Source organism: Bacillus sp. FSL W8-0920 (assembly GCF_038593215.1).
GTDB lineage: Bacteria > Bacillota > Bacilli > Bacillales > Bacillaceae > Bacillus > Bacillus pumilus.
Genome location: NZ_CP151974.1, coordinates 3,334,894 through 3,450,236, shown reverse-complemented (window position 1 = coordinate 3,450,236; position 115,343 = coordinate 3,334,894). Strand labels below are relative to the sequence as shown.

The following is a 115,343-nucleotide window of genomic DNA, read 5'->3' as shown; positions in this document are numbered from 1 at the left end:
GACATGCCCGCGGAGCAGCTGTAGGTGATTCTCTTTGCAACATCCTTGATAAAGCAGGGTTCGAGGTGAGCCGTGAATACTATATCAACGATGCAGGCAATCAGATCAATAACCTCGCTTTATCTGTAGAGGTACGTTACTTTGAGGCGCTCGGTCTTGAAAAAGAGATGCCTGAAGACGGCTATAGAGGAGAAGACATCAAAGGCATCGGGCAAAAGCTGGCAGATGAATTTGGTGACCGTTTCGTGCATGAGCCAGAAGAAGAGCGTATGATGTTCTTCCGTGAATACGGCTTAAAATATGAGTTAGAGAAATTACGTGTAGACCTTGAGAATTTCCGTGTCCCATTTGATGTATGGTATTCAGAAACCTCTTTATATGAAAACGGTAAAATCGAACCAGCGCTGGAAACACTTCGCGCTAAAGGCTATGTCTTTGAAGAAGACGGCGCAACGTGGCTGCGTTCAACTGATTTTGGCGATGACAAGGACCGCGTGCTCATTAAAAAAGACGGCAGCTTCACTTACTTGCTTCCAGATATCGCATATCATAAAGACAAATTAGACAGAGGCTTTGATCAGCTCATTAACATTTGGGGAGCGGACCATCACGGCTATATCCCTCGAATGAAAGCGGCGATTCAAGCACTTGGATATCCTGCTGGCAAGCTTGAAGTAGAAATCATTCAGCTCGTTCACCTATACAAAAACGGTGAAAAGATGAAGATGAGTAAACGTACAGGAAAAGCCGTCACCATGCGTGATCTGATTGAAGAAGTAGGCCTAGATGCCACTCGTTATTTCTTCGCGATGAGAAGTGCGGCGACACATATGGACTTTGACCTAGACTTAGCGATTTCTACGTCTAACGAAAACCCTGTGTACTACGCACAATATGCCCATGCGAGAATTTGCAGCATGCTGCGTCAAGGGGAAGAAAAAGGCTACGAGCCAAACCTTGAAAAAGCAGATTTCTCTCACATTCAATCGGAAAAAGAATACGATCTTCTCAAAATCATTGGTAGCTTCCCAGAAGTTGTAGCAGAAGCAGCTGAAAAGCGTATTCCGCACCGCGTGACGAACTATATTTATGACCTTGCATCAGCCCTTCACAGCTTCTACAATGCCGAGAAGGTCATTGATGTAGAAAACGAAACAAAAACAACAGCACGTCTTTCACTCATGAAAGCAACACAAATTACGCTGGCGAATGCATTAAAACTCATTGGCGTATCGGCACCGGAAAAGATGTAAGAACACGAAGAAACCCGCTCGGAACGAGAGTGGGTTTCTTCGTGTTTTTCATCAATCAGCTTTTAGATCACTTTTATTTCTCTGAAAAATCTCAATTTCATAATCCTCTAATGCTTGTTTAGGAAGTTTCTTTTCTAAGACAGATTGCAAACTTGCCATATCTTTTGAAGTATCGATGCCGATGGAAATTGTGGGATCTGTCTTGATAATTTGATAGTTAAACAATGCATGCTCTTCCCATAATGAGTCCAATACGTGGATGACCTTTTCATCTAATTCCTCTTCAGAAAGGGTGAGAGTTTTTGAAGTGAAGCTTAATCCAACAATACAAAGGGTAATAAAAAGCAAACCAATCAAACGTTTTATCATTATATCTCCTTCATATAGTTAATATATTCCTTTAATAGATCATAACATCCAATTGGATTTGTAGAAACAAGTTCATAAAAGGTCTTTTGAATTGATGATAATCAAACAAGGTTCCTTATAGTTATTTAAATTGATTCCATTCAGAATCTGTTAAATAAAAACATCCGCTATCTACTAGAGACAGCGGATGTTGAACATTACCCAAGCGTATTAATAATGTTAGAAATAGAATCGAATAATTGACTAAGTACATCAGAAAACATAGAGTGCATCCTCCCTTCGGTAAGCATGTAGTATGTGTGCGTTAATTAGAATTATCCAAGTGTATTAATAATGTTAGAGATAGAATCGAATAATTGGTTAAGTACATCAGAGAACATGTTTTTGCCTCCTCTCTTTTCTTTTTACATCTACTTAACGAAGGGGATGGAGGGTTGGATCACTTTTTCTAAAAAATTTTTAAAAAAGTTGGTGGCATAGAAAAAAGCACCACATATTCGGGTGCTTTTTGGCTTTTATTAGTTATGAATGAATACGCAGCTTCACGTCTCCATTTTCACACGCTAGCTGAACGTTTCCGCCAATCGGTAAGGTGAAGACCGGCTGTGTATGTCCGATATCGACATCGTAGAACACTGGAATGTGTTTGAGCATTGGGTGCTTATCTAGGATAAATCTCAAATGTTCCTCTGTCATCTTGGATTTCTTCTGAAAGCGTCCGATGATCAGCCCTTTAATGGATTCTGCATGCTGTAAGAGGGATGTGAGGTCTCTGGCGAACATTTCAGGGAAAACCAAATCATCATCCTCCACAAATAAGATGGCATCCTTAATATGAGGCATAAACGATGTCCCTTGCAGTAAGTTCAGTGTACAAAGGTTACCGCCATACAAGGTACCTTCGGCTGTTCCCTTTTGATATATTCCCCATTTCGTCGGATGAAACTGTCTGTTCGCTTGATCAAGATACCACGCATCATCACTCCACTTTGTCGAAGGATTCACATTAAAAGACTCACTACCATTCATCAAGCAGGCTTGAAACATAGCGGTCTGCTCCTCTTGTCCCTGTTCCATTTGAAAGCTGGAGAAATGGGGTCCAGAGTATGTCACCATCTCACATTTGGCAGTAATAGCACTTGCGAGTGCGGTAATATCACTGTAGCCGCAAAGAACTTTTGGGTGCTGACGAATCAAGTCGTAATCAATATAAGGCAAGAGCTCATTGCAATTGAAGCCTCCGATTGCTGTCAAAATACCGTCAACTTCATCATCCATGAACGCCTCATGCAGATCAGACAAGCGGTGCTCAATAGATGAAGAGGAGTGAAGGTCACATTCAAACGTGTGCTGTCCAAAGGAAACAGTGAAACCTAACATCTCTAAACGCTTTTTTGCCTGAGCGATTCCTTCTTTTGATAAAATGCTGGCACTTCGGCTTGGGGCAATGACACGAAGATGACTGTCTTTTTTTAAAGGAGGTGGTGTATGCATAAACAAATCTTCCTTTCCATCACATATTTATCCATTATATCGGATCAAATGGTCCAAGTCTGTAAAAGCTAGAAGAAAGAAGTGGACCGTGCGTTTCATACAAGCTGTGCAAAGGGTATGGAAAAGAAAAAGACAGAATGAGGGCGAAGAATGTGAAAAAGAGGAGACTGGAATTTTTATTTTTATATTTTATGATATTCGGGGCATATGTGGTGTATTGGTGGCCGGTGCCGGCGTGGAGTGTCCAGTTGTACGCAGCAGTTTATATCGCCATTATTTTATTTAGTATCATCTCGCTCATGCTAGAGAACCGTACATCACAGCACACACTCTTATGGATGTATGTGCTAATCTTTTTCCCAATCATTGGCTATATGTTTTATTTGTTCTCGGGACAGCTCTATGTGAAAGGTCATTTATTCAAATCAAAAAGAATGTACAACCGTGAAAAACTACGCAGAATATCTGAGCTTGAGAGCAAGCCGGATGAATCAAGTCTAACCGAAAATCAGCGGACTTTTTTTCATTACACAGAAAAAGCAACAGGCATGCATGTGAACACAAATAGTGATATGGACATTTTAAAAAATGGGGAGGAGACGTTTCCCCGTATTTTTGAAGAATTAAAAAAGGCAAAATCGTTCATCCATATAGAATACTACATGTTCAAATCGGATTTCCTCGGGCACCGGATGATGGAGATTTTGATAGAAAAAGTGAAAGAAGGGGTAGAGGTTCGCTTCATCTATGATGCGGCTGGCAGCATTCGCTTCTCCCGAAAAGATATTAAACGCTTGAAGCAGGCAGGGGTCAAGGTCGCTCCTTTTCTGCCTTTAAAATATGGTTTCTTTAATCAAAAAATCAATTTCCGCAATCACCGAAAAATCGTGATCATTGATGGGAAGACAGGATTTGTTGGCGGGTTAAATGTCGGAAAAGAATATGTCGGACGTGATGAAAATATCGGTTTTTGGCGTGATACGCATACGATGTTAAAGGGTGAGGCTGTCCAAACCCTTCACTCTGTGTTTATGCTCGACTGGGAGTATGTTTCAGATGAAGTATTAATTGATGATCCGAAATATCATACGCCGCATCCTGTGACGGGAGAGGATGTCATTCAGGTTGTACCAACTGGACCCGATATGAAAGAAAGTATGAGTGATTTATATGATGCACTCATCTCAAATGCGAAACAATTTGTCTGGATTGCGACACCTTATTTTGTCCCAAATGAATCCCTTCGTACGGCATTGAAAATTGCTGCGACAAGAGGGGTGGATGTCCGGGTGATGGTTCCGGAGATCAATGATGGCTTTCTCACACAATACGCCACACGGTCCTATTTTTCTGAGCTCCTAAAAGAGGGCATCAAGGTGTATCACTACCAAAAGGGCTTCATGCATCAAAAAGTGATGATTGCAGATGGAGAACTTGCCTCTGTCGGTACCGCAAATGTGGATATGAGAAGCTTTCAGCTCAATTTTGAGGTCAATGTCTTTACGGCCGCGAAAAAGCCCATTGAGCAGCTGATGGCACATTATGAAGAAGATATGAAAGAATGTGAGCAAATGGGACCTGTTCATTTTTATAAAAGAGGCTTAAAAGAGCGATTAAAGGAATCATTTGCTCGGTTGTTTTCTGGCGTTCTATGAGGATTTCTAGTCAAAGAAATCATTTCCTAATCTAGTATTTTGAAGAGGATTCCTCTATAATTGAAAATGATTATCAATTATAGAGGAAATGAGGTTCTTTTACATATGTTAAAACGCTTTTTCGCCTATTACAGGCCCTATCGAGGTCTGTTCTTTTTAGATTTCTTTTGCGCTGTCGCCGTTGGATTGATGGAACTGGGTTTCCCGCTTATCGTGAACTACTTCATTGATACATTGTTGCCAACAGGGAACTGGACAGTCATTGTCTGGACGGCACTTGCGCTGTTTGTCATTTATGCCCTCAGCTCGGTTATGCAATTTATTGTGTCGTATTGGGGGCATATGCTTGGCATCAATATTGAAACAGATATGAGGAAAAAGCTGTTTGATCACTTTCAGCGACTATCCTTTAAATTCTTTGACAACAACAAAACGGGGAAGCTCATGTCACGGATGACAAACGACCTCATGTACATTGGAGAAGTGGCGCATCACGGTCCTGAAGATTTGTTTATAGCGATTATGACGATTCTTGGTGCCTTTGCAGTCATGCTGATGATTAACTGGCAGCTGGCCATTTTAACCTTCCTCATCATGCCTGTCATTATTTGGCTCGCCCTACATTTTAATAAAAAGATGACGAAGGCGATTACACAGCTCAACAATGACATTGGAGACTTTCATGCGAGGGTTGAAAACAATATCGGGGGCATTCGTCTTGTTCAAGCCTTTGCCAATGAACATTTCGAGAAAAAGCGTTTTGCGGAAAACAACAACCGTTTTCGTAAGGCGAAGCTTCTTTCTTATAAAATTATGTCGGTCAATGGATCGATTAGCTATATTCTCACACGTCTTGTGACACTGTTTGTCCTTCTCGCAGGTACATGGTTTGTCCTGCAAGGTCAATTAACGGCAGGTGGCTTTATCGCATTTGTTCTGATCACAAATGTTTTATTTAGACCGATTGATAAAATCAACACGGTCATTGAAATGTATCCGAAAGGCATTGCGGGCTTTAAAAGCTATGTCGATTTGCTAGACACAGAGCCGGATGTGAAGGATACAGAGGGAGCACGTGATGTACACGGATTGAAAGGTGAAATTGAATATCGAAACGTAACATTTGGCTACGATGAACACAGTCATGTGTTAAAGAATATCGATTTAAAGATCAAACAAGGAGAGACGGTTGCGTTTGTCGGCCCTTCAGGAGCGGGGAAATCAACAATTTGCAGTCTGCTGCCTCGTTTTTATGATGTGGATGAAGGGGAGATCACGATTGATGGTATAAGCACAAAGTCGATGACATTGTCTTCTTTAAGGCAGCAGATCGGTATTGTGCAGCAGGATGTCTTTTTATTCTCAGGCACCATTCGTGAAAACATTGCGTACGGGAACTTAGAAGCCAGCGATGCAGAGATTTGGGAGGCTGTAAGAAGTGCGCATTTAGAGGAACTCGTTCAGCGTTTCCCAGAAGGGTTAAATACCGTGATAGGTGAGCGCGGCGTCAAACTGTCAGGCGGTCAAAAGCAGCGTCTATCAATTGCACGGATGTTCCTGAAAAACCCGTCCATTCTCATTCTAGATGAAGCCACATCAGCACTTGATACAGAAACAGAAAAAGCCATACAGGATGCACTGAGCGAACTAGCTGTCGGCAGGACGACACTCGTCATTGCCCACCGCCTTGCAACAATTAAACACACCGATCGTATCATTGTCGTGACAGAGGAAGGTATTGAAGAACAAGGCCGCCACCAAGATTTAATTCAAATGGGCGGCGTATATAGCAGACTGCACGAAGCGCAGTTTGGTCATTAAAAAGAAAGATAAAGCCCTTTTGATAAGGGTCTTTTTTTGTTAGGATAGAAAAAACTCGTGTAGGAAGGATCTGATGGAATGAAGGGGCTTCGGCGATTACAAAAAGGCGATAAGATCGGTATTTTTTCACCTTCAAGTCCTGCATCAGCGACCTCGCCTCTTAGGTATGAGCGGGCGAAGAAGTGGCTTGAGCAAAAAGGATTCTTTGTGGTACCAGGATCATTAACAGGGAAAGAGGATCACTACCGTTCAGGTACAATTCAAGAACGAGCCAATGAGTTGAATGAGCTAATGGCTCGAGAGGACTTGGCGTGCGTCATGTCAATGATTGGCGGGACAAATTCAAATAGTTTGCTGCCTTATCTTGATTTTGAGCTGCTGAAACAACATCCGAAAATCATGATCGGTTATTCAGATGCGACAGCGATTCTTTTAGCCGCTTACGAAAAAACGGGACTGCCTGTATTCTACGGACCGGCGCTTGTTCCATCTTTTGGGGAGTTTGAACCGTTCGTTGCTTATACATATCAGTCGTTCGAAGACATCCTGATGCAGCCTCAATCCATTCCTTATCAGATCAAAAAACCACCCTTTTGGACGGATGAACGAATCAATTGGGAAGAAAAGACACGTGATAAAGGGCAGCGTCCGAACGATTGGCTGTGCGTCATAGAAGGACAGGTAGAAGGCAGGTTGATCGGCGGAAACCTGAATGCAATGTACGGCATATGGGGCAGTGAATTCATGCCAGCGATCCAAACAGGAGACATTCTCCTCATTGAAGATTGCATGAAAACCGCTTCAGTTGTAGAAAAAAACTTCTCTTTATTGAAAGTAAATGGAGTGTTTGAGCGGGTATCAGGGATTCTTTTGGGGAAACATGAGCTGTTTGATGATGAGGGAACGGGCAAAGAACCTTACGAGATTTTACTTGAGGTGCTTGGAGAGACAAAGAAACCGCTCATCGCAGATTTTGACTGTGCCCATACACACCCGATGCTTACGATGCCAATTGGGGCACAAGTGAAAATGGATGCAGCTTCAAAACAAGTGTGGTTAACGAAAGAGTGGATATAACAAAAGAGCGGCCTGATGGCTGCTCTTTTTTATGAAACCTTCTCTTTTTCAAATGGCTGCAAGAGATCTTGCGCTTTTTTTCCCTCTACGACAATTAAGTAGTCAGATTCTAAGTGAGTGAGCCTGAAGGTTTCAAGCTCTACGATGTTCTTGATGTTACACATTGTTTTTTTAGAATACACATATAGACGATGTTGAGCCTGGTGGCATTTTTCATAAAGAGAAATAAGCTTATGTAAATTCAATGCTTTCGCAGCGATTTGGATTGAATAGATCTGAGACATCTTCATATCCTCCTGTTGATTACTTTCTCACAATAGCTTTGTTACCCCTGTTTACACAGAGATAAACCTTTCTCTATGATTTCCACTCAATGGTTCCTCCGCCGGTTCGCTTGTTGCCTCTTATCGCAGACAGTTCTTCGACGAGTCTAAGAAGGGCCTGATCCTTTGACTTCGCCTCAATCATAAAATCTACATCACGCCCATACGGTTTTAATGCATGAAAAAGCGGTAAGACAAAGGACATATCTACACCATCTGCATGACTGCGTATGGCTTTTTCTGATTTCGGTGAGGATAAATGAATTTTAGGCGGAATACCAGTGCTCGTCCAAGTGCCGAACATTCTTGGCAGGATGTCTTCAAGCGCGGCATCGTCATCTTTATTGGCCACGTGATGATGGTAATCAAAAACAAAGGGAATACCGTGCTTTTCACATACACCAAGCGTTTCTAACGACGTATACGTTTTGTCATCATTCTCAAGCGTCATCCTCGCCTTGATATGCGCTGGTAGCTGTTTGATATTTTCATCAAAACGTTGAAGCGCCGAATCTTTATCACCGTACGCACCGCCCACATGAATGTTCATATAGCCTTCCTTTTCAAGCTTCATCGCCTCAAGCATTTGATAATGGTACGCCATGTCGATCACGGCATTTTCTGTGATTGAAGGCTTGGGGCTAGTAAACAAGGTGAACTGATTGGGGTGAAAGCTCACACGAAGCCCATGCCGTTTCACCAACTCGCCAATTTCAAGAAACTCCTTTTGAAAAGGTGTCACAAAGTCCCATCGTACCTCGGGATGGGTCGCAAGCGGGACGATCGAACTCGAAAAACGGTAAAGCGGGATATCATGAGCAATGGCAAAGTAAAGCGTTCTTAATGTATTCACGAGATTGGCCTTTGTTGTTCGTAATAACGCCTCTTTTCCTTCTTCCTTTGAGAGCTTGCTGTATCTTGCAAAGGTCAGCGACTTGGCAGGAGAAGCCTCCCACAAGGTGACGGCATTGGATACATAACCGAATCGATAACGCATAGGTCATCTCCTTTATAAAAAATAAGAGAACATGGCGGCAACCCATTCCAGCGGATGTGACAGAAGCGGACGCTGTGCCAATTTCTCTTCTGTCATAAGCTCAGACACTTCTATGTGCTCGCGAATCCTTTCCTCTACGTGGGCAGTAAAGTCGGTATCATCAATGGCGACGTCTACTTCCTCGTTTAAAAACAAGCTGCGTTTATCAAAATTTGCCGTACTGATCATACAGCGTCTCTGGTCAATTAGAATGGCTTTCGCATGATAAAATCCTTTATAAAAACGATAAACAAGGCAGCCGGAGGCAATGAGGTCCTTCAAATAATGAAATCCAGCCTCTTTGACGAGTGGATGATCTGCTTTCATTGGGATGATGATTTCAACCGTAACGCCTCGCTTGCGTGCATCAAGCAGTGCACTCAGAAGAGGAGCAGATGGAATAAAGTAAGGCGTACAGATGATGATCTGTTTCCTCGCCTGCTGAATATCTTTGAGGAACAAAGCTTCTAAAGAAAAACCAGCAGTCGCGCGTGTTGTGCATTGTAGTGTTCCCGGTTCCAAAGCAGGAAAAACCTCATATTGCAGCTGATGAATACCAGATGTCCGATATAAATCATTCAAAAACACATGCTGGAGATCTGCGACAACTTGCCCCGTCATGCGCAAATGATAATCCTTCCAAATGCCAAACCGACCCTTTTTCCCAACATATTCATCGCCAATATTAAACCCGCCAATATAGCCAATCTTTCCATCAATCACCGTGATTTTACGATGATTTCTCATGTTTAACCGATAAATCAAAAAAGGGAAACGAGGCTTATTTAAAAAGTAAAATTGGATGCCACTTTTCTCTAGCATGTCGATGGACTTTTGATCAAACGGATAGGACCCTAGTCGATCGGTCAGCAAAAAGACTGAAACCCCTTGTTTCGCTTTTGTTTTCAAAGCTTGTAACACCCTTTGACCAATCTTGTCGTTCTTTACAATAAAGAACATCATATGAATAGAAGAAGAGGCGTGCTGAATATCGGTGAGCAACTGATCAAAGAGTGGTTCGCCATCATGATAAAATGCGGCATCACCGCTTGTTTGATCAAAAGATCGTTCAAAAGCGCGGGTAGAAAAATATTTCTTTCCCATATAAAGGTCTAACAATATGAGGCAAACGATGACAATGAGTACGAGTAGGATGATCAATGCGATCATGTTGCTTCCTCCTTTTTTGCATATTTCAATAGTGTACCCAAACGTGTAAAAAATATTGACTGAATACTCATTCATTATTTATGATAGAGGTACAACATAGAAACGGAACAAAGTGGGTTTTGGGGAATGAAAGGGGGAGCAAGATGAATAGCCTTTTAATCATGAACATGATCGCATTTGCGGCGGTGACCGCTTACGCTGTGTATTTGTTTATTTATCTCATTCGAACACGAGCAGCGTACATTCGTCTTGGCAAAAAAGAAGAGTTCCAACAAGACATGAAAAAACGCTTAGAGCGTGTTTGGGTCAATGTATTTGGGCAAAAGAAGCTGTTAAAGGACAAGAAGAGCGGCATCATTCATGTGCTGTTTTTCTACGGATTTATCCTTGTACAGTTCGGAGCCCTTGATTTTATTATGAAGGGACTCGTTCCAGATAGTGGACTCCCTTTAGGTCCGCTTTACGGTGTCTTTACCTTTTTCCAAGAGGTAGTCACACTTCTCATTTTAGTAGCTGTTGTTTGGGCGTTCCATAGAAGGTATGTGGAGAAGCTTGTCCGTTTAAAGCGTGGCTTTAAATCCGGTCTAGTGCTTTTATTTATTGGCGGCTTGATGCTGACCGTTTTACTTGGGAACGGGATGAATATCATCTGGCATGGACACCCTTTATCACCAACTGAGCCAATCGCATCCAGTGTTGCTTTCTTGCTGGGCGGTATTTCACCTCTTGCGGCAACGGTCGTTTTTTATGTCGCATGGTGGGTGCATCTCCTGATTTTGCTGACATTCTTAGTGTATGTCCCGCAGTCAAAGCATGCTCACCTCATTGCAGGACCGGTGAATGTATTTGCCAGTAGATTAGACCCGCCAGGCAAGCTGCAAAAAATTGATTTTGAAGATGAGACACAAGAGACCTTCGGTGTGGGAAAAATTGAAGACTTCCGTCAGTCACAGCTGATCGACCTTTACGCCTGTGTGGAATGCGGGCGCTGCACAAATATGTGCCCAGCAACAGGTACAGGGAAAATGCTGTCTCCTATGGATTTGATTTTAAGGCTAAGAGATCATTTAACCAATAAAGGGGCCGCCATTACATCGAAGACGCCTTGGGTTCCGCAGCTTGCCTTCAGGCAGACAACAGGAAATCAGCTGGCGCTGCAGGCGAGAGGAGCAGGTGCAGAGGAATCGGCTGCCAGCTCGATGTATCATCCTTCTCTTATTGGTGAAGTCATTACAGAGGAAGAAATTTGGGCATGTACGACGTGCCGAAACTGTGAAGACCAATGCCCTGTCATGAATGAACACGTCGACAAGATTATTGATATGCGCAGATATCTTGTGCTGACCGAAGGGAAAATGGATGCAGATGCACAGCGTGCCATGACAAGTATAGAGCGCCAAGGGAACCCGTGGGGATTGAACCGGAAAGAAAGAGAAAATTGGCGTGAACTGAGAGAAGATGTGCATGTGCCGACAGTAAAAGAGTTGAATAAAGCAGATCAAACCTTCGATTATTTATTCTGGGTTGGTTCAATGGGGGCATATGACAATCGAAGCCAAAAGATTGCGCTTGCCTTTGCAAAGCTTCTCAACGAAGCAGGAGTCTCCTTTGCCATCCTAGGCAATAAGGAGAAAAACTCTGGTGATACACCAAGAAGGCTTGGAAACGAATTTTTATTCCAAGAGCTTGCTGCGAAAAACATTGAAGAATTCCAGAAAAACGGTGTCACAAAGATCGTTACGATTGATCCGCACGCCTATAATTTATTTAAAAATGAGTATCCAGACTTCGGGCTTGAGGCAGAAGTGTACCATCATACAGAATTACTGGCAGAGCTAGTGAAAGAAGGGAAGCTAACGCCTGTACATGAAGTGAATGAGGTCATCACCTTCCACGACTCTTGCTACCTAGGCAGATATAACGAAGTGTATGATCCGCCGAGAGACATTTTAAAAGCCATCCCTGGTGTGACGCTGAGAGAAATGGAACGTCATCGTGAAACTGGTATGTGCTGCGGTGCAGGCGGGGGCTTAATGTGGATGGAAGAAGAGACAGGTACCCGAATTAACACTGCCCGAACGGAGCAGGCGTTACAGGTGCAGCCGTCCATCATTAGCTCAGGGTGTCCTTATTGCTTAACGATGCTGGGAGATGGCACGAAGGCAAAGGAAGTAGAGGATCAGGTAGGTACATTTGATGTCGCAGAGCTTCTTGAAAAATCAGTGTTTGGCGAGGCTGGAAAGCAGGTTTCGTAAACAAAGCAGGCCGATGAATAGAATGTTCATCGGCTTATACATGGCGCTGTACATCTGCTGTTTAGATAATATGTAAGCGGTAACAAACGGGAGGGAACATACATGAGTCAGACGGTCATTGTATCTGGAGCAAGAACACCATTTGGAAAACTAGGCGGTGCTTTCAGTGGGTTGACTGCCGCAAAACTAGGCGGAAGGGCCATCAAGGCTGCGCTGGAAAGAGTGCAGGGATCACATCATGTGGATGAGGTCATCATGGGAAGTGTTTTGCAGGGAGGACAAGGTCAGATTCCTTCAAGGCAAGCAGCAAGATATGCTGATCTTCCGTGGTCCGTTCCGACGCAAACCATCAATAAAGTCTGTGCATCAGGAATGCGCAGTGTGAGCACAGCAGATCAAATCATCCGAGCTGGAGATGCGGAGGTCATCGTAGCGGGCGGTATGGAATCCATGTCACACGCCCCTTATTTGCTAAAAAAAGCGCGATGGGGCTACAAAATGGGAGATGGTGCGGTACAAGATGCGATGATTTTAGATGGATTAACCTGTTCGTTTACAGGCGTTCATATGGGTGAGTATGGGAGCATGGCTGCGAAGGAGCTCGGTATCACGCGGGAAGAGCAAGACCTTTGGGCATTAAGAAGTCATGAACGGGCGATCGAAGCGCAGAGAAACGGCTTTTTCCAGCATGAAATCACCCCCGTCACCGTCAAGACGAAAACGGGAGAGCGGCTGATCACAGAAGATGAATCCCCGCGGCGTGATACGTCATATGAACGGCTGTCAAAGCTCATGCCTGTTTTTGATCAAACGGGTACCATTACCGCTGGAAATGCACCAGGTGTCAATGATGGAGCAAGTGCGCTTCTTTTAATGAAAGACACATATGCAAAGCAGCATGACGTTAAGCCAATGGCAGTCGTGCTTGGTCATACGCAGGTAGCTGTAGAGGCAAAGGATTTTCCGAAAACACCAGCCTTTGCTATCGAGAAAATTTTACAGAAAACAGGCAAGCGTCTAGAGGATATTGATCTATTTGAAATCAATGAGGCCTTCTCAGCTGTGGCGCTGGCATGTGAAAAAATAATCGGGCTGGACCGGCGGAAAATGAATATCAACGGTGGTGCAGTTGCGCTTGGTCATCCCATTGGAGCAAGCGGAACACGGATCATATTGACCTTGATTCATGCATTAAAACAAAGAGGCGGCGGTATTGGCATTGCGGCGATTTGCAGTGGAGGCGGTCAAGGAGATGCCATCATGATAAAGGTAGATTAAAAGGGAGGCGTTCATCGTCATGAGTACAGAAGAAACCGTCATGGTCGTTGGAGCTGGTCAAATGGGATCAGGCATTGCCCAAGTTTTTGCTCAGTCTGGCTACACAGTCCTGCTGCATGATGCATCTGAAAAGCAGATTCATCGAGCCATTTCCTCCATGACCAAACAACTGACGAAACGAGCAGAAAAAGGAAAGCTAGCCCATCAGGCAGTTCGAGATATTACGCAGCGGCTTGCCGTATCTACAGATTTAAAGGACGTGCAGCAGGCACGTTTAGTGATTGAAGCTGCATCTGAACAAATGAGTGTGAAAAAACAAATCTTTGAGACACTCGATCAATTTGCAGAGGCGAAGACGATATTTGCAACAAACACATCCTCCTTGTCGATCACAGAATTAGCAGCTGTTACGAGTAGACCGGAGCAAGTGATTGGCATGCATTTTATGAATCCGGTGCCTGTCATGAAACTCGTTGAGGTCATTCGAGCGCTGCAAACGAGTGACGACACGTATCAACTCGTTTGTGAAACAGCAAAGACATTAAACAAAACCCCAATTGAAGTGGAAGACTTCCCAGGGTTTGTATCAAACCGCATATTGATGCCAATGATTAATGAAGCCATTTACACCCTTTATGAAGGCGTGGCAGATGCAGAAAGCATTGACGGTGTCATGACGCTTGGAATGAATCACCCAATGGGGCCACTTCGTCTCGCTGATTTCATCGGACTAGATACATGTTTATTTATTATGAATACCCTTCATGAGGGACTTGGGGATAGCAAATATCGACCTTGTCCTCTTTTGAAAAAATACGTGAATGCAGGCTGGCTGGGCAAAAAGACAAAGAAAGGTTTTTACACATACCACGACCACTCATAGGGGGAGTCAAAATGGATGTTTTGCTTACGGATCAACAGCGACTCTGGAGAGAACAGGCAGCAGAATTTGCAAGACAGCGTATATTCCCTGAAGTGGAAGCCATGGAACAAGGTCAGTTCCCAAGAACACTTTTAGCAGAAATGGGACGACAAGGCTTTCTGGGGATTCCAATACCAGCTTCGTATCAAGGCTTAGGAGCAGATTTTACAACGTATATCATCGCCATTCATGAATTATCCAAAGTGAGTGCGACCATCGGTGTCATTGTGTCCGTTCATACATCTGTTGTGACGATGCCTATTTTGGCTTTTGGAACGAATGAGCAAAAAGAATCCTATGTTCCGCTGCTTGCATCTGGGCAGAAACTGGGAGCATTTTGTCTGACTGAACCGAAGGCAGGCTCAGATGCCTCCAATATTCAGTTAAGAGCAGAGCGGGCGGGCGACCATTATGTGTTAAATGGTACAAAAATGTTTATCACAAGCGGCGGGGAAGCAGAACTGTATCTTGTCTTTGCCGTGACAGATCCTGCTTCTGCGAAAAAAAATATATCGGCATTCATTGTCGAGAAAGATACACCAGGATTTACGATCGGAAAAGATGAGAAAAAGATGGGACTGCACGGGTCAAAAACCGTTACGCTTCATTTTGATGCTGTGCGGATTCCAAAACAGCAGCTGCTCGGTGCAGAAGGAGAGGGCTTTCACATAGCCATGTCTAGTTTAAATGCGGGGAGAATCGGTATCGCGGCTCAAAGCCTCGGCATTGCAGAAGCCGCATTAACTGAGGCAGTGACTTATTTAAAACAGCACCCGGCAGGTCTAGAAACGACCATTCGGCTGGGTGATTTGGCAGCGAAGCTTGAAGCAGCCAAACTATTAGTCTATCAAGCGGCTTCTTATAAAGAGGCGAATCGTCCGGTCACAAAGGAAGCATCCATGGCAAAGCTATTTGCCTCAAGAACGGCAGTTGAGATCAGTACAGAAGTGATCCATTTGCTCGGCATGGATGGTTATACGAATCGCTATCAAGCACAACGTTACTTTCGTGATGCGAAAGTTTGTGAAATCTATGAAGGAACAAGTGAAATTCAAAGGCTGGTCATTTGTAAACAGCTAATATGAAACGAGGTGGCTCATGATGCAGTTTCAATTAAGTGATGAACATGAAATGATTCAAAAAATGGTGAGGGATTTTGCGAAAAATGAAGTAGAGCCAACAGCAGCAGAGCGGGACGAGGCAGAAACGTATGATCCAGCTATTTTTCGCCAAATGGCGGAGCTCGGTTTAACGGGCATTCCTTGGCCGGAAGAGGTAGGCGGGATCGGTAGTGATTATTTAGCCTACGTCATCGCAGTGGAGGAGCTTTCAAGAGTGTGCGCCTCTACAGGCGTCACCCTCTCCGCCCACACCTCTCTCGCCTCGTGGCCCATCTATACTTTCGGAACAGATGAACAAAAAGAGACCTATTTAAAGCCGCTTGCAGAAGGACAGAAGGTAGGGGCATATGCACTCACTGAGAGCGGTTCGGGTTCAGATGCCGGCGGAATGAAGACAACGGCAGTAAAGGCAGGCAATGAATACGTCCTGAACGGTGCGAAAATCTTTATTACAAATGGAGGCATTGCGGATTATTATATTGTGTTTGCTGTGACTGACCAAGAAGCTACATCTCGAAATACGACCGCCTTTATTGTAGAAAAAGAGACACCGGGCTTCTCGGTCGGTAAAAAGGAAAGCAAACTGGGCATTCGTTCATCGCCAACGACTGAAATTCGATTTGAAGATTGCCGGATTCATGAAAGGAATCGGCTCGGACAAGAAGGAGAAGGCTTTAAAATAGCGATGATGACCCTCGATGGCGGCAGAAACGGCATTGCTGCACAGGCAGTTGGGATTGCACAAGGCGCTCTTGATGCGGCAGTCGATTATGCGAAGGAGCGCAAGCAATTCGGCAAACCAATCATTCAGCAGCAAGGAATTGCTTTTAAGCTAGCAGATATGGCAACCGCAATTGAAGCCTCCAGGCTGCTCACTTATCAGGCAGCATGGCTCGAAACGAAAGGGCTCCCGTATGGAAAGGAATCAGCAATGTCCAAGCTCTTTGCTGGAGATACAGCCATGAAGGTAACAACAGAAGCCGTCCAAATCTTCGGCGGCTACGGCTATACAAAGGATTACCCAGTCGAACGATACATGCGTGATGCGAAAATCACCCAAATTTATGAAGGCACACAGGAAATCCAGCGCCTAGTCATCTCGCGCAAACTGCTAGATATGTAGAAACCAAGCAAAGACCACCTGGTGTGAGGTGGTCTGTTTTGGTGCGACAATTAGTCCTCAAATGTTAAATCATTTCCAAAATTGTCCCATGCCTCCTTATCATTATGATAAAATTGGCAAAAGTATCAATATGGAGGTTTTCATGATGAACACAACATTTATGGGTATTTTAGGATTAGTCACAATGATCATTTGGATTATGGTCTCCACAGAGCTTTCAAAGTCTCCAAAAAAGAAGGAAGAAAAAGAAAACAGCCGCAGAAAACTATTTGTCCTCATGCCTGCGGGAATGGTATGTACGATTGCTATCGTGATCTTATTCATTCAGAGAATCCCGTTTTAAAATAGAGATGAACAAACTAAAAGACAAAAAGCATACCATACACAAAAGCCAGACTCATTTCATGCAGATGATGAGCCCCTTGAGAAAAAATCAAAAATTAACATGATTAAAGGTGGCATAAACTCCCCTAATTTGTTTATAATGAGAGGTATGGTTTGTCGTAAAAATAAGGGATAAACACTTATTATTTCACTGATAAATGGATACATACATGTAATAGAAAGGGAGTGTCTGACCTTGAGTTTGAAAGAATACTCACAGGAACAGCTCAAGCACATGTCTTTAGTTGAACTTGCTTATGAAATTTTCAGAGACAGCAAAACACCGATTACGTTTTCCGAGTTAATAGATGAAATGGTCCGTTTACAAGGAATACAAAAATCTGATCTTGATGATCGCCTTGCTCAATTTTATACAGACTTAAATATAGATGGCCGCTTTATTTCGTTAGGTGATCAGAGATGGGGACTTCGCAGCTGGTATCCAGTTGATCAAATCGAAGAAGAAGTTCAGCCAGCTGTGAAAACAAAAGCGAAAAAGAAAAAAACAAAAGCAGCTGTCGTTGAAGAAGACTTCGATGAAATTGAAGAGGAAGAGGAAATCGAAGAGCTTGAAGAAGACCTTGATCTTGTTGAAGACGACGATGATCTCGACCTAGACGATGATGAGGAAATTGAGGAAGATATAGAAGAATTCGACGAAGATGATGACGAAGATGATGACGGCTTAACAGAAATTGACGAAGACGATTTAGACGATAAAGAGGAAGAGAAATAACCCTCATAAACCGGTCCTCAAAACAGGACAAAACCGTCTTGACTTTCGAGAGCGAACTATGTAGTATGTATTTTGGGCTCTCTAAAAAGAGTACGTAAAGATACGTTCATTTACGCTCCCTTTCATTTATTTGAAAGGGAGCTTTCTTATTTTTCAAGAGATTTAGGGATACACTCTAAAAAGGATGAAGCTGTGCATGTCTAGTCATGCAAGGGTAAAAAAGAGAGGAGCATACGAAATGACAAAGTATATTTTTGTAACAGGAGGAGTTGTTTCCTCACTTGGAAAAGGGATCACGGCTGCCTCGTTAGGCCGCCTTCTGAAAAATAGAGGGATGGATGTCACCATTCAAAAATTCGATCCATATATCAACGTAGACCCAGGGACGATGAGTCCATATCAACACGGTGAGGTTTTCGTCACAGATGACGGTGCTGAAACAGACCTTGATTTAGGTCACTATGAGCGCTTCATTGATATTAACTTAAATAAGTACAGCAACGTCACAACAGGTAAAATCTACTCTACTGTTCTGAAGAAAGAGCGCCGCGGTGACTATTTAGGCGGAACTGTACAGGTTATTCCCCATATTACAAATGAAATTAAAGATCGCGTGTACCGTGCCGGAAAAGAAACAGGTGCAGATGTGGTCATCACAGAAATCGGCGGAACAGTAGGAGACATCGAATCCCTTCCATTCCTAGAAGCGATTCGTCAAATGAAGAGTGACATTGGCCGTGAAAACGTCATGTACATTCATTGTACCCTTGTTCCTTACATTCGGGCAGCAGGTGAACTGAAAACAAAACCGACACAGCATAGTGTAAAAGAACTTCGCAGCCTTGGTATTCAGCCAAACGTTATTGTGGTCAGAACTGAAATGCCAATGACCCAGGACATGAAGGACAAAATTGCGTTATTCTGTGATATTGATACAAAAGCTGTTATCGAATGTCAGGATGCAGACACGCTGTACTCTATTCCGCTTGATTTACAAAAACAAGGACTAGACAAGCTTGTATGTGAACATATGAAACTTGATTGCCAAGATGCAGACATGACGGAGTGGACAGCGCTAGTCGATAAAGTGCAAAACCTCTCAAAACAAGTCACAATTGGTCTAGTAGGAAAATATGTTGAATTGCAAGATGCATACATTTCTGTCGTTGAATCACTTCGCCATGCTGGTTATGCATTTGATGCAGACGTTCAAATCAAATGGATCAATGCAGAAGAAGTGACAGCAGAAAATATGGCTGATTTCGCACAAGATGTCGATGGCATCATCGTTCCTGGAGGCTTCGGAGACCGCGGAGTGGAAGGGAAAATCATTGCTACACAATATGCCCGTGAAAACAAAGTGCCATTCTTCGGAATTTGCTTAGGAATGCAAGTTGCGTCAATCGAATATGCACGAAACGTACTAGGCCTTGAAGGAGCTCATTCAGCGGAAATTGATCCTGAAACAGCATTCCCAATTATTGACCTTCTTCCAGAACAGAAGGATGTAGATGATCTAGGCGGAACACTTCGTCTTGGTCTGTATCCATGTAAATTAAATGAAGACTCCAAAGCATTTGCTGCATACAACGATGAAGTGGTCTACGAACGCCACCGCCATCGCTATGAGTTTAATAATGAATTCAGACAGCAAATGGAAGCTGCAGGATTTGTCTTCTCTGGTACAAGCCCAGACGGACGTCTTGTTGAAATTATCGAGCTGAAGGACCATCCTTGGTTCCTTGCTTCTCAGTTCCACCCGGAATTCGTCTCAAGACCGACAAGACCTCAGCCATTATTTAGAGATTTCGTTGGTGCTTCACTGCAAGCATCTGAATCAAAATAAAACAAAAAACTGCCGAGAATATCATCTTCTCGGCAGTTTTTTTATTCATATTCCTCAACGATTTCTTTCACAGTAAACGATAGAGCGTGGTAGACGTATAAGCATGTCATTAAAGCAGGATAACCGAACCTTGTTCCGTCATCAGCAGGCACAAGCGGTTTCTTGAGCTGAAAATCAATATGGACATCACAATGCTCTTCAATCATGGACGACTCCTTTTGTGCCGGCCCGACACCAACAACGGGCGTCCCTTGCGCGTGCAGTTCTTTTACAAGAGATTGAATCTCCTCTTCTTCTGGGTCTGAATAAAATAGCAGCACTCTATCGCTTGGATGAAGCAAGCTGCGCTCCATTTGATCAAGCGGCAGCACTTTCGCACCTGGAAATGGCTCCTTGCTTTCAGTTGCCTCTAGGGCTACAGCAGCCAGTTCATTCTTCCCGTGAAAATAAACAGCATGTCCACTGACAATGGCTTGTGCAAGAAGGCGTGCACCATCCTCGATCGCTTCAGCCTGCTTTTCTCCAATACGTGAAAAAATACCTGATAACTGGGTCGTGAAAATTTTTAACAAGACTGATTTCCTCCTTCGGTCAGATCATTTTATAATAGAATATAAAGAGAATATTAGGAAAAATGCTCAGAAAATGTCGTAAAGTAAACTATTATAAATAAAGGAAATGTGAAAATCAAACAGAATTATTTAACAACAGCTCTTTTTATGGCGAAAAATGAAAGCAATGGGGTGTAACTGATGAATGAGAAAATTTTAATTGTCGATGATCAATATGGTATTAGAATATTATTGAATGAAGTGTTTCATAAAGAAGGCTATCAAACCTTCCAAGCAGCGAATGGACTTCAGGCGTTAGATATTGTGAAAAATCATAGACCAAACCTTGTGCTACTTGATATGAAGATTCCCGGAATGGATGGAATTGAAATTTTAAAACGCATGAAATTAATTGATGAAGACATCCGTGTCATCATTATGACAGCCTATGGCGAATTAGACATGATCCAAGAATCCAAAGAACTCGGTGCTTTGACGCATTTTGCGAAACCTTTTGATATTGATGAGATCCGAGATGCTGTCAAAGAATACTTACCGCTCGAAACAAACGGTTAGATGGAAATGATTGAATCGAGTCATTCTGTTGCCGATTTGTCGAATAATTGGTATCCTAGATAAGAAGAAGAAAGCGATCTGACTTTGAAAGTTTACATATGGCGAGAAATTCTGGTCATGCTAGGGTGGAGAGCTTTTTTTAGTAAGCAAATTAGCTACATAGGGAGGATTTTTCATCATGCCTTTAGTTTCAATGACAGAAATGTTGAAAGACGCAAAGGAAAAAGGTTACGCTGTTGGACAGTTTAACTTAAATAATTTAGAATTCACGCAAGCGATTTTACAAGCTGCTGAAGAAGAGAAATCTCCAGTTATCTTAGGAGTATCTGAAGGAGCAGGACGCTACATGGGCGGCTTCAAAACAGTTGTCGCAATGGTTAAAGCGTTAATCGAAGAATATAATGTAACAGTTCCTGTTGCGATTCATTTAGATCACGGTTCAAGCTTTGAATCTTGTGCAAAAGCAATCCATGCAGGATTTACTTCTGTCATGATCGACGCTTCTCACCATCCATTCGATGAGAACGTAGCAACAACTGCGAAAGTAGTTGAGCTTGCTCATTTCCACGGTGTATCTGTAGAAGCTGAGCTTGGAACTGTTGGCGGACAAGAAGACGACGTCATCGCTGAGGGCGTTATTTATGCTGATCCAAAAGAGTGCCAAGAGCTTGTAGAACGCACTGGCATTGACTGCCTTGCACCTGCGCTAGGTTCAGTACATGGTCCATACAAAGGTGAACCAAACCTTGGTTTCACTGAAATGGAAGAAATTGGTAAAATGACAGGTCTTCCACTTGTTCTTCATGGCGGAACAGGTATCCCAACTGCTGACATCAAGCGCTCAATTTCACTTGGTACAGCTAAAATCAATGTAAACACTGAAAACCAAATTGCTTCTGCGAAAGCAGTACGCGAAACACTTGCTGCAAAAACAGAAGAGTATGATCCACGTAAATATCTTGGACCAGCTCGTGACGCAATTAAAGCGACTGTTATCGGCAAAATGCGTGAATTTGGTTCTTCTAACCAAGCATAATTTGATGAGAACCGAAAGCCGCCTGAGTCACAGGCGGTTTTCTCCATATCTTGAGAAAGCGCAATCAAAATTTACATTTCAGACAATTTATTGATAGGAGAGTGGCACGGTTATGTTATTTTTCGTAGATACAGCGAATATCGCAGACATCAAAGAGGCGCACGAGCTTGGCATTTTAGCAGGCGTCACAACAAACCCTAGTTTAGTAGCGAAAGAAAAGGACGTATCATTCCACGACCGTCTTCGCGAAATCACTGACGTGGTATCAGGTTCTGTCAGTGCGGAAGTCATTTCCCTCAAAGCAGAAGAAATGATTGAAGAAGGAAAAGAGCTTGCTGCCATCGCACCAAATATCACGGTTAAAATTCCAATGACAACAGATGGTCTTAAAGCTGTCAAAGCGTTAACAGACCTTGGAATTAAAACAAACGTTACTTTGATTTTTAGTGCAAACCAGGCACTTCTTGCAGCTAGAGCTGGTGCGACGTATGTCTCTCCATTCCTCGGCCGCTTAGATGACATTGGCCAAAATGGTCTCGATCTCATCAGCGAAGTGAAAACCATTTTTGATGTTCATGGCTTAGATACACAAATCATTGCTGCATCCATTCGTCATCCGCAGCACGTGACAGAAGCTGCACTTAGAGGTGCTCATATCGGCACAATGCCGCTGAAAGTCATCAAGCAGCTGACGAAACACCCATTAACGGATGCGGGCATTGAGCAATTTTTAGCAGATTGGAATAAATAAGTGATTGTGGCAGGCGGGATTGTCTCCTGTTTGCCGCAGTTTTCCTTAAAAACGCTAAGAAATGTTTTGTGCAAAGAAGAGAACATCACAGCCTCGCAAAGCTTCGATTATTTTTCTTCCGACAAATTTCGTTTAACCTGTATTCTTTCTCTTGATATTGGCTAAATTTTGGACAAGACCTTTTAAAGCGCGACATCCACAAACAGTATAACTCCAACAGTGATCTTCTTTAAGAAGGGAGACAAATATGGAAAAGTTAAACATTGCCGGCGGTGACCCCTTACGCGGGACCGTACATATTAGTGGTGCGAAAAATAGTGCAGTGGCACTGATTCCTGCCACGATTCTCGCTGATTCTCCAGTAACGATTGAGGGCCTTCCGCATATTTCAGATATTGACACATTACGAGATCTGTTAGAAGAGATTGGCGGAAAGGTCACGTTTGAAAAAGGTGAAATGGTTGTCAATCCTGCTTCCATGATCAGTATGCCTCTTCCTAATGGGAAAGTGAAGAAACTGCGTGCGTCTTATTATTTAATGGGCGCTATGCTGGGAAGATTCAAGCAGGCTGTCATTGGGCTGCCAGGAGGGTGCCACTTAGGACCTAGGCCGATCGATCAGCATATCAAAGGCTTTGAAGCACTCGGAGCCGAGGTGACAAACGAGCAGGGTGCCATTTATTTGCGCGCTGAAAAATTAGTCGGAGCCCGTATTTACCTTGATGTGGTCAGTGTAGGTGCGACCATCAATATCATGCTGGCAGCCGTACTGGCTGAAGGAAAAACGGTCATTGAAAATGCCGCAAAAGAACCCGAAATTATTGATGTAGCGACACTGCTTGCAAGCATGGGAGCCAAAATCAAAGGTGCGGGTACTGATGTGATTCGAATCGAAGGTGTAGAATCTCTTCATGGCTGTAAGCATTCCATCATCCCTGACCGTATAGAAGCAGGCACATTTTTAATTGCTGGTGCTGCGATGGGAGATGAAGTTGTACTTGATAATGTGATCCCAACTCATTTAGAATCAATTACGGCGAAACTTAGAGAAATGGGGTTCACCATTGAAACGAGCAACGATCAGATGCTGATCGTTGGCAGAAACGAAGGACTCAAGCCTGTCGATATCAAAACCCTTGTGTATCCGGGCTTTCCGACGGACCTTCAGCAGCCGATGACGGCGCTGTTAACAAAGGCGAAAGGCACGAGTGTGGTCACAGATACGATCTACTCAGCCCGCTTTAAGCACATTGACGAATTGCGCCGAATGGGTGCAAACATGAAGGTCGAAGGAAGATCTGCCATTATCACTGGACAAACGCAGCTTCAAGGAGCAAAGGTGAAAGCAAGTGACCTGCGTGCAGGTGCTTGTCTCGTTGTTGCAGGGCTAATGGCAGACGGTGTGACCGAAATCACAGGGCTTGAACATATAGACAGAGGATATAGTTTACTTGAGAAGAAGCTTGAAGGCTTGGGTGCAACCATCTGGCGTGAAAAGCTGAGTGACCAAGAAATAGAAGAACTTCAAAATTCATAAGGCTTTGACTGTGAGAGGAGATTTGGACAAAAATGGAAAGAAGTTTATCGATGGAACTAGTACGGGTGACAGAAGCAGCCGCATTAAAATCTGCTCGTTGGATGGGAAGAGGATTAAAAGACGAAGCGGATGATGCTGCAACAAGTGCAATGCGTGATGTATTTGATACCATTCCGATGAAAGGAACAGTGGTCATTGGCGAGGGGGAAATGGACGAAGCACCAATGCTTTATATTGGGGAAAAGCTTGGGAACGGATACGGACCTCGCGTGGATGTAGCTGTTGATCCATTAGAAGGAACAAATATTGTGGCAAGTGGCGGCTGGAATGCCTTAGCTGTTATTGCAGTTGCAGATCATGGCAACTTGCTGAATGCACCTGATATGTACATGGATAAGATCGCAGTAGGTCCAGAAGCGGTAGGCTGCATCGACATTGAAGCGCCTGTCATTGACAATCTTCGCGCTGTAGCAAAAGCAAAGAACAAAGATATTGAAGATGTGGTTGCAACGATTTTAAACAGAGATCGACATGAGAAAATCATTGCTGAACTGAGAGAAGCAGGAGCAAGAATCAAACTGATCGATGATGGTGACGTTGCAGGAGCCATTAATACAGCATTTGATCATACAGGTGTTGATATTCTATTTGGTTCAGGCGGAGCGCCCGAAGGTGTCCTTTCTGCTGTTGCGTTAAAGGCACTTGGTGGTGAAATCCACGGAAGGCTTCTTCCTCAAAGTGAAGAAGAATTAAGACGCTGTGAGAAAATGGGGCTAGATGTTGGCAAAGTCCTAAGAATGGAAGACCTCGTGAAAGGCGACGACGCCATTTTTGCAGCGACTGGTGTAACAGACGGTGAGCTATTAAAAGGTGTTCAATTCAAAGGCTCTGTTGGAACAACACATAGCGTTGTTATGCGTGCGAAATCAGGTACAGTTCGTTTCGTAGACGGCAGACATAGCTTAAAGAAAAAACCGAATCTTGTCATTCGTCCGTAATCTGAAAGCGGGTATTCATTACCCGCTTTTCATATAGGTGTCAAATGTATATCATTTTCTTTTTAAAGTTGAATATTCTCTGCAAATGAGGTAAAACTAAAGAGTGCTGCGAAATTTTCTGCGAATTTACTTCTTTTAAGCTTCAACAAGTTTAAATACTGCCGCATCATGACGATATACTCATTATCCTTCTCTATGTTGACAAAGCTCGAGTTCACATTGTTCCTATCTTTACGATAAAACGAGTGGGAGCGTTACCATGAGAGCGAGGTCATTCCAACAAAAACGGAATTAAAAGCTAATCAAATACAATGGTCATGCATTTGTAATGAAATACATTGACTAGAAAAGTGTGGTGTCCATATTGAAAGATGTTTCGATTTCATCTTTGGAAAATATGAAATTAAAAGAGCTGTATGAGCTAGCAAAAAAGTACAAAATCTCTTATTACAGCAAACTAACAAAAAAAGAATTAATTTTTGCCATCTTAAAGGCGAACGCTGAGCAAGAGGATCTCTTATTTATGGAAGGGGTTCTTGAAATTATTCAGTCTGAGGGATTTGGTTTCTTAAGACCAATTAACTACTCCCCAAGTTCTGAAGACATTTATATTTCAGCTTCACAAATCAGACGCTTTGATTTACGAAACGGAGATAAGGTGTCTGGAAAGGTACGACCTCCAAAAGAGAATGAACGCTACTATGGCCTCCTTCATGTCGAAGCGGTAAATGGGGACGACCCAGAATCAGCTAAGGAACGTGTTCACTTTCCTGCACTCACGCCGCTATTCCCTGATCGTCAAATGATTCTTGAAACACAGCCTAATCACCTGTCTACTAGAATTATGGATATGATGGCGCCAGTTGGGTTTGGGCAGCGTGGTTTAATTGTTGCACCGCCTAAGGCTGGGAAAACCATTTTGCTCAAAGAAATTGCCAACAGCATTTCTGAAAATCACCCAGAGTCAGAGCTGATTGTCCTTTTAATTGACGAACGCCCAGAGGAAGTAACAGATATCGAACGTTCTGTTGCAGGGGATGTTGTTAGTTCAACCTTTGACGAAGTACCGGAAAACCACATTAAAGTAGCAGAGCTTGTATTAGAGCGTGCCATGCGTCTTGTCGAACATAAGAAAGATGTTATCATCTTAATGGACAGCATCACAAGGCTTGCTCGTGCGTACAACCTTGTCATCCCGCCAAGCGGCCGAACGCTTTCCGGCGGTATTGATCCAGCGGCTTTCCACCGTCCAAAACGCTTCTTTGGTGCTGCGCGTAACATTGAAGAAGGCGGAAGCTTGACGATTTTAGCCACTGCGCTCGTTGATACGGGATCACGTATGGATGATGTGATTTATGAGGAATTTAAGGGAACGGGGAACATGGAGCTTCATTTGGACCGCTCTCTTGCAGAAAGAAGAATTTTCCCAGCAATCGACATTCGTCGTTCTGGTACGAGAAAAGAAGAACTGCTTGTACCAAAAGAGCATCTTGATCGTTTATGGGCGATGAGAAAATCGATGTCAGATACACCTGACTTTGCTGAGAAGTTCATGCGCAAAATGAGAAAAACAAAGACAAACCAAGAATTTTTCGATATTTTAACGCAAGAATGGAAACAAGCGAACATGTCTGCATCAAGAAGATAGCTTGTTGAAAAAATACATTTGCAATCATAGACTCACACTGTTATAATTTCATCATGTGCGTTTCAGAATTTATTCTGAGATATTAACTCTGTTTCCGAATTGGATTCAGGGCGGAAGGAGATGACAGTAGATGAAAACAGGAATTCATCCTAACTACAAAAAAGCTACAGTCAAATGCGCTTGTGGAAATGAGTTTGAAACTGGATCAGTAAAAGAAGAGGTACGCATCGAGATTTGCTCTGAGTGCCATCCTTTCTATACAGGCCGTCAAAAATTCGCTTCTGCTGATGGACGTGTTGACCGCTTTAACAAAAAATACGGTCTTAAGTAATAATAGATACAATAAACAGGCAGGAATCCGTTCTTGCCTGTTTTTTTACGTGGATTGATGGAACTTTAAAACGGGGGAGAAGACCTTATGTATGTGATGAAACAAAGCGGTTGGCTTGAAGTCATCTGCGGAAGTATGTTTTCTGGAAAGTCGGAAGAATTGATTCGGAGAGCCAAAAGGGCCACCTTTGCCAAACAAGAAGTAAAAATATTCAAACCAGCGATTGATAACCGATATAGTACAAGCTCAGTTGTTTCACATAACGGTTCATCGGTCGATGGGATTGCAGTAGCCTCACCAAAAGACATAATAACGCACATATCAGAAAGAACCGATGTCATTGGCATAGATGAGGTGCAATTTTTTGATGAGACAATCATTGACATTGTCACTCAATTGGCTGATAAAGGTTACCGAGTCATTGTTGCAGGCCTTGATCAAGACTTCAGAGGAGAGCCATTTGGTGTTGTTCCGCATTTAATGGCATGTGCAGAGCTTGTAACAAAACTTCAAGCAGTTTGTTCGGTATGCGGCTCCCCAGCGAGTAGAACACAACGCTTGATCGACGGTAAACCCGCATCCTATGATGATCCCATTATTTTAGTAGGTGCGCAGGAATCATACGAAGCACGATGCAGACATCACCATGAAGTACCAAGACTTGACGTTGGTACAACACTTGACAATTAAAAAAATAGCAAATGCCGCTGTGTTTCGTTTTTTGAGATTTTGGCTGAACACCCATCATTTGTACTTAAATAAATTAAATAACGCTACGAAAAAATTATCTAATTTTCAACGCTTGCGTTTTAGTATAAGCAGGCATAAAATGACTAACTGTAGTGTAAAGCATTTTAACGAAAAGTTCGATTTCTTGTCATAATTTTTTTGATTAAGGATTATTCTCCTTAATCGTTCTTTAAATTAATAGTTCACTTTATTTATATTTTAGAAAGAGGGTAGTTTTTGATGAACAACGTGAAGAAAACAAAAGAAGGGTACCTCGAAACCACTTTGACAGGTAAAGATGTATTATCGATTCCAACGTTGAACAAAGGCGTTGCTTTTTCTGAAGAAGAAAGACAAGAGCTTGGACTAGAAGGCTTACTTCCTCCAACTGTTCTCACTTTAGAACAACAAGCGGAGAGAGCGTACAAGCAATTCCTAGCACAGCCAGATCGTCTTCGTCAAAACGTATACTTAAGTGATTTGCAAAACCGTAACGAAGTATTGTTCTATAAGCTTATATCAGACAAGCTTCGTGAAATGCTTCCTGTTGTGTACACACCAACTGTTGGTGAAGCGATTCAAGAATACAGCCATGAATACAGAAGACCTCATGGTGTCTATCTTTCAATCGACAACATTGACGGCATTGAGAAAGCCTTTGAAAACTTACATGCAACAGCAGGAGATATTGACCTTATCGTTGCAACTGACTCTGAGAGCATTCTTGGAATTGGTGACTGGGGTGTTGGTGGTATCAACATCGCAATCGGTAAATTAGCTGTTTACACGGCTGCAGCAGGTATTGATCCAAGCCGTGTGATTCCAGTCGTATTAGATGTTGGAACAAACAATGAAAAATTATTGAATGATCCATTATACATTGGGAATCATTACAAACGTGTACAAGGTGAAAAATACGAAGAATTCATTGATGCTTATGTAAAAGCAGCGCTTAAATTCTTCCCGAAAGCATTGCTTCACTGGGAAGACCTTGGAAACAAAAACGCGCGTAACATCATGAAAAAATACAATGATAACATCTTAACATTCAATGATGATATTCAAGGTACTGGTGCCATTACTTTAGCGGGTGTTCTTGCAGCTGTCAAGAAAACTGGTACTCAATTGAAAGATCACCGTGTGATGATCTTCGGAGCTGGATCAGCTGGAATCGGAATCGCAGATCAAATGCGTGACACAATGGTTCTTGAAGGTCTAAGTGAAGAAGAAGCAAACAATGCTTTCTGGACATTAGACTACAGAGGATTACTGACAGATCAATTCGAAGATGAAGTGTTTGATTTCCAAAAACCATACCTTCGTTCTTCTGATGAAGTAGAAGGCTGGGCACGTGATGAAAAAGGGCAAATCTCATTTGCTGAAACTGTTCGCAGGGTGAAGCCAACGATTCTAATTGGTACATCAGGTCAAGGCGGTGCATTCACTGAAGAAATCATTAAAGAAATCGCAGCACATACAGAGCGTCCAGTGATCATGCCAATGTCTAACCCAACACCACTTGCGGAAGCTGTTCCAGAAGATCTATTCAAATGGACAGACGGCCGTGCACTTGTTGCAACAGGAAGCCCGTTCGAAAACGTTGAGTATAACGGAATTGAACATGAAATTGGACAATCAAACAATGCGTTCGTTTTCCCTGGACTTGGTCTTGGCTCAATCGTAACGGAATCAAAAATCATCACAAAAGGCATGTTCGTTGCTTCTGCAGATGCGATTGCTGAAATGGTTGATCATGATAAACCAGGTGCTGGTCTACTTCCAAGCATTGATAAATTGCAAGAAGTTTCTATCAAAGTGGCCATTGAAGTGGCAAAAGCAGCAATTAAAGATGGTGTCGCAAGAAGAACGCCTGACGACATCGAACAAGCTGTGAAAGATGCAATGTGGATTCCTGAATATAAAAAAATTGTAAGAGCATAATAAATTGTGTAACGCGGCATTGTTTAGGGTAATTTAAACAATGCCGCAATAAATAGAAACTTGTAAGGATTTAAGGAGGAAGAGTAAGGTGGACTTTTTAAATATTTTGATCCTCCTAGCACCGATTTTTTTCGTTATCGCGCTGGGTTGGTTCGCAGGACACTTCGGTAGCTATGACGCTAAATCTGCAAAAGGTGTAAGTACACTTGTGACAAAGTATGCTTTGCCAGCGCACTTTATCGCCAGCATTCTGTCAACACCAAAAGATAAATTCTATAGTCAAATTCCATTTTTCGTTGCATTGATTTTAGGAATCGTAGGTTTTTATATCATTATCCTTCTTGTTACGAAATTTGCTTTTAAATACGATTTAACAAATTCATCTATTTTCTCGTTAAACTCAGCTCAACCGACCTTTGCATTTATGGGGATTCCAGTCCTAGGCAGTTTATTTGGGGCTCAAGAAGTTGCAATTCCGATTGCAATTACCGGAATAGTCGTAAATGCAATGCTTGATCCAATTGCGATTATTGTGTCAACTGTCGGTGAAAAAACAAAAGGAAAAGCCAAAGACGGCGAAAGCTTCCTTAAAATGACGACGAAAGCTATTTTGCACGGTTTATCAGAGCCGCTTGCACTTGCACCACTAGCAAGTATCATTCTTGTTCTTTTAGGATTTAAACTTCCTGAAATTGGACATGAAATGTTAGAGGAAATTGGAAGTGTTACGTCAGGGGTTGCGCTATTTGCAGTCGGTGTCACTGTTGGTATCCGTAAAATTAAATTAAGCCTACCAGCATTCAGTATCGCATTGCTAAAAGTAGCTGTACAACCATTGCTTATGTATTTTATCGCCATTTTCATGGGTCTTTCGGCTGATGAAATTACAAAAGCTGTATTACTTGTTGCCTTCCCAGGTTCAGCTGTTGCAGCCATGATCGCAACCCGATTTGAAAAACAAGAAGCAGAAACTGCATCCGCATTTGTGATCAGTGCAATCATGTCATTAATTTCATTACCGATCATTATTGCACTTACCTCATAATAAAGTAGAAATTAATAAAGTAGAAAGGCTGCCTCATGAGGCAGCCTTTCTTAGCGAAATGAATGAAACAGAGGGAAGAGCGCACGCTTTTTTTTGATGTCAGTGTGCGTGATTTCCTTTTTTTCTTCTATTTGAGAGGGTTGTTTCAAGCTCGCAGCAAGACGCTCAAGTTTAGTGGTGAGATCTTCAATTTCTCTACGGTGCTGGAGCAGCTGATAGGATACACCTTCATCTGCTTTTTTAGCCAGTTTCCGTTCGAGTTCTTGCAGCCGTTTTTCTACATCAGTGCTGTGCAATTGCTGCTGAATGAGCTGATTCACCTGCTTTTCCAATGCTTCGATCCGCTTTGTGGAGGCAGCAGTTTCTGCAGCAGGCGATAACTGTTGAACGGTTTCCGTGTGGATTGGCAGTCGAATGTCTTGAAGGATCACACCTTCACTCATTTGGTGTTTGACTTCTTTAAGAAGCTGTACAATATCTTCATGAAATTCATAATGTCCAAGTTCATTCCGGGCGACAGGGATGTTGAGCTGTTTAACCCAACGCTGAATCGTTTTTGAAGAAACGCCAATTTCTTTTGCAACCTCATTTGTATTCAAACCAAATGCCCTCCCTTTTTTCAATTATAAGTACCATTCTCTTCAAGAAGGAACTGTTCCTTCACGTTAGACAAAACAAGTAACCAATCGCCAAAGATCGTGTTTTCTAGCGGAAAATTGCAGAAAATCAATTGTTTTGGAAATTTTTTTGACTGTCATACCCCGCTATACTATAATTAGACTGTTACGCACAAAACAGAGGTGAAGACCATGTTAGACCGTTTAAAATCAATTGAAGAACGCTATGAAAAGCTAAATGAATATTTAAGTGACCCTGAAGTGGTGAACGACCCTAAGAAGCTTCGTGAATATTCGAAGGAACAATCTGATATTCAAGAAACTGTTGAGGTATATAGACAATATCGTGCGGCATACGACCAGTTGAGCGAAGCGAAAGCAATGCTGGAAGAAAAGCTGGATGCCGAGATGCGCGACATGGTCAAAGAAGAAATTTCAGAGCTCACAGAGGAAACGGAACGTTTAGAAGACGAGCTGAAAATCTTGCTGATCCCGAAAGATCCGAATGACAACAAAAACGTTATTGTGGAGGTTCGTGGTGCAGCAGGAGGAGAAGAGGCCGCGCTTTTTGCTGGAAACCTTTACCGTATGTACAGCCGTTATGCTGAAATGCAGGGCTGGAAAACAGAAGTAATGGAAGCGAATGTGACTGGAACTGGCGGTTATAAAGAGATTATCTTTATGATTAGCGGGAAAGGCGCATATTCCAAACTAAAGTTTGAAAACGGTGCACACCGCGTGCAGCGTGTTCCGGAAACGGAATCAGGCGGACGGATTCATACATCAACAGCGACAGTTGCTGTCTTGCCCGAGGCTGAAGAAGTTGAAATTGATATCCACGAAAAAGACATCCGTGTAGATACTTTCACATCAAGCGGGCCTGGCGGACAAAGTGTTAACACAACCATGTCTGCTGTTCGATTAACTCACCTTCCAACAGGCGTGGTTGTTTCCTGTCAGGATGAGAAATCACAAATCAAAAACAAAGAAAAAGCCATGAAAGTATTACGTGCGAGAATTTATGATAAATTCCAGCGTGAAGCACAGGCTGAATATGATCAAACGCGTAAATCTGCTGTTGGAACAGGGGATCGTTCAGAGCGTATCCGTACGTACAACTTCCCGCAAAACCGTGTAACAGACCACCGCATCGGATTAACGATTCAAAAGCTTGATCAAATTTTAGAAGGAAAACTTGACGAGGTCATAGATGCATTAATTATGGAAGACCAAGCAAGAAAGCTTCAAAATGCAAAATAATCAGCGTACCAACTTTGAAGCCCTTAAATGGGCTTCTTCTTTGTTAACGGAAGCCGGTAGAGACCAAAACGCAGCAGAGCTCCTTTTGATGCATGTACTGGACTTAAGCAGAAGTGAACTTCTTGCACGTTTTCATGATCAGCTGCCAGAGGAGCAAGATCGGTTATTCAGCGAGTTTGTCACGCAGCACAAGAAAGGCGTGCCTGTTCAGCATCTAACAGGTATTGAATTTTTTTACGGCCGTCCCTTCGAGGTGAACAAACATGTTCTCATTCCTCGCCCTGAAACGGAAGAGGTCGTTTTGGCGGCACTGAATTTGATGAGTGACATCTTCCCGCACGATCAGCCGCTTCAAGCAGTAGACGTTGGCACCGGAAGCGGGGCAATTGCGATTACGCTCGCTCTTGAAAAAGAAACACTATCTGTCACAGCAACGGATATTTCACATGAAGCACTTGCGGTAGCAAAGCGGAATCAGCAAGCGCTAGGTGCAGACGTTCATTTTTTACAAGGGGACTTACTCGAACCTATCAAGGATCAGGGCATCAAAGTGGATCTGTTTATTTCCAATCCACCTTATATTGCGGCAGAAGAAATGGACAGCTTGTCAGAGGTGGTTACGAAGCATGAGCCAGTAAATGCGCTGACAGATGGACGTGATGGTCTGTGGTTTTATAAGCGTCTCATTCGTGATCTTCACCATGTACTTCATAAGCAGGCGGTCGTTGTCTTTGAAATTGGACATACGCAAGGGCAAGATGTAAAAGCACTTCTCTTGCAGTCATTTCCCGCGGCAGATGTCCGCCTCGTCAAGGATATTAACGAGAAAGACCGAGCTGTTTGCGCACACATTCAAAACGGAAAGTCCGGCTGAATAAAGTCGGACTATTTTATTATGTAAAGATGAAACTTATGGTAAAAGAGAAACGTATATATAGAAGAATGAACATTCTGATCATGATTTTTTTACATAAATTTGTTTTGAAGGAGCGAATGGTGTGAACAGAAGGTATGCGATGGTGTTGGTCATCGTCAGTGTACTATTGATTGTGAGTGCTTGTGGCAAACCGAGCTTTAAAAAAGAAGCAGCAGCATTTGGAGAAAGCTATAAAAAAGCACAATACACAGTGAATCGAACAGATGACCTAACTGGCATGAAGGAGAAGCTGAAGTCTTATTTAACCGAGCATGAATATCAAGAATATACACAAGACAGCATGTTCCCGAGCGTGTTAGAAGCAGCAAAGGATCAAGATTGTCAAATTAAGCTGAAGAAAATTACGTTTACGCCTTCAGATGAAAGCGATGACAGAATTGAATTTAACTATGAAATGATGATTCAATTTATTAATCAGAACGGAAAAGTCAAAAAAGAAATCAAGAAAAAAGGAGCAATGACTGTCATCAAAACAGATGCAGGGTTAAAAATCAGCCGAGATTGGGATGGAAGACTGTACCCTTCCGATTACCAATCCTCACTCCAAAGCCGTTCTTAATGGAACGGTTTTTTTCATTTGACTTATAATCTATTAAAAAAATCATTTTTCCTGTTTATGAGATGGGTTTCCTGGACACAATGTTTGTAGCGAAGAGAAAAAGTGGGGGGAACACATCATGTTTAAAAGTAAAATGATGATTTGTCTTTATATGTTTCTATTATTATGCGGTGCTTTTGCAAACCTTGGCAGAGAGGAGACAGCGGCTGCTTCTGCAAATCAGCCTGTTGTGATACCAGATGAAGCCATTCGATTACGCATTTTAGCAAATAGTGATCGTTCAGCAGATCAGGATGTGAAAAGAAGCATTCGAGACGAAGTCAATGCCAATATGACAGAATGGGTCAAAGACCTTACATCCATTGAAGAAGCAAGACGTGTGATTCGGTCCAAGCTGCCAGAAATCAATCGCATTGCCAAAGCGAAATTGAAGGAGCAGCACATTGATCAATCCGTATCAGTCAGTTTTCAAAAAGCCTCATTTCCAACAAAGCTCTATGGAAATTTCGTCTATCCTGCAGGGAAATATGAAGCCATTTTAATTACGCTTGGAGAAGGGGATGGAGCCAATTGGTGGTGTGTGTTATTCCCGCCGCTCTGCTTTATCGATTTTTCAAATGGAGAAGCCATCGCGTCGCCAGAGGGGGATGAGGATAACGAAGTGGCAGCACAGCAAACAGATGAGTCTGTGAATGAAGTGGTCAAAGAAGAGAAAGAAGAGACGGGTGAAGTGAAATTCTTTTTATTCGAATGGGTCTCTAGTCTTTTCTCCTAAAAAAGGTATAAATCTGTTTTTGCCTCATAGAGTTGAAGTAAGAGATCAAAAAGAGGTGAAAGCATGTTTTATCAATTAAGAATAGCCACAGAAGAAGATGCCCCAGCGATCAATGCTTTTCTTGAAAAAGGACAAGCGAAAGGCGGCGTCACGCTTGCAGAGCGTACGACATTTGTTGTCATGGAAGATGCAGAAGGTCAGCTGGCAGGGTGTTTAGGTCTTGAACAGCTTAGTGAACAAGAGGGCCTGCTGCGGTCTCTTGTCATATCAGATAAACTAGGTCAGGGACACATCGTATCTTTGTTCCAAAGTGTTCAAACGCTCGGAGGGAAAATAGGTGTGGATACGTTTTATGTCGTCGCCAACCACTCCTCCTCACATGACTTTTTGGCATTGATGGGCTTCACGGCTTTAGAGGATATTCCAGAAAGCATGTGGGCATCTGCACATGCAAAAGAGATCTTAGCGAAAGAACAGGCAGTGGTTCTTCAAAAAAAAGCCAGTTAATCACAATATATTGAACTTATACACATACTTATCCACCGTTAAACAAGCGTTATCCACAAATTGTGGACAACGCTTGTTTTATTGATCATCATCTTTTATACTTTCAAAAGGATAATTGAGATATATCAACAGTTTTATCTTTTTTAAAAGGAGTTTGTATGATGTTAAATACAAGAAGGTGGTCTGTGGATTTAGAAAAGAATTTATCCACATACTATCCACAAATTGAACAGGCAGCGTTGTTATTGCAGCAAAACGAAGTGGTCGCTTTTCCGACAGAGACGGTGTATGGACTAGGGGCTAATGCGAAAGAGACAGAAGCTGTCATGAAAATATATGAAGCGAAAGGGCGTCCAAGTGATAATCCATTGATTGTCCACATTGCGGAAATTGAGCAGCTTCATGAATTTGCGCAAATAGAAAGCGAAAAAGCAAAGGCGTTGATGGATGCCTTTTGGCCGGGTGCATTAACCATTGTTCTTCCGTGTAAGCCGGGCACTTTATCAAAGCAGGTCACGGCAGGTTTATCCACGGTTGGTGTGAGAATGCCTGACCATCCGATTGCGCTTGAGCTCATCCGAACGGCTGGCCTGCCGATTGCCGCACCAAGTGCCAACCGTTCAGGCAAACCATCACCAACACAAGCTGACCATGTAGCGAGTGATCTCGATGGAAAAATCGCTGGAATTGTCGATGGTGGTTCAACTGGTATTGGCGTTGAGTCAACGGTTGTATCCTGTGTCGACGAGATTCCAGTCATCCTAAGGCCGGGCGGGATTACAAAAGAAGCTTTAGAAGAGGTAGTAGGAACGGTTAGTATTGACCCAGGGCTGACAAAAAAGGACGAAGCGCCTGTATCGCCAGGGATGAAATACACACACTACGCCCCTGAAGCTAAGATGTATCTCTTTTTTGGAAGTGATGAAGAGATGCAGCTTCACATTCAAACATACCAGGCAGAAGGTTTAATAGTTGGTGTGCTGACAACAGAAGAAAAGAAATCGTTGTTTGCGGCAGATGTTGTTTTCAGCTGTGGGTGGAGAGAAAAACCTGAAACGATAGCGGCAAACTTATATCGTGTGCTGAGACAATTTGATGAGACAGATGTAGATGTCATTATTTCAGAATCCTTTTCAGAACAGGGGGTTGGTTCAGCAATTATGAACCGTCTGCAAAAAGCGGCAGGAGGGCGCACTCTCTCTTCATTCAAATAGTTCTAACCCTTCTTGGACAAACATAGGTTAAAGGAGAATGCGTGTCCAAGGGGGATTTACATGTACGAACTAGCTGGCGAATTGCTGACGCTCAGCATCATGGCTTTTGCACTGGGGATGGATGCCTTTTCGGTTGGACTTGGCATGGGAATGATTCAGCTGAGGTTCCGCCAGATCATTTATATTGGACTTGTCATTGGAATATTTCATATGTTTATGCCGCTTTTTGGTATGCTAACAGGTCAGCTCCTATCAGGCTGGCTCGGTCTCCTTGCCACCTATATCGGCGGGGCGCTGCTTTTGGTGCTCGGGCTGCAAATGATCATTGCGTCTATTCGCAAAGAAGATAAACCATTTATCGCACCTGTTGGCGCTGGTCTTGTTCTTTTTGCAACAAGTGTCAGCTTAGATAGTTTTTCCGTTGGTTTAAGCCTCGGAATTTACGGTTCTCGCGTATGGATGACCATTTTATTGTTTGGTTTTTTTAGTATGATCCTCACATGGCTTGGATTATTACTCGGTAAACAGGTCCGTTCATGGGTGGGATCATATAGCGGAGCGCTTGGCGGAATCATTTTACTAGCCTTTGGTATCAAATTATTATTTCCGCTCTAGTCAGTCTCCTTACATAACATGTAGAATGAAATGCTATATAATAGAAGAAAAGGAGGGCGAAAGATGAAAATCTTATTTGTTTGTACGGGAAATACATGCAGAAGTCCGATGGCTCAAGCCCTTTTTGCTTCAATTGCACAAGAGAAAGGTTTAGAGGTCACTGTTAAATCAGCGGGCATTTTTGCCTCAGATGCTGGGAAGGCTTCTCCTCAAGCGGTCGAAGCACTATTTGAGAAAAGCATTCCACTGAATCACTCTTCAGCAAAACTGACAGAGGATCTTCTGCGAGAAGCTGATTACGTCTTCACCATGACCATGCAGCATAAACAGTTGATTGTGGAGCAATATGCACATGCAAAAGACAAGATTTTCACTCTAAAGGAATTCGCGACAGGGACAGAAGGCGATGTATCCGATCCATTTGGAGGAAGCCTGTCTGTTTATCAGGAAACACGTGATGAACTTGAAACATTGCTCCAGCAGCTGGCTGAGAAATTGAAAAAGGATCAGACATCCTCATAATGGACAACCTGTAAAACCGTTGCATCAACGGTTTTTCTGCTTTTGTTTGCAAATGACTAAGCAGAGGTTAAAATATAACTGTAAATAAAGAATAAATGTAAGGCATAACAGATCAACTCACCCTTAGGAGGAATTGCCCGATGAAAGTAGCTATTGCATCCGATCACGGCGGAACGAATATTCGTGAAGAAATCAAACAACTGATGGATGAATTGAAGATTGAATACATTGATATGGGTTGTGAATGTGGATCAGGTTCTGTAGACTACCCAGATTATGCTTTTCCTGTAGCTAACATGGTGGCAAACGGAGAAGTGGACCGCGGCATTTTAATTTGCGGGACAGGCATCGGTATGAGTATCTCAGCAAACAAAGTAAAAGGAATTCGCTGCGCGCTGGCACATGATACATTTAGTGCGAAAGCGACTAGAGAACATAATGATACAAACGTCCTTGCAATGGGAGAACGAGTCATTGGACCTGGATTAGCACGTGAGATTGCACACATTTGGCTGACAACAGAATTTACGGCAGGACGACATGCTGTACGGATTGGTAAGATTGCTGATTACGAAGAAAAGCACCTATAAGGAGCGCTTAACATGAACATTGGTCAAGATTGGCTTGAAATGTTAAAAGAGTTTCATCAAATGGTCGAACTGCGTGCTGGGCAAATCTTAGTGATCGGCTGCAGTACATCAGAAGTGGCTGGTGAGCATATTGGGACAGCAGGAAGTGAGCAAATAGCTGCGTCCATTTATCAAGAATTGGATCAGCTAAGACGAGAGACCGGCATTGAGGTCGCTTTCCAGTGCTGTGAGCATTTGAATCGTGCTCTTGTTGTGGAGGAAGAAGTGGCTTTCCGGCTTAATCTAGAGATTGTGGCGGCAGTACCTGTCCGAAAGGCGGGTGGTTCGATGGCGGCTCATGCGTATCAGCACATGGAACATCCTGTGTTAGTTGAATCCATCGAGGCGCATGCTGGGATCGATATCGGTGATACATTCATTGGAATGCATCTAAAGAGAGTCGCTGTACCTGTTCGCCTTAGTCGTCATCAATTAGGACATGCACATGTGACGTTTGCGAAAACGCGTCCGAAGCTGATTGGCGGAGAACGAACGGTTTATACAAAATCTTAGCTAAGATATATTTCTAATATAATGTTGAATGATGAAGGCGCTTCACCACTTGAATATTCGGTTTTTCGCAAAAAAAGAAGTCGATTTTCCAAAAAAACTTTTACATTTCACTCAAAAACCGTGTACAATGAGATGGTGAAAACATCGAATGGAAATAGATTGGAGAGGATTTCGCTGATGAAACATTTACCTGAGCAAGACGCACAAGTATTCAAGGCAATTCAACTAGAGCGGAAACGCCAGCAAGACAAAATTGAATTAATTGCATCAGAAAACTTTGTAAGCGAAGCAGTCATGGAAGCGCAGGGCTCTGTATTAACAAACAAATATGCAGAGGGCTACCCTGGTAAACGCTACTATGGCGGTTGTGAACATGTAGACGTTGTAGAAGATATTGCACGTGACCGCGCAAAAGAAATTTTTGGCGCTGAGTATGTGAACGTACAGCCTCACTCAGGTGCTCAAGCGAACATGGCCGTATACTTTACCATTCTTGAGCATGGCGATACAGTGCTAGGTATGAACTTATCACATGGCGGGCATTTAACGCACGGAAGCCCTGTTAACTTTAGTGGTGTACAGTACAACTTTGTAGAATATGGTGTTGATAAAGAAACGCAGCATATCGACTATCAAGATGTACTCGAAAAAGCACGTGAACATAAGCCAAAGCTAATTGTTGCGGGTGCAAGTGCATACCCACGTCAAATTGATTTCAAAAAGTTCCGTGAGATTGCGGATGAAGTCGGTGCTTACTTTATGGTCGACATGGCTCACATTGCAGGTCTTGTTGCAGTAGGTCTTCATCCAAATCCAGTTCCTTATGCAGATTTTGTGACAACGACGACTCACAAAACATTGCGTGGACCTCGCGGCGGAATGATTCTATGCCGTGAAGAGTTTGGTAAAAAGATCGACAAATCGATCTTCCCTGGTATTCAAGGTGGACCACTGATGCATGTCATCTCTGCAAAAGCTGTTTCTTTCGGTGAAATATTGAACGGAGATTTCAAAACATATGCACAAAACGTCATTGACAATGCAAAGCAGCTAGCTGAAACCCTTTTATCTGAAGATATTCAGCTTGTATCCGGTGGAACGGATAACCATCTTGTTCTCATCGATTTGCGTTCTCTTGGTATCACAGGAAAAATTGCAGAAAATGTTCTTGATGAAATCGGTATTACAGTGAACAAAAATGCGATTCCTTATGATCCAGAAAAACCTTTTGTCACAAGTGGTGTACGTGTTGGCACAGCAGCAGTGACAAGCCGCGGTTTCGATCAAGAGGCAATGAAAGAAGTCGGTTCCATTATTGCGCTTGCTCTAAAACATCATGAAGATGAAGCGAAATTAGAAGAAGCGAAAAAGCGTGTATCTGATCTGACTGCCCGCTTCCCTTTATATAACGAATTAGATTATTAAAAAGCAGACCCATTTGCCTATTTTTGGCATGTGGGTTTTTTTTTGTAGGATTTGCGAATCATATTGAAAGATGATGTCTTTTTATGTAGAATTGTAGGAAGTGTGCAAAGTTCACCGGAAGATGACAGAAAAGGAGTTGTAGCAAGCAATGGCAAAGGTTTATGTATTTGATCACCCGCTTATTCAACACAAACTTACATATATTCGTGACGTTCATACAGGAACAAAAGAATTTAGAGAGCTAGTGGATGAAGTCGCAACATTAATGGCATTTGAAATCACAAGAGACTTACCGCTTGAAGAGGTAGATGTAGAAACACCTGTACAAGTAGCGAAATCAAACGTGATCTCAGGGAAGAAACTCGGTGTTGTGCCAATTTTAAGAGCAGGTCTTGGTATGGTGGACGGGATTTTGAAACTCATTCCAGCTGCTAAAGTGGGACATGTCGGTTTATACCGTGATCCGAAAACATTAAAGCCTGTTGAATATTATGTGAAGCTTCCATCTGATGTGGAAGAGCGTGAATTTATCGTAGTAGATCCAATGCTTGCAACTGGCGGTTCAGCAGTCGAAGCATTGAACAGCTTGAAAAAACGCGGAGCGAAAAACATTCGCTTCATGTGTCTGATTGCTGCTCCTGAAGGTGTAGAAGAAATGCAAAAGCACCATCCTGACGTTGATATCTACATTGCAGCATTAGATGAGAAATTGAACGAAAAAGGCTACATTATCCCAGGTCTTGGTGATGCTGGTGACCGTATGTATGGAACGAAATAACATGTTTTAATAAAAGCCCACATGCAAACGTGCATGTGGGCTTTTTGAAATATATGACAAACGGTTGATATCGTTCTTAGAAAAATCAATGTATACTGAACATTAGCTGTTTTTTTCAATGAATGTCACGTGTCTCCTAAAGTTTGATGAAATTGTGAACATTTTGTGTGCTCTATCATTATAGAAAAGTTTTTTAACTTTCAACGGATTGACACATCATAGACGCTATTGTATGCTAAACGAGGGTATTATGGTAAGGTTTTCATAGCCTATAGCACTCTACTAATCCTCATTGTGAACCCTTTAATTATCAGGGTTTGTATCAGCGAATGAAGCAACATCCCATAGATCTTTAGATTTCAAGTCTGATTGTGCAATTAGACCGATGGGTGATTGATTTTTTTCGAACAGGACTGCTTATCATAAGCGTCTTCTACGCAGTTTTCATCACCATTTATTACCTTTTTACAATATTTTTCATCGGGAGTCAGATGAATGAACGATCCAAACGCGATTTTCCGCAGACAGAGTAAATACATGTTCTATCTATTGGCAATTTTTGTGTTTGGCTATGCCATGCCTGGTTTTAAACCACTGTTTCTTGGTTTGATTATCGGCACAATTTTTGCTTTCTTTAATTTATTCCTACTTATACGGAGAATGCACGCTTTTGATCGAGCGGTTAAAAAAGGAAAATCCATTCGTTCAATGGGAAGTACAGCCAGGTGGGCCAACGCAATTCTCGCAGTAGCGATTGCTTGGCGTTACCCTAATGAAGTTCATCTGGCAGGTGTTGTTATAGGATTAATGACAATATATCCTGTCATTATGATAGATTCCTTCATTCAACTTAAACGTTCTACTATGGAAGAGAGGTGAATACTCTTTGGGTCACAGTTCAAAAACGACAGAATTTTTAGGGTTAACGTTCAACTTATCCAATGTTCTCATGATTACGATTGCTAGTATCATCGTTCTTCTCATAGCGGTGCTGACTACTCGTGTTCTGTCTATTCGTCCGACAAAGGCGCAGAACTTCATGGAATGGATTGTTGATTTTGTTCGAAATATCATAGGTAGTTCGATGGACATGAAAACAGGAGCCCCATTTCTAGCGCTTGGCGTTACATTACTCATGTACATATTTGTTTCAAACATGCTTGGACTGCCATTTTCGATTACGGTCGATCACAACTTGTGGTGGAAATCACCAACAGCAGACCCTGCAATTACAATGACACTAGCGATTATGGTCATGGGATTGACACATTACTACGGTGTCAAGGCAAAAGGAGTCAAGGAATATACGAAAGACTACTTTAGACCAATTCCGCTTTTAGTACCATTGAAACTTATTGAAGAATTTGCAAACACGCTAACACTTGGTTTGCGTCTTTATGGAAACATTTTTGCTGGAGAGATTCTTCTTGGTTTGCTTGCAGGACTTGCGACCAATTTCTACACGCAAAACATTGCGCTTGGTATCGTTGGTACATTAGGTGCCATCGTGCCGATGATTGTATGGCAGGCATTTAGTTTGTTTGTCGGAACAATCCAAGCATTTATCTTCACCATGCTGACAATGGTGTACATTTCTCATAAAGTCAGCGACGAACACTAAAAAATTGAGAGTCCAAAAAGGACGTTATTTTAAAGGAGGAGCTTTTTAATGAATTTAATAGCAGCAGCAATTGCAATCGGTTTGGGAGCACTAGGAGCAGGTATTGGTAACGGTCTAATCGTATCTAAAACAGTTGAAGGAATCGCTCGTCAGCCAGAAGCTGGTAGAGAACTAAGAACTCTTATGTTCATCGGGGTAGCTTTAGTTGAGGCACTTCCAATTATCGCTGTCGTTATCGCATTCTTGGCATTCTTTGGTTAATATGTGAGAAGCGTTCTAATATGAATTTTAATGGCGAAGATCAGATTAGTTCGAAACTTCGCCATTCCTTTATGTTTTGTTTCTTAACATATTATTTAAAGAAGGGAGTTGCCGTACTAAATGTCTCAGTTACCAGTGGTTTTAGGAGCAGGTGGCTTAAGTTTCAACGCCGGGGATATGATATTCCAGCTGATCGCTATGCTCATCTTGCTTGCACTTTTAAAGAAATTTGCGCTTAAGCCTTTATTAGGGATTATGAAACAGCGTGAAGATTATATAGGAAATGAAATTTCAAGTGCTGAACAAAAGCACGTTCAAGCTGAAAAGCTTCTTGAAGAACAACGTGTCTTATTGAAAGAAGCACGCGAAGAATCACATACACTCATCGAAAATGCGAAAAAGATTGGTGAGAAACAAAAAGAAGAGATCATTCAAGCAGCACGTCAAGAGTCAGAGCGCTTGAAAGAGTCTGCTAGAACTGAAATCGTGAAAGAAAAAGAACAAGCTGTGGCTGCACTGCGCGAGCAGGTTGCATCACTATCTGTACTTATTGCATCTAAAGTGATTGAAAGAGAACTTGATGAGCAAGCACAAGAGAAATTGATTCAAGAGTATCTTAAAGAGGCAGGCGAAAGCCGATGAGCGTGACTATTGTCTCTAAGCGTTACGCTTCTGCTCTTTTTGACATCGTTCTTGCTTCTTCGGCAGTAGACGAAACTGAAAAAGAGCTGAATGAGATCAAAAAAGTTCTAAAGGCTGACCAAGAATTGAATGACTTTCTTGTTCATCCAAAGATTACGGCAGACAAAAAGAAACATTTGATTGCAGAAGCTTTCAAAGGTGTTTCGACACATGTATTGCACACAATGTATTTATTGATTGACCGCGGACGCACAAATATTTTCTCTGAAATGACGTCTGAGTTTGTGAAACTGGCAAACCGCACGAAACAAATAGACGATGCGATCGTGTATTCAGTGAAACCGCTGAGCGGTGCTGAAATTCAATCTTTATCTGAAGTATTTGCCAAAAAAGCCGGAGTCACATCACTGCGTGTTGAAAATGTGATTGACAAGGATCTAATAGGCGGAGTGAAAATCCGTATCGGAAACCGCATTTATGACGGCAGTGTCAGCGGAAAGCTTTCCCGCATTGAACGTCAGCTTGCAGGCGAAAATCGTTAGAAGGGGTGAAACCTTAGTGAGTATCAAAGCTGAAGAGATTAGCGCGCTGATAAAGCAGCAAATCCAAAACTATCAATCTGAAATTGAAGTAAAAGATGTCGGTACAGTCATCCAAGTAGGGGACGGTATCGCGCGTGTACATGGCCTTGACAACATTATGGCAGGAGAGCTGGTTGAGTTCTCTAACGGTGTAATGGGTATGGCTCAAAACCTTGAGGAGTCTAACGTAGGTATCGTTATTTTAGGACCTTACAAAGATATCCGCGAAGGTGACGATGTAAAACGTACAGGTCGTATCATGGAGGTTCCAGTTGGTGAAGAGTTAATCGGACGTATTGTGAACCCACTTGGTCAGCCTGTTGATGGACTAGGTCCAATTTTAACAAGCAAAACTCGTCCAATCGAAAGTGAAGCACCAGGCGTTATGGATCGTAAATCTGTTCATGAGCCGCTTCAAACAGGGATTAAAGCAATTGATGCCTTGATTCCAATCGGACGCGGACAGCGTGAATTGATCATTGGTGACCGTCAAACAGGTAAAACATCTGTTGCAATTGATACGATCCTAAACCAAAAAGATCAAGACATGATCTGTATTTATGTAGCAATCGGACAAAAGGAATCAACGGTTCGTGGTGTTGTTGAAACACTTCGTAAGCATGGTGCGCTTGATTACACAATTGTAGTCACAGCTTCTGCATCACAGCCAGCCCCACTTCTTTACCTTGCTCCTTATGCAGGTGTAACGATGGGTGAGGAATTCATGTATAACGGCAAGCACGTACTTGTTGTATATGATGACCTTTCTAAACAAGCGGCAGCTTACCGTGAGCTTTCATTATTGCTTCGTCGTCCTCCAGGTCGTGAGGCATTCCCTGGTGATGTTTTCTATCTTCACTCTCGTTTATTAGAGCGTGCAGCGAAGCTTAGTGACGAAAAGGGTGGCGGTTCTATCACAGCATTGCCTTTCGTAGAAACGCAAGCTGGCGATATCTCTGCATATATCCCAACAAACGTTATTTCAATCACAGATGGACAGATTTTCTTACAATCTGACCTCTTCTTCTCAGGCGTACGTCCAGCAGTAAACGCAGGATTGTCTGTATCCCGTGTAGGTGGTTCTGCACAAATCAAAGCGATGAAAAAGGTAGCAGGTACACTTCGTCTGGATCTTGCTTCTTATCGTGAGCTTGAAGCATTCGCTCAATTTGGATCTGATCTAGACCAAGCGACTCAAGCAAAATTAAACCGTGGTGCTAGAACAGTTGAAGTCTTAAAACAAGACTTGAACAAACCGCTTAAAGTTGAAAAACAAGTAGCGATTCTTTATGCACTTACAAGAGGATATTTAGACGATGTCGCGATTGCTGATGTCAAACGTTTCGAAGCTGAGTTATTCATGTACATTGAAGAAAACCATAAAGGCTTGTTTGACACGATCTCTCAAACAGGAAACATGCCTGCTGATGAAGAGTGGAATACAGCAATCGAAGGCTTTAAACGTACGTTTGCACCAAGCAACTAATTAGTAATCTTTCCGAGAGAAAAAGATTCTCTTTTTCTCTCTTTTCACGTAAATGAACACGGATTCCTGAAAAAAGGTGGTGAAATCTTTGGCCTCATTACGCGATATAAAGTCAAGGATCACGTCAACGAAAAAATCGAGTCAGATCACAAAAGCGATGCAAATGGTATCAGCTGCGAAACTGAATCGTGCTGAAAACAATGCGAAGTCTTTTGTTCCTTACATGGAAAAAATCCAGGAAGTCGTTGCTGCAATCGCAACTGGAACAAGTGCTAAGCACCCAATGCTTCTTTCAAGACCTGTCAAGAAAACAGGGTATCTCGTCATTACATCTGATCGAGGACTTGCAGGACCTTTTAACAGCTCGATTTTGCGTGCCGCTTACCAAACCATTCAATCTCGTCATCAATCTGCTGATGAATATGCGGTGATTGTGATTGGTAAAATCGGACGCGACTTCTTCAAAAAGCGCGGTATTCCAGTTATTTCTGAAGTCACAGGGCTTGGAGACGAAGTAGCGTTTGCTGATATTAAAGAATTAGCAAGCAGTACAGTTCAAATGTTCTCTGATGAAGCGTTTGACGAACTTTACATGTTCTACAACCACTTTGTCAGTGCCATTTCACAAGAAGTAACAGAGAAGAAATTATTGCCGCTAACGGACATTTCGGCCGCAGCGACACCCAATAAACGTTCCGCATCTTATGAGTTTGAGCCTTCTGAAGAAGAAATTCTTGAAGTTCTCCTTCCTCAATATGCAGAGAGTTTGATTTTCGGTGCGCTTCTTGACAGCAAAGCAAGTGAACATGCTGCAAGGATGACAGCAATGAAGAGTGCAACAGACAACGCAAAGGAATTGATCGACGGCCTGACACTCTCTTACAACCGTGCTCGTCAAGCAGCGATTACACAAGAGATTACAGAAATTGTCGGCGGAGCAGCTGCCTTAGAATAGAAATAATTGTCAGGAGGGAATGCAATGAAAACAGGACGCATCAGTCAGATCATGGGACCAGTCGTAGACGTTCATTTTGAAGACGGTCACTTGCCTGAGATTTATAATGCGATCAGAGTTTCGCATAAAGCGGAAAGTGAAAGTGAAGTTACGATCGACTTAACTTTAGAAGTAGCACTACATTTAGGTGATAATACAGTCAGAACCATCGCAATGGCATCAACAGATGGTGTGAAGCGCGGTATGGAAGCTGTAGACCTTGGAAAACCAATTTCAGTACCAGTTGGTAACGTAACACTTGGACGCGTATTCAACGTACTGGGAGATAATATTGACTTAGATGAGCCACTTGGTGTGGAAGCTCAAAGAGATCCAATCCACAGACAAGCGCCTTCTTTTGATCAACTTTCTACAGAAGTTGAAATTCTTGAAACGGGTATTAAAGTTGTTGACCTTCTTGCTCCTTACATCAAGGGCGGAAAGATCGGTCTATTCGGTGGAGCCGGTGTAGGTAAAACCGTTCTGATTCAAGAATTGATCAACAACATCGCACAAGAACACGGCGGTATTTCTGTATTCGCTGGTGTTGGAGAGCGTACACGTGAAGGAAACGACCTTTACTACGAAATGAAAGATTCTGGCGTTATCGAAAAAACAGCCATGGTCTTCGGTCAAATGAACGAGCCACCAGGTGCACGTATGCGTGTTGCCCTAACTGGTTTGACAATGGCAGAGCATTTCCGTGATGAACTAGGTCAAGACGTATTGTTCTTCATCGATAACATCTATCGCTTTACACAAGCAGGTTCTGAAGTATCAGCCCTTCTTGGACGTATGCCTTCAGCGGTAGGTTATCAGCCGACACTTGCAACAGAAATGGGTCAGCTGCAAGAGCGTATCACGTCTACAAACGTAGGATCGGTTACATCGATTCAAGCGATCTATGTACCTGCGGATGACTACACGGATCCAGCTCCAGCAACAACGTTCGCTCACCTTGATGCAACGACAAACCTTGAGCGTAAGCTGACTGAAATGGGTATTTACCCAGCGGTTGATCCTCTTGCTTCAACATCTCGTGCACTTGCACCTGAGATCGTTGGCGAAGAGCACTATACCATTGCGCGTGAAGTGCAGCAAACATTGCAGCGTTATAAAGAACTACAAGATATTATTGCCATTTTAGGTATGGATGAATTATCAGAGGACGATAAGCTTGTGGTACACAGAGCGCGTCGTGTTCAATTCTTCCTATCTCAAAACTTCCACGTAGCAGAGCAGTTCACTGGCCAAAAAGGTTCTTACGTGCCATTGAAAGAAACTGTTAAAGGCTTCAAGGAAATCTTATCTGGTAAATACGATCACCTTCCAGAAGATGCATTCCGCTTAGTTGGACGCATTGAAGAAGTGGTTGAAAAAGCCAAAGAGATGGGTGTAGAGGCCTAATCTGGTCCTTAGGAGGGTAAAAGCATGAAGACCGTTCAAGTCAATATCGTTACTCCCGACGGCCCAGTGTATCAAGCGGATGTGGAAATGGTCAGTGTCAGAGCAGAAAGCGGTGAGCTTGGTATTTTAGCTGGCCACGTTCCAATGGTTGCTCCGCTAAAAATCGGTGCAGTTCGCTTAAAACATAGTGGATCAACTGAATTGGTTGCAGTCAGTGGCGGATTTGTTGAAGTTCGCCCTGAACAAGTAACCATTCTTGCTCAGGCCGCTGAAACATCAGAAAAAGTTGATGTCGATCGTGCGAAATCAGCGAAACAGCGTGCTGAAGAGCATTTGAACCACCCGAATGAAAGTGATGTACGCCGGGCGGAACTCGCATTAAAACGGGCATTAAACCGTTTAAATGTAGCAGGGAAATAAAACAGAAAATCCTTCTTATCACAATGATAAGAAGGATTTTTTTTAGAATGACATGAGGGATTGGTACATTGACACATACGGGTGAGAATCCTGTTTTTCAAAATATAAGTGCTCGCAAAACTGCGTACTATGCCACGTTTTATTGTGCCGGCGCAAACCCAGCGTATATTGATGCGGAGAGTCCATATAAGGACGTACCACCCAGTCAGCATCAGAATGATGACGGAGGACAACCTCTCCCATATATACACTCATCATCGCTTCTAATGCATCTATTGGCATTTTCCACTCAGCAAACAACTGCTTGGTAAATGCATCAAAGTAAAGTGTTTCTAACTGATACAGGCTCTCCTCAGAATAATCCAAAGAAATGTTATGAAAATGACACAATTGCGCTAATTCTTCTAGCTGTGTCTGTCTATAATCAAAGTAGAAAGCAATGGCCTCCCATTCATGATCAAATGAGGGAACCAGTTCTCCGTACAAATCAACAAAGTCAGGAAAAGAATCTTTCAATATGTTCAGCTCCTTCCACACGCAGTATATCATCTCCTTGGCACCAGGATAAGAGGGGATTTACTCTAAATGTAGCTCTTTTTTCCAAATGATTCATCTTTCCGATTTTCGAGGATATAATGAAAGGGAGTTTTCCTTTACAGAAATAAATAAAAGGAGGATTCAACTGTATGGAAGACGTAGGACAACAAGCAATTGTTAGTATTGTGATCCACCTGTTTTTTATTGCGATTACATGGTGGGCATTGCTTGCCGTTAATATTGACCCACTGATTAAAAAAGGGAAAATCATTCAGGCAAGATTGCTGATGATGCTCATTACCATTGCTATTGCATCTGCAGTCAGCAATTTCTTCCTTGATTACTTAAATTTCTCCAAACAAATACCTTATATGTTCTAACATAAAAGGTTTGGTCACTGCCTTATGCGGGAACGTAAAAAGAAGTGTCAAAAGTATGGCCTTTGATGACTTTTCCACGTATGCATAGACCTCCTTGCGGCAACACTTGTAGCAAGGGGGAATGACAAGTGAGAAAGTATGTAAAAGGTTGGCCATTATTTGCGTTTATTCTTTTTTTTGTTCTGATGATTCAAGGTGTTCGTGCGGAAGAATCTTCTCCGCTCGTCCAAATAGCAGAAGGTTTGAAAAGCCAGCAAATTGAAGTAGATGGATGGACTCTTCACGCCAAAACAAATGTAGACATTTCATCCGAACAATTTTCAAAAAAAGTGAAACGTTTGAGAGACGAACTACGACAGTATGAGTGGACCGAAAAAGAAGAAGAACATGTCACCAAAGTCACAGGAATTTACAAAGATGAAAAAAATGATACATTATCGAAAATTTTACTCGTGAAGACCGACACAAAATCCAATCAAAAGTCGTATTTATTATATGAGCAAAAAGGTGCTCGCCCACTGAATACCTGGAAGCATACATATGATCAGTTCGTACGTCATGCAAAAAGCATATTACAAGAGAAATTTGTAATTTTTACTTGTCTCGATGGTCATGTAAATGGTATGATGGATGTTGTTTTGCAAAAAAAGGCTGAAATGTTAGCAAATGAATTTCAAGCAAAACCAGTTGAGTATCTCGTTGAGTCTAATTTTGTGTCGCTTTCCGCTTACACAGATAAGTGGGAACAGTTCATTATGACTTCAAATGATAAAATGAATGTTCAAATTGCCATCAGAAGTTCGGAAATGAACGAAAATCATACGATTACGGTTGGCACACCAATCGTAACGACTGAATATTAATATAGAGAATTTGGGACGCGGAGGGGAAGACCTTGGAAAAAATCATCGTCCGCGGCGGTCAAAAGTTAAACGGCACAGTTAAAGTAGAAGGAGCAAAAAATGCCGTTTTACCAGTTATCGCTGCATCTTTGTTAGCAAGTACAGAAAAAAGCGTAATTTGTGATGTACCTACGCTCTCCGATGTATATACAATCAATGAAGTGTTACGTCATTTAGGAGCAGAAGTACATTTTGAAAATAACGAAGTATCAGTGGATGCATCTCATGCACTAGAAACTGAGGCTCCGTTTGAGTATGTCCGTAAAATGCGAGCGTCTGTGCTCGTCATGGGACCACTTTTAGCAAGAACAGGTCATGCAAGAGTTGCATTACCTGGAGGCTGTGCGATTGGTTCAAGACCAATTGACCAGCATTTAAAAGGCTTTGAAGCAATGGGAGCTAAAATTCAAGTAGGAAATGGTTTCATCGAGGCTGAAGTTCAAGGCCGTTTAAAAGGTGCGAAAATCTATTTGGATTTCCCAAGTGTTGGCGCAACTGAAAACATCATTATGGCAGCAGCATTAGCTGAAGGAACAACGATTTTAGAAAACGTAGCAAAAGAACCTGAAATTGTTGATTTGGCAAACTACATCAATGCCATGGGTGGTAAGGTTCGCGGAGCTGGTACTGGTACAATCAAAATCGAAGGTGTGGAAACACTTCACGGTGCAAAACACAACATCATCCCTGACAGAATTGAAGCAGGTACTTTCATGGTGGCAGCAGCCATTACAGAAGGAAATGTTCTTGTGAAAGGCGCAGTGCCGGAGCACATGACATCACTTGTAGCAAAAATGGAAGAAATGGGTATTCAGATCATTGAAGAAGAAGAAGGTTTAAGAGTCATTGGACCATCTGAGCTCAAGCCAATCGATCTAAAAACAATGCCACATCCTGGTTTCCCAACGGATATGCAATCTCAGATGATGGCGCTATTGCTTCGTGCGAACGGAACAAGCATGATCACAGAAACGGTATTTGAAAACCGCTTTATGCATGCAGAAGAATTCCGCCGTATGAATGGTGATATTAAAATTGAGGGTCGCTCTGTCATTATCAACGGGCCGGTTCAACTTCAAGGTGCTGAAGTGTCAGCGACTGATTTAAGAGCAGGAGCAGCACTTGTACTTGCTGGATTAGTAGCAGAAGGTCATACACGTGTCACTGAGTTGAAGCATATCGATCGTGGTTATGTGAACTTCCACCAGAAGCTTGCAGCAATCGGTGCAGATATTGAAAGAGTAAATGATGAAACAGCAGATGTGACACAAGAACAAGTTGTATCAGATCTGAACGCGTAATCATAAAGAAATCAGTGTGTCCATTGGGGCATGCTGATTTTTTTTTAGAATCATAGAATGCTTTATTTTAAAAGCTTATCACTAGTGTATCCAACCATCTTAAATTTTATTCATAAAGACGAACAGTAAAATCAGTTGATAAAGAGCCTCTTATCTTCATCAAAAGACTTGTCCACTGAATGAAAGAAGCTGTCATATTAGCTTGTCCCCGCCCATAGGATAAAAGAGATTCAATGACAAATGGGGGCAGCCAAATATGAAACCAATGATATGGACAATCGCAGGAATATGCATCGTTATTTTAATGATTCCAACTTTACTTGTGTTGCCGACGTTTCAAGGGAAACCGGAGGCAAGCCAGCATGTATCAGCGGAGCCATCAGTTAAAAAAGAAGTGAAGGGTACAGTCAAATTGAAGCAATCACCCGTCGCTATCCCCGTCTATCGTTCAGCTCATCAGCAGGTAGAAAACATCCCCTTAGAAGAGTATGTGATTGGTGTCGTAGCATCTGAAATGCCAGCTGATTTTGAAATGGAAGCACTCAAGGCACAGGCACTCGCCGCAAGAACGTATATCGTCAGACAAATGATCATCGATAAGACCGTCAAATCACCAAAGGGCTCTCTTGTAGATGATACCCAAATGTTCCAAGTGTATAAAAACAAGCAGGAACTCAAGAAAATTTGGGGAAAAGCGTACAATTGGAAGTTAAAAAAAGTCACAGAAGCTGTCGCCAGCACACAAGGAAAAGTGCTTACTTATGACGAGAAACCAATTGATGCCTCATTCTTTTCAACAAGTAACGGGAAAACAGAAAATGCTGAAGCTTATTGGAAAAACGAAATCCCATATTTGAAAAGTGTCTCAAGTAAATGGGACGAAAAATCGCCGAAATTTCAAAACAAGAAAACCATCCCAGTTAGTGAATTTCAGCAAAAATTAGGTGTGACGCTCACTCAACAGGCTCAGGTAGGACAGATAGTAGAGCGGACACCAGGAAATCAAGTAGCAAAAGCCGTAATAAACGGTAAAACACTGACAGGCAGAGACATTCGAGAGTCATTAGGACTTCATTCAGCAGACTTTACATGGGAACGACAGGGCCAGCAAATTATCATTACGACAAAAGGGTATGGCCATGGTGTTGGAATGAGTCAGTACGGTGCGCATTATATGGCACAGTCAGGCAAAAAAGTAGATGCTATCGTGAAACATTATTATAAAGGAATTCAAATTGAATCAGCAGATCGTTTTCTTAACACGTATATGGCTAAAAAATAAAGCAAAGGTGCCTCCAGAATAGGGGCATCTTTTTTGTGTGTTCCAAGAGTTTTGAACAGAATGTGTCAATTTGCGACTTAAGACGCACCTCAGGAAATCTTAAACATTTACGTCCCGACAAGAACCGATGGCCGATACAAAGCCCCTCGAAAGAAGGAGAAAACAAGAGAAAAAATGATGTGTTGGGTGAATGTATCTAGACAACTGACAGATTTTTAGTGATTTTGATGAAAGAGAAAAAAAGGGACCGAGTCCTATACCATTCCAAGACAGAATATTTTACGATTAAGATGTTTCAATTTAATACATAGGGAGGAAGGAAAAAATGATGTTGAAAAAAGTATTTACACTCGTAACCTTAGCTGTATTGACATTATCTATGTCGATCTCTTCACCTGTATTTGCAAAAGCATCTACAGTCAAAAAACATAACAAAGATGTAAGAGTCACCATCTTACTTGATGCAAGTGGAAGCATGGCAAGAAAAGTAGAGGGAGAACGCAAATTTGACCTCGCAAAACAAGAGGTATTTAAATTTGCTCAGTCACTTCCAAAAGACGCTAAAATTCGTATGAGCTTGTTTGGCTCTGAAGGAAACAACAAAAATTCAGGTAAAGCTCAATCATGTGAAGTCATTAGAGGCGTTTATGGCGTACAGCCTTACGAAAAAGAAAGCTTTGAAAACTCTTTAAACGGACTTGGACCAAATGGCTGGACACCGATTGCTCGTGCTCTTGAACATGCAAAGCAAGCGGATGAGCAGCTTAATAATGGAACAAAACATATTGTGTACCTCATCACTGATGGCGAAGAAACTTGTGGAGGAGATCCAGTAAAAGTAGCAAAAGAATTGCATAACTCAAAAGGTTCGACTGTTGTTAATGTCATTGGATTAGACTTTAATGATGGCTATGAAGGTCAATTAAAGCAAGTAGCCAAAGCTGGTAAAGGCCATTACTACCAAGCAAGCACTGGTAAAGAAATGGGTTCTATCCTGTCAGCAGAATCATTAAAACTACACGAATAACTTGCTGAACAAAAGGGAAACGATTGATGTATGCTTTCGTTTCTCTTTTTCTGTACAAATGTAAAAAGGGAGGTTTTTATGAATGAAACGCAATATCGTATTAACCATTTTGGCTAGTCTTGTCCTGTTTCTTTCTTCACCAGCTCATGCTGTGACAAAAAAACAGGAGCCGGCTCATGTGGTGATATTACTCGATCTAAGCGGCAGCATGGCGCAATCAGTTGAAGGCGAAAAGAAAATCGATATCGCCAAACGTTCTATTCAAAGCTTCGCAAGTATTTTATCAGATGATACACAAGTTCTTCTTCGTGTGTTTGGTCATGAAGGAACCAATAAAAATGCTGGAAAAGCAATTTCTTGTGAAAGCTCTGAAGCCGTTTTTGGATTTGGATCATATGAGTCATCAACATTTCAGCAAGCGCTGAATGTGTATAAGCCAACCGGATGGACACCACTTGCAAAAGCATTAACAGATACGAAGCAAGATTTTGAAGATCACCAGGCTGAAGGGAAAAATATTGTTTACGTCGTCAGCGATGGTCAAGAAACTTGTGGAGGAAGCCCTTCACAAGCAGCAAAGGAATTACATGAAGGAGGAATTGACACCATTGTTAATATCATTGGCTTTGACGTGAATGAAAAAGAAGCCAAAAGTCTAAAGTCTGTTGCAAAAGCAGGCGGTGGACAATATCAACCGGCTGCAAATGCAGAAGAATTGAATCACATTCTACAAAATGCAGCGAGCGTTTTTAGTCAGTAGGATATGAATGGGAGCTGGGGATTGTTTTCCCCAGCTGTTTTTTAGTTGAAGATCAATTCAAGGTGGTTTCTAATTCATCAATTCGTTTCTCCACGTAGTGCTGGTCTTTTCTTGCATGAAAGGTTTCGGCTTTTTCTAATATGGCCGCCGTATTATATTCGGGAATCTGTGAGTAGCTCTCATACACACCCTTTGGAATTAAAACGTTCCCTTCAGGCCAGTAAACAGCGATATTGCCACGTTTCAACTCCCCAAATTGAGCGACTCCTTGGTAGGATCCATACTGATTAAACAAAACAACTGGATCACCTTCTTTGACATAAAGCTCTTTAGCATCTTCTTCATTCATCAAGATAGAATGACGCTTCCCACCATTAAAGGCATCCTTTTCACTATAGATCATAGAGTTGAATTGCTTTCCTCTTCTTGTCGTAATATTAAAATGTCCCTCGGTTTTTCGGTATTGAGGCAGCTGGGCAGGAAGAAGATGTCCTTTGCCATCCGGTGTTGGACACTCTCCGTCTTCACATAGCCAGGCACCTCCCCATTGGAAAACGTCTCCTTTATGACGTAAATGCTGGATGCCATTATAGTTTCGATTTGCGATCGCAATCTCACGGCGAATGTCTTCAGCCGTTTCGAAATGAATCAGCTCAGCATCTTGTGGACGTACTCTTTTTGCAAGATCCATATAAATATCCCATTCTGCTCTGGCTTCCTCAATCCGAGGTCCTTCAATTTCTGGACTGAAATATACCATGCGTTCCGTACTAGTGGAAGTACCGCCTCCTGGCTGCTCATATCTTGTCATAGCAGGGAGAATAATTACCGTCTCTTCTGCCTCTACAAGTGTAGAGGTATTCAAAATGATATCTTGATGGACACGAAGTTCAAGCCCAGATAAAGCTTTTTCAATCGCATCTGGATTTGGCATCGTTTCTAAAAAGTTCCCGCCACTCGTAAACAGCATTTTGAGTTTTTGCGGATGTTCTTTAGGGAGAGCCATTTTCTCAAATGATTGCCCAATGGTGTCACCATGCCATTTCGGAATGTCAAACCCCCAAATCTTTTCGATTCTTTCAATATTCTCTTCATCAAAATCACTGCCCGGCAAAACAAACGGGTCAGCACCCATTTCACCAGAACCTTGAACACCGCTATGCCCGCGAATTGGCATGACACCACAATGTTTCCTGCCAATAAACCCACGTAACATAGCAAGGTTGGCAACCTGTGATATATTATCAGTTGCAAAGCGGTGCTGAGTAAGACCCATGCTCCAAATGAAAACGCCTGAATTGGCATTGGCAAGAAGGATCGCAAATTCCTTCATTCTTTCTTTTGATAAGCCTGATGATGCTTCAAGGTCTTCCCATTTCAACTGTGCGACATGCTGCTGTAAATCCTGTATGCCGGTAGTATGGGCTTGAATAAATTCATGATCAAGAGCGGAATGGGGCGCGTGCTGCTCCATGTCAAACCAATGTTTGATGACACCATTCATAAACGCAATATCGCCGCCTATATTGACTTGATAGAAATCATCCGCGATTTTTGTGCCGAATAAAGCACTTTCTGGAATAGAGGGAACCCAGTACTTTTCCATGGCAGGCTCTTTGTACGGATTGATGACAATAATTTTGGTTCCTTTCTTTTTCGCCGCATACATATATTTAGTGGAAACGGGCTGATTGTTTGCTGCGACAGATCCCCAAAAAATTAAGACATCTGTTCCGATCCAATCGTTGTAATTACAACTGGAGGCTCCTATCCCAAGGGATCGCTTAAGAGCGGTTTTGCTCGGTGAATGACAAATGCGAGACGCATTATCAATATGATTTGTCCCGATAAAGCGAGCTGCCTTCGCAGCGGTATAATAGACTTCATTTGTAATTCCTCTAGCTGTTAAATAGAAAGCGAGCTGCCGTTTATCAATTGATTTGATTTTAGCTGCGATTTGATCTAATGCATCATCCCAGGAAATACGTGTAAAGGCATTGTCACCTTTTTTTCGAATCAGTGGATAAGGGATACGGCCAAGTTTGCGGAGAGTAGTGCTGTCCATTTGTTTGAGCTGTTGAATGTCTTCAAACCATTTTGGATCAATAGCTGGCATTGTATTAAGACGAAGTACATTTAGTCTTGTGGTGCATATATGAGGTCCTGCGAGCGTTTGGTCATATAGCCCTGAAACACCAAGGGCACAGCCGTCACACACGCCTTGCGTTAAAATGCGATATGCATAGGGGAGATTATCCTTGTTCTCCCAAGCCACTTTCATCGTATCTCGAATGTGTTTCGGCTTTACTTTTCCAAGTCCCATAGGCGCAAAAGAGGCCCATAGCTTTGGTGAGGGTTTTTTATTAAGCTTAATAGGCCCCTTATGTTTTGTTTTCCCCATGATATCATCACCCTCCTATTACTTTATAAAGCGTTTTCATATCTAAAAATTACCTTTAGATTGTGATTCTGTCAAATTCAAATTAAGGTCGGGATGAGACAGAAGCATCAGCAGTAAGGTTTGTTTCTCTAAGCTGCTGAATATCCTTCCGTATGAGAAGAGATATGATAAAAGCGATGAAAAATAAGCCAGAGAACACCATCAGACTCTGCGTGTAGTTACCTGTTATATCCCGGATAAAGGATGAAAATAAAGGTCCTGCTAAACCAGCAGCTGCCCAGGCTGTCAAAATATAACCGTGTATGGCACCAAGTTGTCTCGTGCCAAATAAATCCCCAATATAGGCTGGAATTGAGGCAAACCCTCCTCCATAGCACGTATAAATGATCGCCATCACGATTGAAAAGACGAGCGGTTCTTTTAAGTAGGGAAGTAAAGGAAAGGCAATGAGCTGGATACTAAAGAAGATTGTATACGTATTCGGCCTTCCGATATAATCTGAGAAGGAAGCCCAGCCAATCCGTCCTAAACCATTAAAAGCACCTAAAATGCCAACAAGGGTAGCTGCAGCACCAGCAGTGAATCCAACACTTTCTTGAGCAAGAGGCGATGCTACTGAAATAATGGCAATTCCGCATGTGATATTAATAAAGAGCATGAGCCACAAATAATAAAAACGTCGTGTTTTGATCGCTTCATTTGCTGTAAGCTGTGATAAATCCTGAGGGATTTTTCTTTGATTTGTTTTTAACACATCAAATTGTTTGACGTCATCAGGTGTTGGTGGTGATAAATAAAGAGATGAAATCACCATGATCATAAAATAGGAAATTCCAAGAATGTAAAAGGTATTTGCGATATCTACTTTTTCAATGAGATATTGGATAATTGGGCTGCAAATAAGAGACGCAAATCCAAAACCCATAATAGCTAAGCCGGTTGCAAGTCCTCTTCGGTCCGGAAACCATTTCACTAAAGTTGATACAGGTGCAATGTAGCCTACCCCTAATCCTATCCCAGCGAGTACACCATAAAATAAATAGAGGAGAGGGAGTGAGGACATGTGTACAGCGAATCCTGACCCTGTCATCCCGATACCGAAGAAAATGGCTGAGAAGAGCCCTGATGCCCTTGGGCCATATCTTTCAACGAAATGCCCCATGAAAGCAGCAGATAATCCTAAAAATAAAATAGCAATACTGAAGGTCAGGCTTATTTCTGTCAATGACCACTGAAAGGCCTGATGTAAAGGATTCGTAAAAACACTCCAAGCATAAACAGACCCAATAGATAAATGAATTCCTACAGCACTTGTTGCGATGAGCCAGCGATTTTTCGATTTATTCATTTTGTTCCCCCCATATAAAGCAATCAAAAAGTTTGATAAGATAGAAATATGTTACATTTTTATGACTTTTTAAAATAATATCACAATTCGATTGGTTCATATAACTAAATTTGTGCTGAAAGGAAGATCATACAATGAATCCTTCTGTTAAAAAGAAACGAGTTATACACCAATACCGTGAAGGTCAATTTACTTGCAAAACAGATGAAGTTGTAGAAGAATTTCCTTTAACTGTGATCGTGAATGGAGAGGAATTTGTAACACTTGTTTGTTCACCAGATCATTTGAAAGAATTGGTGATCGGTTTTTTAGCTTCAGAAGGAGTCATTCGATTTGAAAATGAGATTAAAAGGTTTACAATAGATGAAAGTATGGGCTTTGCCTATGTTGATTTAGTTCACTCAAGCGGATTTCAGTCATCAGATTTTACTAAGCGGGTGATTGGTTCTTGCTGCGGGAAAGGGAGACACTTTTATTTTCTCCAAGATGTGAAAACAGCAAAAACAGCCATTGATCGAATCAACATTTCTGCTGAAACTTGTATGCGTCTAATGAAATGTTTACAAGAAGAAAGTCAATTGTTTCAACATACTGGTGGTGTGCATAATGCTGGACTGTGTGACACAGAAAAACTATTCATCACTAGAACTGATATAGGAAGACATAATGCTTTAGATAAAATCTATGGATACTGTTTACTTCATCGAATTCCGCTTAGAGATAAAATCCTTGTGTTTAGCGGCCGGATATCGTCAGAAGTTCTATTGAAGGCAGCAAAACTAGGAGTGTCGATCGTCATCTCAAAATCAGCACCAACTGAGCTGGCGCTTAATATGGCAGAAGAATTAAATATCACGACAGTTGGATTTGTCAGAGGAGAATCTTTTAATATATACACTCACCATCAGCGTATAACAGAATAGGAGGCAAAGTATGGACAGTATATTGGATAAGAGACATCGACCATTGCGCGATTTAAGAATCTCAGTAACAGATCGCTGTAACTTTAGATGTACGTACTGTATGCCTGCTGAAATTTTTGGACCAGATTATCCTTTTTTGAATAAAGAAGAACTGCTTAGTTTCGAAGAAATTGAACAGCTTGCTACCCTTTTTGCAAAGGACCTAGGTGTGGTGAAAATACGCATCACGGGTGGTGAACCCTTAATGCGAAAAGATTTGCCTATCTTAATAGAAAAGCTCTCGAAAATTCCAGGAATCGAAGATATTGCTATGACAACTAATGGAACGCTTTTACCTGTATATGCTGAAAAGTTAAAGAAAGCAGGTCTTCAAAGAGTCACCATTAGTTTGGATTCATTAAACCCTGACCGTTTCAAGCAAATGAACGGAAGGAATATTTCTATCCAAAAAGTGTTTGATGGGATTGAGGCTGCAAAAAAAGCTGGACTTGCTATTAAGATCAATATGGTTGTTCAAAAAGGTGTGAATGATCAGGATGTCTTACCAATGGCAGCTTACTTTAAAAAAGAAGGACATGTTCTCAGATTTATCGAGTTTATGGATGTCGGAAATACGAACAAATGGAATCTAGAGCATGTCATGACAAAGAAAGAGATTATTGGTCTAATTGATTCAACATTTCCCATCAAACCAGAACCTCCTCAATATCCAGGTGAAGTAGCCAACCGATTCTATTACCAAGATGGTTCAGGAGAGATAGGCATTATTTCTTCTGTTTCAGATGCCTTTTGTGGAACATGTAATAGAGCGAGACTTTCTGCTCGCGGTGAATTGTTTACATGTCTTTTTGCATCATCGGGTTTTGATCTGAAGCGGGTGATTCGCTCAACAAAAGATAATGAAGATACAAAGAACATATTGAAGGAACTATGGTCGAATAGAGATGATCAATATTCAGCTGAGAGAGAGCAGAAGAAAGATCAGAAAAAAGTTGAAATGTCATACATCGGTGGGTAGTGACAACAAAGTATCATGATCATGATTTTTTGAAAAGTAGAGAAAATGTCATAATCATTGTTGAAAATTCTTTTATAGAAATAGGTCTATTCATCTTAGAATCCTGTCATGATCAAAAACCAGCAGAAACTCTGCTGGTTTTTAAAATGTTATTTTGTGGCTCAAAAAGGTTGAGATATGCTCAGAAAATAGATTTTTCAACATTTTTTACTGCTTTACTTTTATGGGAGCTGTGATAAGATCAACTCAATGTTTACCAGCTCGATTTTTTCACTCCTGGAATTTGGCCCTTATAGGCAAGCTCACGAAAAGCAATTCTAGACATTTTAAATTTTCGTAAGTAACCTCTAGGACGACCGGTTAATTCACAGCGGTTTTTTAAGCGGGTAGGGGAAGAGTCTCTGGGTAATTTCCGCAAAGCTTCATAGTCACCTTGTTCTTTCAACTCTTTTCTTAATTCTGCATATTTCAATACAAGCTGCTGCCGCTTTTTTTCTTTAGCAATTTTAGATTTCTTTGCCACTTAAAACCCTCCTGGCTTAATGTTGGATTTTCCATTGAAAGGGGTCTTCAAACGTAGTCCATTCTTGATCAAATTCCTCAGGTGTGAGTAAGCATTGATCAAGTGTGCGAATGATATCTGCTTTAGGTAAATCTACGCCAATAAACACAAGTTTTGTATGCCTGTCACCAAATTCTGCGTCCCACTCATCAAGAAGCTCTGGTTCTTGCTTTAATATCTGTGCTTTTTCTTGCTCAGGCAAGGCAGCAATCCAGTAGGCAATTGGTTCAATCGCAACAGATTTTCCAGCCTGTGAAATTAAAATGGTTAAATCATGATGTGTGGCAAGCCATGTAAATCCTTTAGCGCGAACTATTTGCTCTGGCATCTGATCTAACCAATTATTTAACCTGCCAGTATGGAAGGGAAGTCTTCTTTCATAAACAAAGGATGAGATTTGGTATTCTTCTGTTTCTGGCGTATGCTGAGAATGCCCAGCGTTGATTTCTTTAATCCAGCCAGCAGAAGCACTGGACTTTTCAAAATCGAATAAACCAGTATTTAAAATGTCACTTGGCTTTACTTGCCCTTTTGAGGTTCTGATGATAGATGCTTCTGATTGAAGTGTGGTCAGCACGTGCTCAAGTCGGTCTAATTCTGAGTTTGATACTAGATCACACTTATTGATAATCAACACATCGCAAAATTCAATTTGATCAATCAGTAAATCGGAAATTTCTCGTTCGTCATCATCGGAAACGGCTTGTTTACGGTCTAATAGACTTTCTCCTGACTGGAAGTCGGTCCAGAAACGGTTCGCATCTACAACAGTGACCATCGTGTCTAGCCGGCAAAAGCGCGTCAAATCTATCCCCATTTCTTCATCAATATAAGAGAAAGTTTGCGCGACTGGAATAGGTTCACTAATACCTGTTGACTCAATGACAATATAATCAATATGACCAGTCTTACATAGGCGCTCTACTTCTATTAACAAATCTTCTCTTAATGTGCAGCAAATACAACCATTAGATAATTCAACTAGCTTCTCATCTGATCGAGAGAGCTCACCGCCTTGTTTGATTAGTTCTGCATCAATATTAATTTCGCTCATGTCATTAACAATAACAGCTACTTTTAACCCTTTACGATTTTGTAGTACATGATTTAATATCGTTGTTTTTCCAGCTCCTAAAAAACCACTTAATACTGTAACGGGTATTCGCTTATTCATTTCCTTCTGTCCCTTTGCCAATGCTCATGTTCATTTCCGCCTCTCTTAAAAAGTAATGATTACGATTTGAAACCTAAAAAATTATTTTGTTTCTCTATGAAGGGTATATTTCTTTAACCGAGGGGAATATTTTTTTAACTCCAGTCGGTCCGGATTCGTTCTTTTATTCTTTGTTGTGATATAGTTTCTCTCACCAGTTTCAGTACAGGCTAAGGTAATTTTTACACGCATCGGTAATAGGAACCTCCTTTAATTCGTAATGGTTACGATTTGTATTTTAAAATGATCAAGATAGAATGTCAAGCTTAGAAGGGTAAAACGATGCCAAATATCAAAGAAAAGGGGTATCAAATGTTCATTGATACCCCCTCTCCATTAATAAAAGTCACCAAGCTCTTCTTCGTATTCACCTTCGTAGTGCTGAATGTCACTGGGAATTTCTTGAAGAAATGCTAGACCGCCTAATACCAGCATCAGGATAATGGCGATGAATGATAGAATGGCTGCGACAATACTTGATATGGCAAATAGTGTCTGCATTTTCATCATCTTAGCATATTGTTCTAATAACTCTTCATAAGAAGTATCAGGAGCTTGAATTAATTGTTCCGCTGCGTTTACAGATTTTTGTACATGGATTCCCATCATAATGAGGAAGACGCCAAGGGCAGCAGGAAGAACAAGCCAAAAACCAATAAGAATAGCTAAGCCACCTGAAATATAGAGAAATATACTACCAACTTTTCCCCACTTTGTGATCGAATGAAGAGATTGAATGATTTTCTCAGTTTGTTGCAATGGTGTTCACTCCTTTATGTATTCACTCTTTATCATACTTGAGCAGGTAGTACTTTAGGAAGAGTGGATGTAGAACAATTTTAAAAATTTCTATCTTCACTTTACTATTTATGGATAAATAAATTATCTTCGAATAAGAAAAAAGTAACATTTACTATGAATTTTAACGACAATTTATGTCATAAATAAGATTAGTAGTTAAAAATAATTAGTAAAATTATCAAAATATGTTGTTAGTTGTATTGTAATTGGTTATTATTGTGTTGTATTACCATAAAAATTGGAAGGTGGAATTCATATGTTAGATCGTTTCTTAAACAAAATGACCAATGTTCAACCTGCAGCTTCAAGATGTATTTTGCAAAAATTAGTCACTTCATGCAAATCAGCGCCAACTTGTTTCCTTCAAGGTGTTGGAACTTTCCGTTACTACGTGGATCGTGATACAGGTGAGATTTGTACTAGCCAAGAACGCATTAGATGTGGCTGCTAAATTCAAGGATTTTATTTAATAGGATGTGAACGCATGAGCATATCTTCAATTTCATTCTTAACAAATGCTATGCAGACGTCAAACAGTCGTCAAGCGAGTCAAACATCCAATTCTTTTTTAAACCAAGCAGCGAAAATTGTTCAAGGCGACCATTCTCCAGAAGAGAGAAAGGCATTATTTCAACAACTGACTCTAGTTCAGCAAGGAAAAGATTTAGAGCTTCATGTGTCTAAATTAAAGGAACTAGAGAAAGAGGTTCAAAAAGAATCGTCTTCTTCATCCGTTACTGTGAATCAGCATGGTGACCAAGTAGATATTTCAAATGAGGCTCGCAGTGAGTTTGAACAAGCTGAGGAACAAGCCACAGCTTCAAGTGAAGCGAGTGAAATCGCCGCAAGGGAAAAGGATCAGGATGTTCAGGCAGATCCAAACCAATAAAAAAATGAGGCGTGTGTTTGTTATCTTCACATGCCTCATTTATGTTTATTTTGCAGAAAACCTTGAATAAAGACCATCCGGAAAAGGGGCTGCATATGAGATTGTTTCATCGTCTTCTACCATGATGTAATATGGAAACTCTTCAATATGAAAGGCGCCTATCATTTGTTCGTCCACTGAGATAATTCGCATGTTGGTTTGGTTATCACGATATAATTCTTGATCCTCTTCTTTCCCATTCTTTAGCAAAATACTAAAAGAAATGTCTAATTGACGCTGCTTTTTCGTTTCTAGGAATTGTTCCAGTGATGGGATGCAATGCGGACATGCTGTGTCAGTGAATACAAGCAGCTGCTGCTTGTGATTGGTTTGCAGTAGATCATTTATTTGAATAGGTGATGGTTTTTCGAGTAGCGGATGAACAAATTTTTGTCCAACATGCTGGATCGGTAAGATGATTAATTCCATCTGGTGTTTTAAATAGATCATGATTCCGATCGTCAATAAAAGGCTACAAAGAATAAGAGTTAGCTGTAAAAGTAAGATTGAAGTCATCGTATATCGTCCTCTCAGAATGAAGTTACGCAGAGCTATCATAATATAAATATCAAAAATATGTCAATTATACTAAATGGTGTAAGGTGGAGCGTTTGATGAGTACAGTGAACCATTGTTTATATGCAATCTCCTATACTTGGAAAAGAAGTCGATCATATCTTCTGTTAACTCTATTCATCCAAGTGATCGTTGGCTTTATGCCTTTGGCTAGTGTCTGGATTATTCAAACATTGATTAATGAAATTATTTTATTCATGACTTCTTCAGGAGATATTCAAAAGGTCTTAAGGTTATTTGGGTTGCAAATGGTCATTGTGATTTTAGGATATGGGCTTCAATTCATTCTTCAGCTTAGTCAGCAGAAAGCGACAAATCTGATTGGTTTGCATTTGAAGGGTGAATTGCTTCAAAAAGCGATTAAGCTTCCATATATTACATTTGAACACCCGTCTTTTTATAATGAAAGTCAACGTGTGATGAACAGTCATCAGCATGTTCTGAGTATGGTTAGAAGTATTTTTACAATCATGAGCGCATTGATTACTGTTGTATCACTTCTCATTTATATGATTGGTATCCATTGGGGCTTGGCGGTCATTCTGATCTTATGTACTCTGCCTGTCTTGTGGATTGAGCTTTTCTTTGGAGGCGCACGGTATCAATTAAACCGCATGTTAACGGCAAATGATCGAAGAGAAATGTATGTGTCTGATCTTGTTGCGCAGCGAGATTCATTGAAGGAAATCCGTTTATATGGAATAGGAAATTACCTTCTTCAAAAATGGAAAGGCCATTATGTAAAAAGTGCAGATGAAAAATATAAATTACTAAAACGTCAGGTTCGCTGGGAGATGGCAGGTGGATTGCTTATGACATTTGCCTATGTGTGCTGCGGTCTTTTTATTGTCTTTCTTATCTTTCAAAAGAAATTAGCTGCGGGTACGTTTGTCGCTGTGCTCCAAGCTGTGCAAAATATTCAAAGTGGTTTTCAGGATTTGACGAGGGAATGTTCTAGTTTATATGAAACGAGTCTCTATATTGATGAAATGAGAGCTTTTCAAAAGAGAGAAGAAGAAATTGATGAGCAGACAGAGGAAGCGGCATCGCTTCGGAGGATTGAATGTATTCAGTCCATTACGCTAGAAAATCTCTCTTTTACCTATCCGAATATGAAAACGCCTGCTATTGAACATATACATTTTCATATCGATAAAGGTGAACGCATTGCATTGGTGGGGGATAACGGATCAGGTAAGACGACCTTGATTAAATGCTTGACTGGTTTATATGATCCAGATAAGCCGAATATGCAAAAGGTCAATGGTGAATCGATTTCGACCATTTATAAAAAATCATATCATGCGAGAATGGCCGTCCTTTTTCAAGATTTTATGAAGTACGAATTCACTGTGAAAGAAAACATTGGATTTGGCCGTATTGACGAAATAGATGATAAAGAGCGCATGATCTCAGCTGCACGGCAAGCCGGCATAGAGAAAAGAATTCATCAAATGGAAGAAACATACGATGCGCAGCTTGGCCGGTTTTTTGAAGAAGGTCATGAACTGTCTGGCGGACAATGGCAAAAGCTTGCGATGGCGAGAACCTTTTTTAGAGAAAGTGATTTTATCATTTTAGATGAACCGACTTCTGCTCTCGATCCGCTATCGGAGATTTCACTCATTCGAAAGCTATTCGATCATACGCAGGATCAAGGGGTCTTGTTTATCACACACCGTATGGGAGCGGCCCGCTTAGCAGACCGGATTATCGTGATGAAAGATGGTGCTTTCGTTGAAGAGGGGAACCATGAAGAGCTAATGGCGCTAGATGGAGAGTACAAAAGGCTTTACGAGGCACAATCCCAACTATTTCAACAAAAGGAGATGGCGTAAGGTGAGTGTCTTTTATTTTATAGGTGTCTATTTATTAGGAATCATCTTTGCAGGTGCATGGCTTGATAAAGTGAGAAAACAAACGGCGCATATTCAGCAGATGAATGCTTATCGCCTGCTGCCTCCTGCGCTCACGGCGCCCATGTTTTATTTGTTTTTGACTGTTGAATTGGCTTGTACGGGTTTATTGTTCGTGTGGAACATGTCTTTTGTACCTGCGATTGGTCTTACAGCACTTTTATGTATCTATACTGGAGCGGTCACCTTCAATTTATTGAGAGGACATCGTAACATTTCATGCGGCTGTGGAGGTTTGCTTGAAAATGACCATCTTCACTGGGGAATTGTGATTCGTAATGTGTCGATGCTGGCTCTTGTGATTGGGTTGTTTTATGTCCATCCCTATGTAGAAACAATTCCGTGGCCACTTCATATTATTTGTTTTCTGATTGCAGTGGCTGTCTGTCTGATTATAGCGGTTGGGAAAACAATCATGATGTTCAAAAGAAAATGGATGAATCAATTTGAATCGTTTATAGAAGGAGACCAAGTGAAATGACTGATATTCTACTAATTATTGTGTTATTCATTGTCATAGCTCAGCTGGCGGTCGTGTTTTTGCTTGCCCGCTTTATCGGAAAATTTATGAGTAAAATTAAATCCCTTGATGGGATTGAATTAAAGGAAGCGGATGTTGGTGATGGTGCGCCGTTATTTCGAAGCTATACACATTTAGGAGATAAGGTCATTTTAAAGGAGTATTTACAGAACGGAAGAGCCGTGATGCTGTTATTTGTAAATACCACTTGTATGACATGCAAAAGCATTTTGTCTGATATGCGTCAGCACATTTCTAGCGATGATACTCAGTTCATGTTCATCAATGGAGATGAACAAGGAGATGATGCATTGCTCCTTCAATTGCTGCCTGATCAAGCTGTGTATATGCGCTCTTCGCAAATCATGGAGCTGTATGGGGTAACTGTTGTTCCGCAAGCGATTCTGATAGATGAACATGGCATCATCCTCCAAAGAAAATCTGTTCAAAATGCGAAACAGTTTGAACAGCTGTTACACGCATCATAAAAAAGCGTCTCTTTGTTGGAGAGACGCTCCAGCATGTAGACAAACCCTCGCATTCGTTGTCAGTCCTGCGTGCTGGTGCTCAGGAATGTCAAATTCGCTCCGCTCCAGTACTCGTCCTTCCTTGACTGCAAAGGTTTTCTATCACGCTGAAAAGAAGACAAAGGGCTAAAATCAAGATCATTTTAGCCCTTTGTCAACAATCTGAAGCGTCTCTTTGTTGGAGAGACGCTCATTTTATAATTCTTTTCCTAGAATGTCTAAATCGTACCTGCTGCCGTCCATTTCTGCGATGCGTGGCAGGTGACCCCATGTTTCAAAGCCGTGCTTTTTAAATAATCGAATGCTGGCTTCGTTGTGCCCGAAAATAAAGGCGAGTAATGTTCGAATGCCTAGTGAAGGTGCCAACTCAATGGCCTCTTGTAAAAAAAGTGACCCTAAGCCTTTCCCTCGATCGTCTTGGTTTAAGTAAATACTCATTTCAACGGTCCCGTTGTATGCAGGTCTTCCATAAAACGTTTCAAAGCTGAGCCAGCCGTAAATATGTCCATCCTCATCTGTTTTCACATAGAGAGGTCTTTTCTCTGAATGATTCAAAAACCATTGCCGGCGGTCTTCAACTGAAACTGGTTCTGTATCGGCGGTTACTTCTCTTGAAGCTATAGTCGAATTGTAAATATCAACGATTGCTTTGAGGTCATCTTCTGTTGCTATACGGTTGAAAGTTTTCACATTAAAGTCCCCCATCTTTTTTTCATTCATCATACATATTATTGATGCGATTGCGCAAAATAAAAAGAAAAATGATTTCGTGTGTATATATTTTTTGAAAAGTGTTCAGAATGTTGCTGAGGTGATGAAAAATGAGAGAGGAAGAAAAGAAACGTACTTCCAAAATCACAAAAGTTCAGCAATTTTTCCGTAAGCGCTGGGTATTCCCTGCAATTTACTTGGTCAGCGCAGCGGTCGTGTTAACAGCCGTTCTTTGGTATCAAGCTGTATCAAAAGATGTGAAAGACCAACTATCTGATGGAAATCAAACAGGGCAAGAACAGCGTGATGATGCCGTTGAAGTTGGAAAGCCAATTGAAAATGTTGCCATGCCAGTCCAGAATTCTGATAATGTTTCTGTCGTGAAAAAGTTCTATGAAGCAGATGCTGATCAAAAAGAAAAAGAAGCAGCACTTGTAAACTATAATAACACCTATACCTTGAGCAAAGGTATTGATCTTGCAGATAAAGATGGCAAAGTGTTTGATGTCACAGCTGCTCTTAGTGGAACAGTGGTTCAAGCGAAAAAAGATCCAGTTCTCGGTCATGTCGTTGAAATTGAACATGAAGATGGATTATCGACTGTTTATCAATCGTTGTCACAGGTGAGTGTTAAAGAAGGCGATGAAGTGAAGCAGAATGATGTCATCGGTGCTTCTGGTAAAAATCTTTATGGTGCTGAAAGCGGCAACCATGTGCATTTTGAAATTCGTATGGAAGGTTTAGCGCTTAATCCACTTAGCTTCATTGACAAGCCTGTTTCAACTATTGAAAAGGCCGCGCAAGAAGTGACGGAAGAAGCAAAAGAACCTGCTCAGCCAAAAGCTGATGAAAAAACGAAGGAACCTGCTGCTGAAGATAAGGCCAAAGAGCCTGCTGGAGAAAAATCTGAAGAAAAGTCTGATGAGAAGGGCAAATCCTCTGATCAAGAAAAGTCTTCTGATTCCTCTAAAGACAGCAGTCAATCTGAAGAAACAAAACAATCTTAAGTCTTGAAACCTCTGTATATGAATCATGCAGAGGTTTTTTTCTGTCTTTAAAAAATCCCCCGCACTCGGCGGAGGATGGTTTAAAGAGCGGCAGGTCCTTCTTCACCTGTCCGAATGTTGATTGTATTTTCTATCTCATATATAAAAATTTTCCCATCCCCTGGTTCGCCTGTACGAAGTACCTTTTGAGCTGTTTCAACGACCTGTTCGACAGGTACTTCGCTTAGGACGATTTCAATCTTTAATCGTTCGTACACATTACTTTCCTTTTTGACGCCACGGTATAGCTCTGTATGTCCCTTTTGTAAACCGCAGCCGTGTACATTCGAAAAGGTAATGGAAGTGACGCCAATCTTTCCAAGCTCCACCTTTAATGTTTCAAAATTGGCTGGACGTGTGACAATCTCCACTTTATACATTTTGCTCATAGAGACACCCCTTTTTCTTTAATCTTGATAAGCTTTTTCCCCATGCATGGTTAAATCAAGACCCACTGATTCTTCTTCTTCGGTTGCGCGAATCTTAAAGAAGAGATTGACCACTTTGATGATTACGTATGTCACAACAGCTACAAAGGCATAAGTGGCCACAATAGCGACGACTTGCTTCCAAAGTAAGCTGGGATCTCCGTAGAATAATCCATTGGCTCCACCGTCATTGACAGAGGTTGTTGCGAAAAGCCCGGTTGCAATTCCTCCCCAAGTCCCGCCAATTCCGTGAAGACCGAATGCATCTAGTGCATCATCATAGCCAAATTTGGCTTTGAGTGAGAAGACTCCCCAGAAACACACAATCCCGCCAATAATTCCGATGATGATAGAAGCAAAAGGTGTGACAAAACCGGCGGCAGGTGTAATTGCCACAAGACCTGCGATGGCTCCAGAAATCGCGCCGAGCATGGTCGGTTTTTTGTTGATCATCCACTCGACTAACAGCCAGCCGATGATTCCCGCAGCAGCAGCTGTATTGGTGTTAATAAAGGCATACATTGCGACACTGTCTAAGGTAAGGGCACTTCCAACGTTAAAGCCAAACCATCCAAACCAAATGACAGCTCCGCCAAGAAGAGTATAAATCAAATTGTGAGGAGAAGAGCTTGCTGCTTCTTTACGCTTCCCGAGCACAATCGCTACGACTAGACCTGCAACACCTGATGAAATGTGAACCACGTTTCCTCCAGCGAAGTCGAGCGCACCCATTTCGCCAATCCAACCGCCGCCCCATACCCAGTGTGCGACTGGCGCGTATACAAATGTGACCCAAAGGAGTGTAAACACAACGACCGCTGAGTAGCGAATTCGTTCAGCAAAGGCACCTGAGATGATGGCTGTTGTTAAGACGGCAAAGGTCATTTGGAACATCATGAACAATGAATGTGGGATGGTCTCACTGTAGGGACCGGGTTCAAAGCCAACGCCTTTTAATCCAATCCAGTCTAAGCCTCCAATCCATGCATTGCCTGGCGCAAAAGCCAAGGAATAGCCAAACATGATCCATACGATAGAGACGATCGCTAGTGAAGTTAAGCTGTGCATGGTTGTACTTAAGACGTTTTTACTTCTCACGAGTCCTCCGTAGAATAAGGCTAAACCCGGTGTCATTAACCACACGAGTAGTGCGCAGAAGAACATAAATACTGTATCACCCATTTGCATGCTGCATTCCCCCTGAATCATTCAGAATTAATTGATTTCTTAATTCTTCATTATAGAGAGAAAAGTCATATATGACATATTCATGTAAGGTAATCTTACATGGTTTTTGGTTATATTCAATATAAATGGATGAAAAGTTCGTGAAATATGAGAAAAAACGTGCATTGAGCACGAAAAATAAAGGGCGTTTGACCTATAAAATGGAGCTGAGAAACAGCTTGGTTCGTTCCTCTTGAGGGGAATCGAACAATTTTGATGGCGTGCCTTCTTCGACGATACGGCCTTCGTGCATATAGACGACACGATCGGCGACTTCTTTCGCAAAGCCCATTTCATGTGTGACGATGACCATCGTCATGCCTTCTTTTGCGAGACTTTTCATTGTTTGCAGTACCTCGCCTACAAGCTCTGGATCGAGGGCAGACGTAGGTTCGTCAAATAACATGACATCTGGTTTCATGGCGAGAGCTCTTGCAATAGCCACACGCTGCTTTTGACCGCCTGATAGCTTAGAAGGATATACGTTGGCTTTATCCGCAAGTCCGACCTTTTCTAACAGGACATTGGCTTCTGATACAGCTTGAGCCTTTTTTGTTTTTTTCACCATAACAGGCGCTTCGATGATGTTTTCAAGCACAGTTTTATGCGGAAAGAGGTTAAAATGCTGAAACACCATGCCTATTTTTTGCCGCATCTCGTTTAATTGATCGCGTTTTGGGTGAACAGGGCTGCCATCAATGACGATTTCTCCATCATTTTTGATTTCTAAAAAGTTCATACAGCGGAGCAAGGTGCTTTTTCCAGAGCCACTGGCTCCAATTAAGACGACCACATCATTTTCATAAACAGTGAGGTCGATATCCTTTAAAACATGCAGTTCTCCGAAGTGTTTATTGAGTTTTTCAACACGAATGAGTTCCTTTGATTCTGTCATGTTTCTCCTCCTAATGGTCACTGACTGATAGTTTCTTCTCAAAGGTTTGGACAGCGAATGTTAACAGCAGGACAAGAACTAAGTAATAGACGGCTACAACAAGTAAATAGGTCATATTGTCAAAGCTGTTTGAGCCTTGGGTGGTGGCGACGTTAAATAGTTCATTGACGCTAATAAAGGCGGCGAGTGATGAATCTTTTAAGCCAATAATGAACTGGTTGCCAAGAGGGGGGAGGGCACGCCGCATCGCTTGCGGGAGAATAATACGTCTCATTGTTAGAAAACGCCCCATGCCAAGAGAGCGTCCAGCCTCTTTTTGCCCTTGATCGATTGATTGGATGGCACCTCTGAATATTTCTGCTATATACGCTCCATTATGAAAGGCGAGCGCAATGGAAGCGGCCCAGAAGTCGGGAATATTTAATTCTGTCAGTCCAAAATATAGGATGAAAATTTGAACAATCAGTGGTGTGCCGCGTACAAGGAAGATATAGGCGTTGGCGATATAACCAAAGACAGCCACGCGTGATATTTTCAATAAAGCAAAGAAAAGCCCGATGAACATGCCGATGAAGATGCTGATCACAGTGAGCTGTAAGGTGAGCAGCATTCCTTCTAAAAAAATACCTCTTGAATCAATCAGCGTCTGAAAAAAATGTGATAGGGTAGGCAAAACAATCATCTCCATTTGAAGAAAGTGCGCCTAAAAAAGGCGCACAATCGTGGTTTTAATTTTGTTTGACTGTGATGTCTTCATCAAAGTATTTCTCGCTAATTTGTTTTAATGTTCCATCCTTTTTTAATGCGTCAATCGCATCGTTGATCTCTTTTATGAGCTGTTCATTTTCTTTAGATACAGCAATTGCCTGCTCACTTTGTCCGAGTCTTTCCTGCGCTTCGATCTTTAATTTTTTCTTCATGGCTTCTGCACCTGTCGCAAAATCCGTCACGACTGCATCGTGTTTTCCGTTGGCTAGTGCTTCTAAAGCGACGACATCACTGTCGTAATATTTTGGTTCCTGCCCGCTATGTTCCTTTGCAATATCAGCGTAGGACGAGCCTTTTGATACAGCAATTTCTTTGCCTTTTAAATCATCAGCATGTTGAATGTCTGCACCAGGTCTTGTGAAAATTTGCGGACCAGAGTAGTAGTAGGGCTTAGAAAGAAGGACGTGTTTTTTTCGTTCCTCATTGATGGTATGACTTGCAACTGCCGCATCAAATTTTCCTGATTTCACACCTTCGACAATGCCTGCGAATTTATATTTCTTCTGTATAGGCTCGAGGCCTAGTTTGTCACTAATCGCATTGCCTACATCGATATCAAAGCCTGACATCTGATTTCCATCCATGTAACTGAACGGGTGAAATTCACCTGATGCTGCAAATATAAATTTTCCATCCTCCAAAATTGGCGACCCTTTCGCTGTAGAATTACGTTTATCTCCGTTCCCATTTGTTTCATTTGCACCACACGAAGACAGAAGTAATACTGCAACCGAGAAAAGGGCTGGGACCCAAAACCGTCTTTTCTTAATAATAAGCTTCTCCTCCTTTTCAGCCTTTCTCCATATAAGGAGAAAGTAGGCTTTTAAATATGTGTAGCATCTTACCATTTGTTCCTCATATTCTCAATTTTATATGTGTTTTTCCAACACTCGCCCTTTTTAAAATGTATGTCTTGCTTTTCCAAGAGAGAACTTGAATTGATCAGGGTAAAAAAGGGAAATGAATCTCATAATAACGGAAGGAAACATGTCAGAACACAAAGAGGGGGTCGGTGTATGAAGAAGTGGAGGGACAACCGAAAAGTCTTTTTAACTGCGATTGCCTTTGGGACAATGTTAAATCCGTTAAATTCCTCAATGATTTCTTTGGCCTTGCATCAAATCCAGCATGAATTCGGTTTGTCATTTACGACTGTATCTTGGCTTATTTCGTCTTTTTATTTAGCTAGTGCGGTGACGCAGCCGGTGAGCGGCCGGATTGGGGATCATGTGATGAGCCGGAGAACATTATTTTTATTCGGACTGGGTCTTGTCGCGGTCTCAGCCATCTGTGCGCCGTTTGCCCCGACGTTTGCGGTGCTGATTGTGATTCGGTTGTTGCAGGCAATTGGGAGCAGTGCCATTTATCCTTCTGGTGTCGGACTCATTCGGGATCATATTCAAGACAAGCAGGCATCGGCGTTAGCGGTATTGTCCATTTTTGCTTCAGCGATGACGGCGCTTGGACCGACACTTGGCGGCTTTTTAATGACAATCGGCGGCTGGCCGGCTATCTTTTTAGTGAATCTGCCTTTTATTTTAATCAGCTTTTTTCTTGGACTATCTTTGTTTCCAAAGGAGCAGAAAAAGAGAAAGCTGCGTATAGGTGAAACGGTACGGAAGCTCGATCTGCCAGGGATGCTGCTTTTTACAGTTTGTATTGTCCTTCTGCTTTCGTTTTTATTATCACTAGGTCATGGCATTCAATATGTACAGGGGATTCTTTGTCTCTTGAGTGCAGGCGCTTTTATTTGGTGGGAGTATCAGGTGGATGAACCGTTTATTCAAATTCGGATGTTCAGGCAGGAGCAGCGACTTTCACTCGTGTATGTGCAATTTATCATTTTAAATATCTTTTTCTATTGTCTTTTCTTTGGTTTGCCGAGCTATTTCCAAGATGAATTAGGCTGGCGTGTGGAAATGACGGGTCTTTTTATGCTTTGCATGTCTGGGGTGAGCATCATTGTCTCTCCGCTGACGGGTAAGTGGGTGGACCGCGGGGATGAACGCCATCCGGTATTAGCCAGTGCGGTATTGATGCTGGCTGGGGCGTCTGCGATGACCTTCTTTTTTATTCCGGCACCATTATGGGGAAAAGGGCTTGTTCTAGCGCTGCTTGGACTTAGTTACGGGATTGGAAATGTTGCGCTGCAAGCTGCGATGCTCAAGGCAAGCCCTCAGCATATGATTGGCACGTCCTCTGGGCTTTTTCAAACATGTCGCTACCTTGGTTCCATTCTGTCATCTGCTGTTCTCGGTATGCTGTTTGGAGATGAAATTGCGGGTCCTCATTTTGAGCAGTTAGGCTGGACGCTGATCATGATTTCCCTTATCGGCATCGGTGTCAGTCTTTATTTTTCGAACAAGGTCAGAGGAGGACAGTCAATAAAAAAAGCGGCGCGATAAGTGGAAGAAGATTCTTCATCACGTTATCGCAAGCCGCTTAAGAGTTAGACAGGTCAGAGCCCTGATCCTTTTGCTTCCTTCTAAATATTTTCCCTACAATTGTCTCATAGAAAGTAACGATGCGATCAATTGGAGAGTCAAAGAATTTCCATAATTTATTCATGATAAACACGACCACAATCGATACGACCAAGCTGCCTAAAACATCTAATGGATAATGGTGACCGACCCAGATGCGGGAGAATCCTGTGAGTAATCCAAAAACGAGCAAGATGTTGCCGAGCCTTTTATTGCGAGATCGAATGGCAAGTGAAAGAGCCAGTGCACCTGTTGTATGGTCACTTGGGAAGGAAGCATCTGCTGAGTGCGGAATGAGTGTGTCGACTTTATGCGCCACAAACGGCCGCTCCTCATAATGAACCAGTGTAATCGCAAAATTGACGATAAGTGCCGCGATGCCCGTTACACCTGAAAAGAAGACATGCTTCTTAAATTTGTGATTACCTAAAAACCAGCAAATCAATAAGACAAGGGCGTACACAAGAATGGCCTTTTTCGTAATAAAAATCATGGCCTGATCTAAAAACTCAGAATGATGAGCCATCCCGTGTATCACTTTAAACAATTCGTAATTCAAAACATCACCTATACCTTCGCTTAATGCCAACTATTTTTCAAATAATCGTTTATTTGAAACATCCTATATTTTAGCATGTTTCCGTTGAAGTTTAAAATAGAATCCTATTCTGATAGGGAGACCTTCTGTGCTTTTGCTTCTTGGGGCTTTCGTTCGCTCCAATAAAAAACAATCATACTGAGCAAGACAACAATACCTGCAATGAGATATACATTTGAAAAGTCTGTGAAGCTGACAAGAAGACCAAATACAAATGATCCAGCAGCAATACCCGTATCATATAGGGTAAAGAAAGTAGCCGTCGCATAGCCTGTACGGTGAGCTGGTGAGTGCTGAATGGCAAGTGTTTGTAAACATGGTACTAGCGATCCATAGCCAAGTCCAATGACACCACCTGATAGAAGAAGCATTGTAGCTGAATGTGTAGCTGTCAGCATCCATAAACCAATCGCAAAAAGAGCAATCGAAGGATAGATCACAATGTGAGGTCCTACTCGGTCAAAAAGTCTGCCTGTAAATGGACGTGATCCAAGCATCGCTGCCGCAAACACAATAAAGAAATAACTGCTTGCCCCCATCAAGTCAAGGGAATTGGCATAGACTGAAATAAATGAAATGATCGGCGAATAACAGAAGGAAATAATGATGCCGACTGCCGCTGTTTTTAATGCACCTTTTTCAAACAGATGAGAAAAAGTAAATCGGAAGACGACACTACCCCCATCTTCAAGCTCTGGCTGTCTGATCAGCATCGTAAAAGCGGCACCAATGGTAACGATAATGGAAAAAAGAAGGAATAAGGAATGGAATCCTACTTTTCCTACTTGATTCAGTGCGATAAATGGACCGATGACCACAGCGAGGTTCATGGACATGACAAAGTAGCCGAGTCCTTCCCCGCGTTTATGTTTTGGAATCATATCTGCCGCAATGGCACTGGTTACTGTCGTCAAAATGCTAAAAAAGATGCCCTGTACGAAACGCAGCATGAGAAGCGTTTGGAATTGATCAATTGGGATGTATAAGTAAGTGAGTAAGGCAAAAGCCGTTGATGAGAAAATCGCCATCTGTTTTTTACCGAATTTCTCAATAATCGCTCCTGAAAACGGTCTTGTCACAATGGCAGACAATAAGAAGACCGTCACAAGGAGACCGCCCTGTGATTCTGTTCCATTTAGTTCATCCATTGTGTAAATGGGCAGTAATGTCAAAAGGGCATAAAAAGAGGTGAACGTAAATAAATTCACCAGGACAATCATGATAAAGTCTCTCGTCCAAATGCGTTCGTTCATGATGTATGTCACTTCCTATTCAGTTGATAATTTGTGTAAAAGTGTATGGAGGAGTTGTTTTTCTTCGTGGGTGAAATTTGAAAGACATTCTTCTTCAAATTGTTCCATCGTACGTTTGATTTCTTCAAATCGGGCCTTAGCATCATCTGTCATCACGATCAGATTTTCACGTTTGTCTTTTCCTTGTACACGTTTCACCCAGCCATTTGCTTCTAGACGGGTTACGGTTCGGGTAATGGTTGGGGCTTCGACGTTCAAATATGTCCAAATGTCTTTTTGGGTTTTCGGGCCGAATGTATCCAAACAAAAAAGTACAGTCCATTGGGACATGTACAAGTCATAAGCAGCAAGCGCTTCGTTCGCCTTTTTAGACAGCAACCTGGCGCTTTGGTGTATTTGATGTAAACACTCTCTATTTAACGTATCCATATGATCACCTTTATTCAATATTTAGCTAGGTAAATAAAATCACCTTTTCTATTTTACGTGCTCGACCCATTCTTGTAAAGTGAAAATTTTCGCCACTCGAAATGATTGCATTTTCTGATAAATCCCTTGTCCCATCTTCATTTTTAGCATATTCCCTATGCAATGCTAATACACTGTTACAAACCTGACAAAGAGAGTGTTTGAGGTGAGGGATCGTGTTTGGCATTTACTACCTAATGGATGAGGAATTAAGACGAACAAGCGCCGCTGAAAATGGACAATATTGATACGGATCTCATTTCACACTTCTCACATCCATTTTAGGGAGGTCGAGTGGTGTGCACGATTACATCAAAGAGCGAACAATCAAGATAGGAAAGTATATCGTGGAGACAAAGAAAACCGTTCGTGTAATTGCGAAAGAATTTGGAGTCTCTAAAAGTACTGTACACAAGGATTTAACAGAAAGACTGCCAGAAATTAATCCAGATCTGGCTAATGAAGTGAAGGAGATACTGGATTATCATAAATCAATCCGCCACTTGCGAGGGGGAGAAGCCACTAAATTAAAGTATAAAAAAGAAGAAATTTTAGAAGGCGAGCCTGTGAAACAATAAGATTAGTTCTTTGTTCTTAAACATGATATATATATCTTCCTCATATCGGTAGTTTCTAACCACAAATTTTGTAAAGACTTTTGTAAAGAAATATCTTTTTTTCTGCAAATTATGATAGAATATATAATTAGGGCAGAATGTGGTATTTGCTATGGAAACAGATTTTCAAGGAGGATATATATAGATGTTTGCTAGGGATATTGGAATTGATCTTGGTACTGCCAATGTACTGATTCATGTCAAAGGAAAAGGAATTGTGTTAAATGAACCATCTGTTGTAGCTCTTGACAAAAACAGCGGGAAAGTTTTGGCTGTTGGAGAAGAGGCTAGACGTATGGTTGGACGTACGCCTGGGAATATTGTTGCGATTCGTCCATTAAAAGATGGCGTAATTGCTGATTTTGAAGTAACTGAAGCGATGCTCAAGCATTTTATTAACTCATTAAATGTGAAAGGGCTATTCTCTAAGCCGCGTATGCTCATCTGCTGCCCAACAAACATTACATCTGTTGAGCAGAAGGCGATCAAAGAAGCTGCTGAAAAAAGCGGCGGTAAGCATGTATTTCTTGAAGAAGAGCCAAAAGTAGCAGCTATTGGTGCTGGTATGGATATTTTTCAGCCAAGTGGAAACATGGTCGTAGATATTGGAGGCGGAACGACAGATATCGCTGTCATCTCAATGGGTGACATTGTAACCGCCTCTTCTATTAAAATGGCTGGAGATAAATTTGATCTGGAAATTCTCAACTACATTAAAAAAGAGTACAAGCTGTTGATCGGTGAACGCACGGCTGAGGATATTAAGATCCAAGTTGCAACGGTATTCCCAGACGCACGTCATGAAGAGATTTCAATTCGTGGACGAGACATGGTGACAGGATTACCAAGAACGATTACCGTCACAAGCAAAGAAGTAGAAGAAGCATTGCGTGAATCTGTATCTGCGATTGTTCAGGCTGCGAAGCAAGTTCTTGAGAGAACACCGCCTGAATTATCAGCTGATATTATTGATCGCGGCGTCATCATTACAGGTGGCGGAGCTCTTCTAAACGGGCTTGATCAATTGCTTGCAGAAGAGCTGAAAGTACCAGTTTTCGTGGCTGAGAATCCGATGGATTGTGTAGCTGTTGGTACTGGCGTCATGCTTGATAATATGGACAAGCTGCCAAAGCGTAAACTCAGCTAATGATGTCCCTCATTCTTTTTCGAAAGAATGGGGGATTTTTATTAAAGAACCCTGCAAATATGCCGATATATTTCATAGAAGATTGTGTTTAGGTCATGTGAAAGAATTTTAATGAGGTGAGCACGTGTTAAAAGGACTATATACCGCAACATCTGCCATGATCGCTCAAGAGCGGCGGACAGAAATGCTTTCAAATAATATCGCAAATGCGAATACGCCAGGATATAAAGCGGATGAGGGGACCATGCGGGCATTTCCAGAAATGCTGCTAAGCCGAATGGAGTCAGGACGTTTCCAAACTTCCTCAGGCAAAGGTTTTAGTGTTCCACAGCAAACGCCGATTGGCGGCATTAATACGGGGACATATATGCAGGAACTGATTCCTCAATTTACACAAGGAACTTTAAAAACAACAGATCAAACAACGGATGTCGCACTAATCGAAAATAATGTGCCGATCAACCCGGAGACCAATCAGAAATCAGCGCTTTTTTATGCGGTCAATACACCAGAAGGCGTTCGTTATACGAAAAGCAGCTCAATTACAATGAACGCACAAAATCAGTTGACTATCAATGGACGTGCCCTTCTTTCTGTCACAGGTCAGCCAATTACGGTTCAGAGTGAGAATTTCAAAGTGAATGCAGATGGAACTGTGAGTGAAAATGGACAAAATCTCGGGCAAATTGATGTGCGTGTTGCGATGGATACAAGGAACTTAGAGAGAGAAGGAAATGATTTATACCGTACAGCTGATAACCAGCCCCTGCCAAGCGCAGTCAATAACGGTCAAATGTCCTATACGCTAAGTCAAGGTGTATCGGAGCTGTCGAACGTGGATGTGACGAAATCATATACAGAAATGACAACCGCCTATCGAGCATTTGAAACAAACCAAAAAGTGGTTCAGGCGTATGATAAAAGCTTAGAAAAAGCAGTGAATGAAATTGGCAGAGTGTACTAATCAAGACATGAAAAAGAAAGGAGGATTCTCATGCTTAGAACGATGATCAATGCAGCTGTATCAATGAACGAAGTACAAAAGCAGCTTGATATTATCAGTAATAACATCGCGAACAGTGAAACAACAGGGTACCGTGCGAAAAATACCCGTTTCTCAGAGCTTATCAGACAACAGTTCAACCAGGTGGATGAAAAAAATGCGCAGGTGGCAAACAGTCGTCTGACACCTGATGGGCTAAGGCTTGGTACGGGTACGATGGTGAATGCGTCCATTAACTCGCTGCAAGGCTCGATTAAAGAAACAGGTCGTGATCTTGATGTTGCATTTGGAGCGCCGTCTCAGTATATGCAGGTCAATGTCGGCGGTAATATTCGTTATACAAGAGACGGTTCTCTTTACTTACAGCCAGGCAATAATCGTAATCAAGTGCAGCTTGTCACTAGCGAAGGCCATCCGATTCTTGATGAAAACGGAAATGAAATCGTCTTAAATGCGAATTTCCGTGATATTTCAATTGATAAAAATGGACGTCTAACAGCCATTTCAAGAGATAATCAACCGAATCAGCAAGTGAATCTAGGTGTTGTACAAGTCAATAACTCTTCAGCACTTGTCTCTGAAGGAGATAATTTGTTCTCAGTTGACGGTACTTATCAAGGTGCATTAACGGCACTAAATGGAGCAAACCGCCAAGCGATTCAGCTTCAGCAAGGTGCACTTGAAACGTCGAATGTGGACATGTCTAAAGAATTAACAGATCTCATGACAACACAGCGCTCCTATCAGATGAACTCAAGAACGATTACGATGGGTGATCAAATGCTTGGACTAGTGAATACAATTCGATAATGAGCAGGCTGACATCAGCCTCTCATGATAAAAAAGGCGGCTCGCTCAAAGTCGCCCTTTTTTTTATAAAAATCTGAGACATCGGCAAGCAGATCCTCAAGATCAATCCAGGCTTCTTTTCGTTCAAGGCATGTGACGAGCCTTGCGATCTGCTCATCTGCCTTTGGCGTTTGGCTGTAGAGAAGAAATAAGATTTGGAACTTGATTCTTAATATATCAAATTGAGAAGTAACGGCTTCTTTCAATCCTTTTTGAATATACTTCATTCCTTCATCGGTTAAATTTTCTTTATAACAGGAACGCACAGTTTCGTAGAGGCACGATACATAGGAGTGTGCGGACTTCCGGTATGCTGGGAGACGAAGTGCTTTTTTAAAGTATTCCAGCGCTTTCTTGTGACGGTTTTGTCTCGACTGAATAAAGCCAGCGTCATAATAAACGATACCGAGCAGTTCTTGATCATCAATGATTTTCACGTATTCGATGATCTCAATAAAAAGAGCTTCTGCTTCTTCATATTTTTTTTGATCGCTATAATTAAGACCAAGCACAATTTTACAACGATAGAGGCTGTGGTCATCCCCATGCTTTGCAAAGATATCCATGGCTTTTTGAACATGACGAATCGATAGCAACGAATAGCGGTTGTTATAATAAACACCACTTGTACGGAAATGGAACTCTGCTTCCTCCAGCTCATCGTTAAGGAACGACAGTCGTTCTTCCGCCTTTTCGAGATAGTAGATCGCATCATTTTGATCGCTGTTTAAAGCTTCGTAAAGTCCGAGAAAGAAGTAAAAGTAATAGGCCAGTTCTTCGTTCATATCATCTTTGTGCTGCATCAATTCATGTTTCATTTTTTCTAAGTCCTCTGTCTGATTCATCCAGAGCTGCTGGCGAAAAAGCATCAGCTGATAATGTAAATAGAGTTCCTGTTTTTTTGATATTTTACGTTGATGTTTTAATAGAGTTGTTTTGATTTCTTCAGCCTTCGAAAAATGTCGATGCTTTAGCATTGTATACCACGAATGGAGAAGTTTTTTAATGGATTTATCACTTATAAAATTCATTTTTACCCTCTTATTCAATCAATGATGTAATATATATTACCATATTTGTGAAAAAACAATGAGTGTAGTGTGGATTATATTTGATGACAATAGGTAAAAGTAGATTCTATTTTTTACCATATATGTGGAGTGGACGTTGAAAAATACGAGCATTCATAATATACTTCTATAGGAATCAAATGAAGATCATCGATATAGAAAAAAGGAGAGATCAAGATATGCTTGATGCTCAGCAAATTCAAGACATTATTCCACACCGTTATCCATTCTTATTGGTCGACCGTATTTTAGAGGTTGAGGGAGAGAAAAGAGCGGTTGGGATTAAAAATGTCACAGTGAACGAAGAATTTTTTAATGGTCATTTCCCAGGATACCCAGTCATGCCGGGTGTGCTAATTGTAGAAGCACTTGCGCAGGTGTTTGGAGTCATTATGTTAGGCAAAGAAGAAAACAAAGGGAAAATTGGTTTATTTGCAGGAATTGACGGCTGCCGTTTCAAAAGACAGGTGAAGCCTGGCGATCAGCTTCGTTTAGAGGTAGAAGTGACGCGCCTCAAGGGTCCAGTTGCAAAAGGAAAAGCAGTAGCCACAGTAGATGGCGAAGTGGTATGTGAAGCAGAACTTACATTTTCTATCGGTCCTAAAGTATCATGATTTGCCTGGCGGTTCATCAAGGATGAATCGCTTTTTATATGGAAACAACTAGTCTGAACGGATCAGGACTTGCATTTTTGACAAAAAAACGTCATATTAGACAAAAAAGATGAAGGTGATAAAAGATGCTGAAAGAATTTAGAGAATTTGCAGTCAAGGGAAATGTCATTGACTTGGCTGTAGGTGTCATCATTGGGGGAGCATTTGGCAAAATTGTCACTTCTCTTGTGAATGATTTGATCATGCCGCTCGTCGGTATTATTATTGGCGGACATGATTTTAGCGGTCTATCTATTAAGATCGGATCTGCGCAAATTTTATATGGAAGCTTCATACAAACAGTGATTGATTTCTTGATTATCTCGTTTTCCATTTTTATCTTTATTCGTTATTTAAATAAATTAAAACGGAAAAAGGTAGAGGAAGAAGAGGTTGTAGAAACGCCGGATCAAACGGAAGTTTTACTAACTGAAATTAGAGATCTCTTGAAACATCAAAGCCAATCGAAAGATGTGCAATAGAAAAAGAGCGGCTAACCCCGCTCTCAGCGTGTAGGCAAACCCTCGCATTCGTTGTCAGGTCTGTGCTTCGGTGCTCGCCCTTTCTAGACTGCAAAGGTTTTCTATCACGCTGAAAGGAAGACAAAGGGCTAAAATAAGATTCATTTTAGCCCTTTGTCAACTATCTAAGAGCGGCTAATCCCGCTCTTTTTATGTGTTTTGTTTAAATGCATCCAGCAGTTTTTCTCCGGAAAGCCCCTCTTTGACGAGGTCTTTAAGTACTTCTTCGGTTTCTGTTCTGTAACGATTTGTAATCATCTTACCATCGAGCAGCACAGAAATGTTTTCTTCTAAAGCAACAATGTTTTTGACTTGGACAGATAGATGAACAGGGCGGTTGTTTTCTTTTGTGATCGTTACTAGAATCTTCACTTCAGTGTGCTGCTGAAAGAGCACCTCAAACACCTGTCTATGTTTCTTTGGAATGAGTGCCTCGATCATCCAGTGATTTTCACCATCTTCTTTATTAATGATTAAACCGTCACGAAGGGGAATGCTGGACATTTTATCTTGCTTTGGATCAAGTTCGATTTTTAAATCAATCAGCCTAAAGGTTTTCATTTTTTGCACCTCACAAGCGTTCATTATTCGTAAGTAACATTATAGCATACAACATCTGTATAAATGAAACCGCTGCCTGCTTAAAGCGAGCTGCATATGAGTGAAAGGAGATGTTTTATGGAGTCTTATCAATTGCGAAACATACATATTGGCGAGGAGAAGGCAAAGAGCAAAATGCGCGTTTATTCGTGGGGAGACATTCTTTCATTTTGTGATGTGTACATGGAAGAAGGCGAGTCACTCACGTTTCAATACGTCACCGAGGATCAAATGGACTACTTTGAATTTCAATTGTCGATTCATGACGGGCAGCTTTGTTTTTATTGGTTTGCGTGGGACGGATCTGATTATATTCACATGCCTTCTAGTAATTGGATTCATTCAGACGTTTTTTATCAATTTATGAAAAATAAGTTTTTCATCAAACAAAACAAGATGATGTTTTATACTCAAGCGGTAAAAAGCAGAAATTAAAGAGGAAATAGAGAATTTGAGGGGGGATTTTGTCATTTTCATGTTTTGTCATATACAACCTTTCTCGGTAGACTAAGGGCAGTTGAAAGGAAAGGAGGTACGGTCTGAATCAAAAGGTAACGTCTAGCATCTGACAGCCCCCCTCTAGCTAAAGCTGATAGACGCTGCCTTGAGCATAAGAACACTGCGTAATAGAACCATCGCTTCTTTGTATAGGTCATGTGTCCCCTTAAATCCCCTTGTGTGTATCCGGTCATGTAGCGTGGCCGGGTACCCTTTTATTCAATGATAAACCGATCACCTCTTGATGATGGATTTTATCAGCGGTATGATAGCCAAAATGGAGACAAAAAGGAGAGAACGATGACAAACATTCAATTGATTGCAACGGATTTAGACGGAACGTTATTGAATAGTGAACACAAAGTGAGTCAGGAAAATGAGCAGGCATTAAAGGAAGCAGCGGCGAATGGATTGGAAGTTGTCGTTTCTACAGGAAGAGCGTATTTTGATGTGAGGTCTATTTTTGATGAGCTTGGGATGAATACATGGGTGATTAGTGCCAATGGAGCTGTGATTCATGATCCGGCTGGACAAGTATATCATTCAGTTGCTTTACAAGAAGAAAAGGCCAAACGCATATTGTCGTGGCTTGAAGAACGTGATTATTATTATGAAGTTTTTACAAACGAAGCCATTTTCACACCGAATCGTGGTAGAGAGCTTCTTGCGATTGAAATGGATCGCTTAAAAAGTGCAAATCCAGAAGCGGACCTGAGTGTTTTAAAACAAGCGGCAGAAGTGCAATACAGTCAGTCGGGTTTTTCTTATATTGATACATATAAAGAGTTGTTTCGTGAGGATCGAAAGCTTTCATTCTACAACATCTTAGGTTTCTCTTTCTTTGAAGACAGATTGAAGGCAGGATGGGATATGTTTGGTGATGATTCAGATGTCACAATGGTCAGTTCAGCCGATCACAACTTTGAAATTGGTGCTAAGGACGCATCTAAAGGCCAGGCATTAACAAGGCTGGCAGAACGACTTGGTGTTCCTTTAAGACAGACAGCGGCTGTAGGAGACAGTTTAAATGACGAATCGATGCTTCGAGCAGCTGGTGTTGGGGTTGCGATGGGCAATGCGAGACAGGATATGAAAGAAATCGCTGATCATGTCACGTTAACAAATGATGAACATGGTGTTGCGTATATGATTCGACACCTGTTGAAATAGATGCATCGGATGTCGTTGTATAAATCACATAGGATAAAGCGCATTCTACAAAAGAGTAATTCAGAACTACTTCTATTTACACATGATGTGGAACATCATATAATTTAATTATGAACATAACCCGCTTGTAAGGAAATTAAGGAGAGTAAACGAATGGCGCTGGAATCTTATAAGTCCGAAAATCTGCATTTAATCAAGGAAGCCTTAGACTATACTCAGGTTGGCCTGACGGTGACGGACCCGTCTTTACCTGATAATCCTTTAATATATGTGAACAAGGGCTTTTTAGATATGACAGGCTATCAAGAACCCGAAGTATTGGGGAAGAATTGTCGTTTCCTTCAAGGAAATGAAACAGAGCAAATTGCTCTCCAACAAATTAGAACAGCTATTGAGAACAAAGAGGCTGTCACTGTTCAGCTGAAAAATTATAAAAAATCTGGACAGATGTTTTGGAATGAGTTAAGTGTAGCTCCTCTTTGGATTGACGAAAATGAAGGGAAACGTCTTTATTTCGTTGGTCTGCAAAAGGATGTCACGAAAGAGAAGGAACAGCAGGAGCTTCTTGAGCAATCAATTGATGAAGTGCTGAACATTTCCGTTCCCATTGTTCCTGTGAAAGATGGTATTTCTGTGTTACCGATCATTGGTACGTTAACAGCGCCAAGATTTGATAAGATTATCTCCACAGTCTCCACCTATATCTCTCAATCCAAGGACGATTATTTTATTGTCGACCTGTCTGGTTTATTAGAAGTCGATTCATTTGTGGCAGATGCGATCTTTAAGCTGAACGATTTGATTTTAATGACAGGTACGGAACTCATCGTGACAGGAATTAAACCGAATCTTGCGATGAAAATGGGAGAAATGAGAGAAGACTTCCGTGAATTGAATACGTATATGAACGTGAAATCTGCATTGAAAAAACTGCACATTTAACCTATGTTCATATGAAATGAAAAAAGAGGACTTTTCATCATGTTTGAGAAAAGTCCTCTTTTTGCTTGGATTAAGATGATTGAGCGGCGGCACTTAATGTGAATAAATCTTCTAGTTCGTTTGTCGATAGCTCTGTAATCCAGCTTTCACTTTGGATAATTTGATCATTTAACGTTTGCTTTGTTTCGAGCATTTGATCGATTTTTTCTTCAATCGTGCCCGTTGTGATCATCTTATGGACGTGAACAAATCGTTTTTGTCCGATCCGATAAGCACGGTCGGTCGCTTGGTTTTCCACAGCAGGATTCCACCATCTGTCGTAGTGAATGACATGGTTTGCGGCGGTTAGGTTAAGTCCTGTTCCTCCTGCTTTTAAAGAGAGAATTAAGATGTTGAATTCTTTCTTCTGGAAGCGGTCCACCATTTTATCCCGTTCCTGTTTGGACAGACTGCCATTTAAAAATTGAACTGGTTCTCCAAACATTTTTTCCGCCAGTTGCTTGATCATGTTCCCCATTCCAATATACTGCGTAAAAATGAGGCAGCTTTCTCCTTGCTCATGTATTGCTTTTAACAGCTCTGCGAGTTTATCCATTTTTAATGAACGTTTCAGCAGTTTCACATCGGTTCCACTCTCTTTTAAATAGAGAGCCGGGTGATCGCAAATCTGTTTGAGTCTGCCGAGCATACTTAAAATAATGGCTTTCCGCTGCATTCCTGTTAACGAAGCCATGTGTTCGAATGTATCTTTCACGAGCTGTTCATATAAAGAAGCCTGCTCAGCAGATAGCGGAATGAATTCTTTTTCTTCGAGTTTCTCAGGCAGGTTCAGGGCGACCTCTTCATCTTGCTTTGTTCGTCTTAATAGGAAAGGCTTAATCAGCTGCTGCAGCTGTTCAATTCTTTTTTCATCACGATCTTTTTCAATCGGCAGAACGAATTTCTTATGAAAGCTCGTCAGGCTGCCGAGATATCCTTTGTTGACGAAGTCAAAAATGGACCAAAGCTCTGTTAAACGGTTTTCCATAGGTGTCCCGCTAAGGGCAATGTGATGCTGCCCTTTGAGCTGTCTGATCGCTCTCGATTGTTTCGTATGGGCATTCTTAATGTTTTGGGCTTCGTCTAAACAAATCGTATCCCACTTTGCTGACGTTAATTCATCACGATCAGAATGTGAGAGTCCATAAGACGTCAGGACAATATCTGTTGACTCGTATGCCTTTGTAAAGTGTTCGCCTTGAGGGCGTGATGGCCCGTAATGCAAGGCAACATTCAAATGTGGTGCGAAGGTTTCAAGCTCCCGCTGCCAGTTTCCTAAAACAGAGGTCGGCGCAATGATGAGAGATGGAGCGGCATTTTGCTCCTGCTCCTTTAAATATGTGAAATACGCAATCATTTGAATCGTTTTTCCAAGACCCATATCGTCTGCTAAACAAGCCCCAAATCCATGAGATCTTAAGAATAACAGCCAGTTGACACCATGCTGCTGATACGGCCTGAGTGTGCCTTTGAAGGACTCACTCATTTCGTAGGAAGGCAGCTCATGCGTCTCATTTAACTGATGGACAAGCCCTCTTAATTGAGACGAAAGTTCAAATTGAATATGTGCAAATGCTGAGCTGTCTAGCAGCTCTGGAATCGATTCAGAGGATGCTTCTTGATCTGCCAGTTCACGTGACAAAATATCAGACATGTGCAGCCCTTCATTTTCGGCACGCTCCATCCATTTTTTCATTTGCTGGATGAAGGTTGGATCGATTTTGATCCATTGTCCACGAATATTGACAAGGCGCCGTTTACTTTGGACAAGCTCGTTGAACTCATCTTCTGTCAGCTCGATGCCGTTTGTAGCAAAGCGCCAATTAAAGTCCATCAAGGCATCCATTCCGACATGCGACTCGCCTCTCGGGGTAGAGGAAATCCTTGCTTTTAGCATCATGGTGCTTTCTTTGACAATTTGCCACCACGATGGGAGCAGGATCTCAATGCCCATATTCACAAGTGTTTCACTTGCTTCAGATAGGAAAAGCCATGCTTCGTCTTCTGACATGAGCGTGGTGCCAGATGTGAAAGAAAGCCAAGGGACAATTTGACCGAATCGCTCCAGCTCTCTTGAGATTTTATCTTGATACGGATGCCAAGACCTTTTCAATGAACGGATGCCTTCAAAAAAGTGAAGGTCGCTGTTTTTCTTATCACGCAAAAACAATTCGATTTTCCAATCATCTCCGTCGAAATCCGGTTCATTTAAACGCAAGCCGACAGTGAAAGGTGTGTCGTCATCAATCCAGCCAATCGTTTCCAAGAAATCCTGCTCATCTAAAAAATGTCCTTGGAAGGATGAGAGCGCAGGCGATTGTTCTGTCATCCGGTTCCATTTGTGCTGTAAGGCATTATCAAATTGAATATAATCCTGTACGGCAAAGGAGAACCACTCAGCCGTATAGCCATCTAATAGTCCTTCTTTGTCTTTAAAACGAAGCACACCTTTTGTCCATGCCTCGTAATCGGGAATGAAATCTTCATCCTCAATGAATTCATAAATGGTGGAGGCGGTCTTCATCAGTGGTTCCGTTTCATCGGTTAGTGTCACATGACTAAAGGTATTAAACGAATTTTTTCCTAGCAGTTCGACGGTCATCCAAGGGCTTAGCAGGAAGGCAGGTGTGCCAATAAAGCTCACATCTTCTAAAAATGTTCCGTAAAAAGACGATTCGTGCCATTGGAAAAGCTGCCTCTTCATTTCATTAAGCGGAACAGGGTGTCCGTCCTCTGCTTGCGCTGAAATGGTGAAAGAGAAATCTTCTGTTTGTTCTGCATGAATGACAATTTGTTTATGGCGTGTCATCAATTAATTTTCCTTTCTTCATTTCCTCTTGGAACGCACGCAGCCGTTTCGTTGAATCCTGTAGCTGCTTTACATATCTTTCCCAAATCGCAGTTTTTTTCGTTTTATGATAAAGCGTGCGCAGTTTTTTTAGCATTTTCACAGATTCCCGGTAAGCACTTCGATTCTTTTGATCGAGAAGCTGTGAGATTTCACGGTGATATGATGGAATGAGCGCTTCAGGCTCCTCTTTTGCAATTTGTTTGATCAGATCCTTCTCCAGTTCACTGATGGAGAAACCAACAAGGCTGTGAATCTCAATCCATTCTGCATAACGCTGTTGTGCATATAATAGCTGACTATATTCAGTAAACGCATAGGGCATGCAAATCTGGAGGTAGCGTTCATATAAATGATGATCCTTCGTCTGCTTAAAGTATGCGTCTAAATAAAAGAAGAAATCACTGACGGCTCCTCGCAGTTCTCTGTAGGAAAGGTCGAGCTGGCAATATTCCTCTAAAATATAGGTGATCTCATGATACCAGAGCTTGAGCCGCTTCCAGTCCTTGCGGTTTGTCAGATCCTTCAGCCAATTGAGCACATTTGGCAGCATATCTGCATTGAGCAGCTTTAATTGCTGAAAGAGGCTATCGTCTTCTTTCATTAAATAATCCATGTGCATCAATCCGATGGTACATTCAACCGTTTGTTCTTGCTGCTGAGCGTTTCTTAGTAATTCTGTTTCTTTTTTAACCCATTTCCCTCTATTTAATATGGTGCCCCAAATCTCCATAAAGACCGCTACTCGTTCATGCTGGAAAGGTCCGTTTATTTGAAGAAGTGTCCGAACGGCAGTTGGTGTGTTTTCAAGAAACGGATCGAGGGAAAAGGAAAGGGCGTATGTCTTCAAGTGATCCACTGAATCGAAAATGGTGTTCATAAGCTGTTCGACATATGGATTCATGGAATAAAAGTCCTTCTCGGCATCAAGCTGGCCAAGGTCGATTAATTCATGAATCCTTAACCACACATCGATTGACGTATGAATCGCATACAAACTCTTGAATTCAGGAGAATGAGGTGCGTGTTTTTTTAGGATCGATAAATAGCCGTAATACAAATGCTGCGGTGTTTGCTGATGCTTTGGTGTCCGTTTCAGCCAGAGGTTAAATTCCTCTTGGAAAAAATTCAGCCAGCTTTGGAGTGATTGTTCGTCTGGGCGCTTCACTTGGAAGTGCTGGCGAATCAATTCTTTGCTGCGCTGTAATTCATCCTTTTCTGACCAATTTTCTGTAAATCCAGTCACACTCTCCACTTGAGCGTATAGCGAAAAGAAGACAGCGAGAATGTGTTTACAAAGTCCATCTGCCGGACATGAGCAGCTGCTTCTCACAGGAAACAGCACATGAAGATGGACTCTTGCTGCCACAACATCATGTACATAAGCTGACCATTCCGTATCAGATTCTTGCTTGAGACGATATACACTGTCCTGTCTATAAGTAATCAATGCTTTTTTGATGAGTTGTTTGTTTTCATCTGTTGCAGGAAGAAGTTCTTTGATCTGTTCGGCTGTTTGTTTGATTTCTTCCTCGTTGATGTTGTGCTGAAGCATTTGATCCGCTCCTAACCAAGTAAAAGATTCCAATTCTTTTATTATAGCTCAATGGTGATTTATAAAAAAGTTTTTCATGAAAATGGTCATAAATTTCAAAAGCTGTCGAATGATGTATTAGAGTATTGCATAAACCAACCTTACAGCATATAATAATGAAATTAGTGGAATCGAAAGGATACAGACATGGATAATAAGGGTTTGAATCAAGAAGAGTTTTTAAAAATTTTGATGTACGCTCATGATATTGGTGAGAATTCAAATGATGTCACCACAAAAGAAATGCTTGAAAATCTGATTGCTCATATTCGAAATGGTCTTGTTTCATAAAAGTGACCCCCTGCTGGTGATGGCAGGGGGTTTTTGTATGCTTTTATGAATGGAACGAAAGCTCCCGGCATACGATGTCATTACAAGCATAAGGCGTATGGGGAGCTGATGGTGTCATGAATATTGCAATTGCAGGCTGTGGATATGTGGGACTGGTCACAGGTGTGTGTTTAGCGGAGGCAGGGCACAATGTGGCGTGTATTGATATTGACCGGAGAAAGGTCATGCAGCTGAAACAGGGACATCCACCAATGTATGAGCCAGGATTAAAAGAACTGCTGAAACGCAATCTTGAGCAAGGACGAATTCAATTTCACATAAATGGAGCGGCAGCCTACCCGCGGGCAGATGTGTTAATGATTGCGGTTGGCACCCCGCAGCAGGCAGATGGCCAAGCTGATTTACAATATGTGTTTCAAGCCGCAAAGGAGATGGGTACAAAAGCGAAATCAGGTGCGGTTCTTGTGGTGAAAAGTACGGTGCCTGTTGGAACGGGTGATCAAATCGAACAGATGATCCATCAAGAATTAGGACGGAATGAGCCATTATCGATTGCATCTAACCCAGAGTTTTTACGAGAAGGCTCTGCCATTTCAGATACATTGAGGGCAGATCGGCTTGTCATTGGGGCTGAAACAAAAGCTGTATTAGACCGGCTCGAGGAGATGTATGCTCATTTCCACCTGCCAGTGGTCAAGACAGACCGAAAAAGTGCAGAAATGATCAAGTATGCATCAAATGCTTTCCTTGCGACCAAAATCAGTTTTATGAATGAGATTGCCTCCATTTGTGAAAAAACAGGTGCTGATGTTGAATGGGTGGCGCAGGGAATGGGGCTCGATCAGCGGATTGGTTCTTCATTTCTCAAGGCGGGGATTGGCTACGGAGGTTCTTGTTTTCCAAAGGATACAAATGCACTTGTTCAAATCGCAGGGCATGTGTCGCATGATTTTGAGCTGTTAAAGGCTGTTATCAAAGTAAACAATGAGCAGCGAGCCGGTTTTATCCGAAGTATTCAGGAGAGACTGGGATCAAATCTTGAAGGAAAGCGAATTGCACTTCTTGGCCTTGCTTTTAAACCGAATACAGACGATATGAGGGAGGCGCCGTCGGTTCCAATTGCTCATGAACTCCATCAATTAGGCGCGGAGCTTGTGGCGTATGATCCTGTTGCCGCACGCCATGCTGCTCGTGAGCTACCTGAAAAAGTCGTGTTTGCTCATACGATTGAAGAAGCGATAAAGGATGTCCATGCAGCTTGTATATTAACAGAGTGGACAGAAATTCAGACGTTCCCGCTTACGTCCTATAAGGAATGGATGAGACAGCCGCTTATTTTCGATGGACGCAACTGCCATACGCTTGAAGCGGCAGAACAAGCAGGAGTCGAGTATCATTCGATTGGGCGCAGACCAGTTTCTCCAATATATATGTAAAAGAAAACCGATAACAGGTCATGTTATCGGTTTCAGCGTGTAGACAAACCCTCGCATTCGCCCGCAGGTCTGCGCGCTGGTGCTCACGAATATTAAATTCGCTCCGCAAAAGTAGCTGCCCTTCCTAGACTTCAAAGGTTTTCTATCACGCTGAAAAGAAGACAAAGTGCTAAAATAAACATCATTTTAGCACTTTGTCAATAATCTAAAACCGATAACAGGTCATGCTATCGGTTTTTTTAATGCGGCAGGATGAATCCGCCATATAAAAAGGCAGCCACAATGAGAAAGGCGGGGTGCATTTTGAATTTAGTCATAAAGAGAAAGGAGATCGCGGCAATGGCGAGCGACTGCGCCCAGCCAATGGCTTTTACTGCATCTCCGCCGATTTCCCATGTTAATAAAAGCATCATCATCGCAATGACAGGCTGGACGGATAAGGTCATGCCTTTGACGACAGGGGATTGGCGAAAACGGTCAATCAGCTTGAGCAATAAAATCAATCCAATGGCTGATGGCAGTACAGTTGCAAGCAGTGCCACAATAAAGCCTGGCCAGCCCATGACGTCATAACCGACATATGCCGCGATTTTCGTCGCAATTGGTCCTGGCAGTGCATTGGCTAAAGCAAGCATATTGGAAAATCCTTCGTTCGTCATCCAATGAAAATGGTTGACGATTTCTTCATAATTCAGCGGAATTGATGCAGGTCCTCCGCCATATCCTAATAGATTGGACAAGAAGAATGCCCAGAATAAAAAGAAAATCAGCATCATGAAGACACTCCTTTCTCTTTATTTGGTCGATTCCAGCGTTGTTTCAGTTTGAAATGAAAAGCGCCATAGCATAAAAAGGTGATAACAATGATTCCTGGATGAATGGACAGCACCTGTAGCCCGATAAAGGCAAGAAGGAACAGAGCGATCCCGAAGATCATTCCGAAGCCTTTCAGCGTTTTTTGTCCAAACTCGTATGCCATGATCCCGAGCAGGACGGCAATAACTGGTGTCACGGCGCCAATCATATTTTGAATGATTTGTGAGGAGCTTAAGACGCTGACAAGTGTGACGAGTGCCACCATGGCGAGGCATGTCGGTAAAATATGGGCAGCTGTTGCGACAATTGCGCCGGATACGCCCTTCAATCGATAGCCGAGATATGCTGACATTTTGGTCGCGATCGGACCTGGTAATGCGTTGGCGATGGCGAGTGTTTCTCCAAACTCGTCATCATTGACCCATTGATATTTCACCACCGCTTCATGGCGAATGAGTGGTATGACGGAAGGACCTCCGCCAAAACCGAGAATACCGGTTCGCACCATAGCGATGATGAGTTCGATATATGATTGCAAGTGCTTCAACTCCTGTCTACAATTTCATGCCCATTCGGCTTTTGTATCGTTTAATGAGCATTTGGCAGTCCACACTCACGACGCCTTCTAGCGGGTACAGTTTTTTTGTCAGGAATGTCTCCATTTCCTGTTCATTTTGAAAAATGCCATGCATATGCAGCTTGCTTGGCCCTGTCATGTGATAAAGGCTTGTGACAGCTGTTTCCTGCTCAAGCTGAAGGGCGACTGCTTCTAAAAATTTCGGCTCCACTTCTACATTAAAGAAGACAGAAACATGAATGCCGATCTTAGCAGGATTGATGACCGTTGTGAATCGTTCAATGACGCCTGCTTCAATGAGCTGCTGTATACGGGCTTGTACAGCAACACGTGAAAGACCGACTTGTTTCCCGAGATCTGTATAGGACATACGCCCGTCCTCGTGTAATATGGATAAAATTTGTTTATCTCTTTCATCTAATGTTAAGTTCGGAATGCTATAGTCGTTTGACACCGTATGACCACCTTTCTTCTGTTGATATTTTAGCATATTTCATTACGAATAGAATGAGTGAATTTAAATTTACTAACGAAATGAAATATAATGAAGTGATAAGTATTCTTTTTGTATAAAAAAACACCCCGGAATCACCGGGATGTCTTTATTTTATTGATCTGGACTGCTTTCTGCACTGGCAATTTGTTGTGCGAGGTCAGCTCGATCAATGTCTGCTTGGAAGAATTCCTGCGTATTTGGCAAGTGTAAATTCATATGACGTTTTTGAGAAATTCGGATGGTCACTTGATCAACAGTGTAATCAAAAACGTGTCCGCCGACACTTCGATCGTCATCAATGAAATGAAGATGATATCCACTCACTGCAATACCATGTGCGTACTGCGGTGTACGGAAACCGGCGATCGTTCCTTGAATATCCTCGAAATCGAAGATGGGCTGTGACTTGACTGCTTCCACCATCGGAACGTAAGGTTTTTCCTGTTTTTCGACCGTACGTGTTTGCACCTTTTTGAATGATCCATCAATGCGGATTGCATAAAACACATTCTTACTTGGTAAAATGCGGTCGATTTCTTCTTCTAGCTCTTTGCTCGTCATGGCTGCATCAATTCGATGAACGATATCTGTTTCAAAGAATGCTAAAGAGCAGAAGGGTGAATAGTCTTGATTGGTAACCGGTGTCGCTGTTCCATCCGAGCGCAGTCGGTAGAATGCGCCATCAAAGCCGATCAGCTCTCCATCTAATTGATTGAATGTACCAATACCGAAATCACCGTGCTCGGGAATTTGTGAAAGGGAGAAATCTCCATCATATACGGCTTCCAGCAAAGAGGTCATCGTCGATACTTGATAGACCTCTTGCTGTTTGTCATGTTGTCTTGTGTCGCTGTGTTGATTCATTGGGTGCATCATACCCATATCCGCTCACTCCTTTGGTGTAATGTATGGACATCTTATCAGACGTTCAATGTGCGATTTTCACGAAAGACTTCTGGCCATTTTTGACTGGCGAGGTCTGGGTTGTCTTGATAGTCAATCGGAATATCAATAATAACGGGTCCTTCTATGTTTATACCCTTTTGAAGGACAGTTGAAAGCTCTTCAGGTGAGTTAACCCGTAATCCAGTCGCTCCAAAGCTTTCCGCATACTTCACTAAGTCGATCTGTCCGAATTCAACGCAGGATGTGCGATCATATTTCATTTCCTGCTGAAATGCCACCATGTCGTATGTGCTGTCATTCCAAACAAGGTGAACGAGGTTTGTTTTCATGCGGACGGCTGTTTCTAGCTCCATTGCAGAGAAGAGAAAACCGCCATCACCAGAGACCGAAATGATCTTTTCATCTGGATTCAATATGGAAGCCGCAATGGCCCATGGTAAGGCGACGCCTAATGTTTGCATTCCGTTGCTCACAAGGAATGTGTTCGACTCATAGACGCGGAAGTGACGCGACATCCAAATCGCGTGAGACCCGATATCACAGGTGACCTTCGTGTTATCAGGAATCAGGCGTCTTAATGTATGAATGACATCCAGCGGGTGAGATAGATGACTTTCTCTTTCTGGTGCTTTTTCAATGTCGCTTAACAGCTCCTGTAATTCAGTGACGAATTCAATTTGTTCTTTGCATAGAGAAAGTGGAACACTGTCATGGGCTAGATGTTTAACGGTTTCAGCTATATTACCGACAAGCTCAAGCGCTGGCTCATAAAAATGATCAATATCTGCCTGCATGTCATCGACATGGATGATCTGTCGCTGCTTCGGCTGAATATTCCAATGCTTCGGATCATATTCAATTGGATCAAAGCCGATGGTTAAAAGGACATCTGCTTGTTCAATGAGAAGATCCCCCGGCTGATTTCTGAATAAACCGATTCTGCCTACATATTGAGACTCGAGCTCTCTTGAGAGAACGCCGGCTCCTTGGTACGTTTCGACAAATGGAATTCCAAGTGTTTTCAATAATGTTCTTGTAGCCTTTGCAGCAGCTGGACGACTTGCTTTCATTCCCACAATGGCAACAGGTAAGTGTGCGTTTTGAATTTTGGCGATAGCCGAGCTGATGAGAGCATCCGGTGCAGGACCTAGTTCTGGAGAAGGGTGAGCAGACACTGGTGTTTGTGTGGTGTGTTCTGTCACGACATCTTGTGGAAAGCTGATAAATGCTGCTCCAGCCTGCCCCTTTTGTGCCGCGCGAAAAGCATTTGTTAAGGCTTCGGGTATATTATGAACGTCTTGTACTTCAACACTGTATTTAGTGACTGGTTTGAATAATGCCGCATTGTCGAGTGATTGATGTGTTCGTTTTAGCCGATCTGCACGAATGACGTTTCCCGCGATTGCGACAACAGGGTCACCTTCTGTATTGGCTGTTAATAGACCTGTTGCTAAATTAGATGCGCCAGGACCTGATGTGACGAGACAAACACCTGGTTTGCCGGTTAAGCGGCCGACAGCAGCTGCCATAAAGGCGGCGTTTTGTTCGTGTCTGCATAGGACAAGCTCTGGACCTCTGTCTTTTAATACATCAAATACGGCGTCAATTTTGGCACCTGGAATTGCAAAAACATGGGTCACACCTTGAGCAATCAGCGTATCAACAATCAATTCTGCTCCTCGTCTTGTTAGGGGTTGTGCTTGAGAATTCATTTACCCCGCACTCCTTTCGGCAAGTAAAATTTTTTATGAAAATATATTTTCATGATATGATTTACTATACATTTCAAAATGGAAAATTTCCAATATCTGTTTAACGTGGTTTTAATATGTTTCACGAATAAGTGTGCGAGGAGTGAAAGGATGGAACTGAGACATTTGCAGTACTTTGTCACAGTAGCGGAGGAGCTGCATTTTGGCAGAGCAGCCGCACGGTTGAATATGACACAGCCGCCACTTAGTCAGCAAATTAAGCAGTTTGAAGAAGAATTGGGGTTTCCTTTGTTTCACCGGTCGAAGCGAGTGGTGGAGCTAACAGCTGCTGGAAAGGTCTTTTTACATGAGGTGCGTGGTGTGCTGCATCAGCTTGATAAAGCCGTTGATCATGCCCGGCATACAGCAAGAGGAGAGCTGGGAAAAATCATCATAGGGTTTGTTGGAACAGCGACGTATGATATTCTGCCGCCAGTTGTACGCGAATTCAGAGAGCTGTATCCCTCTGTCAGTATTGAGCTGGAGCAGCTTTCTGTTCCGCAGCAGCTAGGAGCGCTTTTAAATGGGGAGATTGATATCGGTTTTTTACATCCTACATCTCCTCATGAAGAACTGGTCAGCCGTTTGATGAAGCAAAGTGAATGTATTTTTGCGATTCCGAAAAATCATCCGCTGGCGAAAAAAGAGGCGGTCACGATCGAAGATATTCGTCATGAGCCGATTATTTCTTTATCACAGGAATCATGGCCGTCCCTTTATCAACACTTTGTCCTGCTATGTGAAAAGTACGGGTTTTCTCCGAATATTGTGCAGGAAGCGGCTGAATATCAAATGGTGATTGGCCTTGTCACAGCTGGTATCGGCATTGCGGTCATTCCGAAATCAGCCCGGCGTTTATTTAATCTAGATGTTGTGTATCGGTCCATTGAAGGTGAACAGCTTCTGGCAGAATGGACGATTTCCTATAGACGAGAAAATCATAATCCTGCTTTATTTCATCTTGTCCACCATATCCTGCATCGCACCGAGCCTGAATCAGAGGCATAGAAAAAGAGGTATGGTATGATGTCGATACACCAAAAGGAGGCGTGTCTGAATTGATTACGTTGCAAATGGATCAGCTATCAAGAAAAGAAGCATATAAATTATTATCGGGCTCTATTGTTCCACGACCGATTGCGTTTATTACAAGTCTGTCTAAAGACGATGTTGTCAATGCCGCACCATTTAGTTTCTTTAATGTCATCAGCGGACACCCGCCGCTCCTCGCAGTTTCTATCGGACGACGCGAAGGTCAGATGAAAGACACAGCGCAGCATATGATTGACAGAGGAGAATTTGTAGTCCATGTGAGTGATGAAGCGATAATAGAAGATATTAATGAAACAGCTGCTACGCTGCCACAGGATGAGAGTGAGCTGGATCGAACCGGTCTTCATCAAGTTAAGAGTCATGTCGTGTCAGTGCCGGGCATTCAGGAAGCGCGTATTCGCTTTGAATGTAAGCTTGAAAAGCATCTTACCTTTCAAAATGATGAAGGGGAGATCACAGTCGATCATATCATTGGCCGGGTTGTGTGTGCGCATTTAGATGAGGCTGTGTATGATGCGGAAAAAGGATATGTTTCTACTTCTGAATTGAAGCCAGTCGCACGTTTAGCGGGTAATGATTATGCCCATTTAGGGACGTCATATGTGCTGAAAAGACCAGAATGAAATGAAAAGAAGACAAAGGACTAAAGCCCTTTGTCAACCATCTGTACCCCCGAGGGAAGTCGGGGGTTTTGTGTTTATTTTTTCTGTTCTAGTTTCAGTGGAGCTGCGATGTTCTTTTGTACTTTTTTCCCTTTTAAGACGTCGCTTGCAGCACCGACTGCCAGTTTTCCGATCAGCTCTGGCTGCTGGGCGACTGTGGCAGATAGTTTTCCTGCTTTGATCGAGTTGAGTGCATCTTCGTTTCCGTCAAAGCCAACGACGAGAATGTCTTTTCCAGAGCTTTGAATCGCCTCTAGTGCGCCAAGCGCCATTTCATCATTGTGGGCAAAAACGGCTTTGATGTCAGGGTTTCCTTGAAGGAGGTTTTCCATGACGTTCAACCCTTTTGTTCGGTCGAAGTCAGCTGCTTGTTTTGCTGTCACTTTTAGATCTTTATCTGCTATTTGATGGAATCCTTTTCCGCGTTCACGTGTAGCGGAAGCGCCTGGTACACCTTCTAATTCAGCGACTTTAGCGCCTTTTCCAACCTTGTCGATAATAAAGTTGGCTGCCATTTCGCCGCCTTTGACGTTATCTGAAGCAACCAGTGCTTCTACTTTACCGCTTTCAGCTGAACGGTCTAATGTGATGACAGGAATATCTGAAGCATTCGCTGATTCAACAGCAGTTGAGATGGCAGACGAGTCCGCTGGGTTGATAAGCAATGCGTCGACCCCTTGCTGAATTAAATCTTCTACGTCACTTGTTTGTTTTGCTGAATCATTTTGAGCATCTGCAATGACAACTTCGATGCCAAGCTTTTTCGCTTCTTTCGTCACCCCGTTTTTAAGAGAAACGAAGAATGGATTGTTTAAGGTCGAGATCGAGAGACCGATTTTGATGTCTTTTTTCTTCCCATCTTTTGTTGATTTGGCCCACTCTGGCGGTTCTAGCGAGCAGGCAGAAAGCATGAACAATGAGAGAGTCAGAATGAGAATGAGAAATTTTTTCATAGCAGCTGCCTCCTTAAGCAGATTTCTTTCTGTCTAGTAGGACTGCAATCAAGATGACAATCCCTTTCACAACAGATTGATAGAATGATGATACACCAAGTAAGTTCATACCGTTGTTCAGGACACCGATGATAAGCACCCCGATCAGTGTGCCGACAATTCGCCCTCTTCCGCCGGAAAGGCTTGTCCCGCCAAGTACAACGGCAGCAATTGCATCAAGCTCATAGGACGTACCAGCTGTTGGCTGGGCTGAGTTTAGACGAGATGTTAAGATCGCACCTGCTAGAGCAGACATGAACCCTGCTAATGAATAGATCATAATTTTTACGCGCGGTACTTTGATTCCTGAAATGAGCGCAGCTTTTTCATTCCCACCGATTGCATATGTTCTTCTGCCGAAAGGCGTTTTATGAAGCAGCACCCAGAGCACGATAAAGGTGAGAAGCATCGTGATCGCTGGAACAGGAATGCCTAAGAAATACCCGCGTCCGAATAACTGAAAGGCATAGTTAGATCCGAGTCCTGTAATCGGGTTTCCGTCTGTATAAACAAGTGTTAATCCTCTGAAAATCGTCATCGTGGCAAGTGTTGCGATAAAAGGAGCCATTTTTCCTTTTGTGATTAAAAGACCGTTGACCATCCCAAGAATAGCGCCGATGATACAGCCAACGATAATAGCTAAAATCGGGTCCATACCAGACACGATAAATCCGGCAGTCAGCGCACTAGAAAGTGCTAAAATGGCACCGACCGACAAATCAATTCCTCCTGTTAAAATAACAAACGTCATTCCAAAGGCAATGAGGGCATTAATGGAGATTTGTCTCAGTAAGTTTAAGATGTTTAATGGCTCTAAAAAGGCCGGGTTTAAAATAGAAACAATGGCGACAAGGATGATGAGTCCTAAGAATGGCCCAAGCTTTTGCATGATGTTGTCAAATCGTCCATTTGAAGTAAGTGGTTTCATGTTACTTCCCTCCTGTAGCTAGTGTCATAATTCGTTCTTGTGTTGCGTCTGCTTTATTTAATTCTCCGCTGATGGTTCCTTCATGAATGACAAGCACTCGATCGCTCATCCCTAGAATTTCTGGGAGCTCAGAGGAGACCATTAAAATGGCAACACCTCGATCAGTCAGTTCATTCATTAACTGGTAGATTTCTCGTTTCGCTCCGACGTCGACACCTCTTGTCGGTTCATCTAAAATCAAGACCTTCGGCTGGATGCCGATCCATTTGGCGATGACGACTTTTTGCTGATTTCCACCAGAGAGACTTCGAGCAGAGATTTCAGAGGAAGCCGTTTTAATCGTCAATCTTTTGATGAGCAGGTCAACAAAATCCTGTTCGTTTTTCTTATCGATCAGTCCCTTTGGAGAGAAGCTTTCTAAGTTTGGCAGACCAATGTTTTCTCGAATGGATGCATCCAGCATGAGTCCTTCATCTTTGCGATCCTCTGTGATAAAGCCGATGCCGAGCTTGACGGCATCACTTGGTTTTTTAATGATAGCCTTTTTCCCATGAACCCAGATTTCCCCTTGATCAAGAGGATCAAGACCAAACAGTGACCGCATCATTTCGGTCCTGCCAGCGCCCATTAAGCCTGCAACACCGACGATTTCTCCAGCTTTAACGGAGAAATTGATATCTTGAAATTGTCCTTTTCTTGTCGCTTGCTTCACCTCAAGGATAGTATCTCCTAGAGAAGGCGTTCTCTCAGGGTATCGATCTGTTAATTCGCGGCCGACCATTTTTTTGACGACCTCATGGAAATTTGTTTCAGGTATGGCTTTCGTATCGACCGTTTTCCCATCGCGCATGATGGTAATCCGGTCACAGATCGCAAAAATTTCCTCCATACGGTGAGAAATATAGACGATGGATACGCCTTCCTTTTTGAGAGATTCAATGACCTGAAAGAGCTTTTCAATCTCACGGTCTGTAAGAGCTGCTGTTGGCTCATCCATGATGATGACCTTCGCTTCCGTCATTAATGCCTTTGCAATCTCAATCATCTGTTTTTGTCCAACAGAGCAGCTGCCTGCCTCTTGATCAAGCGAGAGGTTCACAGACAATCGGTCCAGCTGGCTTTGGGCAAGAACCTTCATTTTCTTTGTGTCTAGCAATCCAAATTTCGTATAGATTTCTTTCCCGATGAATAGGTTTTCCAAGACGGTCATATCTGGCCATATGTTGAGCTCTTGATGAATAAAGGCGATGCCGTGTTGTTCCGCTTCCTTCGGATTTTTGAAAGCGGTTTCTTTCCCGTCGATTTGAATCGTTCCCTGGTCTAATGAATAAAGACCTGTGAGCAGGTTCATTAAAGTTGATTTTCCTGCGCCATTTTCACCCATGAGCGCGTGAACCTCACCTGTGACGAGGTCAAAGGAGACCCCGGAAAGAACGGTGTTTTTTCCAAAGGCCTTATGGATGTTATGCATCTCAATGTTCATATCTGGCTCCTCCTTTTAAAAGATGACACCGGCATGAAGAATGCAGTTTGCGTATGGGGTGGCTTCACCCGTGCGAATGACTGCTTTTGCCTGTTTGGTCATATCTTTAAACGTCTCGTGGTCTACATCATGTAATGGCTGTGAGAACGCTTTCTTTAGAAATAGATGATCTCGCTCATTGGCTTCTTTGATTTCACTAGCTACAGTAATGTGTTCAACCGCCATTTCTTGAAGAAGGAGGGAGGTGACCTCCTGAAAGGACGGTGTGCCGATTGATAGTGCCAGGTCGATTTTGACTGGACCTTCTGGAATCGGCAGGCCGCAGTCTGCGATGACGATTGTATCTGTATGACCAAGGTCAGCAAGTACCTTGGCGATATGACTGTTTAAGATGCCGTTTTTTTTCATTTTTTTCTCTCCAGTTCTTCTCTTGTTGGCATGCCGCCTTGTGCACCGAACTTGGTGACAGACATTGATGCTGCAAGGTTAGCGAATGCAAGTGCGTCATAGAGAGATTTGCCTTCTGTTAAGGCAACAGCCAAGGCTCCGTTAAAGGTATCGCCTGCTCCTGTTGTATCTACTGCTTCGACTGGAAATCCTGGGACGAGCACTTCTTTCAATCCGTCAAAATATCGAACCCCATTTTTCCCTTCTGTAATCAGTAATTTGTTAGGATATTGACGCAAGGCGTCTTCAATTGGGAGTCCGTTAAACATGAGAACAGCCTCGTGCTCATTCGGTGTAATGTAGGCAGCCTGGTCTAAAACTTGCTGCGACACTTTGCGGGCAGGTGCAGGGTTTAAAATCACAGGGATTTCTTTTCCGCTGCAAATGGCGCAGACAGCTTCGACCGTTTCTTCAGGTATCTCCTGCTGAATGAGCACTATTCCAATATCATCTATTGTAGAAAGTGCTTCTCTTACATAGTCAGGAGTGACCTCGTCATTTGCCCCTTTGACCACGACAATGCTGTTATCACCTTCCGCTAAAATGATATGAGCCGTGCCGCTTTCCATTTCGGTAACCGGTTTCATATATGAGGTGCGGACCCCTTGGTCTTGTAGATTGCTGAGAATATCTTGACCATAAGCGTCATCACCGACCCGGCCGACCATGTATACATCAGCACCGAGTCTGGCACTGGCGACTGCTTGATTGGCGCCTTTTCCGCCTGGGACGGTTTTAAATGATTCGCCTAACACTGTTTCACCGGCATTTGGCCGTTTATCCGAAGTGACGACTAAATCCATTGAACAGCTTCCTACTACGACAATATGACTCATTGTGAATCCACCTTTCTTGTGGTCTCTCGTTCAATAAAAGAGACGGGCATTTGAATAACTGGTTGATCTATAGGTTGTTTCTGAATCGCTTTAATTAACAGCTGCGCCGCTTCTTTTCCCATCTCATAGGCAGGCTGCCTAATTGTCGATAGGGAAGGGAAGAGCAGCTCGCTTTGCGGAATATCGTCAAACCCAATGATTTGAACATCCTCTGGAACGGCTTTTCCGATCCGAAGTGCTTCGTGTATGACCGCTGTTGCGACAATGTCATTACTGGCAATGATGCCATCTGTTTCAGGGTACAGCTGGAAAAGAGCCTTGGCACTCTTACGGGCTTCTTGAAAAGAAAATGAAGCATTAGACATCACATGGAAGTCGACACCCTTTTCGGTCAGTACATCGAGTGCACCCTTGAATCTCTGCCTCGCTGTTTGAAGGTGGGCAGGTCCTTTCAGCAGTGTGATCTGCCGGCTGCCGCGCCTGATTAATTCCATTGCAGCCATTTTCCCGCCAGCTGCAGTATCTGCAGATACAGAAGGTGCATGCGAGACGGTTCGATCTAAGAACACAACCGGCAATTCATCATCATTGTATATATCTGATTCAGGTTCGTTTGTGACAGCGATGACACCGACCACTTGATTTTGTTTAAAGGTTTGTAAATAAGCCAATTCCTTTTCTCGATCTTCATCACTGTTTCCGAATAATAACCGAAAACCTTGCGCATGAATCTCATCCTCTACGCCTCTAGCAAGCTGAGGAAAGAAGGGGTTTGTGATATCAGGCAAGATCAAACCGATTAAGCGGGATTCTCTTTTGAAAAGGGATCTAGCCACTTCATTGGGAAAGTAGTTCAGCTCCTGCATCGCTTGTGTCACGCGGGTTTTCGTATCTGTATGGACATATCCAGTATCGTTAAGCACGCGAGACACAGTGGCAACAGACACTTGTGCAGCTTTTGCAACATCTTTAATGGTAGCCAATGGAGTGCCTCCCTTCGTGAATGTGTAACCGTTTACACAAATAGATTATCATGAAAGCTTTTAAATGACAATCTTAAAAAAATAAAAAAAGAAAAGAAAGATGAACTCTTCCTTTTCTTAACTAATAATCCCTGTTTCTGTAATATTCACTTTGATTTTTGGGATGATTTTTACATTTGGATAATCCGTAACCCAGTTCATCTTCATGAATTCATCATAGTGTCTTACCCGATATTTTCTGCCTAGGCTAAGGACGTCAGAGTTTGCTTCTTGCAGGGAGGCCACGACTTTTTCTGCTTCTTTTGTCAAAATCGCGGAAAGCCTTTTGTTGAGCATTTTAATTTTTTTATCTGTGTCTAGATTATCTTTCGGGTATTCAAGGACAGAGGTCGTGAATTCATACTCAAGAGAAAAGGTTAAGTTTCGATGGTCAGGATTGATAATGTTGATGTCTCTCTTTGAATCTGTCACTTGAATGGTGATGTAATTGTTCTCCTTTGATTTCATATCACTTCTTACTTTTTTAGTGAAGTTCGCATATTTGCCCATATTCTCGTCCATGACAGTGAGAAGAATGGCATCTTGTCCGTACAGCTCACCTTTCTTTTTCTCATTATCAAATAGGGCGACGCCTTTTACACTCGTTAGTTTTTTCTCTTGATCATAGTAGAGTAACGGCAGTGTGAAATCCTCTCCGGTTTGCAGCATTTTGGAACGAATGCTTTGCATGTTTTTAGGTGCTACTTGGGAGGATTGAGATGCAGTGGTGATGAGGTTATTTAAATAATCGCTCACAATGACCTTTTCCTTGAGGAGCTGGTCGATTAATTCCACACAGGTTCCCCCCTGTACCACTGCAAGATTGGCGAGCAAAGGACTTTTTGGATCTCGATAGAACATATCTAAATAGGGGAGAAGGCTATTTTGAGCAAATTCATCACCGATTAGCATGACTCGCATTTTTGATATATCAATTTTTTGATCGACAATTCGGCTGAAGTTGGTTCTTGCTTTTCTTAATGTAGGAGCTTCAGTTGTAAGAACAGTGGTTAAATAGCTGCCTGTATTTCCTTGCGCCATGCTTTGAGACTGCTGTACTTTACGATAGGTGATGGAGAACTTCGCATTGTCGTCTTCTCCTTGATCAACCGTAGACGTTAACACAAGAGAGATATTTTTTAATAAGTTTTGATCCCAGCAGCCAGGCATGAAGATAAGCGATATACACATGAGGAGCGTCAGCGAAAACTTATGACGCATGCGATTTCACCTTCCCTTTAAGATGTTTGATAAAAATGATGATGGCCATAATGATCGGCAGTGTGTAAATAACTGAAATTTGAGCAATGGTCGTAAAGTCGTTAAAGCGCTGTATTCTAAAGTTATCGTTTGCGAGAAAACAGCAAGCCGCGTAGATGAAAATGGCAAAATAATAGACATATTTTTTATGCTCTTTTTTATTAAGTAGGCTCGCTAGGCCATTGGCACAGAAGTGAAGGTAATTGCTGAGTGTGGCAAGAATGACAAACACCCAGAAACTTAGAAAAATTAAATCTGTTCGTTCAATGATTCCGAATGTAATGGTCTTTAATAGATAAAGCACAGGATTTGGTATGATATCAAGCTCAATCGGGCTGAAGAACATAAAACAAATCAATGTAATAAATAGGTAGAAAAGCGTCGTGCATATATTTGAAATCGTCATGACCTTATACCGTTCTTTGATGGAACCTTTCATGAATGGAGAGATGATGAGAATCATTTCAAAGCCGTTCATCGAGAGCACCACATCTTTCAATCCAAGCTGGAACTGAGACAAATCCGTCTGGAAGAAAGGCATGAGGTAGTCAATATTGGTTCCTTTTAACGAATAGAACATGAGTAAAGACAACATGAGCAAAAAGGGGGTCAAGATAAAGTTAAACCTGACGATCGCTGTGATTTTTTCTTTTGCGATGTAGATGATGGAGATCGTCAGCAATAAATTAATGACCCAGTTTGGCGTAAGCGGCAGTACCCATATACCAAGTATTCTGGTGAAAATGGAGAGAACAACAATGCAGATCGAGGCAAAATAAACTGTATAAAGCCCGATTAAAATATGCCCTATCCATTTCCCATAGACTTTGATTAATGCTTGGAAGAACGATATGTCAGGATATTTTTGAATGATATAAATGAAAATGGTATTGATGATTTGAATAAATACGCCGGCTAAGATAATCGCCATCCAGCCATCGTGCCCCATGTCTTTCATCAGCAAATGGGGAAGCGCTAAAATCCCAACACCAATTTGAGATTGGATGAGAAAAAAGATCGCTTGAGATGGAGATATTTTATTTTTCATTTTTCTTTTCCCACCCTCTCAAATTTTCAATTTGTTTTTTCCTTTGCGGATTTAAATAAACAGGACGCTGTTTGTACATCCACATAGGTAGTCGAATGACGGTGTCCTTTAAATCCTGCCAGTTAAAAGGTGTAACAGGTGATAAGTACGGTACACCTAATGATTCTAGGCGGCATAAATTCATGAGGACGATGGCCAGGCCAAATGAAATGCCGATAAAGCCAAACATTGACGCCATGAACATGAGCGGAAAACGCAGCATCCTGATGGTAGACGTCATTTCAAATGAAGGAAGGACAAAGGAAGCAACGGCAGTCACGGCAACGACAACGATAAGGACATTCGAGATGAGTCCTGCTTGTACTACCGCATCCCCAATGACCAAACCGCCTACGATCCCAATGGTCTGTCCAATTGGTTTTGGCAGACGCACCCCGGCTTCCCGTATGAGTTCAATAGTAATTTCCATCAGCATGGCTTCGATTAAAGGAGGGAAGGGAATCCCAATAATAGAATTCTTCATGGTTACGGCGAGTTCATCAGGGACCACCTCATAATGAAATCCAATCACCGCAATATAAAAAGATGGCAGTATGACTGCGATGATGCAGGCGAGATAACGCAAAATACGGATAAATGTAGCTGGAATCCAGCGGCTATTATAATCATCTGGTGATTGAAAGAAACTAAAAAAGGTGACAGGAAGAATAATTGCCATAGGGCTCCCGTCCATCAGCACTACAATACGACCTTCAAGAATGGCAGATCTCACCTTATCAGGACGTTCTGTATCAATCAGCTGCGGAAAAATAGAAAATGAATCATCTTCGATCGCCTCAACAATAGAACCAGGACTAATCAGCGTGTCTACTTTAATAGAAGAGATCCGTCTGTTTACCTCTTCTACCTTTTCCTGATTCGCTACATCAGAAATATAAACAATCGCAAGCTTTGTTTCTGATTTTGTACCGACCTTATGGTACTGAATGGCGAGCTTCCGATCATTTAAGTGAGAACGCAGTAAATATATATTCGTATCCAAACTTTCCACAAATCCATCATGAGCACCCGCAATGATGCTTTCTGATGAAGGCTCAGAAATAGAGCGAAGCGGCGGCTGCCCGACAGCAAATAATTTGATCTGCGAGGAATTTTCATCAAGAAAGGCAATGCTTCCTGCAATAATACTGTCAGTGATCAGAGTCAAGTCGCCTGTTTCAAGCGTACTAAGAGACTTTGTATAATCTTGTTTTCCAGGAGGACCTAACAAGTTACCGATAATAAAGTTGTTCAGTTTGCCTTCATCAATTCTTGTTTTAATAAAAAACAGGACAGATTTCGTTTCATTCACCATTAACTCTCGGTATTCAAAATCGCCGCTTTGCTGAAATGTTTTTTTCAGAATCCGGATTTTTTCCTCGAAGCTGCCTGATAAAAAATGCAACCGTGTTTGCTCATTGCTGTTTGGCATCTTTAGCCTCCTCTCACAGATTTTTTAACCTTAGTGTAAGCGGGGAAGCTGATTTTATTCGTCGCCTTTGGGGAAAGCATGACATGAATTGACAACTTTCAACTAAAATCATATTAAAAATGTTAAGAAATGATGAATCTTGATAAAAACAAATGAATAATATTTCATTATGTGGGTCATAAGGAGCGAATATCGTAAAGAGAAGGCATTTCGAAATGATCAATAATTTACATCTTATCCCAATTTTTTGTGACCCTGAAATAAGCATATGACTTGATTTTTTATGAGGTGACCTTTGTCATAGGTCAACGTGTAGCGTTCTAACCGATGAGGATGACTTTCTAACCTGTTCCTTCAAAAATCGAAAACATTCCAAAACACGCACTATTCATTTAAAGCGCTGATATGACTGATGTTATAGAGTTTAAAGGGCTTTAAAACATTGATTCAAAATACATCTTAACAATTGTCAAAAAATTTAGGGAGAAAAGGACAAAAGATTTTTCGATGCTTGATGGTAACGCTTACTCTTGATTGAAGCCGAAATTCAGGCTGATTTTTGTCCGTCTTTTGACCTTTTCATTTAAAGAGGAGCTAGGTCAATACACCTTCTGATTAGAGGAATTTGGCATACGAGGAAGTGAAAGATTATGTTACATAATACCGATTGTGATTTTATGCTGAACCTATATACTGTTGATTGAATTTACATATCACACTCATAAAAAAAGGAGATGTAGATAAGCGATGTGGTTAATCGTTATAGCCTGTGTCATCATGTTAGGGATTGGCTTTATTGAAAAGAAGCGTCACCAGAAAAATATCGATGCCCTACCGGTGCGCGTCAATATTAATGGTATTCGCGGAAAGTCTACCGTTACAAGATTGACAACCGGTATCTTAATGGAGGCAGGTTATAAAACTGTCGGCAAAACAACGGGAACAGATGCAAGAATGATTTATTGGGATACGCCAGAGGAGAAACCGATTAAAAGGAAACCGCAAGGACCGAATATCGGTGAGCAGAAGGAAGTTATGAGAGAAACCGTTGAAAGAGGAGCAAATGCCATCGTCAGTGAATGTATGGCGGTAAATCCAGATTACCAAATCATCTTTCAGGAAGAGCTGCTTCAAGCGAATATTGGCGTGATCGTAAACGTTCTTGAAGATCATATGGACGTTATGGGGCCGACACTTGATGAAATAGCAGAAGCCTTTACAGCGACAATTCCTTACAATGGACACTTGGTTATTACGGATAGTGAATATACGGATTTCTTTAAAGAGATTGCGAAAAAACGCAATACAGAAGTCATTGTTGCAGATAATTCCAAGATTTCTGATGAGTATTTACGGAAATTTGAGTACATGGTCTTCCCAGATAATGCCTCACTTGCACTTGGTGTTGCACAGGCATTGGGAATTGATGAAGATACGGCATTCCGAGGAATGTTAAATGCGCCGCCTGATCCAGGAGCGATGAGAATTCTTCCATTAATGGATGCGAAAACGCCTGGACACTTTGTAAATGGTTTTGCGGCAAATGACGCATCATCTACATTGAACATTTGGAAGCGTGTGAAAGAAATTGGATATCCAACAGATGAACCGATTATTATCATGAACTGCCGTGCGGATCGTGTAGATCGAACGATCCAGTTTGCGGAGGATGTACTTCCTTATATTGAAGCAAGTGATCTCGTCTTAATTGGTGAAACAACAGATCCAATTGTAAAGGCATATGAGGATGGAAAAATTCCGGCTGACCACTTACACAACCTTGAATATCAATCTACAGAAGAAATTATGAACATGCTTGAGAAAAAGCTTCATAATCGAGTGGTTTATGGAGTCGGCAATATTCATGGTGCCGCTGAACCGTTAATCGAAAAAATTCAAGAATACAAAATTAAGCAGCTTGTCAGCTAGGAGGAAATATAGAAAATGTTCGGATCAGATCTTTATATCTCGTTAATTTTAGGTGTTCTACTTAGTTTAATCTTTGCAGAAAAAACAGGAATCGTACCAGCTGGACTTGTTGTCCCAGGTTATCTGGCGCTTGTATTTAACCAGCCAGTCTTCATTTTAGTTGTCTTATCTGTCAGCTTGCTTACGTATGTCATCGTTCGCTTTGGTCTATCGAAATTTATGATTTTATACGGACGCAGAAAGTTTGCTGCGATGCTGATTACAGGGATTGCCTTAAAGCTAGTCTTTGATTTCTTCTATCCAGTGGTCCCATTTGAAATAGCAGAATTCCGCGGAATCGGTATTATCGTTCCTGGATTGATTGCAAATACGATTCAAAAGCAAGGTCTTACGATGACCCTTGGAAGCACGTTACTTCTAAGTGGTGCAACATTTGCCATCATGTATGTTTACTATCTATTTTAAGATAAGGTGTGTCCAATGATGAATAAAAAATTGAGCTTTCAGGAAAAGCTGCTGAAAATCACAAAGAACCAAAAGAAAAAAACGAATAAACACGTGCTGATTGCTTTACCGATCGTCATTGCTTGTACATTTCTATTTACGTTTATCGGGCAAGCAAAAGTGCCAACTGTACAAAAGAATCCAGAAAACATCCTGACCGCTTCGTTTGTCGGTGACATTATGTTTGGAAGAAACGTAGAGAAAGTAACCGACCGCTATGGAAAACAGCATCTCTTTCGCTATGCCAAGCCATACTTCGATGTGTCAGATTATGTGACTGGTAACTTTGAGCATCCAGTCGCATCAGACCGGGAACAAGCGGCGCAAAAGAATATTCATTTAAAAACGGATGAGGATTCGGTCAAAGCGTTGAAGGATTTGAATTTCTCTGTATTAAACTTTGCGAATAACCATGCGGCAGACTATGGTGAAAAAGGGCTGAACAAAACGATTGATGCCTTTAAACAAGCTGACATGGATTATACAGGCGCAGGCCTTAACCTTCAGGATGCGAAGCAGAACATTTCGTATAAAGAAGTAAATGGTGTCAAAATCGCTACACTTGGTTTTACAGATGTGTATGGGAAAGATTTTAAAGCAACGAATCGCCAGGCGGGTATCTTGCCAGCCGACCCATCTATCTTTATTCCGATGATTTCGCAGGCTGCTGAAAAGGCAGATGTCGTCGTTGTTCATGCTCACTGGGGACAGGAGTACAACAATGAGGTAAACGATAGACAAAGAGAATTGGCAAGAGCGATGTCTAAGGCTGGTGCTGATATCATTATCGGTGCTCATCCGCACGTTCTTGAGCCAATGGAAGTCTATAACGGCACGGCGATCTTCTATAGCTTAGGAAACTTTATTTTTGACCAAGGCTGGTCAAGAACACGTGATTCTGCACTTGTTCAGTATCATCTGAATGGAGATGGAAAAGCGACATTTGAAGTGGTCCCAATGTACATCAAAGAAGCAACACCTGCTCCGGTTAAAGCAGGATCATTTGAATCAAAATCCATTATCCGTATGCTGACAAATGGTACGAATGCGGATTGGAAAGAAAAAGACGGACACATTTTCTTTGAAGTAGATCACGCTGATAAAGTTAAACACTTAAAAGAAAACGGAGGGAAAGAGAAGAAATGAAATTTCTAAAAGCAAGCTGGCCGTTTGTTGCGTTAATTTTAGTCTTTGTCTTTATGTCTGCTTTTAAATTTAGTGACAGCCTCACAGATCATGAAAAACAAAAGATCTCGGTTGAAATGCAGAAAATCGAACAACAAAAACAGTCAAAAACGGAAGCAAGTAAATAACTCTAACGAGCATAGAGGGCACGCATTGCGTGCTCTTTTTTGTCGAAAAAAGGTGTAAAAGGTTAGGTGTCATGCCGAAACTATAGAAGAAAGGAGGGGAAAGGTCATGAAGTGGAAAGGAATAGTGATTGGTGGGTGCGCGCTCGTAGGGCTGATGTTCATGACTCAATCAGAAGCAGTTGCTCAAACAGCGTCTCCTTTGCAGCAAGCGGAAAAGTTGATTGGAGCACCTTATCATAAAGGAGGAACCGATCCAAAAACGGGCTTTGACGCATCAGGGTTTACGCAATATGTGTACAAGACATCAGGCGCTTTTGATTTGCCGCGGAAGGTAATCGATCAGTATCAGATTGGAAAAAAGGTATCATGGGACAAAGCCCAGCCAGGTGATCTTGTATATTTTCGAAGCCTTGAAGAAACAAAGGATATCCCGACACATGTAGGATTTTACGCTGGTAACGATCAGGTCATTCACATCACGCTTAGTCAAGGTGTGGTGAAAACAAACGTCAGCAAAAGCAAATACTGGACGGACCGATTTTATGCAGTCAAACGACTTCCCGGCACACCGTCAATCTCGGATAATCATCTTGTGAAAGATGCGATGAAATATGTAGGTATTCCTTATGTATTTGGTGCAGCAGACCCTAAGATTGGCTTTGATTGTTCAGGCTTTTTACAATATGTATTTGAAAAATCACTAGGGATTTATTTGCCTCGAAGTGCTGAACAGCAGTGGATGGTTGGAGAAAAAGTGGCATTAGATGATATACGTCCTGGGGATTTTGTCTTTTTTAGCAACACATATAAGCCAGGCATTTCTCATGTAGGGATGTATATTGGGGGCGACCGTTTTATTCATGCGAGCCGTTCGGAAAGTGTCACGATTTCTTATTTGTCCGAATCGTATTGGCGCGAAAAATGGACAGGTGCGAAACGATTAACAGAGCTGAAATTAGCAAAAGAAGACCCGATTGTCTCAAAAGCCGCTACGTATATTGGTGAAGTTCCTTATGTCAAAGGTGGGACGAATCCAAAGCAAGGCTTTGACACAGCAGGGTTCACACAGTATGTGTATCGTGAAGTGCTTGGTATTGAGCTGCCTCGTTATGCGTCAGGTCAAGTCAAGGCAGGTACGCCTGTGAAACGGTCGGAGCTGAAGCCGGGAGATCTCGTTTTCTTTAGTGGAACGTCATTGATGCCGGCGATTTATGCAGGGTCAAATCAAGTCATTCATGTGACCGTCTCAAATGGTGTCGTGCTTACGAATATGAAAACAAGTACGTACTGGAAGGATAAGTATGAGACGGCTGTTAGAATCAAAAATAAAGAAAAAGCCCGATCCACGCTCGTATCGGACTTTTAGACTTCTCTTTAGGCGCTGATCAGACAAGCGTCTTTTTTTCGTGGAATTGATTTTGTAAAAGGAGATCAATAAAGTAAGCAACACCGTCTTCATGATTGCCTTTTGTAATGTAGGTGCTCTTGTCTTTAATGACATCAACGGCATTCCCCATTGCAATGCGGTGGCCTGCTTCCTCAAACATGGATAGATCGTTGGGGCTGTCGCCAATCGCATAAATATGTGAGCGGTCTACGCCGTAATGAGCTGCGAGCTTTTTAAGAGCATGTCCTTTCCCAGACTCTTTTGGAAGTACCTCAATGATATGTTTTCCAGAAGAGGTCAATGAAAGCTCGGGCATTTCCGCGAGGAGGTCTCGTGCTTCCTGTAGTTTGTTCATATCAAACGAGAAGCAGAGTAATTTATAGGTCGCTTCATTCGACCCAAAAATCTGACGAATATCATCCACTGGTTTGATGCCAAATTGTTTGAATTGAGTCATTGCCCCTTCCCATAAATCAGCTATATCTTCATTTGGATTCGCGCTTTTGATCACATCAAATTCTGCTTTCAGCTTCTCTTTTCCATCAAAAGGAGAGAGGAGCGCATCGTCCGTGTAAACCTCAAAGTAAATGTTTCGTTCTACTAATGCCTGAGCCGCTCGTTTTCCTGCTTCTTGGTCAAGTGTGATACGGCTGAAAAGTTCGTAACCTTCTGTATGAACGGTTCCGCCGTTTGCTGCAATAATAGGGATGTCCAAATCGCCAAGCAGTTCCTTCACGTCAAAAGTCGCCCGCCCTGTACAGATGGTGACAATATATCCCGCTTCCTTCGCGCGGATCAATGCCTCCCTGTTTTGAGCAGATATTTCACTTTTTGTATTTAAAAGTGTACCGTCTAAATCAATCGCAATCATTTTTTTCATCGCTGTCAAATCCTCCTTCATGCATGCAATAGCCTCTTCAAAGTATGTACGATTTCGTTCATTCTCATGAGCAATACGATGCTTGTCCTCTCTATCAAGGCTAAACAAAAATGATCGAATGATCAAGGAAATAAGCCAAAGGGGAAAAATCTGCATCATCGTCAGCAAGTAAAAAAGCGCCCCTTAGTGACGCTTTCAGCGTGTAGACAAACCTTCGCATTCGGTGTCAGTCCTGTGCGCCGATGCTCACGAATATTAAATTCGCTCCGCTTCTGTGCTCGTTCTTCCTAGAGTGCAAAGGTTTTCTATCACGCTGAAAAGAAGACAAAGGGCTAAAATAAAAACCAATTTAGCCCTTTGTCAACAATCAAAAAGCGCCCCTTAGGGACGCTTTCTGTTTATGATAATTCAAGCTGCTTCTTCAATTCAGTCTTCACTTCGTTTAGCTGGTTTTGATCCAATTGGTAATAATAAACTCCGTTTGGCTGGTAATCAGAGCCTTTCAGCTGAATGGTATCAACCGATTTCAATGACGTGAGAAGTGGGAAAAGCCCGACTAGCTCTTTCATTGAAAGGTTGGTCGCGACATTATCACCAAGTGTATCAATGATATTGTCATATGACGGAATAGATGTTAACGATTTTGATTTATCAAAAATGGCTTTTAATACTTCCATTTGACGCTGCCCGCGCATTAAATCACTATCTGCTTTTCTTGTTCTCACATATGCAAGAG

The 115,343-nt window shown here is 42.0% G+C and carries 120 protein-coding genes (2 of these 120 only partly in view); 76 read left to right on the top strand and 44 right to left on the bottom strand.

Annotated elements, in window-relative coordinates; genetic code table 11:
* On the top strand, positions 1–1,253 hold the 3' portion of the coding sequence (gene argS / locus NSS78_RS17740; RefSeq protein WP_050944459.1) for an arginine--tRNA ligase. 421 nt of this gene lie to the left of the window's left edge; only the last 1,253 of its 1,674 coding nucleotides appear in the window; its start codon lies off the left edge, out of view; the stop codon is at positions 1,251–1,253.
* A 51-nt stretch (positions 1,254–1,304) separates the two neighbouring features.
* Here the strand turns inward: argS and NSS78_RS17735 are convergent, their stop codons facing one another.
* Positions 1,305–1,622, bottom strand: a complete 318-nt coding sequence (locus tag NSS78_RS17735; RefSeq protein ID WP_106066072.1) for a hypothetical protein — start codon at positions 1,620–1,622, stop codon at positions 1,305–1,307.
* A 522-nt stretch (positions 1,623–2,144) separates the two neighbouring features.
* Positions 2,145–3,116, bottom strand: a complete 972-nt coding sequence (locus NSS78_RS17730; protein ID WP_212045645.1) for a S66 peptidase family protein — start codon at positions 3,114–3,116, stop codon at positions 2,145–2,147.
* Between the two features lie 152 nt (positions 3,117–3,268).
* Between NSS78_RS17730 and cls (NSS78_RS17725) the strand changes: the two genes are divergently transcribed.
* The 3 genes from cls (NSS78_RS17725) (at position 3,269) to NSS78_RS17715 (ending at position 7,669) form a co-directional block, all read left to right on the top strand.
* Entirely contained in the window at positions 3,269–4,771 is a 1,503-nt protein-coding gene (cls, locus tag NSS78_RS17725; RefSeq protein WP_050944457.1) for a cardiolipin synthase, read from the top strand.
* A 105-nt stretch (positions 4,772–4,876) separates the two neighbouring features.
* The gene (locus tag NSS78_RS17720; protein WP_327839486.1) at positions 4,877–6,592 is read left to right on the top strand and encodes an ABC transporter ATP-binding protein; all 1,716 of its coding nucleotides are present in this window, start codon (positions 4,877–4,879) and stop codon (positions 6,590–6,592) included.
* A gap of 78 nt (positions 6,593–6,670) precedes the next feature.
* Positions 6,671–7,669 carry a S66 peptidase family protein gene (locus NSS78_RS17715; protein WP_212045644.1) on the top strand — a complete coding sequence of 333 codons (999 nt, stop codon included), beginning with the start codon at positions 6,671–6,673 and terminating at the stop codon, positions 7,667–7,669.
* 29 nt (positions 7,670–7,698) lie between these two features.
* On the opposite strand, the gene NSS78_RS17710 is transcribed toward NSS78_RS17715, so the two are convergent.
* From NSS78_RS17710 to cls (NSS78_RS17700), 3 genes are all read right to left on the bottom strand, one after another.
* Positions 7,699–7,953: a hypothetical protein gene (locus NSS78_RS17710; protein WP_003215306.1), complete on the bottom strand. Its 255-nt coding sequence runs from the start codon at positions 7,951–7,953 to the stop codon at positions 7,699–7,701.
* A 73-nt stretch (positions 7,954–8,026) separates the two neighbouring features.
* Complete coding sequence (uvsE, locus tag NSS78_RS17705; RefSeq protein ID WP_327839487.1) at positions 8,027–8,989, bottom strand: UV DNA damage repair endonuclease UvsE; 963 nt, start codon at positions 8,987–8,989, stop codon at positions 8,027–8,029.
* A gap of 12 nt (positions 8,990–9,001) precedes the next feature.
* A complete protein-coding gene (cls, locus tag NSS78_RS17700) occupies positions 9,002–10,198 on the bottom strand; it encodes a cardiolipin synthase (protein WP_284907437.1) in 1,197 nt (398 codons plus the stop codon).
* Positions 10,199–10,341: 143 nt separating this feature from the next.
* On the opposite strand from cls (NSS78_RS17700), the gene NSS78_RS17695 reads away from it, so the two are divergent.
* The 8 genes from NSS78_RS17695 (at position 10,342) to pyrG (ending at position 19,863) form a co-directional block, all read left to right on the top strand.
* Positions 10,342–12,453, top strand: a complete 2,112-nt coding sequence (locus NSS78_RS17695) for a heterodisulfide reductase-related iron-sulfur binding cluster (protein WP_327839488.1) — start codon at positions 10,342–10,344, stop codon at positions 12,451–12,453.
* 102 nt (positions 12,454–12,555) lie between these two features.
* Positions 12,556–13,731 (top strand): acetyl-CoA C-acetyltransferase, encoded by a 1,176-nt coding sequence (locus NSS78_RS17690; RefSeq protein ID WP_327839489.1) that lies wholly within the window; start codon positions 12,556–12,558, stop codon positions 13,729–13,731.
* A 19-nt stretch (positions 13,732–13,750) separates the two neighbouring features.
* Complete coding sequence (locus NSS78_RS17685; protein WP_327839490.1) at positions 13,751–14,614, top strand: 3-hydroxybutyryl-CoA dehydrogenase; 864 nt, start codon at positions 13,751–13,753, stop codon at positions 14,612–14,614.
* Between the two features lie 11 nt (positions 14,615–14,625).
* Entirely contained in the window at positions 14,626–15,738 is a 1,113-nt protein-coding gene (locus NSS78_RS17680) for an acyl-CoA dehydrogenase family protein (protein ID WP_253622071.1), read from the top strand.
* Positions 15,739–15,754: 16 nt separating this feature from the next.
* Positions 15,755–16,897: an acyl-CoA dehydrogenase gene (locus tag NSS78_RS17675; RefSeq protein ID WP_309216037.1), complete on the top strand. Its 1,143-nt coding sequence runs from the start codon at positions 15,755–15,757 to the stop codon at positions 16,895–16,897.
* 142 nt (positions 16,898–17,039) lie between these two features.
* Positions 17,040–17,240, top strand: a complete 201-nt coding sequence (locus NSS78_RS17670; RefSeq protein ID WP_342468238.1) for a hypothetical protein — start codon at positions 17,040–17,042, stop codon at positions 17,238–17,240.
* Positions 17,241–17,477: 237 nt separating this feature from the next.
* Complete coding sequence (rpoE, locus tag NSS78_RS17665; protein WP_003214586.1) at positions 17,478–18,017, top strand: DNA-directed RNA polymerase subunit delta; 540 nt, start codon at positions 17,478–17,480, stop codon at positions 18,015–18,017.
* 238 nt (positions 18,018–18,255) lie between these two features.
* The gene (pyrG, locus tag NSS78_RS17660; RefSeq protein WP_003215143.1) at positions 18,256–19,863 is read left to right on the top strand and encodes a CTP synthase (glutamine hydrolyzing); all 1,608 of its coding nucleotides are present in this window, start codon (positions 18,256–18,258) and stop codon (positions 19,861–19,863) included.
* 41 nt (positions 19,864–19,904) lie between these two features.
* Here the strand turns inward: pyrG and NSS78_RS17655 are convergent, their stop codons facing one another.
* Positions 19,905–20,435 carry a DUF2529 domain-containing protein gene (locus NSS78_RS17655; protein WP_253622073.1) on the bottom strand — a complete coding sequence of 177 codons (531 nt, stop codon included), beginning with the start codon at positions 20,433–20,435 and terminating at the stop codon, positions 19,905–19,907.
* Between the two features lie 177 nt (positions 20,436–20,612).
* On the opposite strand from NSS78_RS17655, the gene NSS78_RS17650 reads away from it, so the two are divergent.
* From NSS78_RS17650 to NSS78_RS17605, 10 genes are all read left to right on the top strand, one after another.
* Positions 20,613–20,990 (top strand): response regulator, encoded by a 378-nt coding sequence (locus NSS78_RS17650; protein WP_284907582.1) that lies wholly within the window; start codon positions 20,613–20,615, stop codon positions 20,988–20,990.
* Positions 20,991–21,168: 178 nt separating this feature from the next.
* Positions 21,169–22,026 (top strand): class II fructose-bisphosphate aldolase, encoded by an 858-nt coding sequence (locus NSS78_RS17645; protein ID WP_003214879.1) that lies wholly within the window; start codon positions 21,169–21,171, stop codon positions 22,024–22,026.
* Positions 22,027–22,138: 112 nt separating this feature from the next.
* Positions 22,139–22,777 carry a fructose-6-phosphate aldolase gene (gene fsa / locus NSS78_RS17640; protein WP_003215343.1) on the top strand — a complete coding sequence of 213 codons (639 nt, stop codon included), beginning with the start codon at positions 22,139–22,141 and terminating at the stop codon, positions 22,775–22,777.
* Between the two features lie 247 nt (positions 22,778–23,024).
* Complete coding sequence (locus NSS78_RS17635; protein ID WP_003214820.1) at positions 23,025–24,314, top strand: UDP-N-acetylglucosamine 1-carboxyvinyltransferase; 1,290 nt, start codon at positions 23,025–23,027, stop codon at positions 24,312–24,314.
* A 32-nt stretch (positions 24,315–24,346) separates the two neighbouring features.
* Positions 24,347–25,312, top strand: coding sequence for a class II fructose-bisphosphatase (glpX, locus tag NSS78_RS17630; protein WP_003214904.1), 966 nt, complete (start codon positions 24,347–24,349; stop codon positions 25,310–25,312).
* 364 nt (positions 25,313–25,676) lie between these two features.
* Positions 25,677–26,960: a transcription termination factor Rho gene (gene rho, locus NSS78_RS17625; protein ID WP_003215202.1), complete on the top strand. Its 1,284-nt coding sequence runs from the start codon at positions 25,677–25,679 to the stop codon at positions 26,958–26,960.
* Positions 26,961–27,090: 130 nt separating this feature from the next.
* Positions 27,091–27,291, top strand: a complete 201-nt coding sequence (gene rpmE, locus NSS78_RS17620; RefSeq protein ID WP_003215407.1) for a 50S ribosomal protein L31 — start codon at positions 27,091–27,093, stop codon at positions 27,289–27,291.
* Between the two features lie 87 nt (positions 27,292–27,378).
* The gene (locus NSS78_RS17615; RefSeq protein WP_003214626.1) at positions 27,379–27,981 is read left to right on the top strand and encodes a thymidine kinase; all 603 of its coding nucleotides are present in this window, start codon (positions 27,379–27,381) and stop codon (positions 27,979–27,981) included.
* A 279-nt stretch (positions 27,982–28,260) separates the two neighbouring features.
* Entirely contained in the window at positions 28,261–29,961 is a 1,701-nt protein-coding gene (malS, locus tag NSS78_RS17610; RefSeq protein WP_226804283.1) for an oxaloacetate-decarboxylating malate dehydrogenase, read from the top strand.
* Positions 29,962–30,049: 88 nt separating this feature from the next.
* A complete protein-coding gene (locus NSS78_RS17605; protein WP_003214757.1) occupies positions 30,050–31,006 on the top strand; it encodes an AEC family transporter in 957 nt (318 codons plus the stop codon).
* A gap of 50 nt (positions 31,007–31,056) precedes the next feature.
* On the opposite strand, the gene racA is transcribed toward NSS78_RS17605, so the two are convergent.
* The gene (racA, locus tag NSS78_RS17600) at positions 31,057–31,605 is read right to left on the bottom strand and encodes a chromosome-anchoring protein RacA (RefSeq protein ID WP_003214587.1); all 549 of its coding nucleotides are present in this window, start codon (positions 31,603–31,605) and stop codon (positions 31,057–31,059) included.
* Positions 31,606–31,815: 210 nt separating this feature from the next.
* Here racA and prfA point away from each other — a divergent pair, with 210 nt between their 5' ends.
* The 21 genes from prfA (at position 31,816) to NSS78_RS17495 (ending at position 48,769) form a co-directional block, all read left to right on the top strand.
* Complete coding sequence (prfA, locus tag NSS78_RS17595) at positions 31,816–32,883, top strand: peptide chain release factor 1 (protein ID WP_050944445.1); 1,068 nt, start codon at positions 31,816–31,818, stop codon at positions 32,881–32,883.
* Positions 32,873–33,757, top strand: coding sequence for a peptide chain release factor N(5)-glutamine methyltransferase (gene prmC / locus NSS78_RS17590; RefSeq protein ID WP_327839504.1), 885 nt, complete (start codon positions 32,873–32,875; stop codon positions 33,755–33,757). Before prfA ends, prmC begins: the two co-directional genes overlap by 11 nt.
* A 142-nt stretch (positions 33,758–33,899) precedes the next feature.
* A complete protein-coding gene (locus tag NSS78_RS17585; RefSeq protein WP_327839941.1) occupies positions 33,900–34,379 on the top strand; it encodes a hypothetical protein in 480 nt (159 codons plus the stop codon).
* Between the two features lie 118 nt (positions 34,380–34,497).
* A complete protein-coding gene (gene spoIIR, locus NSS78_RS17580) occupies positions 34,498–35,154 on the top strand; it encodes a stage II sporulation protein R (protein WP_327839506.1) in 657 nt (218 codons plus the stop codon).
* 63 nt (positions 35,155–35,217) lie between these two features.
* Positions 35,218–35,661 (top strand): general stress acyl- n-acyltransferase, encoded by a 444-nt coding sequence (locus NSS78_RS17575; RefSeq protein ID WP_106035695.1) that lies wholly within the window; start codon positions 35,218–35,220, stop codon positions 35,659–35,661.
* Positions 35,662–35,822: 161 nt separating this feature from the next.
* A complete protein-coding gene (locus tag NSS78_RS17570; RefSeq protein ID WP_327839507.1) occupies positions 35,823–36,875 on the top strand; it encodes an L-threonylcarbamoyladenylate synthase in 1,053 nt (350 codons plus the stop codon).
* 60 nt (positions 36,876–36,935) lie between these two features.
* Positions 36,936–37,490, top strand: a complete 555-nt coding sequence (locus NSS78_RS17565) for a manganese efflux pump MntP family protein (RefSeq protein ID WP_050944441.1) — start codon at positions 36,936–36,938, stop codon at positions 37,488–37,490.
* A 63-nt stretch (positions 37,491–37,553) separates the two neighbouring features.
* On the top strand, positions 37,554–38,012 hold the full coding sequence (locus NSS78_RS17560) for a low molecular weight protein arginine phosphatase (protein ID WP_327839508.1): 459 nt from the start codon (positions 37,554–37,556) through the stop codon (positions 38,010–38,012).
* 140 nt (positions 38,013–38,152) lie between these two features.
* Complete coding sequence (rpiB, locus tag NSS78_RS17555; protein ID WP_003214714.1) at positions 38,153–38,602, top strand: ribose 5-phosphate isomerase B; 450 nt, start codon at positions 38,153–38,155, stop codon at positions 38,600–38,602.
* A 12-nt stretch (positions 38,603–38,614) separates the two neighbouring features.
* A complete protein-coding gene (locus NSS78_RS17550; protein ID WP_327839511.1) occupies positions 38,615–39,154 on the top strand; it encodes a TIGR01440 family protein in 540 nt (179 codons plus the stop codon).
* Positions 39,155–39,331: 177 nt separating this feature from the next.
* Entirely contained in the window at positions 39,332–40,579 is a 1,248-nt protein-coding gene (gene glyA, locus NSS78_RS17545) for a serine hydroxymethyltransferase (RefSeq protein WP_050944707.1), read from the top strand.
* A gap of 148 nt (positions 40,580–40,727) precedes the next feature.
* Positions 40,728–41,357 carry a uracil phosphoribosyltransferase gene (gene upp, locus NSS78_RS17540; RefSeq protein ID WP_003214553.1) on the top strand — a complete coding sequence of 210 codons (630 nt, stop codon included), beginning with the start codon at positions 40,728–40,730 and terminating at the stop codon, positions 41,355–41,357.
* A 495-nt stretch (positions 41,358–41,852) separates the two neighbouring features.
* On the top strand, positions 41,853–42,236 hold the full coding sequence (locus NSS78_RS17535) for an ATP synthase subunit I (protein ID WP_003215321.1): 384 nt from the start codon (positions 41,853–41,855) through the stop codon (positions 42,234–42,236).
* 7 nt (positions 42,237–42,243) lie between these two features.
* Positions 42,244–42,978, top strand: a complete 735-nt coding sequence (gene atpB / locus NSS78_RS17530) for a F0F1 ATP synthase subunit A (protein WP_003215198.1) — start codon at positions 42,244–42,246, stop codon at positions 42,976–42,978.
* Positions 42,979–43,026: 48 nt separating this feature from the next.
* Positions 43,027–43,239, top strand: a complete 213-nt coding sequence (gene atpE / locus NSS78_RS17525) for a F0F1 ATP synthase subunit C (RefSeq protein WP_003214968.1) — start codon at positions 43,027–43,029, stop codon at positions 43,237–43,239.
* 120 nt (positions 43,240–43,359) lie between these two features.
* Positions 43,360–43,881, top strand: a complete 522-nt coding sequence (gene atpF / locus NSS78_RS17520) for a F0F1 ATP synthase subunit B (protein ID WP_003214532.1) — start codon at positions 43,360–43,362, stop codon at positions 43,879–43,881.
* Complete coding sequence (locus NSS78_RS17515; protein ID WP_012011549.1) at positions 43,878–44,423, top strand: F0F1 ATP synthase subunit delta; 546 nt, start codon at positions 43,878–43,880, stop codon at positions 44,421–44,423. The genes atpF and NSS78_RS17515 overlap by 4 nt, the downstream gene beginning before the upstream one ends.
* Before the next feature lie 16 nt (positions 44,424–44,439).
* Positions 44,440–45,948: a F0F1 ATP synthase subunit alpha gene (gene atpA / locus NSS78_RS17510; RefSeq protein WP_003214775.1), complete on the top strand. Its 1,509-nt coding sequence runs from the start codon at positions 44,440–44,442 to the stop codon at positions 45,946–45,948.
* An 88-nt stretch (positions 45,949–46,036) separates the two neighbouring features.
* Positions 46,037–46,903: a F0F1 ATP synthase subunit gamma gene (locus tag NSS78_RS17505; RefSeq protein ID WP_003214656.1), complete on the top strand. Its 867-nt coding sequence runs from the start codon at positions 46,037–46,039 to the stop codon at positions 46,901–46,903.
* A 24-nt stretch (positions 46,904–46,927) separates the two neighbouring features.
* Positions 46,928–48,349 (top strand): F0F1 ATP synthase subunit beta, encoded by a 1,422-nt coding sequence (gene atpD, locus NSS78_RS17500; protein ID WP_212045631.1) that lies wholly within the window; start codon positions 46,928–46,930, stop codon positions 48,347–48,349.
* Positions 48,350–48,373: 24 nt separating this feature from the next.
* Positions 48,374–48,769, top strand: coding sequence for a F0F1 ATP synthase subunit epsilon (locus NSS78_RS17495; RefSeq protein WP_050944437.1), 396 nt, complete (start codon positions 48,374–48,376; stop codon positions 48,767–48,769).
* 42 nt (positions 48,770–48,811) lie between these two features.
* Here NSS78_RS17495 and NSS78_RS17490 read toward each other — a convergent pair whose 3' ends face one another.
* On the bottom strand, positions 48,812–49,285 hold the full coding sequence (locus NSS78_RS17490; RefSeq protein ID WP_212045630.1) for a hypothetical protein: 474 nt from the start codon (positions 49,283–49,285) through the stop codon (positions 48,812–48,814).
* Between the two features lie 170 nt (positions 49,286–49,455).
* Here NSS78_RS17490 and NSS78_RS17485 point away from each other — a divergent pair, with 170 nt between their 5' ends.
* The 6 genes from NSS78_RS17485 (at position 49,456) to NSS78_RS17460 (ending at position 54,958) form a co-directional block, all read left to right on the top strand.
* On the top strand, positions 49,456–49,686 hold the full coding sequence (locus tag NSS78_RS17485; protein ID WP_003214947.1) for a DUF1146 family protein: 231 nt from the start codon (positions 49,456–49,458) through the stop codon (positions 49,684–49,686).
* 128 nt (positions 49,687–49,814) lie between these two features.
* Positions 49,815–50,549 carry a YwmB family TATA-box binding protein gene (locus tag NSS78_RS17480; protein WP_212045629.1) on the top strand — a complete coding sequence of 245 codons (735 nt, stop codon included), beginning with the start codon at positions 49,815–49,817 and terminating at the stop codon, positions 50,547–50,549.
* Positions 50,550–50,581: 32 nt separating this feature from the next.
* Positions 50,582–51,889, top strand: coding sequence for a UDP-N-acetylglucosamine 1-carboxyvinyltransferase (gene murA / locus NSS78_RS17475; protein WP_003214862.1), 1,308 nt, complete (start codon positions 50,582–50,584; stop codon positions 51,887–51,889).
* Between the two features lie 256 nt (positions 51,890–52,145).
* On the top strand, positions 52,146–53,171 hold the full coding sequence (gene spoIID / locus NSS78_RS17470; protein WP_212045628.1) for a stage II sporulation protein D: 1,026 nt from the start codon (positions 52,146–52,148) through the stop codon (positions 53,169–53,171).
* Between the two features lie 328 nt (positions 53,172–53,499).
* Positions 53,500–54,198, top strand: coding sequence for a VWA domain-containing protein (locus NSS78_RS17465; protein ID WP_080984771.1), 699 nt, complete (start codon positions 53,500–53,502; stop codon positions 54,196–54,198).
* Positions 54,199–54,280: 82 nt separating this feature from the next.
* Positions 54,281–54,958, top strand: a complete 678-nt coding sequence (locus NSS78_RS17460; RefSeq protein WP_212045627.1) for a VWA domain-containing protein — start codon at positions 54,281–54,283, stop codon at positions 54,956–54,958.
* A 52-nt stretch (positions 54,959–55,010) separates the two neighbouring features.
* On the opposite strand, the gene NSS78_RS17455 is transcribed toward NSS78_RS17460, so the two are convergent.
* Together NSS78_RS17455 and NSS78_RS17450 are read right to left on the bottom strand one after the other, a co-directional pair.
* Positions 55,011–57,359, bottom strand: a complete 2,349-nt coding sequence (locus NSS78_RS17455) for an FdhF/YdeP family oxidoreductase (RefSeq protein WP_212045626.1) — start codon at positions 57,357–57,359, stop codon at positions 55,011–55,013.
* An 82-nt stretch (positions 57,360–57,441) separates the two neighbouring features.
* Complete coding sequence (locus NSS78_RS17450) at positions 57,442–58,707, bottom strand: OFA family MFS transporter (protein WP_212045625.1); 1,266 nt, start codon at positions 58,705–58,707, stop codon at positions 57,442–57,444.
* 134 nt (positions 58,708–58,841) lie between these two features.
* Between NSS78_RS17450 and fdhD the strand changes: the two genes are divergently transcribed.
* Both fdhD and moaA read left to right on the top strand, forming a co-directional pair.
* On the top strand, positions 58,842–59,630 hold the full coding sequence (fdhD, locus tag NSS78_RS17445) for a formate dehydrogenase accessory sulfurtransferase FdhD (protein ID WP_137054285.1): 789 nt from the start codon (positions 58,842–58,844) through the stop codon (positions 59,628–59,630).
* Positions 59,631–59,640: 10 nt separating this feature from the next.
* Positions 59,641–60,648, top strand: a complete 1,008-nt coding sequence (moaA, locus tag NSS78_RS17440) for a GTP 3',8-cyclase MoaA (RefSeq protein WP_212045624.1) — start codon at positions 59,641–59,643, stop codon at positions 60,646–60,648.
* Positions 60,649–60,901: 253 nt separating this feature from the next.
* Here the strand turns inward: moaA and rpsN are convergent, their stop codons facing one another.
* From rpsN to NSS78_RS17420, 4 genes are all read right to left on the bottom strand, one after another.
* Positions 60,902–61,171 carry a 30S ribosomal protein S14 gene (rpsN, locus tag NSS78_RS17435; RefSeq protein ID WP_212045623.1) on the bottom strand — a complete coding sequence of 90 codons (270 nt, stop codon included), beginning with the start codon at positions 61,169–61,171 and terminating at the stop codon, positions 60,902–60,904.
* 16 nt (positions 61,172–61,187) lie between these two features.
* Positions 61,188–62,384: a GTP-binding protein gene (locus NSS78_RS17430; protein WP_212045622.1), complete on the bottom strand. Its 1,197-nt coding sequence runs from the start codon at positions 62,382–62,384 to the stop codon at positions 61,188–61,190.
* Between the two features lie 81 nt (positions 62,385–62,465).
* Positions 62,466–62,615, bottom strand: coding sequence for a 50S ribosomal protein L33 (gene rpmG, locus NSS78_RS17425; RefSeq protein ID WP_137054287.1), 150 nt, complete (start codon positions 62,613–62,615; stop codon positions 62,466–62,468).
* Positions 62,616–62,759: 144 nt separating this feature from the next.
* Positions 62,760–63,182, bottom strand: a complete 423-nt coding sequence (locus NSS78_RS17420; protein WP_050944429.1) for a DUF5362 family protein — start codon at positions 63,180–63,182, stop codon at positions 62,760–62,762.
* 298 nt (positions 63,183–63,480) lie between these two features.
* On the opposite strand from NSS78_RS17420, the gene NSS78_RS17415 reads away from it, so the two are divergent.
* Positions 63,481–63,675 carry a hypothetical protein gene (locus NSS78_RS17415; protein ID WP_003215165.1) on the top strand — a complete coding sequence of 65 codons (195 nt, stop codon included), beginning with the start codon at positions 63,481–63,483 and terminating at the stop codon, positions 63,673–63,675.
* A gap of 33 nt (positions 63,676–63,708) precedes the next feature.
* The gene (locus tag NSS78_RS17410) at positions 63,709–64,113 is read left to right on the top strand and encodes a hypothetical protein (protein ID WP_137054288.1); all 405 of its coding nucleotides are present in this window, start codon (positions 63,709–63,711) and stop codon (positions 64,111–64,113) included.
* A gap of 45 nt (positions 64,114–64,158) precedes the next feature.
* Here the strand turns inward: NSS78_RS17410 and NSS78_RS17405 are convergent, their stop codons facing one another.
* On the bottom strand, positions 64,159–64,668 hold the full coding sequence (locus NSS78_RS17405; RefSeq protein ID WP_327839530.1) for a hypothetical protein: 510 nt from the start codon (positions 64,666–64,668) through the stop codon (positions 64,159–64,161).
* A 98-nt stretch (positions 64,669–64,766) separates the two neighbouring features.
* Between NSS78_RS17405 and NSS78_RS17400 the strand changes: the two genes are divergently transcribed.
* From NSS78_RS17400 to NSS78_RS17390, 3 genes are read left to right on the top strand one after another with little or no spacing between them, the layout of a single operon-like run.
* Positions 64,767–66,566, top strand: coding sequence for an ABC transporter ATP-binding protein (locus NSS78_RS17400; protein WP_106032123.1), 1,800 nt, complete (start codon positions 64,767–64,769; stop codon positions 66,564–66,566).
* A 1-nt stretch (position 66,567) separates the two neighbouring features.
* Positions 66,568–67,125: a MauE/DoxX family redox-associated membrane protein gene (locus NSS78_RS17395; RefSeq protein WP_050944425.1), complete on the top strand. Its 558-nt coding sequence runs from the start codon at positions 66,568–66,570 to the stop codon at positions 67,123–67,125.
* Positions 67,122–67,652 (top strand): thioredoxin fold domain-containing protein, encoded by a 531-nt coding sequence (locus tag NSS78_RS17390; RefSeq protein WP_106029548.1) that lies wholly within the window; start codon positions 67,122–67,124, stop codon positions 67,650–67,652. Before NSS78_RS17395 ends, NSS78_RS17390 begins: the two co-directional genes overlap by 4 nt.
* A 234-nt stretch (positions 67,653–67,886) precedes the next feature.
* Here the strand turns inward: NSS78_RS17390 and NSS78_RS17385 are convergent, their stop codons facing one another.
* Positions 67,887–68,396, bottom strand: a complete 510-nt coding sequence (locus NSS78_RS17385) for a GNAT family N-acetyltransferase (protein WP_034620260.1) — start codon at positions 68,394–68,396, stop codon at positions 67,887–67,889.
* A gap of 116 nt (positions 68,397–68,512) precedes the next feature.
* Between NSS78_RS17385 and NSS78_RS17380 the strand changes: the two genes are divergently transcribed.
* Positions 68,513–69,409, top strand: coding sequence for a peptidoglycan DD-metalloendopeptidase family protein (locus tag NSS78_RS17380; protein ID WP_003214850.1), 897 nt, complete (start codon positions 68,513–68,515; stop codon positions 69,407–69,409).
* An 80-nt stretch (positions 69,410–69,489) separates the two neighbouring features.
* On the opposite strand, the gene NSS78_RS17375 is transcribed toward NSS78_RS17380, so the two are convergent.
* The 5 genes from NSS78_RS17375 to NSS78_RS17355 form a co-directional block, all read right to left on the bottom strand.
* On the bottom strand, positions 69,490–69,837 hold the full coding sequence (locus NSS78_RS17375; RefSeq protein WP_003214763.1) for a P-II family nitrogen regulator: 348 nt from the start codon (positions 69,835–69,837) through the stop codon (positions 69,490–69,492).
* 18 nt (positions 69,838–69,855) lie between these two features.
* Positions 69,856–71,064, bottom strand: coding sequence for an ammonium transporter (locus NSS78_RS17370; RefSeq protein ID WP_003215412.1), 1,209 nt, complete (start codon positions 71,062–71,064; stop codon positions 69,856–69,858).
* A gap of 193 nt (positions 71,065–71,257) precedes the next feature.
* Positions 71,258–71,998 carry an amino acid ABC transporter ATP-binding protein gene (locus tag NSS78_RS17365; protein ID WP_050944422.1) on the bottom strand — a complete coding sequence of 247 codons (741 nt, stop codon included), beginning with the start codon at positions 71,996–71,998 and terminating at the stop codon, positions 71,258–71,260.
* Between the two features lie 10 nt (positions 71,999–72,008).
* Entirely contained in the window at positions 72,009–72,686 is a 678-nt protein-coding gene (locus NSS78_RS17360) for an amino acid ABC transporter permease (protein ID WP_078061638.1), read from the bottom strand.
* A gap of 40 nt (positions 72,687–72,726) precedes the next feature.
* A complete protein-coding gene (locus tag NSS78_RS17355; RefSeq protein ID WP_050944421.1) occupies positions 72,727–73,614 on the bottom strand; it encodes a transporter substrate-binding domain-containing protein in 888 nt (295 codons plus the stop codon).
* Positions 73,615–73,782: 168 nt separating this feature from the next.
* Between NSS78_RS17355 and NSS78_RS17350 the strand changes: the two genes are divergently transcribed.
* A complete protein-coding gene (locus NSS78_RS17350; protein ID WP_284907412.1) occupies positions 73,783–75,171 on the top strand; it encodes an MFS transporter in 1,389 nt (462 codons plus the stop codon).
* A gap of 37 nt (positions 75,172–75,208) precedes the next feature.
* On the opposite strand, the gene NSS78_RS17345 is transcribed toward NSS78_RS17350, so the two are convergent.
* The 3 genes from NSS78_RS17345 to NSS78_RS17335 all read right to left on the bottom strand — a co-directional run bounded on the left by NSS78_RS17345 (position 75,209) and on the right by NSS78_RS17335 (position 77,529).
* A complete protein-coding gene (locus NSS78_RS17345; protein WP_309216024.1) occupies positions 75,209–75,808 on the bottom strand; it encodes an undecaprenyl-diphosphatase in 600 nt (199 codons plus the stop codon).
* Positions 75,809–75,912: 104 nt separating this feature from the next.
* Entirely contained in the window at positions 75,913–77,100 is a 1,188-nt protein-coding gene (locus NSS78_RS17340) for an MFS transporter (RefSeq protein ID WP_050944419.1), read from the bottom strand.
* Between the two features lie 15 nt (positions 77,101–77,115).
* Positions 77,116–77,529, bottom strand: coding sequence for a MarR family transcriptional regulator (locus tag NSS78_RS17335; RefSeq protein ID WP_003214738.1), 414 nt, complete (start codon positions 77,527–77,529; stop codon positions 77,116–77,118).
* Between the two features lie 338 nt (positions 77,530–77,867).
* On the opposite strand from NSS78_RS17335, the gene spoIIID reads away from it, so the two are divergent.
* The 4 genes from spoIIID to NSS78_RS17315 all read left to right on the top strand — a co-directional run bounded on the left by spoIIID (position 77,868) and on the right by NSS78_RS17315 (position 81,145).
* Entirely contained in the window at positions 77,868–78,146 is a 279-nt protein-coding gene (gene spoIIID / locus NSS78_RS17330; protein WP_008343327.1) for a sporulation transcriptional regulator SpoIIID, read from the top strand.
* Positions 78,147–78,330: 184 nt separating this feature from the next.
* On the top strand, positions 78,331–79,332 hold the full coding sequence (gene mbl, locus NSS78_RS17325; protein WP_012011515.1) for a cell shape-determining protein Mbl: 1,002 nt from the start codon (positions 78,331–78,333) through the stop codon (positions 79,330–79,332).
* Positions 79,333–79,456: 124 nt separating this feature from the next.
* Positions 79,457–80,296, top strand: coding sequence for a flagellar hook-basal body protein (locus NSS78_RS17320; protein ID WP_327839538.1), 840 nt, complete (start codon positions 79,457–79,459; stop codon positions 80,294–80,296).
* A 30-nt stretch (positions 80,297–80,326) separates the two neighbouring features.
* Positions 80,327–81,145 carry a flagellar hook-basal body protein gene (locus NSS78_RS17315; RefSeq protein ID WP_003215031.1) on the top strand — a complete coding sequence of 273 codons (819 nt, stop codon included), beginning with the start codon at positions 80,327–80,329 and terminating at the stop codon, positions 81,143–81,145.
* A gap of 14 nt (positions 81,146–81,159) precedes the next feature.
* Here the strand turns inward: NSS78_RS17315 and NSS78_RS17310 are convergent, their stop codons facing one another.
* Positions 81,160–82,215 (bottom strand): tetratricopeptide repeat protein, encoded by a 1,056-nt coding sequence (locus tag NSS78_RS17310; protein WP_106032129.1) that lies wholly within the window; start codon positions 82,213–82,215, stop codon positions 81,160–81,162.
* 218 nt (positions 82,216–82,433) lie between these two features.
* Between NSS78_RS17310 and fabZ the strand changes: the two genes are divergently transcribed.
* Both fabZ and mscL read left to right on the top strand, forming a co-directional pair.
* Positions 82,434–82,868 carry a 3-hydroxyacyl-ACP dehydratase FabZ gene (fabZ, locus tag NSS78_RS17305; RefSeq protein ID WP_327839541.1) on the top strand — a complete coding sequence of 145 codons (435 nt, stop codon included), beginning with the start codon at positions 82,434–82,436 and terminating at the stop codon, positions 82,866–82,868.
* Between the two features lie 125 nt (positions 82,869–82,993).
* On the top strand, positions 82,994–83,389 hold the full coding sequence (gene mscL / locus NSS78_RS17300) for a large conductance mechanosensitive channel protein MscL (protein WP_003215139.1): 396 nt from the start codon (positions 82,994–82,996) through the stop codon (positions 83,387–83,389).
* Positions 83,390–83,578: 189 nt separating this feature from the next.
* Here mscL and NSS78_RS17295 read toward each other — a convergent pair whose 3' ends face one another.
* Positions 83,579–83,989, bottom strand: coding sequence for a YwpF-like family protein (locus tag NSS78_RS17295; protein ID WP_003215215.1), 411 nt, complete (start codon positions 83,987–83,989; stop codon positions 83,579–83,581).
* 117 nt (positions 83,990–84,106) lie between these two features.
* Here NSS78_RS17295 and NSS78_RS17290 point away from each other — a divergent pair, with 117 nt between their 5' ends.
* From NSS78_RS17290 to NSS78_RS17280, 3 genes are all read left to right on the top strand, one after another.
* On the top strand, positions 84,107–84,463 hold the full coding sequence (locus NSS78_RS17290; RefSeq protein WP_050944417.1) for a hypothetical protein: 357 nt from the start codon (positions 84,107–84,109) through the stop codon (positions 84,461–84,463).
* Between the two features lie 372 nt (positions 84,464–84,835).
* Positions 84,836–85,696 carry a Cof-type HAD-IIB family hydrolase gene (locus NSS78_RS17285; protein WP_212045774.1) on the top strand — a complete coding sequence of 287 codons (861 nt, stop codon included), beginning with the start codon at positions 84,836–84,838 and terminating at the stop codon, positions 85,694–85,696.
* A gap of 153 nt (positions 85,697–85,849) precedes the next feature.
* Positions 85,850–86,638 carry an STAS domain-containing protein gene (locus NSS78_RS17280; RefSeq protein WP_003214597.1) on the top strand — a complete coding sequence of 263 codons (789 nt, stop codon included), beginning with the start codon at positions 85,850–85,852 and terminating at the stop codon, positions 86,636–86,638.
* A 70-nt stretch (positions 86,639–86,708) separates the two neighbouring features.
* On the opposite strand, the gene NSS78_RS17275 is transcribed toward NSS78_RS17280, so the two are convergent.
* Positions 86,709–89,486: a DEAD/DEAH box helicase gene (locus tag NSS78_RS17275; protein ID WP_268459187.1), complete on the bottom strand. Its 2,778-nt coding sequence runs from the start codon at positions 89,484–89,486 to the stop codon at positions 86,709–86,711.
* Complete coding sequence (locus NSS78_RS17270) at positions 89,473–91,080, bottom strand: SWIM zinc finger family protein (RefSeq protein ID WP_226804244.1); 1,608 nt, start codon at positions 91,078–91,080, stop codon at positions 89,473–89,475. Before NSS78_RS17270 ends, NSS78_RS17275 begins: the two co-directional genes overlap by 14 nt.
* Positions 91,081–91,266: 186 nt before the next feature.
* On the opposite strand from NSS78_RS17270, the gene NSS78_RS17265 reads away from it, so the two are divergent.
* On the top strand, positions 91,267–91,410 hold the full coding sequence (locus NSS78_RS17265) for a hypothetical protein (RefSeq protein ID WP_003214884.1): 144 nt from the start codon (positions 91,267–91,269) through the stop codon (positions 91,408–91,410).
* A 116-nt stretch (positions 91,411–91,526) separates the two neighbouring features.
* Positions 91,527–92,846, top strand: coding sequence for a UDP-glucose/GDP-mannose dehydrogenase family protein (locus NSS78_RS17260; RefSeq protein WP_268459189.1), 1,320 nt, complete (start codon positions 91,527–91,529; stop codon positions 92,844–92,846).
* A gap of 239 nt (positions 92,847–93,085) precedes the next feature.
* Here the strand turns inward: NSS78_RS17260 and NSS78_RS17255 are convergent, their stop codons facing one another.
* The 5 genes from NSS78_RS17255 to alsS form a co-directional block, all read right to left on the bottom strand.
* Positions 93,086–93,619, bottom strand: a complete 534-nt coding sequence (locus NSS78_RS17255) for a chromate transporter (RefSeq protein WP_327839546.1) — start codon at positions 93,617–93,619, stop codon at positions 93,086–93,088.
* The gene (locus NSS78_RS17250; protein WP_327839548.1) at positions 93,619–94,209 is read right to left on the bottom strand and encodes a chromate transporter; all 591 of its coding nucleotides are present in this window, start codon (positions 94,207–94,209) and stop codon (positions 93,619–93,621) included. Before NSS78_RS17250 ends, NSS78_RS17255 begins: the two co-directional genes overlap by 1 nt.
* Positions 94,210–94,216: 7 nt before the next feature.
* Complete coding sequence (locus NSS78_RS17245; RefSeq protein ID WP_003214832.1) at positions 94,217–94,693, bottom strand: Lrp/AsnC family transcriptional regulator; 477 nt, start codon at positions 94,691–94,693, stop codon at positions 94,217–94,219.
* Between the two features lie 153 nt (positions 94,694–94,846).
* Positions 94,847–95,617: an acetolactate decarboxylase gene (gene budA / locus NSS78_RS17240; protein ID WP_106030112.1), complete on the bottom strand. Its 771-nt coding sequence runs from the start codon at positions 95,615–95,617 to the stop codon at positions 94,847–94,849.
* 38 nt (positions 95,618–95,655) lie between these two features.
* Entirely contained in the window at positions 95,656–97,353 is a 1,698-nt protein-coding gene (alsS, locus tag NSS78_RS17235) for an acetolactate synthase AlsS (protein ID WP_327839550.1), read from the bottom strand.
* A gap of 150 nt (positions 97,354–97,503) precedes the next feature.
* Here alsS and alsR point away from each other — a divergent pair, with 150 nt between their 5' ends.
* Both alsR and NSS78_RS17225 read left to right on the top strand, forming a co-directional pair.
* Positions 97,504–98,400 carry an acetoin biosynthesis transcriptional regulator AlsR gene (gene alsR, locus NSS78_RS17230; RefSeq protein ID WP_065097893.1) on the top strand — a complete coding sequence of 299 codons (897 nt, stop codon included), beginning with the start codon at positions 97,504–97,506 and terminating at the stop codon, positions 98,398–98,400.
* Positions 98,401–98,450: 50 nt separating this feature from the next.
* Positions 98,451–99,068 carry a flavin reductase family protein gene (locus NSS78_RS17225; RefSeq protein WP_137054509.1) on the top strand — a complete coding sequence of 206 codons (618 nt, stop codon included), beginning with the start codon at positions 98,451–98,453 and terminating at the stop codon, positions 99,066–99,068.
* Between the two features lie 74 nt (positions 99,069–99,142).
* Here NSS78_RS17225 and rbsB read toward each other — a convergent pair whose 3' ends face one another.
* The 9 genes from rbsB to NSS78_RS17180 all read right to left on the bottom strand — a co-directional run bounded on the left by rbsB (position 99,143) and on the right by NSS78_RS17180 (position 108,594).
* A complete protein-coding gene (gene rbsB, locus NSS78_RS17220) occupies positions 99,143–100,060 on the bottom strand; it encodes a ribose ABC transporter substrate-binding protein RbsB (protein WP_327839553.1) in 918 nt (305 codons plus the stop codon).
* A 13-nt stretch (positions 100,061–100,073) separates the two neighbouring features.
* Positions 100,074–101,027 carry a ribose ABC transporter permease RbsC gene (gene rbsC / locus NSS78_RS17215; RefSeq protein ID WP_003215300.1) on the bottom strand — a complete coding sequence of 318 codons (954 nt, stop codon included), beginning with the start codon at positions 101,025–101,027 and terminating at the stop codon, positions 100,074–100,076.
* A gap of 1 nt (position 101,028) precedes the next feature.
* On the bottom strand, positions 101,029–102,510 hold the full coding sequence (locus tag NSS78_RS17210; protein ID WP_050944406.1) for a sugar ABC transporter ATP-binding protein: 1,482 nt from the start codon (positions 102,508–102,510) through the stop codon (positions 101,029–101,031).
* 15 nt (positions 102,511–102,525) lie between these two features.
* On the bottom strand, positions 102,526–102,918 hold the full coding sequence (gene rbsD, locus NSS78_RS17205; protein WP_251190719.1) for a D-ribose pyranase: 393 nt from the start codon (positions 102,916–102,918) through the stop codon (positions 102,526–102,528).
* Positions 102,915–103,793, bottom strand: coding sequence for a ribokinase (gene rbsK, locus NSS78_RS17200; protein ID WP_268459192.1), 879 nt, complete (start codon positions 103,791–103,793; stop codon positions 102,915–102,917). Before rbsK ends, rbsD begins: the two co-directional genes overlap by 4 nt.
* Positions 103,790–104,776, bottom strand: a complete 987-nt coding sequence (locus tag NSS78_RS17195) for a LacI family DNA-binding transcriptional regulator (protein WP_003215185.1) — start codon at positions 104,774–104,776, stop codon at positions 103,790–103,792. Before NSS78_RS17195 ends, rbsK begins: the two co-directional genes overlap by 4 nt.
* Before the next feature lie 117 nt (positions 104,777–104,893).
* The gene (locus NSS78_RS17190) at positions 104,894–106,036 is read right to left on the bottom strand and encodes a Ger(x)C family spore germination protein (protein ID WP_284907402.1); all 1,143 of its coding nucleotides are present in this window, start codon (positions 106,034–106,036) and stop codon (positions 104,894–104,896) included.
* Positions 106,026–107,123, bottom strand: a complete 1,098-nt coding sequence (locus NSS78_RS17185; RefSeq protein ID WP_284907401.1) for an endospore germination permease — start codon at positions 107,121–107,123, stop codon at positions 106,026–106,028. The genes NSS78_RS17190 and NSS78_RS17185 overlap by 11 nt, the downstream gene beginning before the upstream one ends.
* Positions 107,113–108,594: a spore germination protein gene (locus NSS78_RS17180; protein WP_284907400.1), complete on the bottom strand. Its 1,482-nt coding sequence runs from the start codon at positions 108,592–108,594 to the stop codon at positions 107,113–107,115. The genes NSS78_RS17185 and NSS78_RS17180 overlap by 11 nt, the downstream gene beginning before the upstream one ends.
* Before the next feature lie 747 nt (positions 108,595–109,341).
* Here NSS78_RS17180 and pgsB point away from each other — a divergent pair.
* From pgsB to NSS78_RS17155, 5 genes are all read left to right on the top strand, one after another.
* Complete coding sequence (pgsB, locus tag NSS78_RS17175; RefSeq protein ID WP_012011489.1) at positions 109,342–110,523, top strand: poly-gamma-glutamate synthase PgsB; 1,182 nt, start codon at positions 109,342–109,344, stop codon at positions 110,521–110,523.
* Positions 110,524–110,538: 15 nt separating this feature from the next.
* Positions 110,539–110,988 carry a poly-gamma-glutamate biosynthesis protein PgsC gene (gene pgsC / locus NSS78_RS17170; RefSeq protein WP_003213696.1) on the top strand — a complete coding sequence of 150 codons (450 nt, stop codon included), beginning with the start codon at positions 110,539–110,541 and terminating at the stop codon, positions 110,986–110,988.
* An 18-nt stretch (positions 110,989–111,006) separates the two neighbouring features.
* Positions 111,007–112,173: a CapA family protein gene (locus NSS78_RS17165; protein WP_327839558.1), complete on the top strand. Its 1,167-nt coding sequence runs from the start codon at positions 111,007–111,009 to the stop codon at positions 112,171–112,173.
* A complete protein-coding gene (locus tag NSS78_RS17160) occupies positions 112,170–112,340 on the top strand; it encodes a hypothetical protein (RefSeq protein WP_003213661.1) in 171 nt (56 codons plus the stop codon). Before NSS78_RS17165 ends, NSS78_RS17160 begins: the two co-directional genes overlap by 4 nt.
* A gap of 106 nt (positions 112,341–112,446) precedes the next feature.
* Positions 112,447–113,706, top strand: a complete 1,260-nt coding sequence (locus NSS78_RS17155) for an NlpC/P60 family protein (RefSeq protein WP_327839560.1) — start codon at positions 112,447–112,449, stop codon at positions 113,704–113,706.
* A 19-nt stretch (positions 113,707–113,725) separates the two neighbouring features.
* Here NSS78_RS17155 and NSS78_RS17150 read toward each other — a convergent pair whose 3' ends face one another.
* Both NSS78_RS17150 and NSS78_RS17145 read right to left on the bottom strand, forming a co-directional pair.
* Positions 113,726–114,607 carry a Cof-type HAD-IIB family hydrolase gene (locus NSS78_RS17150; RefSeq protein ID WP_253622095.1) on the bottom strand — a complete coding sequence of 294 codons (882 nt, stop codon included), beginning with the start codon at positions 114,605–114,607 and terminating at the stop codon, positions 113,726–113,728.
* 398 nt (positions 114,608–115,005) lie between these two features.
* Positions 115,006–115,343, bottom strand: partial view of an LCP family protein gene (locus tag NSS78_RS17145; RefSeq protein ID WP_003212964.1) — the end only. 628 nt of this gene lie beyond the right edge of the window; the window shows 338 of its 966 coding nt (coding positions 629–966); the start codon falls outside the window, past its right edge — the gene reads right to left on this strand; its stop codon occupies positions 115,006–115,008.

What these genes read in the sequence shown, in the direction of transcription:
- NSS78_RS17735 (WP_106066072.1), bottom strand. Translation starts at nt 1,622, where the DNA reads ATGATAAAACGTTTGATTGGTTTGCTTTTTATTACCCTTTGTATTGTT.
- NSS78_RS17730 (WP_212045645.1), bottom strand. Translation starts at nt 3,116, where the DNA reads ATGCATACACCACCTCCTTTAAAAAAAGACAGTCATCTTCGTGTCATT.
- NSS78_RS17720 (WP_327839486.1), top strand. Translation starts at nt 4,877, where the DNA reads ATGTTAAAACGCTTTTTCGCCTATTACAGGCCCTATCGAGGTCTGTTC.
- NSS78_RS17715 (WP_212045644.1), top strand. Translation starts at nt 6,671, where the DNA reads ATGAAGGGGCTTCGGCGATTACAAAAAGGCGATAAGATCGGTATTTTT.
- NSS78_RS17710 (WP_003215306.1), bottom strand. Translation starts at nt 7,953, where the DNA reads ATGTCTCAGATCTATTCAATCCAAATCGCTGCGAAAGCATTGAATTTA.
- uvsE (WP_327839487.1), bottom strand. Translation starts at nt 8,989, where the DNA reads ATGCGTTATCGATTCGGTTATGTATCCAATGCCGTCACCTTGTGGGAG.
- cls (WP_284907437.1), bottom strand. Translation starts at nt 10,198, where the DNA reads ATGATCGCATTGATCATCCTACTCGTACTCATTGTCATCGTTTGCCTC.
- NSS78_RS17695 (WP_327839488.1), top strand. Translation starts at nt 10,342, where the DNA reads ATGAATAGCCTTTTAATCATGAACATGATCGCATTTGCGGCGGTGACC.
- NSS78_RS17690 (WP_327839489.1), top strand. Translation starts at nt 12,556, where the DNA reads ATGAGTCAGACGGTCATTGTATCTGGAGCAAGAACACCATTTGGAAAA.
- NSS78_RS17685 (WP_327839490.1), top strand. Translation starts at nt 13,751, where the DNA reads ATGAGTACAGAAGAAACCGTCATGGTCGTTGGAGCTGGTCAAATGGGA.
- NSS78_RS17680 (WP_253622071.1), top strand. Translation starts at nt 14,626, where the DNA reads ATGGATGTTTTGCTTACGGATCAACAGCGACTCTGGAGAGAACAGGCA.
- NSS78_RS17675 (WP_309216037.1), top strand. Translation starts at nt 15,755, where the DNA reads ATGCAGTTTCAATTAAGTGATGAACATGAAATGATTCAAAAAATGGTG.
- NSS78_RS17670 (WP_342468238.1), top strand. Translation starts at nt 17,040, where the DNA reads ATGATGAACACAACATTTATGGGTATTTTAGGATTAGTCACAATGATC.
- pyrG (WP_003215143.1), top strand. Translation starts at nt 18,256, where the DNA reads ATGACAAAGTATATTTTTGTAACAGGAGGAGTTGTTTCCTCACTTGGA.
- NSS78_RS17645 (WP_003214879.1), top strand. Translation starts at nt 21,169, where the DNA reads ATGCCTTTAGTTTCAATGACAGAAATGTTGAAAGACGCAAAGGAAAAA.
- fsa (WP_003215343.1), top strand. Translation starts at nt 22,139, where the DNA reads ATGTTATTTTTCGTAGATACAGCGAATATCGCAGACATCAAAGAGGCG.
- NSS78_RS17635 (WP_003214820.1), top strand. Translation starts at nt 23,025, where the DNA reads ATGGAAAAGTTAAACATTGCCGGCGGTGACCCCTTACGCGGGACCGTA.
- glpX (WP_003214904.1), top strand. Translation starts at nt 24,347, where the DNA reads ATGGAAAGAAGTTTATCGATGGAACTAGTACGGGTGACAGAAGCAGCC.
- rpmE (WP_003215407.1), top strand. Translation starts at nt 27,091, where the DNA reads ATGAAAACAGGAATTCATCCTAACTACAAAAAAGCTACAGTCAAATGC.
- NSS78_RS17615 (WP_003214626.1), top strand. Translation starts at nt 27,379, where the DNA reads ATGTATGTGATGAAACAAAGCGGTTGGCTTGAAGTCATCTGCGGAAGT.
- malS (WP_226804283.1), top strand. Translation starts at nt 28,261, where the DNA reads ATGAACAACGTGAAGAAAACAAAAGAAGGGTACCTCGAAACCACTTTG.
- prfA (WP_050944445.1), top strand. Translation starts at nt 31,816, where the DNA reads ATGTTAGACCGTTTAAAATCAATTGAAGAACGCTATGAAAAGCTAAAT.
- prmC (WP_327839504.1), top strand. Translation starts at nt 32,873, where the DNA reads ATGCAAAATAATCAGCGTACCAACTTTGAAGCCCTTAAATGGGCTTCT.
- NSS78_RS17585 (WP_327839941.1), top strand. Translation starts at nt 33,900, where the DNA reads ATGGTGTTGGTCATCGTCAGTGTACTATTGATTGTGAGTGCTTGTGGC.
- spoIIR (WP_327839506.1), top strand. Translation starts at nt 34,498, where the DNA reads ATGTTTAAAAGTAAAATGATGATTTGTCTTTATATGTTTCTATTATTA.
- NSS78_RS17575 (WP_106035695.1), top strand. Translation starts at nt 35,218, where the DNA reads ATGTTTTATCAATTAAGAATAGCCACAGAAGAAGATGCCCCAGCGATC.
- NSS78_RS17570 (WP_327839507.1), top strand. Translation starts at nt 35,823, where the DNA reads ATGTTAAATACAAGAAGGTGGTCTGTGGATTTAGAAAAGAATTTATCC.
- NSS78_RS17565 (WP_050944441.1), top strand. Translation starts at nt 36,936, where the DNA reads ATGTACGAACTAGCTGGCGAATTGCTGACGCTCAGCATCATGGCTTTT.
- NSS78_RS17560 (WP_327839508.1), top strand. Translation starts at nt 37,554, where the DNA reads ATGAAAATCTTATTTGTTTGTACGGGAAATACATGCAGAAGTCCGATG.
- rpiB (WP_003214714.1), top strand. Translation starts at nt 38,153, where the DNA reads ATGAAAGTAGCTATTGCATCCGATCACGGCGGAACGAATATTCGTGAA.
- NSS78_RS17550 (WP_327839511.1), top strand. Translation starts at nt 38,615, where the DNA reads ATGAACATTGGTCAAGATTGGCTTGAAATGTTAAAAGAGTTTCATCAA.
- glyA (WP_050944707.1), top strand. Translation starts at nt 39,332, where the DNA reads ATGAAACATTTACCTGAGCAAGACGCACAAGTATTCAAGGCAATTCAA.
- upp (WP_003214553.1), top strand. Translation starts at nt 40,728, where the DNA reads ATGGCAAAGGTTTATGTATTTGATCACCCGCTTATTCAACACAAACTT.
- NSS78_RS17535 (WP_003215321.1), top strand. Translation starts at nt 41,853, where the DNA reads ATGAACGATCCAAACGCGATTTTCCGCAGACAGAGTAAATACATGTTC.
- atpE (WP_003214968.1), top strand. Translation starts at nt 43,027, where the DNA reads ATGAATTTAATAGCAGCAGCAATTGCAATCGGTTTGGGAGCACTAGGA.
- atpF (WP_003214532.1), top strand. Translation starts at nt 43,360, where the DNA reads ATGTCTCAGTTACCAGTGGTTTTAGGAGCAGGTGGCTTAAGTTTCAAC.
- NSS78_RS17515 (WP_012011549.1), top strand. Translation starts at nt 43,878, where the DNA reads ATGAGCGTGACTATTGTCTCTAAGCGTTACGCTTCTGCTCTTTTTGAC.
- atpD (WP_212045631.1), top strand. Translation starts at nt 46,928, where the DNA reads ATGAAAACAGGACGCATCAGTCAGATCATGGGACCAGTCGTAGACGTT.
- NSS78_RS17495 (WP_050944437.1), top strand. Translation starts at nt 48,374, where the DNA reads ATGAAGACCGTTCAAGTCAATATCGTTACTCCCGACGGCCCAGTGTAT.
- NSS78_RS17485 (WP_003214947.1), top strand. Translation starts at nt 49,456, where the DNA reads ATGGAAGACGTAGGACAACAAGCAATTGTTAGTATTGTGATCCACCTG.
- spoIID (WP_212045628.1), top strand. Translation starts at nt 52,146, where the DNA reads ATGAAACCAATGATATGGACAATCGCAGGAATATGCATCGTTATTTTA.
- NSS78_RS17465 (WP_080984771.1), top strand. Translation starts at nt 53,500, where the DNA reads ATGTTGAAAAAAGTATTTACACTCGTAACCTTAGCTGTATTGACATTA.
- NSS78_RS17460 (WP_212045627.1), top strand. Translation starts at nt 54,281, where the DNA reads ATGAAACGCAATATCGTATTAACCATTTTGGCTAGTCTTGTCCTGTTT.
- NSS78_RS17455 (WP_212045626.1), bottom strand. Translation starts at nt 57,359, where the DNA reads ATGGGGAAAACAAAACATAAGGGGCCTATTAAGCTTAATAAAAAACCC.
- NSS78_RS17450 (WP_212045625.1), bottom strand. Translation starts at nt 58,707, where the DNA reads ATGAATAAATCGAAAAATCGCTGGCTCATCGCAACAAGTGCTGTAGGA.
- fdhD (WP_137054285.1), top strand. Translation starts at nt 58,842, where the DNA reads ATGAATCCTTCTGTTAAAAAGAAACGAGTTATACACCAATACCGTGAA.
- moaA (WP_212045624.1), top strand. Translation starts at nt 59,641, where the DNA reads ATGGACAGTATATTGGATAAGAGACATCGACCATTGCGCGATTTAAGA.
- NSS78_RS17430 (WP_212045622.1), bottom strand. Translation starts at nt 62,384, where the DNA reads ATGAATAAGCGAATACCCGTTACAGTATTAAGTGGTTTTTTAGGAGCT.
- rpmG (WP_137054287.1), bottom strand. Translation starts at nt 62,615, where the DNA reads ATGCGTGTAAAAATTACCTTAGCCTGTACTGAAACTGGTGAGAGAAAC.
- NSS78_RS17415 (WP_003215165.1), top strand. Translation starts at nt 63,481, where the DNA reads ATGTTAGATCGTTTCTTAAACAAAATGACCAATGTTCAACCTGCAGCT.
- NSS78_RS17410 (WP_137054288.1), top strand. Translation starts at nt 63,709, where the DNA reads ATGAGCATATCTTCAATTTCATTCTTAACAAATGCTATGCAGACGTCA.
- NSS78_RS17405 (WP_327839530.1), bottom strand. Translation starts at nt 64,668, where the DNA reads ATGACTTCAATCTTACTTTTACAGCTAACTCTTATTCTTTGTAGCCTT.
- NSS78_RS17400 (WP_106032123.1), top strand. Translation starts at nt 64,767, where the DNA reads ATGAGTACAGTGAACCATTGTTTATATGCAATCTCCTATACTTGGAAA.
- NSS78_RS17390 (WP_106029548.1), top strand. Translation starts at nt 67,122, where the DNA reads ATGACTGATATTCTACTAATTATTGTGTTATTCATTGTCATAGCTCAG.
- NSS78_RS17385 (WP_034620260.1), bottom strand. Translation starts at nt 68,396, where the DNA reads ATGGGGGACTTTAATGTGAAAACTTTCAACCGTATAGCAACAGAAGAT.
- NSS78_RS17380 (WP_003214850.1), top strand. Translation starts at nt 68,513, where the DNA reads ATGAGAGAGGAAGAAAAGAAACGTACTTCCAAAATCACAAAAGTTCAG.
- NSS78_RS17375 (WP_003214763.1), bottom strand. Translation starts at nt 69,837, where the DNA reads ATGAGCAAAATGTATAAAGTGGAGATTGTCACACGTCCAGCCAATTTT.
- NSS78_RS17370 (WP_003215412.1), bottom strand. Translation starts at nt 71,064, where the DNA reads ATGCAAATGGGTGATACAGTATTTATGTTCTTCTGCGCACTACTCGTG.
- NSS78_RS17365 (WP_050944422.1), bottom strand. Translation starts at nt 71,998, where the DNA reads ATGACAGAATCAAAGGAACTCATTCGTGTTGAAAAACTCAATAAACAC.
- NSS78_RS17360 (WP_078061638.1), bottom strand. Translation starts at nt 72,686, where the DNA reads ATGGAGATGATTGTTTTGCCTACCCTATCACATTTTTTTCAGACGCTG.
- NSS78_RS17355 (WP_050944421.1), bottom strand. Translation starts at nt 73,614, where the DNA reads ATGGTAAGATGCTACACATATTTAAAAGCCTACTTTCTCCTTATATGG.
- NSS78_RS17350 (WP_284907412.1), top strand. Translation starts at nt 73,783, where the DNA reads ATGAAGAAGTGGAGGGACAACCGAAAAGTCTTTTTAACTGCGATTGCC.
- NSS78_RS17340 (WP_050944419.1), bottom strand. Translation starts at nt 77,100, where the DNA reads ATGAACGAACGCATTTGGACGAGAGACTTTATCATGATTGTCCTGGTG.
- NSS78_RS17335 (WP_003214738.1), bottom strand. Translation starts at nt 77,529, where the DNA reads ATGGATACGTTAAATAGAGAGTGTTTACATCAAATACACCAAAGCGCC.
- mbl (WP_012011515.1), top strand. Translation starts at nt 78,331, where the DNA reads ATGTTTGCTAGGGATATTGGAATTGATCTTGGTACTGCCAATGTACTG.
- NSS78_RS17315 (WP_003215031.1), top strand. Translation starts at nt 80,327, where the DNA reads ATGCTTAGAACGATGATCAATGCAGCTGTATCAATGAACGAAGTACAA.
- NSS78_RS17310 (WP_106032129.1), bottom strand. Translation starts at nt 82,215, where the DNA reads ATGAATTTTATAAGTGATAAATCCATTAAAAAACTTCTCCATTCGTGG.
- fabZ (WP_327839541.1), top strand. Translation starts at nt 82,434, where the DNA reads ATGCTTGATGCTCAGCAAATTCAAGACATTATTCCACACCGTTATCCA.
- mscL (WP_003215139.1), top strand. Translation starts at nt 82,994, where the DNA reads ATGCTGAAAGAATTTAGAGAATTTGCAGTCAAGGGAAATGTCATTGAC.
- NSS78_RS17295 (WP_003215215.1), bottom strand. Translation starts at nt 83,989, where the DNA reads ATGAAAACCTTTAGGCTGATTGATTTAAAAATCGAACTTGATCCAAAG.
- NSS78_RS17290 (WP_050944417.1), top strand. Translation starts at nt 84,107, where the DNA reads ATGGAGTCTTATCAATTGCGAAACATACATATTGGCGAGGAGAAGGCA.
- NSS78_RS17280 (WP_003214597.1), top strand. Translation starts at nt 85,850, where the DNA reads ATGGCGCTGGAATCTTATAAGTCCGAAAATCTGCATTTAATCAAGGAA.
- NSS78_RS17275 (WP_268459187.1), bottom strand. Translation starts at nt 89,486, where the DNA reads ATGACACGCCATAAACAAATTGTCATTCATGCAGAACAAACAGAAGAT.
- NSS78_RS17270 (WP_226804244.1), bottom strand. Translation starts at nt 91,080, where the DNA reads ATGCTTCAGCACAACATCAACGAGGAAGAAATCAAACAAACAGCCGAA.
- NSS78_RS17265 (WP_003214884.1), top strand. Translation starts at nt 91,267, where the DNA reads ATGGATAATAAGGGTTTGAATCAAGAAGAGTTTTTAAAAATTTTGATG.
- NSS78_RS17260 (WP_268459189.1), top strand. Translation starts at nt 91,527, where the DNA reads ATGAATATTGCAATTGCAGGCTGTGGATATGTGGGACTGGTCACAGGT.
- NSS78_RS17255 (WP_327839546.1), bottom strand. Translation starts at nt 93,619, where the DNA reads ATGCTGATTTTCTTTTTATTCTGGGCATTCTTCTTGTCCAATCTATTA.
- budA (WP_106030112.1), bottom strand. Translation starts at nt 95,617, where the DNA reads ATGGGTATGATGCACCCAATGAATCAACACAGCGACACAAGACAACAT.
- alsS (WP_327839550.1), bottom strand. Translation starts at nt 97,353, where the DNA reads ATGAATTCTCAAGCACAACCCCTAACAAGACGAGGAGCAGAATTGATT.
- alsR (WP_065097893.1), top strand. Translation starts at nt 97,504, where the DNA reads ATGGAACTGAGACATTTGCAGTACTTTGTCACAGTAGCGGAGGAGCTG.
- rbsB (WP_327839553.1), bottom strand. Translation starts at nt 100,060, where the DNA reads ATGAAAAAATTTCTCATTCTCATTCTGACTCTCTCATTGTTCATGCTT.
- rbsC (WP_003215300.1), bottom strand. Translation starts at nt 101,027, where the DNA reads ATGAAACCACTTACTTCAAATGGACGATTTGACAACATCATGCAAAAG.
- NSS78_RS17210 (WP_050944406.1), bottom strand. Translation starts at nt 102,510, where the DNA reads ATGAACATTGAGATGCATAACATCCATAAGGCCTTTGGAAAAAACACC.
- rbsD (WP_251190719.1), bottom strand. Translation starts at nt 102,918, where the DNA reads ATGAAAAAAAACGGCATCTTAAACAGTCATATCGCCAAGGTACTTGCT.
- rbsK (WP_268459192.1), bottom strand. Translation starts at nt 103,793, where the DNA reads ATGAGTCATATTGTCGTAGTAGGAAGCTGTTCAATGGATTTAGTCGTC.
- NSS78_RS17190 (WP_284907402.1), bottom strand. Translation starts at nt 106,036, where the DNA reads ATGCGTCATAAGTTTTCGCTGACGCTCCTCATGTGTATATCGCTTATC.
- NSS78_RS17185 (WP_284907401.1), bottom strand. Translation starts at nt 107,123, where the DNA reads ATGAAAAATAAAATATCTCCATCTCAAGCGATCTTTTTTCTCATCCAA.
- NSS78_RS17180 (WP_284907400.1), bottom strand. Translation starts at nt 108,594, where the DNA reads ATGCCAAACAGCAATGAGCAAACACGGTTGCATTTTTTATCAGGCAGC.
- pgsB (WP_012011489.1), top strand. Translation starts at nt 109,342, where the DNA reads ATGTGGTTAATCGTTATAGCCTGTGTCATCATGTTAGGGATTGGCTTT.
- pgsC (WP_003213696.1), top strand. Translation starts at nt 110,539, where the DNA reads ATGTTCGGATCAGATCTTTATATCTCGTTAATTTTAGGTGTTCTACTT.
- NSS78_RS17165 (WP_327839558.1), top strand. Translation starts at nt 111,007, where the DNA reads ATGAATAAAAAATTGAGCTTTCAGGAAAAGCTGCTGAAAATCACAAAG.
- NSS78_RS17160 (WP_003213661.1), top strand. Translation starts at nt 112,170, where the DNA reads ATGAAATTTCTAAAAGCAAGCTGGCCGTTTGTTGCGTTAATTTTAGTC.
- NSS78_RS17155 (WP_327839560.1), top strand. Translation starts at nt 112,447, where the DNA reads ATGAAGTGGAAAGGAATAGTGATTGGTGGGTGCGCGCTCGTAGGGCTG.
- NSS78_RS17150 (WP_253622095.1), bottom strand. Translation starts at nt 114,607, where the DNA reads ATGAAAAAAATGATTGCGATTGATTTAGACGGTACACTTTTAAATACA.